Source organism: Acinetobacter sp. YH12254 (assembly GCF_013417415.1).
GTDB classification, from domain to species: Bacteria; Pseudomonadota; Gammaproteobacteria; order Pseudomonadales; family Moraxellaceae; genus Acinetobacter; species Acinetobacter pseudolwoffii.
Genome location: NZ_VPEB01000002.1, coordinates 1 through 115,343, shown reverse-complemented (window position 1 = coordinate 115,343; position 115,343 = coordinate 1). Strand labels below are relative to the sequence as shown.

Here is a 115,343-nt window from a genome sequence, read left to right as displayed (position 1 = left end):
AGGGTGCGATTCAGCATCAGGATGTCAAAGACATGCTGGGCTTGATTGACCGGACCATTATTTATGATCTGATTCTGGCGATTCACCAGAACCAGAAAGCACAGGTCAGTCAGTTGTTGCTGCAATTCCGTCAGCAGGCTTTGGATGTTTCACTGGTTTTAGATCAGTTAATTTCGACTTTGCATGAACTGGCTTTATTACAATATCTGCCTGATTTAAGTCTGAAATATAGTGCTGAAATCAATCAAAAGATCATGCAATTATCCGGTCTGATTTCGGCTCAGGATTTACAACTGTATTATCAAGTTGCTTGTAAGGGACGCGCTGATTTACAGTTGGCTGTGACTCAGGAACAAGGTTTTGAGATGACGGTGCTACGCTTATTGGCATTCCGACCCTTACAGCCAAGCGAGGTTCCAGTCGTTCATGAAGCCGCAACTCAACCAATAGCAGCTTCTCCTACACGTCTACAACAGCCCGTTCAGACACAATTGCAGTCTGAAACAGTCACAGCAAAAACATTTGAAGCGGAACCAGTGTTTGATGATTTCTCTCTGGACGATGAGACGGATGAGGAAGCTTATACGCCATCAATGCCTGAACCATCTTCAGATGATTTTCTCCATGAAGAAAAGTCCACTAATGATCATGCACCTGAGCCTGTTCAACAGGGAGTAATTCAGACAGCGATTGAGGAAGTACAGTCTAGTGATCAGATCGTTTTTGATCCAAATGACGACAAAGGCCTGTTTGGTTTTGATGAAATCGAGAGTAGCGTAGAAGCACCGGCGACAAGCAGCAGCTCGGATGATTTCCTGCTTGAAGAGTTTATTCCTGTAGATGCTGTTACTCATGTCGAAGCAGCACAAGAAATATCTGCTGATGAGGAATTTAGTCTTGCCTCACCGGAATTGGAACTTTCACAGGAAACGATTGCTCAGCCTGTGATTGAAGAAGTCGCTCCGATTCAGACTGCGCTACCGGATGACATTTCCCAAGATTTAAATACGCAGAATCTGATGCCACAGGATATTTTAAAAATCCCTGAGCAAATGTTAGAGGGTGAGTGGAGCGTCGAAAAATGGGAATACTGGTTCCGTAACAGCCAGCTTTCTCCAGCAGTGCAGGAACTGGCACAGTATGGTGTCATGAGCGGACAGATTAATGGCCAATCCGTTTTTCATATCCCTGAGCAATACCAGCAACTTTTGACACAACTGCAACATACTCTGGAAGCTGCTTTACAACAGCAGTGGCCGCAAACTCATTTCCAGGTGAAATTTGAAAGTGTGGACCAGCTAACACCCTATACCATGCAGCATCAGCGGAAGGCTCGTGCCTTTAAACGCGCTGAAGAGCTGTTACAGGCTGAACCTGCGGTACGTGACCTGTTGCAGCAGTTCGATGGTGAATTGCAAAATATTCAGCTGAAATAGACTGGATTTTAAGGCACAACAAATCGAGATAAGGCATCCCGCATTTCGGCTGAAATCGGGGTGCTTTTTCGTGTCTCACGATCGACAAATACATGAACAAAATTACCCTGAGCTGCAGCTGTATCCGAATTGCGTTTAAAAATGGCCAGATCGTAGCTCAGTGATGAATTTCCCATGCTTTCAATGGCCACGCCCACTTCAATAATTTCCGGATAAGACAGTTCCTGATTAAACTGGCAGTTGGAGCTGACCACCAGCCCAATCATCGGAGAGTATTTCGGATCAAAGGCCGCTTCCTGAATCAGCAGGGCATTGGCTGCGGTGTCAAAATAACTGTAATAAGTCACATTGTTGACGTGGCCATACAGGTCATTGTCTGCCCAGCGGGTCTGAATGGGCAAGAAAAAGGCATAGTGTTCGCGTTGTTTGATCGTGGCTTTCATCAGGATTCGCTCTCAGCTAGACAAGGCTTAGTGTGGAAATAGATTTAGGCATAAATCGCCTGGTAAATCTGGTAAGCGTCATCCAACTTGAGTTCGCGTGGATTGTTCTGCAACAGCCGGCTTTGTTGCATGGCATCTTCTGCCATAACCATCAACATCTGTTCTGGTACATTTAACTGCTTTAATTTTAAGGTTAAGCCGCTCTGTATCAGATGATTATTAAAATGATCAATAAACAGATCGGTCAGTCCATCATGACAACCTTTACTGTGGGGATCTAACCAGGTCATCAATTCGGCATAGAGCTGTTTGGCTACAGGTGCATTAAATTTTAAGACTTCGGTCAGCACCAAAGCATTGCTATGTCCATGCGACAGATGAAAATGCCCACCGAGTGGATAAGCGAGCGCATGCACGGCGGCAACCGGTGCGTTGGCAAAGGCTTGTCCGGCCAGCATGGAACCGACCAGCATATTTTGACGGGCATCTAGATCATGACCATCTTGCAGAACACGTTGCAAATTGGCATTCAATAATCTTAAAGCCTGTTTGGCCAGCATATCCGAATAAGGATTTTTCTTGTGTTTTGAGGTATAGGCTTCAATGGCATGTACCATGGCATCGATTCCGGTGGCAGCGGTAATCTGTGCCGGCAAATTCCGAGTGAAAGTCGCATCCAGAATAGCAATATCGGCATAGAGAATAGGCGCGACAATGCCGCTTTTGGTGGTTTCACCTGTAGTAACAATCGAAATTGGTGTGACTTCGGAGCCCGTTCCGGCTGTGGTGGGAACCAGAATTAGAGCTAAACGTGGCCCGGTGGCATTATCGACGCCATACAGATCGGAAAGCGTCTGATGCTGCTCAGGATGCGCCAAAATCGCAATCAGCTTGGCCACATCCATCGAGCTGCCACCACCAAAGCCTAGCACCACATCAATCTTTTCCTGCTTTGCAAAAGCTGCTGCTTCAAGCACTACGTTATCGGGCGGGTCAGCCTGAACATCTGAGTAAATCACATAATCCAGACCGGCAGATTCAATAATATCCAGAATCGGCAGATGTAATTGCTGCTTCAGCATACCCGGGTCAGTCACCAGTAGAAGACGTTGATAACGGCCATTTTTTAGAATTTTAAATAATTCCTGAATCGTGCCTAGTCCGGCAATGATATTGGGGACGGTTTGAAACTGAAAACGATTCATGGCGATATCCTTGATTTTTTTATTGCAAATACGAGATTATTCTATGGTTGTGAGATAGGAATCAGTATATAAATAACTTAACATAAGAATCCTTAAAATAAAGTAGCTCTGAGGTTGTTTATGTCATCCAGAACGCCATACAAGGTGTTATGTGTTTGTTTGGGAAATATTTGCCGCTCTCCCACGGCAGAGGTGGTACTCAGACATTATTGTGATGAACAGCAACTGAATATTGTGGTCGATTCTGCTGGAACCAGTAATTATCATCCGGGCAAGGCCCCAGACCTGCGTAGCCAGCAGCATGCACTGAAACGTGGCTATGATCTGTCAACGCTTCGCGCACGTCAGCTGACCACGCATGATTTTATTGATTATGATCTGATTCTGGCAATGGATCTGGAAAACCTATCTAATATCCAGAATATACAGCGTCTGGCCGAAACTGAGTTCGGTCATTTACCTGCACGCGTTGCATTGATGAGTGAGCATGATCAGGATTATCCACAACAGGCCTTGCCCGATCCTTATTATGGCGAAGCGGATGGTTTTGAACGGGTGCTCGATCAGTGTGAGTCCAGCAGTCAGGCATGGGTTGAAATTTTCAAACAGAATGTACACAAGGTTTAAGCAATGCAGATTCAAACTCAGGTTCAACTTAAACCCTTTAATACCCTAAATTTAGAAGCCGTTGCTTCACACTATGCCCATATTCAATCGACCGATGATCTGCTGGCGGCACTGGATTTTGCTGAACAGCAACAGTTAAATGTGCTGATTCTGTCAGGTGGCAGCAATATGTTGTTGCCTGAACAGATTCACGCACTGGTTTTGCATATCGATATTCAGGGCATTGAGATGCTGGATGGCGATGATCAGTCGCAACGTTTACGCGTGGGCGGCGGGCAGGGCTGGCATGACTTCGTGCTCTGGACTACAGCACAAGGTCTGTATGGTTTACAAAATCTGGCCCTGATTCCTGGGCGTGTTGGTGCATCACCGGTACAGAATATTGGCGCCTATGGCGTCGAAGTTGGCGAGTTTATCGATTCGGTTGCAGTCTATGACCGGCAGCTCAAACAGTTTGGCTCGATTAGCGCAGCAGATTGCCAGTTTGCCTATCGACATAGTATTTTTAAAGATGATCCAAACCGTTATGTGATTACCCATGTGACTTTTAAATTACTGAAACAGCCAGATTTGAAACTGAATTACGGTGACTTAAAGACAGCCGTCGGTGATACGCTTACAGCAGAAAACCTGCAACAGCAAGTGATTCAGATCCGTCAAAGCAAATTACCTGATCCGCAAGAATTTCCCAATGTGGGGAGTTTTTTTAAAAACCCGCTGGTAGATCAGCCGGTCTTTGACCAGATTGCGGCATCTTTCCCGAATTTACCCCATTACCAGCAAGCCAATACTCAAGTTAAACTGGCGGCAGGCTGGCTGATTGATCAGGCTGGCTGGAAGGGCAAACAGTTGGGGTCTGTCGGCATGTTTCATAAACAGGCGCTGGTCTTGGTGAATTATGGTCAGGCCTCTCTTACCGATGTGCGTAAAACTTATCGTGCAGTACAGCAGTCGGTCTGGGAAAAATTCAAGCTGCTGCTGGAACCAGAACCTGTATTGTTTGACCAAAATGGATTGATCCGTTCTCATCAGGATGAAAAATGATATGAATAAAACCCATTGGATGGTACGTTTGCTACAAGTGGTCACTGGACTGTTTGTACTATTCGGCTGTCTACTGGTGTTGGTTTATACCCCTTTTTACTCGCAAATGATCGTCAAGGGCTTAAACCAGTTTGTATCTTTAGAACTTAATGAAGTAGCAGCGCAAAGCCAGAAAATGGCAGCATTGAGCGAGCATGAAAATCTGGAACCTGGCTCCGATTTATGGATTGCCCGTCAGGCATATTTAAAGGTCATGGAAAAGGATATCCAACAAAACAATTCTGCCAACCTGATTCTGATTCAGGCACGTTATAAAGCGCTGCAACAGGTCATTGAAGAACATCAGCGTGAGCAGCAAAGTCAAAAGGCAGAGCAAAGTCCGCCTGCTCAAGTTCCATTATTATATTCACAAGTACCGACAGAGCCGGTTGATCCGACTGCAAATGTTCGGAAGTTGCTGGACTGGGACAGCAATGAAAACAAAGAACGTATTGAACAATATATTGAGTTCCTGAGTACGCATCCTATAGAACAAGAAGAGGCCAGCTCGGTACAAGAAACCGCTGAAGAGGAAATTCAGCAGGACCTGGCTTTACTACAAGATCAGCAACAAGTGAAACCGGCGAATAGCTCCCAGCCTTATGCCATTGTGGTGTTGGGTGGCGGTTTAACGCTAGATGAAAAGGGTGAAGAGATTGTGGTCAATCACTATACGCGTTTACGTCTGGAAACCACGCTGGCGGTAGAAAAACATTATCAGTTACCGATTGTGCTGAGTGGTGTAGAAGCGCCGTATATGCAGCGCTGGTTGAAAAACCACGATGTTGATGCCAAATTGCTGGAAGATCGCAGCATGAATACCTGTGAAAATACCCGTTTCAGTTCATTATTATTACAAAAGAAAGGTGGAGCACCGACTGTGATTCTGATTACGGATCGTTATCATATGCCACGGACCCGCCGTTTATTTGCTTTAAATGGCATACAAACCATTCCGGTAGAGGCACCGATGCCGAAGCCTTTGACACGATGGCGTCCAAGTGCGCAAAATTATGATCATAGTCGTCGTGCCAATTATGAAATGTTGGCGACCATGCGCGATATGTGGTTTGGATCTAGTGACTGTCGGGAGGTGCCATAATGTCTGATATCCCATTTTTAAATCCCACGATCCTGAAGCAACTTGATTTACCCATCCCAAGCCGGGATATAACGCCACAACTCTTGCCGCCGTTAAACCTGAATCGTAGTGATGAGCCGCCAATTGATCTGCAATCCTATCGCAAGCTGTATGGCTTTGATTTATTGGACTGCAAACACTGGCAAGGCTACGTACAGATGCCATTGTTTAAATTACATGTACAGGTATTTGAACCAAACCTGGAAAATACCCGCTTTGACAAGATTCAGGGCACTGCTTTCTTGCTGCATGGTTATCTGGAACATAGCGGGATTTATCAGCCGATTGTCAAAGAGCTGCTGGAGCAAGGTTTTAGTGTATTGACCTATGACCTGCCCGGACATGGTCTGAGTGATGGTTCACCTGCCAGCATTCAGAATTTTGATCATTATCAGCAGGTTTTGCATGCCGTACATCGCTATGTACAACTTGCCTCGCAATTGCCCAAACCTTGGGTGGGAATTGGACAGAGTACCGGTGGTGCAATCTGGATGCATCACTTACTCGAATTTGCACAGCGCCGCGAAAATCCTTTTGTAGAACGGGTTTTGCTGTTATCGCCGCTGATTCGTCCTGCGAAAACAGCCTGGTGGCATAACTCGGTCGGGCTGGGCATTATTAGCCGGATCAAGCGTGAAGTTCCCCGGCATTTCAGACGCAATAACCATAATCCGGAGTTTCTGCGTTTTATCCGGCTTAAAGATCCGTTACAGCCGCGGATGATGGGTATGGACTGGATTCTGGCGATGTCGCGCTGGATGCTGGAAATGGAAGCGCGTCCGGCCTGTCGTATTCCGGTCTGGCTGGCACAGGGTGCACAGGATCAGACCGTAGACTGGCGCTATAATATCGAATTTATCCGACGTAAATTCCGTCTCCAGACCTTACTGATGCTGGAAGAAGGTTCGCATCAACTGATCAATGAACGCGCGGATATTCGTGCTGCATTGACCGGCTTGATTCCTGCCTTTCTACATGCACAGGGCAGTAAAACCTATTATTGATCTACAATTCAATGTGAAAAAAGGCGTTTGATTAAACGCCTTTTCTAATTTAACTGTATTGAGTTAAAATTTATCCAGTTTAGCCAGGTTCCACATCCGGAAGTAGAAGTTCTCCTCATCCTTATTTTCACAGGATAATAATTCTCCCTCTTTCAACCAAAAATGAATCTGCGCAAAGTTCTTTATTTCGTGATTATTCACACGTTGTGCCAAGTGATGTGCCTTAATCGCCGAAGGGTGTTTCAGGCCTGCAGAAGCAATCAGTTCAGACAAGGCGTGTAAGGTGTTTTTATGATAATGAAATACGCGCTCTGCTTTGGTGGGCACATGTAAGGCCTTTTGACGATCTTTATCCTGTGTGGTGACACCGACAGGACACTGGTTGGTATGACAGCTTTGAGCCTGAATACAGCCGACGGCAAACATGAAGCCACGTGCCGAATTCACCCAATCTGCCCCAATCGCGAGCGTGCTGGCAATATCAAATGCACTAATAATTTTACCACTTGCACCAATTTTGATTTTATCTCTTAAACCTGCACCAACAAGGGTATTATGCACAAATAGTAAACCTTCTCTTAGGGGTGCACCGACAAAGTCGATTAACTCAATGGGTGCAGCGCCCGTTCCACCTTCAGAGCCATCGACGACGATGAAATCGGGATAAATCTGGGTGTGCAGCATGGCTTTGACCATACTCATAAACTGCCAGGGCTGCCCCAGACATAGCTTGAATCCGACCGGTTTTCCGTTGGAAAGTTCACGTAATCGTTGGATGAAATTCATCATTTCAATCGGGGTGCTAAAGGCGGGATGACTAGAGGGTGATACGCAATCATGTTCACGGCTGATGCCCCGGATTTGGGCAATTTCTTCCGAGATCTTGCTTTTAGGTAAAATACCGCCATGTCCGGGTTTAGCCCCTTGTGATAACTTGATTTCAATCATTTTTACTTGCGGTAATTTGGCTTGTGCCGCAAAGCGTTCCGGATCAAACTGTCCATCCAGAGTACGGCAGCCAAAATAACCACTGCCAATTTCCCAGACCAGATCGCCCCCATATTCAAGATGATAGGGGCTGATACTGCCTTCACCGGTATCATGGAAAAAATCACCTTTTTGAGCGCCGAGATTCAGCGCACGGATTGCATTGGCACTCATACTGCCAAAGCTCATGGCTGAAATATTTAAAATGGAAGCAGAGAAGGGCTGTGTACATTGCTCATTGCCGATCAGGATACGGAAAGTTTGTGGATCGGCCACCTTACATGGCGTCAAAGAGTGACTGACAAATCTATAATTGTCTTCATAGACATTGAGAATTGAACCGAAAGGTTTATCTGAATTTTCATTTTTCGCCCGCTGGTACACCAGACTACGTTGCATACGGGAAAAGGGCAGTGCATCGCGGTCGGCTTCAATAAAATATTGACGAATCTCCGGACGAAATTCTTCGAAGATAAAGCGGAAATGTCCCATGATGGGGTAGTTTTTCAGAATAGAATGCTTGTTTTGCAGTACATCATACAAACCCAACAGGCTCAGGAGTATACTCAGAATCCACAGGGTATTCACCAAAGTTTGCGGCATAAAATAATAGATATAACGCGGCGAATAACCGATATGGAATGTGGTAAAAATCACTGCAATCAGAATGCAGGCAAACCAGACTGAATGGCGAGAAAAGAAAGTATTGAGCAGCTTGTGCCGTACTAATTGAGCAGGGTTAGCCATTGTAAAATTAAGTCCCTATTTCTACTTCTATAGGGCTTTATGATGTGCAGAGCCAGGTATCTTATGCAAGCATAGAATTGTTATTCAATTTTATAAACTTGCCAAAAATCATACCCAGACAGGCAATCAGTCAGTAGCAATTGCAGATAAATTTTGCGGAAAAATTCCTATAGAAAAAATATGCAAAGCACATATATTCTATTTATTTCACAGGCAGAGTGAATGCTTTTATAGTCGATTTATCACCCATACAGGAGTTATAAACCATGACAAAAAAATCCATTCGCTTTAATAATGCCGAACTGGCTTGCTCATGTCTCAGTTCTGTTTAAATATTGAGGTTTCATCCAATCTGCATTTCGGGGTATTAGAGAAAAGCAGGTTGGTACAGCGGTAGACCACCAGAACAATCATAAAAATACAAGCATAATTCTCCAATCCCCAATCTGGGGATTTTTTTATTCTGGAATTATTAAAGCTGAATGAAATCCATTTGGTTAAGGGTTTTCCTCATCCATCTGGCTAACTGCATTGGACACCATACTGGGTTCAATATGTTTAATCTTTTTACCAAAGCTGCGCAGCCACCACACCAGTTGTGAAGTAAAAGGAACCGTTGCACTAATCAGCGACATACCATTGTCCAGTTTTTCAATCTTCTGATCTTTACTGAGCTGACTTTCCTCAAAATAATGTGCATTCGATTCCGACATGCTCAGTTTTAGCATGACATTTTCAGTAGGGTGATTGAAATCCACCCGGAAGCCCAATGCACCAGAATCGATATAGTCATCAATATCAAAATTCACCGGATGCAGGGCACGTGAATTGAGAACTACTGCCGATTTAAAACGGTGCAGGGCAAAGGTCTGAATATCAGATTTGTCATGACGGGTACAGACCAGATAAATGATGGAGCCTTTTTGCACCAAAGCCAGTGGATTGAGGATATAAGTCTTTTCTTCGCTGTTGTGACCGCGGCCCTGATAGACACATTCCAGCTGTTTGTCCTGCAACAAGCCTTCATATACCGCCTGCTGTGCAGTCTTATCCACGAAAGGTGGAATGAGCGGTTGGGTGGCTGGCACAATCCGTACCCGATTAATCCATTGGCGGACATTGTTTTGCGAGGACAGACTGCGGCGTGCCAGATCAAACCAGGGATTCATTTCTTCGATCAGGCTCGGTGGCAGCAAATGTTTTAAATGTTCTTCGACCATCATAAAGGTGACCGCCTGTGAGCTGGTCATATGCGGCAAGCTTTGCAGCGGTGCATCTGAGCGCCAACGCCAGCCTTGTGGTGTGGTCTTGCTGCTTTCGATTGGAAAGCGCTGCGCAATCTGGTTCAGGTCACGCTGAATGGTACGCAGGCTGATATCAATTCCTTCGCGATTCAAGATTTCCTGTAATTCACGTGTTCCCATCCATTTGCCGGTAGAAAGACGCGACAAGATTTGCCATTGGCGATACAGGCTATTCGAAGTTTCTTTTTCTTGTGCTGACATAATTTATTTTGCTGGCGATAAAGAGGATGGGATTTAGGCTTAGACTAACACAATAAAAAAACTCTCATTTTTTCGCAAGTCTTTCTGCGCAACAATTGTCCTACAAACTAAAAACAACTTGGTAAGAAATGGCATTGAGTTCAGGGCGCATTTATTAGATTAATGGTAGTCGCAATATAGGTTCAATGGCATGGATATTGCTTTGATTTAATTATAATAGATGATAAGACGAGGTTTGTATGCTTAAAGGAAATCGGGATACAAATGTAATTGAAAAAATTGATAATTTTAGTTCCCAAAATCTTGGGAAAAATTTTATAGAGGCTAAAACAGCAACGGTATCGACTACAGCAAATCCACAACTTTTATTTCAACAGTTGTCTTCAAAATTCTTTAATGAAATGCAGGATGAGCAAGTCATGTCCAGTCAGGCAAGTCAAAGACTGGAAGAATGGTTATCCCAACACACGCTGGATGAATTGAATGCTCTGAATCAGGTGGCAAAAGAACATTTTTTACATCATGGCATTAGCTTTACGGTTTACGAAGATAAAGAGGGGGTAGAGCGAAGCATTCCTTTCGATATCATTCCACGAGTGATTGACCGCAAACAGTGGAATATGGTGGCTCTGGGGTCGGCACAACGCGTGCGCGCACTGAATCTGTTTTTACATGACATTTATCATCAACAGGATATTTTAAAAGCCAATATCATTCCTGAACTCCAGATTTTGACGCATGAGGCTTATCAGCCGCATATGTATCAACATAGCCTGAAAGGCAGGATTTATAGCCAGATTAGTGGCATTGATGTAATACGTGATTCCAAGGGCAAATTTTATGTCTTGGAGGACAATCTTAGAACGCCATCGGGTGTCTCTTATATGCTGGAATGCCGTAAGATTAGCCAAAAGCTGATGCCGAAAATATTTGAACAGTCCAAGATTGCTGGAATTGAGCAATACCCCCAGCTTTTAAAAGAAATCCTGATCGAAAATGCCCATGTCGACAAACCCTTTGTCGTAGTGCTGACGCCAGGGCGTTTTAATAGTGCTTACTATGAGCACGCCTTTCTCGCAAGAGAAATGAATGTACCGTTGGTAACATCACGTGATCTTTTTGTTGATGACTCGAAGGTTTATGTAAAAACTATACGTGGTCGCCAAAGAGTCGATGTTATTTATAGACGGGTCGATGATGCTTATCTCGATCCATTATGCTTTAAACCGGAGAGTACCCTGGGTGTACCTGGCTTAATGTCAGCTTATTTACAAAATAATGTCCTGATTGCCAACGCACCGGGTACAGGTGTCGCAGATGACAAATCGATTTATCCATATGTCGATAAAATGATTCATTTTTATTTGGGTGAACAGCCAATACTAAAAAATGTTCCGACGTATCAATGTCGTAATCAGCAAGATTTAAGCTATGTGTTGGCCCATCTGGACCAGCTGGTGGTAAAAGAAGCTCAGGGTTCGGGTGGTTATGGCATGCTGATTGGGCCACAGGCTTCGAAACAGCAAATTGAATTTTTCAGGGAGAAAATTTTAGCTGCGCCGCATTTGTATATTGCGCAGCCAACTTTGGACTTATCGGTTAGTCCGACTTTGACCAATTTTGGTATTGCTGAACGTCATATTGACTTGCGCCCATTTGTCTTAAGCTCGCCTTACCGTACTGAAATTGTGCAGGGTGGCTTGACACGTGTAGCGATGCAGCCCGGTTCACTGGTGGTGAATTCATCACAGGGTGGCGGTATTAAAGATACCTGGGTAGTCGACAATTTACATTCATAATATTCCAAAGAAGGAAAATGTCATGGTTTTGCTGAATAGCAATGCACAACATATTTTTTGGTTAGGGCGTTATTTATCTCGCACTCATTTTTTATGTGCGCGCTTTCCATTTTTAGAAGACGAAGCAGCTGTGGCCTATGCCCATGCTTTTTGTTTACCCGCTTTTGATGCCAGTTCCTTAAATGAATTGGTACTAGATTCAACTCAGACCGCATCTTTTAGCCAGCAGTTTAAAGTGGCTAAAGATAATATTCAGGAACTACGCGGAGTATTGTCTGCATCAGGCTATGCAGAACTAATGAAACTGATCAAAACTGCAGACAAAAATGCTGGTTATATTTGTGAAGTGGTGACTGAATGTGAAGATATTCTGGAAGCTGAATCTGCCGATATTTTTCTGTTCTTTAGCCTGGGACAATGTGTCGAACAGCTCGATCATCAGTTACGACTCGGTGAAGAAACCAGTACGACACTGTGCAAGATCGATGATGTAGTCAGAATTCTAGTGGAAATGGGCTGGGGTGACCTGGAGCAATACTGGGAACAGTTGCGTACAGAACCGAACCGGATTCAGTTCTATCAGTTTAGTGACCATATCCATCAACTGTTTGAGGCAGATGTATGAAATTGATGGTGAATCACCAAACGCATTATATGTATACAGCTGAGGTGAGGAACAGTATTCAGTACATCAAAATGATGCCTTCGAGCAATGCGCATCAACGGGTGCATTCCTGGGATATTAGTGTACCGGGGAATAAAGAAATCCGAAAAGATGCCTTTCATAATCTGTGGATGACCTGTAACCAGCGTGAACCTTATTATTCCTTAACGATCATGGCGCAAGGGATTGTCGAGCTGAATCCCGCGCATCAGACTGGACTGAATGATTCAATCAATCCCAATATTTTTTTACAGCCAACCGAATCAACGCAATGTAATGCAGCAATGAAAGATTTTGCACAAGCTCATGTCCCTGCATTAAGCCGTCAACGTCTGATTGAACTGGCACAGGCCTTGCTGGAACATGTCCCTTATATTTCCAATAGCACCTCAGTGCAAGGCTCTGCCATAGATGCCTTTGAAGCACGTCAGGGGGTCTGTCAGGATCATAGTCATATTTTCATTGCCATGTGTAAATATCTGGGCTTAGCTGCCCGTTATGTTTCTGGCTATTTATATGCACAAAATGCTTCACATCTGGCCAGTCATGCCTGGGCAGAGGTGTTTGTAGAGCAGACATGGTATTGTTTTGATGTGAGTAATCTGCTGTTTAGTCCAAGCTCGCATATTTATGTAGCCATTGGGCGGGATTATTGGGATGTAGCACCGGTACGCGGTGTGAGGGAGAAGGGCGGAGTGGAATCCATGCATTCCATTGTTCAGGTACTAGGATGTTAATAAGGACAAAAGAATGACGTATTGTTGTGCGCTACGTTTAGAGCAAGGTATGCTTTTTATTAGTGATACACGGACCAATGCCGGAGTAGATCATATTTCTGTCTTTCGCAAACTGTATACCTTTGGTATTCCTGGGGAGCGTATGATCGTCATACAGGCCTCCGGAAATCTGGCCACAACACAAGCCGTAATTGGGCGTATCAAAAATCAGCTGGAGTTGAAGCAGGAACCCAATATACTCAGTCTGCATACCATGTTTGATGTGGCTGAACTGATCGGGAGCACGCTTAAGAGAGTCATCGCCAATGTCACCAGCGACATTTTGGAACAGAGTAATTATTATTGTAATTTACTGGTGGGTGGTCAGCTCAAAGATCAAGAAATGCAGCTCTATCATGTGTATCCGCAAGGAAATTTTATCTGTGCCACGCCGTATTTCCAGATTGGCGAGAGTAAATATGGCAAGCCGATCCTGGATCGCGCCTTGACTTATGATATGCCGCTGGATGAAGCTCTGCGTTGTTCGCTCATTTCATTTGCATCGACCTTACGTTCCAATGTATCGGTCGGTATGCCACTCGATGTGCTGGTGTATAAAAAAGACAGTTTAATGATGCCGAGGGGTAAACGTATTGCCGAAGATGATGAATATTTCACGTCGATCAGCCGGCAATGGTCAGACACCTTGAAAAAAGGACTGGCAGCGCTACCTGTTCCATCGAATGAATATTTTATGTAAAAGGTATTCTGGTTCAGTTTTTTCGCGTACAGTATGAACTTCTGTGCACCAGCATAATAAAAATAGATAAGTTAGCGCATGTACCAATTTTGTTACGCCAGTAAAAGTACGTCTTCTAAAGTTGATTTGCTTGAAGATCTGACCAATATCCTGAAAGAAGCACGTGATTTTAATCATCGCTATCAAGTCACAGGCGTGCTGTATTTTGCCGATGGTTATTTTTTTCAATGTCTGGAAGGTGAGTGTTTAACCTTAAAAAGTCTGCTGCTCGAGAGACTCAATAAAGATCCTCGCCATCATGATATTAAATTGTTTGAGACCAAGGAAATCGAATATCCGAGTTTCCCCGACTGGTCGATGAAGTATATTTCTAAACGCAGTCAAATCCAGCAATTCTGTCAGGACATGGGATTTAATGACTTTAATCCTTTTGCCTTTCAGCAACATCATGTCGATGCTTTATTAGAGAAATTGAGTTTAGAGCAGGCTGAAGAACAAAAATCAGCTTAAATAAAAAGCCCAACTTCTGTTGGACTTTTTTGGCTCTGAGGATCAACTCAAATAACTTTACGTAGCGGACGATGACTGAGTCTGCATAACAGTTCATAACCAATAGTGCCATTGGCTTCAGCAACCTCATCGACCAAACGAGTATTCCCCCAAAGTTCGACTTGAGTGCCAGGTTTTACCTGCATCGCAGTTACATCAATCGCGATCATGTCCATTGCTACACGACCAATGACACGCGTTTGCTGGCCATTAATCGCCACATAGTTCTGTTTCGGGAAAGCACGAGGGTAGCCATCACCATAGCCAATTGAAACAATCGCAAGTGTCATGTCTTGCTCAGCTGTAAATGTTGAACCATAACCGACATGCTCACCTGCCTTGATATGGTTAAGTGCAATCACTTCGGCAGTAAAGGTCATGACTGGTTTTAAATCCAGATCATGCACATCACGATCTGCAAATGGAGTCGCGCCATAAAGCATGATCCCGGGACGGACAAAATCAAAATGCAATTCTGGATATTTATAAATGGCTGCTGAATTACAGCATGAACCCATCAATGGTGCGCAGTCATTTTTAATTTCTAAGAATTGACGAATTTGTTCATCATTCAGCGGGTGATCAGCATCGGCATTGGCAAAATGCATCGCCAAAACACAAGTAAAACCTTCAGCTTTGAGTTGATTGATCACGTCTTTAATTACATCAATTTTAAAGCCAAGACGGTTCATCCCGCTATTCAGCTTGACCCAGACTTTCAGGTCTTTGGCGATATAAGCATCTTTATGTGCCAAGAGCCAATCGACCTGTGCCTGCTGATGCACAATCACTTCAATATTCTGATCAATCACGATTGGCATTTCGTCTGCAACAAAAACACCTTCGATGAGCGTGATCGGCTGTTGATAACCCAGTTCACGAATTTCCAGGGCTTCTTGTAAGCATGCGACACCAAAAGCATCGCTTGCACTTAAGGCTGCCAGGCAGTCTTTAACTCCATGTCCGTAAGCATTGGCTTTGACCATACTGACGATTTTAGCGGTTGGGGCAAGTTGTTTGACACGGTTTAAATTATATTGCAGTGCTGCACTGTCAATATAAACTGTAGCTTGGCGCACCCTAAATTACTCCTGGAGGGACGATGGAAATCTGATGATTGAGCTTGTTTACTCTTCATCATCATACTGAGCATAAAACTCAGGTGAGAGATTACTAAAACGGGTATATTGACCTTCGAAAGCCAGACGTACCGTACCAATCGGGCCGTTACGCTGCTTACCAATAATAATTTCAGCAGTGCCGGCTTCCTTTGATTCCTTGTTATAAACCTCGTCGCGGTAAATGAACATGATCAAATCGGCATCCTGCTCGATTGCACCGGATTCACGTAAATCGGACATCACCGGGCGTTTATTGGGGCGGTTTTCCAGGGCGCGGTTTAACTGGGAAAGTGCAATCACAGGGCACTGCATTTCTTTGGCTAAGGCTTTTAAACTTCGTGAAATTTCCGAGATCTCGCCGACACGGTTGTCGCCCATACCGGGTACTTTCATCAACTGAAGATAATCGACCATGATACAGCCGAGTTTGCCACCATGCATTTTGGCAATACGACGGGCACGGGAACGTAATTCAGTTGGTGGCAGGGCAGAGGAATCATCGATATACAGGTTTTTTTCCTGTAAATGCACAATGGTACTGGTCACTTTTGACCACTCATCGCTGTCCATTTTGCCTGAACGCAAATGCCCCTGATGCACACGGCCAAATGACGAAATCAAACGCATGGCAATCGAATCCGCTGGCATCTCCATAGAATAGACCAGCGCCGGCAGGTTGTTATTAAATAAAACGCTTTCGACCAGATTCATGGCAAAAGTGGTTTTACCCATGGACGGACGCGCTGCGACAATAATCAGGTCGCCGGATTGCATGCCTGAGGTTTTATTATCCAGTTCCACAAAACCTGTGGTTAAACCGGTAATGCTACCTTCCATTTGTGATAATTCATTCAATTTATCAAAAACATCGGCAACGACAGAGTTAATCGGTTTAGGCCCTTGCGCCTTGGCATTGTTATTATGTTGTTCTGCAATCGAGAAAATATTGGTTTCAGCCAAGTCCAGAATTTCACTGACGGTACGGCCTTTGGTGTCATAGGCATTTTGTAAAATTTCAGAGCTGACTTTAATCATGCTGCGCAGGGTGGAGAATTCTTTAATTTTGCCTGCATAGGTTTCCAGGTTGTAGAAACTCGATGGCGAGTCTGCCATGAGCTGCATCAGATATTCTTCACCGCCAATCGCATCCAGTAAATTCTGCTTGATCAGCCAGTCATGCACCAGTACCGCATCATAAGGTGAGTTTTCTTTAGAGAGTTGATCAATGGCGCGGAAAATATATTTATGTCGGGTCGCATAAAAATCATTTTCAGTCAGCACATCACCGACCTGTTCAAAAGATTCGGCAACGGTCATTAATGCAGCAAGTACGGCTTGTTCAATCGCTAAATTGTGCGGTGGAGTACGAAATTCCTTGAGATTGCTGTTCTCAGTACTGATTTCGATATTAGCGCTGGTCGGCTTTTTGCTGGCATTCGCCTGTGACATATAAATCCCTGATTTTAAATACAATGGTTAAACATTATCGGAGATGAATAGCTTTTATTCACTACGACATGAAATCATACGCGTTCTGAAATCAAATGCGAAGGGTAAATTTTCATTTGTATGGGTAATAAAATAATTTTTAAGCAGGAGATACCTGTCATTTTTTTATAGATAAAAAAAGAGCATGCTTTCGCATGCTCTTTTTGAGGCGAGAAATTACTCAGCTACGATAGTAACCAGAACTTCTGCAGTAACATCATGGTGCAATTGGATTGCGATGTTAAATTCGCCAGTGTGACGAAGTGCGCCATTTGGAAGACGTACTTCTGCACGGTCTACTTCTAGACCAGCATTTGTCAACGCGTCAGCGATGTCACGAGTACCGATAGAACCGAATAGTTTACCTTCGTCACCAGCTTTCGCAGTGATTACGATATTTACTTCGTTCAATTGGTCAGCACGTGCTTGAGCAGCAGCTAAAACATCAGCTTCAGCTTTCTCAAGTTCAGCACGACGAGCTTCAAAAGCAGCAGTGTTTGATTCTGTTGCAGCAACTGCCATACCTTGTGGGATAAGGAAGTTACGGCCATAACCAGCTTTAACTGATACTTTATCGCCTAGTTTACCTAGGTTTTTAATGCGTTGTAATAAGATAATATCCACAGCTCAACCTCACTTATGATTGTCAGTGTAAGGGATCAAAGACAAGAAGCGAGCTTGTTTAATAGCTAGCGCCAATTGACGTTGGTAACGAGCTTTAGTACCTGTAATACGGCTAGGAACAATCTTGCCGTTTTCAGTGATGTACTGTTTTAAAGTGTCGATATCTTTGTAGTCGATGTACGTAACGTTCTCAGCTGTAAAGCGGCAGAACTTGCGACGACGGTAAAAACGTGCCATGTTATGTTCTCCTTAAGCTTCAGCAGAGTCTTGAGCGTGTTGTGCTTCTTCACGTTGAGCTTTACGCGCACGTTTTTCTTCAGCACTTTTCGCCAATAGTGACTCTTCAGTGATTGCGTTTTCACGACGGATGATAAGGCTACGAATGATTGCATCGTTATAACGGAACAATTCTTCAAGCTCATCAAGAGTAGTCTGACCACACTCAACATTCATAAGAATGTAGTGAGCTTTGTGGATCTTGTTGATTGGGTAAGCCAATTGACGACGGCCCCAGTCTTCAAGACGGTGGATTTGACCTTCAGCTTCTTTGATGTGAGTTAGGTAGCGTTCTACCATACCAACGACTTGATCGCTTTGATCAGGGTGTACTAAAAGTACGATTTCGTAATGACGCATTGTCAGCTCCTTACGGTTTGGACAGCCCCAATTTAAGTAAATTGAAGCAAGGAGTCACAACCAAGGTTGTGTCGCAGTGTTTGCGAGCCAAGAATTTTAGAGGGTTTAGGTTTAAAATACAAGTCATAGCTTTGAAATAGCTAAATTAAAATATTAAGTTATATTTATTCTTTTGTGTTTATTGAATTTTTTTTGTGGGAACAATTATTTATAGTGATACTATTCACATAATTTTATTTCCTTTCCCTCTGTCATGTTAGATTTTCTTGATGTTTTTTCCAAAATTTTTCATTTCCTTGCAATTGTAGTTATTGTTGTTTTCTTTATTTATTTTATTCGTTTAGATCGCTTGCATGAAAAGGCTAATCCTGCTTACCCAAGTTTACTGATTACAATAGGGATTGGCTTTACCTTCTTTGGTGTTGCTTTGGGGCTTGCGGGCTTTGACACAGAGGATCCAACGGGAAGTCTATCGACTCTAGTAAATGGTATTAAAACTGCATTTTGGGGGTCATTTGCAGGTATTCTTGCTTCAATTTTAATTAAATTTCATGCACTTATTAAGTTTAAAGAAAATGATACTGATTTACAGGCAGATAAGCAGGTGCAGCAGTTTTATGAAGAGCATCAAATTTTAGCAAAGCAGAGCCAATTTTTAGAAAAAATTTATACTGATAATCAAAATCATCATCAGAATTTAGTAAAAGCCATTGAAAATTTTGGCCTAAATTTAGATAAAAATAATAAAAATAATATGCAAGAAATGCTTCAATCGATCAGTAGTAGTTTAGGTGGTATTGAGCAAATTCAACGCAGTACACAAGGTTATATTGCAGGTGAAATCGCAGAATTAAGAAACGAATTTGTTTCGTTTGCACAAAAGCAAGCAGAACAGACCACTGATATTTTCATTAAGGCCCTGGAACAAGCAATTCAACGTTTCAATGAAAATTTAACAGATAGTTTGGGTGAAAACTTTAAGCAACTTAATCAATCTGTAAACCGTTTAGTAGATTGGCAGGAGCAATACGCATCTCACGTAGAACAACAGACCACAAATTATGAGGGAATGTTGTCTCAGATTGAACAGGTGAAAAATGATTTTTCAACTGTGTTGCATAATGTGGATGGTTTTAAGCAAATTATTTTACAAGTAGAGCAAGCCATTCAATCCATTGATCATACCAACTATGAGTTTAACAACCGTATTGAGCATTTCTATGGCGCTTTGGATGCAAAACTTGTAGAGGTTGATCAAACGCGTCAATTGTTTGCAGAGAGTTTTAACAAGACTGAATCGCAAATGGATAAAATAAATCAACTGACCGAAACGATCTTTACTGAAATTCATGACTATTTGGAGTCTAGTCATGCGCGTGCGCTACAGATACAAACAACGTCTGCACAGCAAGCTGAACAAATGCAAAAGCAAATGAAGCAATCATTTGAACAGACGCAGCAGCAATTAAGCGATGGTTTAAGCACGATTGAAACTCAATTGCAGCAGACATTGAATCAGTCATTGATCACACTCGCTCAGCAATTAGGTGCACTTTCAACCAAGTTTGCACAAGATTATGAGCCAATTACAGAAAATTTAAAAAATATTATCGACTCGATTGATCAGGGAGTGAGATCTTAATGTTGCCCTTTATGCGTCAGCGTGCAACGAATTCTGATCAATGGATTAGTTTAAGCGATATTATGACTGCACTGATGATGGTGTTTTTGCTTATTAGTGTCATTTACATGATACGTGTTAAAGAATCAGTCGATATCCCACGAATTTTTAAGGCGGATGAACAACAATTACATTCGCAATTAGAGCAAAAGCTACAAAGTAAATTGACCAAGTGGGGTGCAACTCTAAGTCCTGACTTAACAGTGCGCTTTAATAATGAGGAAATTCTTTTTAAGGCAGGTTCAGCAGATTTAAGTGCTGAATTTAAGCAGGCACTGAATGAATATTTCCCTATTTATATTCGTTCGGTGATGCAAGATCGTTTTGTTGATAATATTAAAGAAATTCGTATTGAAGGGCATACGTCAAGTTTCTGGGCAAAAGGTGTTGGTGAGGAAGAGGCTTATATTCGTAACATGCAGCTTTCTCAAACACGTGCACAAAATACCTTAATTTATTTACTACAAAGTTCATTATTAACAACGGTAGAAAAAGCGTGGTTAAAACGTAAATTCAGAGCAATTGGATTTTCTTCGGCTGCACCTTTAGGTAAAAATGGGCAACCTGCGAGTGGCTCTAATAGAGAGCATTACGGTGCATCACAACGTGTAGAATTTAGAGTGGTGACAACCGCTGAAGATAGAATTCGTGCTGTTGCCTATGGTGATTCAAATGCAGCTCGTTGATTTTTTAACTAGTGACTTCTTAAATGAATTAAGAAGTCAAATGAAAGCAAAGCTTTTAGATATTACTGATTTACCCTTTCGCAATGGTATTACCTACGCAGATTTATATGATTTGCATGAAGGTGTCGAGGTTGATATTGGTGATATTACAAGCTCTCCTTCGGGTTTGCTTTATTATAAAGGCGTGATGGTTTCTCTGAATATTCAGGATGCTTTTCAGGGAAATAAGCAAGAAGAGAGTCTGCCTAAATTACACATTTGTCATTGTCATAAGCTCAAAGAAATGAAGGCTGCTGGGCGTATACAGCGTTATGTGTGTTCAGCACGCACAGATAAAATTCGTAAAATTCGCTTTATTTCAAATTATACAAACCAAATTAAAAGTGGTGAGTATGATTTGGATGTCTGTAAATACTGTCTAAGTCAATTAAAGTTAAACGGCTATAAAACTTCGATGACACCGATGGAAAAAAACCAGATATCCAAAAAATTAGACTTAAGTGATTTTTATCTCAAGTTTGAGCCACAATTTTATCAGGCGATGATTCAAGTGTTATATACAGACCAAAATGATATTGTAGTTAATCAATATCAAATGGACTGGAAGTATATTTCCTATAAATACAGAAAATCGAAACAATGGCGCTGTGAAGCATGTACAAAAGATTGTACTCACGATCATGCAAACTTACATACGCATCATATTAATGGTAATAAAGCCGATAACCGTTTAATCAATTTGAGTGCTTTGTGTTATGACTGCCATGCGATGCAACCGATGCATGAACATATGAGACGTTGATTCTGAAATAAAAAAAGATAGAGACGAACTCTCTATCTTTTTAAAAAAATACTATCTGTGTAGATGGCGTAGTTGAAGTAAAGCTAAATACAATACTGATCACGGTAATCAGGATGACAGAGAACAGAAAATATTTCTTTGCCCAAAGCTGATCATTTTCAGCTTTAAATCCAATGACACCGATATACAACCAGTAAATGCACAATAGATTTAAAATGACTGCATACAACCAATTGGCATAGCCATATACAAATAACGCATTCATAGTCAGGGTGAATAACACCACATACAAAAGTGATTCGATCTTGGTACGATGAATCGAGCGCGCCACAGGCAAAATGGGAATGCCTGCATTTTTGTAATCATCAAAGCGGTAAACCGCAATTGCCCATGAGTGAGGCATTTGCCACAACGCATAACCTAAAAAGATCAGTAATGCACCCAGGTCAAATTGATTGGCCACAGCGGTATAACCAATGACAGGCGGAGCTGCACCAGAAATACTGCCGACTACAGTTTGATGAATTGTGGTTCGTTTTGTCCATAGGCTGTAGAAACCAACATATACAACAAAACCAATCACCGCGAAAAGAAAAGCGTACGCATTTACCCAGAACCATAAAATGCTAAAACCAATGAGGCCTAAGACCAGAGCAAAAGCCAGGGCAACAGGTTCAGAGATAGTTTTGATGACCAGAGCACGATTTTGTGTGCGCTGCATTTTTTGGTCGATGTCCTGGTCAATCACGTTGTTGACCACACATCCTGATGCTACGACAAGCGTAGTACCGAGAAGGGTAATAAGCAGGAGAAGGAAATCTACAGAACCTTGAGTGGCTACGAAGTAGCCACCCAAAGTGGTAACAAAGTTACCGAAGAGAATTCCTGGCTTAGTCAGGAATAAATACTTTTTCAACATGACGACCAGTTTAGATCATCATGTTGTAGTGTAGGTAATTCATGATCCATACAGAACCTACTAAAAGAATAGCGATGGTTAAGATGGTATACACGAACGCAATCACGTTCCAGCGTTGCTCTGAAGAAGAGTTCATATGCAGGAAGTAAATTAACTGCACAAGAATCTGAGCAACCGCAGTAATCGCAATTACTGCAATCAAGATACCGCGTTCAAAACCGCCTGCCATCACCATACCGAATGGAATTACGGTAAGGATGACAGAAAGTACGAAGCCAATTGTATATTGCTTAACGTTACCGTGTGATGCACCAGCTGAGTTGTGATCGTGACTCATTACAGAACTCCCATCAAGTAAACTACGCTGAATACACAGATCCAAACGATGTCAAGGAAGTGCCAGAACAAGCTTAGGCAAGCTAGACGACGTGTGTTTGCAAGAGTCAAACCATATTTCTTGATTTGAACCATTAACACGATCATCCAGACCAGACCAGAAGTTACGTGAATACCGTGCGTACCTACCAAGGTAAAGAACGCAGATAAGAACGCACTTGTGCTTGGACCGTGACCCGCATGAACTAAGTGATTGAACTCATATAGTTCCATGCCGATGAAGATAGCACCGAATACCCAAGTAATCGCTAACCAAGTCAGTACTTTTGCAACGTCTTTTTTGTATGCAGCAAGAACTGCAAAACCAAAGGTTACAGAAGAGATCAAGAGAGCGAAGGTTTCAGTCAGAACGAAACCTAAAGAGTCGCCAAACAGGTCTCTCGCACTTGGAGTACCCACAGGAATGTGGCTACTTAAAACAGCGAACGCAATGAAGAGTGTACCGAACAGGACAAGGTCACTCATCAAGTAAGTCCAGAAACCAAAGACGGTGATGTCAGTATCATCGTGATGATGCTCATCGTGTCCGTGGTTATCGTGATGAAGTACTTCAGCCATTGTCTTAGTCCTTCTTCAAGTGTTTTTCAAGAATCGCATAGCGTTCGTTTTCAATACGCTCAACTTCAGCAGCAGGAACATAGTAATCCACTTTCTTGGTGAAAGAAGACACGATGAAGCTAATGATAGAAGCAATGAACGTAACAACTACTAACCACCAGATGTGCCAGATTAAACCGAAGCCCATTACAGTGATGAACATCGCGATAACGAAACCAGCAGCACGATTCGTTGGCATATGGATATCTTCATACTTCGTTGGTTTTGCATATGCAACACCATTTTCTTTCTCAACCCAGAAAGTATCAATACCATTGATCTTTGGAAGATGAGCAAAGTTATAGAACGGAGCAGGAGAAGATGTCGACCATTCAAGCGTACGGCCATCCCATGGGTCGCCAGTCAAATCTAGACGTTGGTCACGTTGTAAGAAACCAACCACGATTTGCATAACGAAACATACGATACCAAGTGCAACAAGAACTGAACCGAACATCGCGATATTTACATATGGGTCCCAATCTGGGTTGTCAAATGTATTCAGACGACGAGTCATACCCATGAAACCAAGGATATAAAGTGGCATGAATGCAAAGTAGAAACCGAAGAACCAGAACCAGAATGCTGCTTTACCCCAAGTTTCATTCAGTCTCCAACCGAACATTTTCGGCCAGTAGAAGATGATACCTGCGAACATCGCAAATACTACACCACCAATAATTACGTTATGGAAGTGAGCGATCAGGAATAAAGAGTTGTGTACCAGGAAGTCCGCTGGTGGAACCGCCATCAATACACCTGTTAAACCACCGATACCGAAAGTCACAAGGAAGCCAAGTGTCCACAGCATTGGGGTTGTGTAAACAATGCGACCCTTGTACATGGTGAATAACCAAGAGAAGATCTTCACACCTGTAGGAATCGCAATAATCATGGTCATGATACCGAAGAACGCGTTAACGTTGGCACCTGCACCCATAGTAAAGAAGTGGTGAACCCATACAACGAATGACAATACTGTGATTGCTACTGTTGCATACACCATGGATTTGTAACCGAACAAAGCTTTGCGCGAGTAAGTCGCAACAACTTCTGAGTAAATACCAAATGCTGGTAATACCAAGATATACACTTCTGGGTGACCCCAAGTCCAAATCAGGTTTACATACAACATTGGGCTACCACCCAGGTCATTTGTAAAGAAGTGGAAATCGAAGTAACGGTCAAGCGTTAGCATTGCAATTGTTGCAGTCAACACCGGGAAAGCCGCAATAATCAATACTGCTGTACATAAAGATGTCCAGGTAAAGATTGGCATTTCCATGAGTTTCATGCCAGGCGCACGCATTTTGATGATGGTAACAAAGAAGTTAACACCCGTTAATAGCGTACCTAGACCTGAAATTTGCAGTGCCCAGATGTAGTAGTCCATACCTACGCCTGGAGAATATTCGATACCTGACAGTGGAGGGTATGCCATCCAGCCTGTTGCAGCGAATTCACCTAACGCAAGTGAAACCATCATCAGACCCGCAGCGCCGGCAAATAACCAGAAGCTGAGTGAGTTCAATAATGGGAATGCAACGTCACGTGCACCGATTTGAAGCGGTACAGAGATGTTCATTAAACCAACTACAAGACCCATTGCCACGAAGAAGATCATGATCACGCCATGCGCGGTAAAGATCTGGTCGTAATGCTCAGGGTGTAAATAACCTTCGCCGCCACCTTTTGCAAGGAACTGCTGAAGACGCATCATGATCGCATCGGCGAAACCACGCACCAGCATGATCACAGATACGAAGATATACATGATACCAATTTTTTTATGGTCTACAGATGTGAACCATTCGTTCCACAAGTAGCCCCATTTTTTGAAGTAGGTAATACCAGCAACAACTGCGATAGCACCCAAGATCATCATTGCAACAGTTGCCAATACGATTGGATCGTAAGGAATTGCATCTGGACCTAACTTACCTAAGAAGCTCATGTCTTATTCTCCTTGAGAAGCAGTCGCATGTTCACCTGCTACATGAGCTTCAGAAGCAGATGCTTCCTGAGCAACAGCATCAGTCGCTGCAGCTTCTACAGGAGCTGTATGATCAGCACCGTGGTAGTTACTCATATAGTTGTGAATCACAGATTCAAACAAACCAGACTCGACAGAAGAATAATAAGTCACAGGATGTGGCTGAGTCTTATATGGGCCTTCTGCTTGTGCAGTTTCAGCAAGTCGTTTCTCTAAATCTGTTCTTGCATTACGAACCATTGCATCAATTTGTTTTTGTGAACGGTTGCCGTCACGTAAGGTCGCAAATTCAGCTTGGTCTAAAACAGTTTTTTGAACTGCAACAGGATTTACTGAAGTACCATTACCTGATTGAACTGCAGCAACCCATTCAGCGAATTGAGCATCAGTCACAGAATGTGCACGGAAGCGCATTTGTGAGAAGCCATAGCCTGAATAGTTTGAAGAGAAACCACGATAACCTTCAGCTGGACTCGTTTCATCAGCTAAGAAGTTAAGGTGAGTTTGCATGCCTGCCATTGCATAAATCTGACCACTTAACGCCGGGATGAAGAAAGAGTTCATCGTGAAGTTAGACGTGATACGAAGGCTTACCGGAGTTTTCTCTGGGAAACGCAATTCGTTAATTGTTGCAATGTTTTGCTCAGGATAGATGAAGATCCATTTAAATTGTTCAGCAATAACTTGAACAGTTAATGGTGCTTTATCTGCTTCAATTGGACGGTATGGGTCATACTTGTGGGAACCCCACCAAGTTAACCAAGCTAAAATACCAATAATAATGACAGGAATACCCCATACTACAATTTCAATCGCAGTAGAGTGTGTCCATGTAGGTTTATAGTCTGCGTCTTTATTCGATGCACGATATTTCCAACCGAACCATAATGCCATGATGATTGATGGAATAACCACCAACAGCATTAAGTAAATCGCAGTCATCATCAGGTTACTTTGACCTGCTGCAACTGGACCTTTAGAGTTCAGAAGTACCATATCACCACCACACCCGGTCAAGAGTGCAGTCATCGCAGATAAAGACAATACAGCTAAAATCGTTTGTCTCATTTTACAACCTCGGTGAAGAGTCCCATTCCCTAATTTAATATGGGATAGCGATTAAAGTGCACATGACGAAAAAGGCTGATTTTTACAAAACATCCTATTAATCATAATACACCGCTACGTTGTAGGGCATTATGCCTGAGATTGACGAACTAAGCTATATCTAAAGCCGCTTTAAATGCCTGTAATAAAAACCGATTTTGTTGCTCGGGATTTAGGAATATTTATAGGAATTTTATTTCAATTTCAAAGTTATGTAAGAAAGAATGGGATGAATATCATCCCATTTTAAGTGATTCAAAATTATTGTTTTACCACTTGAGTTTTTGCCAGTTTATCGTGCAGGGTCTGACGTTTTTTACCCAATCCGAAGGCCCAGTCAATCATTAAACTCAAGGGCATGAAGATGATATTCAGAAATATAAAGAATACGCTACGAATGGTGAAGGCACGTAATAAGCTAACTTTCTCACCAGATTCAGCATCTACAATTTTGATTTTCGTCATTTTTTTGCCAATACTTTGCCCAGATTTGGCAATAAGGTAGGCTTGAATCACCAGCATGATCAGTAAATAGACCGCAGTTGCAATCCAGGCTTGTTGAGAAAACATCTCAAACATCTGGGTTTGCAGTTGCTGCGCCATGGTAGGATCAGCATCACTGTTGAGTATCACATTCATGAACTCTTGGTTCAATTCTGCAAAGCGGACTTCCTGTTCAGGGGTGAAGAATCCAGTCAGAATAAAAGTCGCTGGTAACCAGAGTAACACGTCTACAATTTTGGCCAGAATACGGCTGGGAATACTGGCAAGTGTATTTTTTTGCGTAGTTGCTTGGGTGCGTGGTTGCGTACCAGACACTGTTATAGGCGGGTTGTTCTGGAAAGGCGTGTCAGGTGTTGCGGTTGGTGCGACATAACCCTCAGGTTGATATACCGATTTTCCCTGGGTAAGCTCACCTAAAGCTTTCCACTCTGCCATGCCTTGATGCCATGCCAAATCAGTTAGCATGACTTGCTGATTGGCAAGCATTTGATTTAATTGCTCGAGCGTATATGGACCAGCTTGTTGATTGTTTCGTGCCAAGTAAATCTGCATATAGACTGAATCTCAATATATAAATTTGAACTGATAATAGGTTGAATTAAGATTGTATTGAATTCTATTTTGAAAACAAACACCATCTTATCGTTAAGATTATAGATAAATTGAGTATTTTCAATCCTATTTATGAAGAAAATGCTTCAAATCAAAAACAGTGTAACAAGGATCGGGTGGTTTGAGTGCATCATTCAACATATCCGATTCGCTTTAATTATTGCCCTTTAAAAATGATTTTATTGTTGGCATTTGTTTGTCATTACAATTTGAATATGGAGAAACAAAATACAAAAACTTATATTTTTAAAACTTTCAGAAGAGCGTTTTGAAATATAAAAGAATATTCATCCCATAAAAAAAAGACCCTGCGAAAGGGTCTTTTTTATTTAAAATCTATTATGCAGTTGCCACTTTTTCTTTAGCCAGGAAGAACCAGGTATCCAGGACTGAATCCGGGTTTAAAGATACAGACTCAATGCCTTGTTCCATGAGCCATTTCGCAAGATCAGGATGGTCTGAAGGACCTTGACCACAAATACCCACGTATTTGCCTGCACGGTGACATGCCTGGATTGCAAGAGCAAGAAGCGCTTTTACAGCAGGGTCACGTTCGTCGAACAAGTGCGATACGATACCAGAGTCACGGTCTAGACCAAGCGTTAGCTGGGTCAGGTCGTTTGAACCGATAGAGAAACCATCGAAGTGTTCAAGGAATTGATCGGCCAACAATGCGTTGGTTGGTAATTCACACATCATGATCACTTTAAGACCATTTTCACCACGTTTAAGACCGTTCAATTCCAATAACTCGATCACACGTTTTGCTTCAGCCACAGTACGCACAAATGGAATCATGATCTGTACGTTGGTTAAGCCCATTTCATCACGAACTTTTTTCAATGCACGGCATTCAAGCTCGAAGCAGTCACGGAAGTTGTCAGACACGTAGCGGCTTGCACCACGGAAGCCCAGCATCGGGTTCTCTTCTTCTGGCTCGTACAACTTACCGCCGATCAAGTTTGCGTATTCATTTGACTTAAAGTCAGACATACGCACGATCACTGGTTTATCTGCAAATGCAGCAGCAAGAGTAGAGATACCTTCAACCAGTTTTTCTACATAGAACTCGATTGGAGAAGCATAACCAGCAGTACGCGCCATCACAGCAGCACGTGTTTCACGTGGCAAGCTGTCAATATTCAACAATGCTTTAGGATGCACACCGATCATACGGTTGATGATGAATTCTAAACGTGCAAGACCAATCCCTTCGTTTGGAATTTGCGCGAAGTCGAATGCACGATCCGGATTACCGACGTTCATCATGACTTTGAACGGAAGAGCAGGCATTGATTCGATCGAGTTGGTTTGGATTTCGAAATCCAGCGCACCTTCATAGATGAAGCCCGTATCACCTTCAGCGCAAGACACAGTCACTTCCTGACCGTCAACCAGTACTTCAGTGGCATTACCACAGCCTACAATCGCAGGAACACCAAGTTCACGTGCAATGATTGCAGCATGACAGGTACGACCACCACGGTTGGTAATAATCGCAGCAGCACGTTTCATCACTGGTTCCCAATCCGGGTCAGTCATGTCAGATACCAGCACGTCACCGTCTTGTACTTTGTCCATTTCTTTGATTGAAGTCACGATACGGACTTTACCAGAACCGATACGTTGACCGATTGAGCGACCTTCACAGATCACAGTACCACGTTGTTTGAGGAGATAGCGCTCCATGGTGCCGACATTTTCACGGCTTTTTACTGTTTCAGGGCGTGCCTGAACGATGTAGATTTTTCCATCATCGCCATCTTTTGCCCACTCGATGTCCATTGGAGAACCGTAGTGGTTTTCAATGATCAGCGCTTGTTTGGCAAGTTCTTGGAGTTCTTGGTCGTTTAGAGCGAACTGTTGACGCTCAGCTTTTTCTACATCTACGACAACCACTGATTTACCTGCAGAAGCTTCTTCACCATAAATCATCTTCTGGTGTTTAGAACCCAAGTTGCGGCGTAAAATCGCGTGTCGGCCTGCATTTAACAGCGGTTTAGAAATATAGAATTCGTCAGGGTTGACTGCACCTTGAACGACCATTTCACCCAAACCATAAGACGCGGTAATAAACACTGCATCACGGAAGCCTGATTCAGTGTCCAGGGTAAACATCACACCTGCAGCACCCGTTTCAGAGCGAACCATACGTTGGATCCCTGCTGAAAGGGCAACCACGTCATGCGCGAAGTTTTGATGGACACGATAAGAAATTGCGCGGTCATTATATAAAGATGCAAAAACTTCTTTGATCGCGATAAGCACGTTATCAATACCGCGAATATTCAAGAAAGTTTCTTGCTGTCCAGCAAAAGAAGCATCTGGTAAATCTTCTGCTGTCGCTGATGAACGAACGGCAACCGCGATATCAGGGTTGCCGTTAGAAAGTTCTGCAAATGCTGTACGAACTTCTTGTTCTAATTCAGAGGTAAGTGGAGTATCCACAATCCATTGGCGGATTTTTGCACCGGTTTCAGCAAGAGCATTCACATCATCCACATTTAGTGCTGCAAGCTCTGCATTAATTTTAGCGTTTAGGCCACTTTGCTCGAGAAATTCACGATATGCTTCAGCTGTAGTTGCAAAGCCACCTGGCACCGATACACCAGCATTGGATAAGTGGCTGATCATTTCGCCCAAGGATGAGTTTTTCCCACCCACGAGTTCAACGTCGTGCTTCCCTAATTTTTCCAGACCAATTACGCGCGCTTCCAAAGTTGTTACTCCACTTTTGCAGTATTAATCACTATCTTGGCATGAGAGTATAGCAAATCATCTAGGTTTTTGATTTTACTAAGCGACAGTCATGTAAGATCGGTTTACTATAAAGATTATATAGCACTAAGACAAATGGTGGAGGAGAATTTTAATGTCAGAAGGTAAACAAATTCAGCGTAGTGTTTTCTTTATCTCGGATGGCACGGCAATTACCGCTGAAACGCTTGGACACTCACTATTAGCGCAGTTTCCAAATGTAAAGTTTGACATTCATATTATCCCTTATATTAGCTCTGAAGAAGCCGCAACCAGTGTGGTTGCAGAGATCAATGCGCGTGCTCTGCAAGACGGTGAAAAACCACTGGTTTTTGATACTTTAGTCGACCCTTATGTGCGGGAGATTATTAATACCGCAAATGCCGTAAATCTTGATGTATTTGAAGGGCTTATCAGTAAGTTGTCGGATGAGTTGCAGGTGTTGCCTACAACTTTAGTCGGTCAAACCCATGCGGTGACTGATACTGCCTCCTATAAAGCCCGTATCGATGCGGTACATTTTGCCTTGGACAATGATGATGGCGCGCGTACGCGTCATTATGATAAAGCCGATCTGATTCTGATTGGGGTGTCGCGTTCGGGTAAAACACCTACCTCTATTTATTTGTCTTTGCAATTTGGTATTCGGGTGGCCAACTATCCACTAACAGAAGAAGATCTGGACGATAATCGCTTGCCAGCGGTACTGCGTCCGCATAAAAACAAGCTGTTTGGTCTGATGATTGATGCAGACCGTCTCGTCGCGATTCGCACTGAACGTAAGGCCAATAGTCGTTATGCCAGCTTTAGCCAGTGCCAGATGGAGCTGCGTGCCATTGAAGGAATCTACATTTCGGAAGGAATCAAGTACCTGAATGTCTCTGAAATGTCGATTGAAGAAATCTCGACACGTGTCTTGCAAATGACGGGTTTAAAACGTCGAATTGGCTAAAAAGCCAAACAGAGCCAAACTTTGATTTGGCTCTGTTTTATAGCTAAAAAATACCAATAAGTGCTTATTTATAGAAATAATATATGATTTTTATAAATTTAAAAAATATCAAGTATCATAATTAAAAATACAAAAGAGCGTTATTTAATCAATTTGTTGAATAAGTACACTATTAATCCTGGGTGTAGAGTTCTAGATTTCATCAATTTTTCATGTTGAGTTGCCAACGTAGCTTATTCTTCTGCTAAATAAGTATGAATAATAATATCGACCTGATGCTGATCTCCATTGATACAGCAAATACTGTTTTCAGTAATTCTTAGGATTGGCCAGGTAATCAGCTGGCAATTTTCCCGCTGTAGCGCGGCATAATAATGATCTGACTTGAGATAGGTGTTAGGAGAAGATGCAAGATTTGGCATTAACTGGCGTCTTAGCCACAGGTTTTGTACCTGATTTTCCAGAAATCTGAGGGAAAGCAGACTCTTAATCCGGTTGTTAAATAGACGACGATTTTTACCAATTAAAGGATGATTAATAATGCGTTGCAGAATGCGGTCTGAACCTGGCAGCACAAAAGCAGGATTAATCTGAAAAACTTTCACCGAACCGGCATGTTGACTAATTTTATCCAGCTGGGTAACGGTAAACTGGTCTGTACCAATAATTGCAATATCTTTGTTTGAATAATCCAGTTTCATAAGCTCGGAAGAAGCGATATTTATTCCGGTAAACAGCTGGAAATGTTCGGGATGATTTTCAAAAATGCCAGCGTGTAGATCTTGCTTGGTGGCCATTAGACTTCCTTGAATTTATTTAATAATTGATTTTCTTTGTCTTAGATATAAACAAAAACCAGAAGCAGGGTAAAGGAGAAAATTTAACTTAGACAGTCATCTATTTGACAGAAATACAGCGGCTTATTTTTTCTAAGTCAGGAGATATAAATATGATTAAAAAGCGGTGGTGTTAAGTAAGAGAGAAGAATGAATAGAAAAAGTTTGGATGACGGTGTTGAACAGATTGTTGCTATTTTATTTGAAAGTTATACAACATCTACCCATTGCTGAGAATAGGTAGATGTCGCTTTCATTTATTGCCCGTTTTTAAGCTGCATCAACAGCTCAAAGTTATGCAGACGCTTGTCAGTGTCATAGATGTCACAAGTGAAGATAAACTCATCGACATCATATCTGGCCAAAAGCGATTCCAGCCCAGCTTTCACAGTTTCTTTGGAGCCGACCTGTGCCATGGCAAAGAAATTATCAACTGACATTTTTTCCGCAGGTGACCATAGACCGTCCATTGAATCTATCGGCGCTTTCAGTTTTAAGGTCTGACCACGAATCAATGACAAAACCCGCTGATAGGCACTGGTCGCCAGATATTCTGCTTCTTCATCGCTATCTGCCACACAGGTCGGTACACCCATTGAAACATAAGGTCGATCCAAGTATTCGGAAGGCTCAAAGTTTTCACGATACAGCTGAATCGCCTGACCGAGCATACGCGGGGCAAAATGTGAAGCAAAAGAATAAGGCAGGCCAAGTTTTGCTGCAAGTTGTGCACTGAACAAACTCGATCCGAGTAGCCAGACCGGAACATGCGTGCTTTGACCGGGAGTCGCAACAATACGCTGATTCGGCTCTGGATCTTTAAAATATTGCAAAATTTCCAGAATATCTTGCGGGAACTGATCTTCAGTTTCCTGACGGCCACGGCGCAGGGCACGCATGGTCATCTGGTCAGTTCCAGGAGCACGGCCCAGACCGAGTTCAACACGATCTGGATATAAGGTCGCTAAAGTTCCGAATTGCTCAGCCACCACCAGCGGCGCATGATTCGGGAGCATAATCCCGCCTGAGCCTAAAGTTAAGCTTTTGGTGTTCGCCAGTAAATAGCCTAAAAGAACGGCTGTGGCTGAACTGGCAATGCCATCCATATTGTGATGTTCTGCCAGCCACATTCGGCTATAACCCAGTTGTTCTGCTGCCTGGGCAAGCTCCAGCGCGTGGTTCAGCGCGAATTGAATAGTCTTATCGTCACGAACAGGAACCAGTTCGAGGATAGAGAACCGGGTATCGTTAAGTGTACGCATCGTATTACTCTTAAATAGACATGACTAAAAGCATACGACTTTGCATTGTATTTGTATATCGAAAAAAATCGATATAAGTGTAAACGAAAATAACAGGCAAAAAAATAAGCATCCGAAGATGCTTATTTAAGGAGGGAAGCTTAGAGAGTGCAGCCTTAACGACGACGGTTGTTGTAACGATAGTCATTCGTGCGGTAGTTTTTTGAACTGTAGCGACGGTCATAGCGGTCATCATAACGGCGATCCTCACTGACTTTTTTACCCAGTGCTGAACCACCCGCAGAACCTAGTGCTGCACCGATATAACCGCCATTGGTACCCGCCATGTTTCGGCCGACTGCATAACCCGCACCACCACCGAGGGCACCACCGATAATCGCACCATTACGGTCACGTTTGTTTGCTGCAACAGCTGCACCAGCACCACCACCAATCGCAGAACCGATGGTTGCACCGGTTGTACCACCCATTTTATTACCCACGGCTGCACCAACCACACCACCAAGTGCTGAAGCTAAAGCTGTATTGGTGGTATTACCGGCATTGGCTGCTGTCATACCCATGGCTGAGGTTGCTACAACAGCGATCATTAGAGATTTATAGTTCATGAGTACACCTTTTCATATATCTAGCTGTATTTGTTGATAAGATCAATTTAATCTAGCAAGCGTCAAACAGCATGAAGGCTGTGTTGACGAATTGTGATTTTTATCTCCTTAATTTATTCATGATTTTGAGTGAATAATTTTATGTATTACATGAATTTGACTGTGTTTGAAAAGCATAAAAAAAGCACCCGAAGGTGCTCTTAATGACGAATATCTGGGGTCTAACGCATTGATCAGTTATAACGGTAATGACGTTTTTTCTTGTAGTGGCGTGATTTGGCTTTTTCTGCAGTTTTGTCTTTGGAAATCTTGTTACCTAATGCAGCACCACCGGCAGCACCCAGGGCTGAACCGATATAACCGCCATTGCTGCCGCCCATGTTTTTACCTACGGTATAACCTGCACCGCCACCCAAAGCACCACCGATTGCAGATTCAGTACGGTTCTTTTTGCTACTTGCCACTGCTGCGCCGCCTGCACCACCTAAGGCTGCGCCAAGTGTAGCGCCAGTATTGCCGCCCATGTTTTTACCTAGGGCTGTACCTGCAACACTACCTAAGGCACTTGCTGCTGCAACACGTGCTGTACTGTCTGCATGTGCATTTACCGCCATCATTGAACCAGCAGCTAAAACTGTACTCATTAAAAGTGCGTTGAGTTTCATGTCATCACTCCGTGTCCATTAACAGGACTGTATTTATTTCGATGTGGAAAATGTAACAAATCATGCCCAGAATAATATGAAGATATTTCTCCATAATTCACTGCTTTATTTGATGAATTGTAAAATCTGCAAGAAATAAGCATAAGATCGATTATAAAAAAGGCAATTCCACTATTTTTAATCTTATTTGTTAACAAATGCTGCCGAGAGAGAATGATAGCGGCGTGGACTTACTCAATAATGATGTTCATTAGAAGCCAGAATCGTTAAACTAGGCGCAATTTTTTGATTTCGCTGTGCTAAATCGGTTTTTAGTTGCAGCCTATGTTTTGAGATTTTTTAAAAAATGAAAGAATCGTTACGTTTACGATTAGACCAACTCTCTGACCGCCACGAAGAGCTGACAGCATTATTGGCTGATATAGAAGTAATTTCAGACAATAAACGTTTTCGTCAGCTGTCGCGTGAGCATAATGACCTGACAGAAATCACCAGCGTTTGGAGCAAGTACAGACAGGCTGAAGAAGATATTGAAACAGCTCAGGCCATGTTGTCGGACCCGGACTTTAAGGAAATGGCACAAGAGGAAATCAAAGAAAATAAAGCTTTGATTGAAGCGCTTGAATCAGACCTGAATATTCTGATGATTCCAAAAGATCCAAATGATGCCAACTCTGCTTATCTGGAAATTCGTGCCGGAACCGGCGGCGATGAAGCAGCGATTTTCTCGGGTGATCTGTATCGCATGTATAGTAAATACGCAGAAAATCAAGGCTGGCGTATTGAAATCCTGTCAGAAAATGAAGGTGAACACGGCGGTTATAAAGAAGTGATTTGCCTGATCAATGGTGACGGTGTATATGGTCGCTTGAAGTTTGAGAGTGGTGCGCATCGTGTACAACGTGTGCCAGCAACCGAATCGCAAGGTCGTGTACATACGTCTGCTTGTACCGTTGCGATCTTACCGGAAGTCGATGTCGATACTTCGGTAGAAATCAATTCCTCGGATTTGCGGATTGATACTTACCGTGCCTCAGGTGCTGGTGGTCAGCATATTAACAAAACTGATTCTGCGGTACGTATTACCCATTTACCGACAGGCACGGTAGTGGAGTGTCAGGATGAACGTTCGCAACACAAAAACAAAGCCAAAGCGATGGCACTTTTGGTGTCTCGTTTAGAAAATGCCAAACGGGCTGCTGCCGATGCTGCAACCTCTGAAATGCGTCGTGATCTGGTTGGTTCAGGGGATCGTTCAGAACGTATTCGTACCTATAATTACCCTCAAGGTCGTATGACTGACCACCGCATTAACCTGACTTTATACAAGCTGGATGCGGTCATGGAAGGTGATTTGACCGAATTGCTGGACAGCCTGCATCGCGAATATCAGGCCGATCAGCTGGCCATGCTTGCACAGCAGAATGGTGGATAATGAATATTTTACAAGCGCTGGCTTTACGCGGTGAAGCTGAAAGTTATGAGCGTCAGGAAAATGCCTGGTTGCTGGAACACATCACCAAGATTGATTCATTTGATCTGTTGATGAAAAAAGATCAGGAATTGACGCCTGAGCAGGAACAAGCTTATAAGGATGGTCTGGCACGAATTGCTGCCGGTGAACCTTTGGCTTATGTCACCGGTTCACAACCATTCTGGACTTTGGATCTGAAAGTCAGCAAAGATACGTTGGTGCCGCGTCCTGATACTGAAGTGCTGGTTGAAACCGTGTTAAAGTTAGATTTGCCTGAAGATGCCCGTGTGGTGGATTTGGGTACAGGCACAGGTGCAATTGCCTTATCGCTTGCATCGGAGCGTCCTGAATGGGTGATTGTTGCATCAGATATTTATGCGCCTACGCTTGAAGTAGCGAAATATAATGCAGAACAGCATGATATTGAGAATGTAGAATTCGTTCTGGGTTCGTGGTTGAAGCCATTTGGCCGTCAGTTCTTTGATGTGATTGCTTCAAATCCGCCGTATATCGATCCGGATGATGCGCATATGCAGCATCTGGCGACCGAGCCGCAACGTGCACTGGTTGCGGATAAAAAGGGCTTGGCTGATTTGGAAGACATTATTATTCAGGCCAAAAAGCATTTAACCGTCAATGGCTGGGTGGTGCTTGAGCATGGTTATGATCAGGCTGATGCCGTGCAGCATCTATTTAAGCAGGCCGGTTATAAAAAGGTCCGTACCGTAAAAGATTATGGCGGTAATGATCGGGTGACTTTGGGCCAGTGGCCGCATTAATTTTAATCCTTCTTTATGAAAAGAGCGACCGATCTGGTCGCTTTTTTTTTGGTTTTTTAAATTCTTAGATTAACATCTGAAATATCCAGTATTTTTAATGACATTCTATTACTATCCTATAAAGAAAAAAGTGATGCCAGAGCATCACTTTTGTTAAATTCTTTAAAAGAATTACATCGGATAGTCTTGCAGGCAGTCATAGACTTCGACTTGATCTAAGCCACCGGTTTCCATTGCCAGACAAAGCGCTACAACTTTCACAGTATCTGCCAAGTATTGTTCATCTTTGAGCGCAATACCTTGTTGCAGGGCGACAATGCGATCTGCCGGAATTTCTAAGGCTGCGGCAGTTTCAGTTGCATCAACACGGTTAAAGAACTGAACCACAACATCTTTAAGCGCTGAGTCAGAGGCACTTAAAATAGCTTGATTAAGCTGTTCAGAGATTTGATCAGCTGAATGAACTAAAGCATTGGCGAAGTTTTGAACAAGATTCTGTTCAAGAACATCAGTCATCTTTAACATGAAAATACCTTCAACTTAGGAGAAAATTTGGGAGTACAGCCAATAGCAAAGTGCTATAAATTGAGTGAAAAATAATCTATTCTCAGGCGAATTGCAAAGCTTTCTGGATGACTGTGTAGTCCTGCTAATATATGCTGCAGGGCTTGAAATTTATAATCACAGTAAAAATATGAACTTAAGTTTCAATAAAATTTTATTAATATTTTTTAAGTATCAATTTATATAAATTATCTAATATTATTTTGACGATAAGCTCCCGGACTGACTCCAGTCCATTTCTTAAAGGCACGATGAAAGGCGCTGGATTCCTGGAAGTTGAGCTGGTCACTGATGTCTTGCAAGCTTTGCTCAGTACGCGTCAATAATTCGATTGCGGTATCCCGGCGTATTTCATTTTTTAATTGCTGGTAGCTGACCCCTTCGCTTTTTAAACGCCGTTGTATGGTCGCCTCGGACATATTCATTTTTGAGGCAAGATCATTCAGTTCTAGCCATTCTGACGGTGAAACTTGCAGAAGCTGTCTGCGAATCTGGGTGCTGAGTGCATAAGGATTTTTAAAACGCACCAATAAATTGTGAGGCGTTTGTTGAATAAACTGATACCAGGATTGAGCATCCTGCTTAATCGGCAGTTGCAGATAGCTTGCATCAAACTGCACATAGTTTTCATTGGCCTGATATTCAATCTGTTCACAAAAACGGACTTTATAATCAAAATCATCGAGTGGTGCAGGACATTTTAATTGAATCTGATTCAGCAAAATCCGTTGTCCACTTAACCAGCAGATCAAGGTATGAATCAGCATCAGATAGGTCGCATAACTAAACATGCGTTTTGTAGATTTTAAATCATAAATCACGATATAGGCATAGTGTTCCTCAACGAGAAGCGTGCTTTGCAGATCGTCCAGAATCAAGTTGAGAAATTGCAAAATGTGTTGTAGCGCCTTTTCCAGTGTATCTGCCTGCATAAGCATTTTTGAAAGCAATTTAAAGCTGCCACGGCGCATGGCATGACTGTCCATGCCAAAAAATTCGTCATTCATGCTGTCTGCAAGCACTGTCCATAATTGGGCAAACTGGCTTACCGACACGCGCGCTTGAGGTGCATTGAGTACTTCGGCTGGAATATTGGCTTTTTTCAGAATAGTAGAGATATCAAATTCTAATCGTTTGGCATCGAGCAAGGCTTCCTTGACCAAGTCGATCGAAATAGTCCCTTTGCTATATTCCAATGCAGGCTTATGCATGTTCAGTGTGACATCCTCATTTTTATTGTCCAAATACCTCAGGCAAGATGCAATATTTGGAAATTGTACAGAATAAAAACTCTGTTTACTCTGCATATTAAGTCGTATCTCAAATAGAAAATTATCAGGGAAGAAATATGAAAATTCAGGGAAAAGTCGTTGTGATTACCGGGGGAGCATCGGGTTTGGGTGCAGCGACAGCCACGCATCTGGTTGCACACGGTGCCAAAGTGATTCTGGTCGATATGAATCAAGAGCAGGGTGAGGCATTACAGCAACAACTGGGTGAGCAGGCTGAATTTGTACAGCTAGATGTCACCGATGAGCAGGCCGTAGAAACGTTCTTTGCACATGTCGAAAATGCGTATGCTCAACTGAATGGTTTGATCAACTGCGCAGGTATTGCACCTTCTGCCAAAGTGCTGGGGCGTAACGGTATTCATGAATTGGCGATGTTCCAAAAAGTGCTGAATATTAACGTGAATGGCACATTTAATATGCTACGTCATGCAGCGGCGTTAATTGCAAAATATGAACTGCAATCTGGTGAAGAAGAGCGTGGCGTGATTGTAAATACCGCTTCGGTCGCCGCTTATGATGGTCAAATTGGCCAGACCGCTTATGCTGCTTCCAAAGGTGCAGTGGTGGCGATGACTTTACCTTTGGCTCGTGAACTGGCACGTGAAGCCATTCGAGTGATGACCATCGCCCCGGGCATTATGGAAACCCCGATGCTAAAAGGTATGCCGCAAAATGTTCAGGATGCTTTGGGACAAATGGTGCCATTCCCATCACGTTTGGCTAAACCTCAGGAATTTGCCCAGTTGGTGGGGCATATTTTTGAAAATAGCTATTTAAATGGTGAAGTGATTCGTCTGGATGGCGCGATTCGCATGCAGCCTAAATAAGTCTTCGATTTATATAGGACATGATGATTTGCACAGCTGCCAGTTTCTCATTGAATTTAAATGACTTTGTTTAAGCATGCATTTTCTTTTGAAGGATCAAAAGAAACAAAAATCCTTTGCGAAACTGAAGATACATCCCTGTATCTCAGTTTCGCAGGCGACATCCATGCCGCCTTAACTGACGTTCCAACGATCTCAATAGTAAAAAGCTTGAAGTAAATAAAATAGATATAGAAAGGGAAGTTCAATGATTTTAAATGATGAACAAAAAATGATTCAGGACATGATGCGCAATTATTCGCAGCAGAAACTGAAACCAACAGCGGCCTTACGAGATAAAACAGCACAATTTCCTGCACAAGAACTCAAAGAACTGGGTGAGCTTGGCGCACTGGGTATGACCGTTGCTGAAGAATGGAGCGGTGCAGGTCTGGATTATGTTTCTCTGGTTTTGGCACTTGAGGAAATTGCCGCAGGAGATGGCGCAATTTCGACCATTATCAGTGTGCAGAACTCTTTGCCTTGTGGGATTACCCAGCGTTATGGCACCGAAGCACAGAAACAGCAGTATTTAACTAAACTGGCCACTGGTGAATGGCTCGGTTGTTTCTGCTTGACAGAACCTCAGGCCGGTTCAGATGCCAGTTCTTTAGAATGTAGGGCCGAACGTGATGGCGATGAATGGGTGCTTAATGGCACCAAGCAGTTTATTACCACGGGCAAACATGCACAGATCGCATTAGTCTTTGCTGTGACAGATAAATTGGCAGGGAAAAAAGGCATTTCATGTTTTCTGGTACCGACCGATGCACCGGGTTATATCGTGTCACGCCTAGAGGAGAAAATGGGTCAGCATTGTTCCGATACCGCGACGATTGTTCTGGATAACTGCCGGATTCCGGCGGAAAACCTGCTGGGTCAGGAAGGTGAAGGCTACAAAATTGCCTTGTCCAATCTTGAATCCGGTCGTATCGGGATTGCTGCGCAATCAGTCGGGATGGCTCGGGCTGCGCTGGATGCAGCGGTGGAATATGCCAATGAACGTAAAGCCTTTGGTGTAGAAATTGTGCAGCATCAGGCAGTGGCATTCAGACTGGCAGATATGGCCACACAAATTGAAGCGGCACGTCAGCTGACCTTGCATGCGGCAACTTTAAAAGATGCTGGTTTAGCCTGCTTAAAAGAAGCCTCAATGGCAAAACTATTTGCATCAACCATTGCAGAGCGGGTTTGTTCCGATGCGATTCAGATTCATGGTGGCTACGGTTATGTCTCTGATTTTCCAGTAGAGCGTATTTACCGTGATGTGCGCGTGAGCCAAATTTATGAAGGTGCATCGGATATTCAACGTTTGGTGATTGCGCGTGAAGTCTGTCAATGTTGAGTTTGATTAAAAATAGACTTTGGTCGATGTTCAAATCTGGCATTTCGGTTGATGGATATGAAAATTGCCAGGATCAAGCAACCCTGATTAGCTAAAGACAGACAGTACGCAGAAGATAAATAAAGCAGCATGATTCATGTCTTAGTCATCAGGCATGAATCAGATGTGAAGAAACTATGCTGATGGAATCAGCAGGAACAACAACGATAAGTGGACACACTCAGGCAAGGTCGCCTGAAAATACAACAGGATAGAGGTTGTCGTCATGAAGACACTAGAACAAGCATATGTTGATTTCAATTTTGAAAATATGGTTCAGGAACATCTGGCTGGAAATGCAGAGTCCATCAATGCCTATACTGAATGTTGTGGACGTTACCTTGGCCAAAACCGAACCGCACTGATCTGGGAAGGCAAAAATGGTCAAACAGAGCAGTGGACATTTGAACAATTGGCAACTGCTTCAGGACAGCTGGCCAATTATATGCATTCTCTGGGTTTAAAGGCTGGAGATTGTATTGCTGGACTACTGCCAAGAACACCTGCACTCTTAATTACTATTTTGGCCACTTGGCGGATCGGTGCTATCTATCAGCCTTTGTTCACTGCCTTTGAAAGTAAAGCAATTGAGCATCGTATGAGTACGGCCGCTACTCAACTGATTGTCACCGATCAAGAGCAGCGCCTGAAACTGTATGATCTGAATGTTCCAAATATTCTGACCGTACATCAGGCAGTGGCAGATCATTATCCGGATGCTGATTTTTGGACCGAGTTAAAGCAGCAGTCAGAAGAGTTTGAGCCAGTGAGTGGCCAATTTAATGATATTTTTCTGATGATGTTTACTTCAGGCACCACAGGCTTGGCAAAATCGGTTCCTGTACCTTTAAAAGCGTTGTTGGCCTTTAAAGGCTATATGCTGCACGCCGTAGATCTGCGAGAAGAAGATTCCTTCTGGAATCTGGCAGATCCAGGTTGGGCCTATGGACTATATTATGGCATTGCGGGCCCGCTCAGTTTAGGTCATAGCATCATTATGGATGAACGTGGATTTAGCGTCGATAATGCTGTACATATCATTGAGAAATATAAAGTCAGTAACCTGACTGGCTCGCCAACCGCATTCCGGATGTTCTTTGGCTTTAAAGAAAAATTTGATGCAGGGATTAGTTCGCATTTGCGTGTGGTCAGTAGTGCAGGTGAACCGCTTACGCCTGAAGTGATCCAGTGGTTCAATCATGATTTAAATGTGAATATTTATGATCAATATGGACAGACTGAACTCGGTATGGTGATCGCCAATCATCATGGCTTGGAGCATCATAAAAAAGTGGGTTCAGCTGGATTTGCGATTCCGGGGCATTGCTTTGCGGTATTGAACCCAAAACATCAGGAAGTCGAAAAAGGCGGGATTGGAATCTTGGCAATTGACTGTTCGGCTTCACCCTTGATGTGGTTTAAAGGCTATGCCGGTCATAATCGAAAGTCTTTTGTCGGGCAGTATTATTTAACCGGTGACACTGTAAAACTGAATGAATATGGCGGTATTGATTTTATTGGACGTGCGGACGATGTCATTACAACCTCGGGCTATCGGGTTGGGCCTTTTGATGTGGAAAGTACCTTGCTGGAATGTGAAGAAGTGCTTGAATCTGCAGTCGTCGGTAAACCAGATCCAGAACGAACAGAAATTGTAAAAGCCTTTGTGGTACTTAAACCAGCCTATCCAGCCACTGAGGAACTCATGCTGAAGCTGCAAAGCTATGTGCGTTCACGCCTATCCAAGCATGCCTACCCAAAAGAGATTGAATTTGTCGAGTGTTTACCTAAAACGTCGAGTGGAAAAATTCAGCGAAATTTACTCAAACAGCAGGAAATTGCCAAACTTCAAGAAATCAAACAAGTTAGTTAGTTTTTAAAATTAATCTGTTAAGTAAGTGCCAAAAGGCTGCCATGGCAGCCTGTGGTTTTTTGACAAAATACAGCATTTTCTAGTTAAATTTTAAATTAGAGATAGGACTGATTTTTACAAGATTTTATTTTCAAAAGTACGAATTAAATTAAGCGAAATACATGGTTGATGTAATTACATTGAAATTATGGCAAGGTTTAAGATTAAATATATCAAAAATTTAGCCTCTTAATCTTAAGAGGCTAAATGTATCCATTACCAAATATTGGTTTGTAAATTTACTTTTTGGTGTTCCGCATGTGGCTCACCCGCTTCACCGGTAACGCCACCTTTTAAAGCTTTAAAGAGCTGGGTGACTTTGTTGTCGGTCACATTCCAGTATTCAGCGCTGACCGCTTCAGCAATCAGTACCCGTACAGTCGGATCATCCTTGCCATCAAACCAGTTTTCTGCCCATGGATTCCACAACTGTTCAATCAGAATACGATCGGTACTAATCTGGGCATGGGCACTGATTGACACATAAATACCATCTGATGGTTTTGCAAAAGACAATCCAATTTGACCACGGCCTGTTTCTGCTGCTTTGACCAGATCATTGGTATTACGCAGGATGAAATATAAATTTTGACGTTCATTCATCTGTTCGGAGTTCAGCATGGTCATTGGCTGGGAATGGATTTCATGGGTGTCAGTTAAATGGCTGATCATGGTGTAACGGACATCCTTGATCAATTCCCATAATTTTTCACGATTATCATGTTGAGTATTGTTATGCTCGGTCATGTATGTTCTCCATACGATTTTATGAAAACTTGAAAAGATTGCTTGGTATTTTCAGATTAATCATATTTAGAGACAGATGCCTGAGGTCTCACTGAACTCATACATTTTTATACTCAAATGCAGGCAGAGGCTACAGAATCGCTAAACAAGACAACTCAATGTACAGGGTAATTTAATAGCAAAGATTTTAATAACAGCAGGTCTGACGCCTTTTATAAACTGGAGAGCCATTTGCCGGAACTGTTTAATTGAGGTGATTCAAAAAAATCATGCCAAGCCCTAGTGGCTGCAGCTTGATACCGAGCGTTTAGCTGATATGCTATTTGGCTCAGCGATGGCCAAACCATTTATTGATGTGCTGTGAATTGACTGTGAGATTGATCTTCCAAAAATTTTTAGCCTTTAGAAACATCAGTAAAGCCAATTTTTGCGATCATTGTTAAAAATTTTCGAAACAAGGAAAGACGTTGTCTACATTTAATATGGATGCCATATCCCCAGAATTCGAACTCACCGATGCTGAATTACATTTGTATAGCCGTCAGATTCTTCTGGATGGCTGGGATATTGATGCTCAAGAACGGTTAAAATTTTCTAATGTCTGCATTGTTGGTTGTGGTGGAATTGGCTGTGCACTGGCAGAGCTTTTGGCACGTGCCGGTGTAGGAAAAATTACCCTGATCGATCCAGATACGATCGAGATGAGCAATTTACAGCGACAACTTGCATTTACACCGCAGGATCTTGGACTTTACAAAGCAGAAATTCTGGCGAAACGACTGGGCCAAATTAATCCAAACGTACAGGTTGAATATATTAATCAGGCCTTAACGGCTGAAAATGCAGTCAGTGTGATTCGGCATCAGGACTTGGTGCTGGATGGTTGCGACCAGTTTGCGACACGTTATCTGGTTAATCAGCGCTGTGTAGAACTGAATGTACCTTTGTTGAGTGCCTCGGCGATTGGCCTGCAAGGGCAACTTTTTATGCTCGAAGGGGATTCGGCCTGCTATGCCTGCCTGTTCCCACCCGAGAATCAGGCCGATGAAAGTCTGCGCTGTGCAGATTCCGGAGTACTGGCGACCACGCCTAACGTGATGGCCAGCTTGCAAGCCCATCATGCCTTGTTATATCTGGGTTTGGGATTGATGCCACTCAGACAAAAACTGCTGTTATGGGATGGATTGAGTTTTAAGCAGCGGATTCTCGCTTTCGAAAAAGATACAGATTGTCCGATCTGTCAGGCAAGATAAGCCTGCAAATTAATATTTTTTTGCTACACTGCATGTAATTAATTTTTCCTAAGACATTATGAAAAACAATATCTGGTTAGATGGAATACGTTCAGTTGCCCGCATGGGAGAAACAGCGGTCGTTGCGGCAAAGGCGGGCTTTAAATATGCTACTGAAAAGCCAAGCAATGCCAAACTCATGCGGGAGACTTTTGAATCTCTGGGTTCAACTTATATCAAGCTGGGGCAGTTTATTGCCAGTACGCCGTCTCTATTTCCGCGTGAATATGTAGAAGAATTTCAGGGCTGTCTGGATCAGACTCCACGCTTGCCGTTCAGTTATATCCAGCAAGTGTTGGCCTCTGAATTTGAAGGGCGTAATCTGGATGAGATCTTTGCCTCGATTGATGAAACGCCATTGGCCTCTGCGTCTATTGCACAGGTGCATGCGGCCAAGCTGGTGTCTGGCGAAGATGTCGTGATTAAGGTACAAAAACCGGGTGTGGAAACCATTTTATACACCGATTTAAATGTACTGCACTGGGCGACCAAAGTGCTGGAAAAAGCCGTGCCCAAAGTCAAATTCGCTTCGCTGGCCGATATTGTTGATGAAATCAAAACCCGGATGGTACGTGAAGTTGATTTTATCGAAGAAGCACAGAATCTGGATGATTTTGTCAATTATCTGAATATCACCAATAATAAGGCAGCGACTGCACCTAAGGTTTATCATCAGTATTCGACCCGTCGTGTGCTGACCATGCAACGCTTGTATGGTGTGCCATTGACCGATTTTGAAGTGGTCAAAAAAGTATCCAAAGATCCATCTCAAGTACTCATTACCGCAATGAACACCTGGTTTGGCAGCCTGATGATGTGTAACAGTTTCCATGCCGATCTGCATGCAGGCAACCTGATGCTGCTCGAAGATGGCCGTGTCGGTTTTATCGATTTTGGCATTGTTGGCCAGCTCAAACCTGAGGTATGGACGGCATGTATGGCATTTATGGATTCATTGCAACATACCAATTATGAGTTGATGGCACAGAACATGCTGAAAATGGGTATGACTGCTGTGCAGATTGATACCAAAGTTCTGGCAGCGGATCTTGAGCGTTTATTCAGTGGCGTATTGATGGCAGACCCTCAGGAGCTGTTAACATCAAATCCGGCTGATCTGAACGATATCATGATGGATATGGTGGCTGTGGGTGAACGTCACGGCATCCGCTTCCCGCGCGACTTTGCTTTGCTGTTTAAGCAAATGCTGTATTTCGACCGTTTTATGCGAATTTTGGCACCATATACCGATATCTATGCCGATCAGCGTTTGCAAATGATTCAGGACATTGATCCGAATTTACTGTTAAAGCATTAATCTTAAACCCATCTAGACTTGGAAAAATCCCCCTAAATCCCCCTTTTTTAAAGGGGGACTTTAAAAGCTCCTCCCTTTAAAGAGGAGCTTGAGAGGGATGTGGTCAGTATTAAATTCTCGAGCAATCCAATGGACGCCATTATTATTGAAGGTTTAAAGGTTGAGACAGTCGTGGGCTGCTTTAACTGGGAGCGTCAAATTATTCAGCCTCTAATGCTGGATTTGACCATTCAAACCGATTTAGAACAGGCATCAAATTCAGATGCACTTGCAGATACGCTGAATTATGCAGAAATTTGTGAGATTTCCAGCAAAGTCATTCAAGAGGCCAAGCCTGAATTGATTGAACATGCAGCAAAGTTGGTGTTGAATGCACTTTTTACTACCTTTACAGCAATTGAATCGATTAATATTACGATCCGTAAGCCTGCCATTATCGCGCAAGCCAATTCTGTAGGGATACGTCTTGAACGCCACCGAAACGATTTTCGCCCTAGCATTAGCGAGTAATTGTCATCCTCAGCAACATTTTCAAGCTGCACAGCAACGTATTTCCGAATGGGGAGAAGTACAGTTTTCTCCTGTTTATAGGATTCCTTGCCGCGATGGCATAGGCGCCGATTACTGGAATGCAGCATGTTTATTGCGAAGTTCGCTGTCCAGTGATGTGCTGATTGAGCTGCTCAAACAACTGGAACAGGCATCAGGCCGAGTACGCCCATCGCATCAGATTAGCTTAGATGTGGATCTGATTGCCTGGGGATCAGATTTTCAACATATGCAGTTTAATGAAAAAAAATTACCTTTGGCTCTGGATGTGAAAGTGCCGATGTTTGATATCTGGAAGGATGCAATGTTCGAGCACGGATCACATAGCTTTCCAACAGTTGAACAGCTGATTTAAATCGAATCACCTAATTTTCTGCTAATACAATTTATCCAGTAAGAATATAAGAATAATTAACCCGCCTGATCAAGCCAGATCAGGCTTTTTTATGCTTCAGTTTTTTGTTTTAGATGAAAAGAAAAATTCAGATAAGATGGCTCAGGCGGAGTTTAGGAATCCTTTAAAAATGAAAATATTAGAAATCTTGGTTTCGGTGATTTTAATTCTTGAGATTCTTTATGTCATCCAATGGGGGGTTCATAGTTTTCCAACAGGCAATTAATGTTTGATTGATTTAAGGCTCTGGAATTTATTTTAAGTTCGATAAAAATCCTCAAAGCAGTAAAAATGCCTCATCGCTCTTTCACTTTTTCTTGTTATAAAAAATGATCAGCAATACGATAATGATCGCAAAGATGGCAAGAATGATCGTAGTTTCCATAACAATACCTCTCAGACATAGATCTTAGGTTTTAAACATCTAAATTAAAACCGAACATATATTAATTAAACTCAAGTTTTGTTAGAGCCGCTAATTCTTTGAAAAAAATATTTTTCAATGATGTTAATAGAAGAACGGCTCAATCCTATTCTGTGTCTAACTAATAAATAAATATTTAGGCAACAGACACATTAAATAATGATCCGATCCACGCACTGAATAACATGGCGATAATTCCCCAGAGCATGACCCGAACTGCACCTCTCCAGACACTTACTCCACCCGCATAGCTCGCCAGTGCACCCATCATCCCCAAACTTAAAACGCCAATCAGCATGACGCCTTTATCCAGATAGTGTTCCGGTAAAATCATGATTGAAATTAAAGGAAATAATGAGCCTACCGTAAATGCCATGGCGGAAGAAAATGCAGCGAGAAAGGGTTGGGCAGAGGTATGCGCTGAAATACCAATTTCATCCCGGGCATGGGCATCCAAGGCATTATGGTTGGTGAGCTGTTCAGCGACCTGTTGTGCCAAAGCGGGTTCCAAACCTCGTTGTATATAAATCGTTTTGAGCTCATTTAACTCATGCGTGGGATGGCGTTGCAGTTCGCGCTCTTCCATGAGTAGATCATTGGTTTCAATGTCTTGCTGGGATTTAACCGAAATATATTCACCGGCCGCCATTGAGGCAGCGCCAGAAATTAATCCGGCAACACAGGTCACCAATAAAATTTCTGTGGATGCTCCACTGGCTGCGATACCCACCACCAGACTGGTGACCGAAATAATCCCGTCATTTGCCCCCAGTACAGCTGCACGAAGCCAGCCCGCGCGTTCGATATAATGTTTTTCAAGATGGTATGAATGGCGCACAATGAAGCCCCTTTTTTATTATCATCATGATTATAGTAAATTTAAGTCATGTATAGATAGTAGGATTGAATCGATCTGAAAATTATCTTGAATGATCTGATCATCGTGCGCTTGGCTTAGCCTTTTATCAATCCAAGATAAAATCGAAGTGAGATTCATAAGTTCAAGAAATCAGACGCACTTGATACATAATTGATTTACGAATGGTAAAAATGATTAAAGCAAATCAAATATATCGAACAAAATAATAGCTGAGTGAGCTGGTTTAAAAAGAGAATCATCATGAAAGAAAAACATGAAAGCCATAAATGCTTGGTATGCGGCAAGCACTTTCTTCTGAAAAATCTTACTCCGATGGGAACAGTCAGAAAAGTCATTACCGAAGAGATTGCCAGGGATATTCCAGGCTGGACACCGCAAGATTATATTTGCCAGGCAGATTTAACCCGGTACCGCATACAGTATGTACATTCATTATTAAGTTCGGAAAAGGGTGAAGTGACTGATCTTGAGTTTGAAGTGATTGATAGCATGCATCAGCATGAACTGATTACCAAAAATGTGGAAACAACCTTAGAGCAAAAGTGGGCTTTGGGAGAAAGGCTCGCTGATAAAATTGCAACTTTTGGTGGAAGCTGGACCTTTTTGATTTGTTTTGCAATTTTCTTGGGTCTGTGGATTATGATAAATACTGTGGTGATGGTGACACGACCTGCTGATCCTTATCCATTTATTCTGTTGAATTTAATCCTTTCGTGTCTTGCGGCGATTCAAGCACCTATTATTATGATGAGCCAGAACAGACAGGAAGCAAAAGACCGCTTACGTTCGCAAAATGATTATCAGATTAATTTAAAAGCTGAACTGGAAATTCAGCATTTACATGAAAAATTAGATCATCTGTTGCTGCATCAATGGGAACGGTTGGCGCAAATTCAGGAAATCCAGCTGGACCTACTTTCTGAAATGAGCAAAAAAGATTAAAGGGTGCTGTTGGGGGAATCTCTATTATTTCATAGAACTTATAAGTAATAAGATCGCCAGATGCCTTGAGTTTATTATCTCGCTCAAGATTTGAAGCGTAATAAACAGCCCACCAATGAGTGGGCTAAAATTGAACTAGTTTCATTTAAATAAAATAACTGGTCTTGGTCATCAACTTGGAAATGGCCGTCATGGTCATTTTGACCGGAACAGGCAGGTCTACACCGCCAGCATTTAAAGCTGTATCTCGATGATGCAGCTCGTCTTCATTCATCTGTTCCAGAATACGACGAGAACGTTCATCTTGAGGGGGCAACTGGCTAATATGATGTTGTAAATGCATGCTGACTTGACGTTCTGTTTCAGCCACAAAACCCAAGCTGTATTTATCGCCCGCGATCCCGGCAATCGCACCCATGCCAAAGGAAAGACCGTACCAGACTGGATTAAGAAGACTAGTATGGCTATCCAGTTCTTTTAAACGGTCTTCACACCATGCCAGATGATCCTGTTCTTCAATCGCTGCCTGTTCCATTTCACGACGCACATTCGGGAGTTTCGCTGTCATGGCCTGACCGTGGTACAGCGCCTGTGCGCAAACCTCACCACTATGATTGACCCGCATTAAACCTGCCACATGACGTGCATCACTGACCGTTAACTGCGTTTCGACCGGTTGGGCCGGATTTTCACGTTGTGCCGAAGTCGTGCCCGGGACTAGACTGCGTAATGCCTGGTCAAAAGAATGAATCAGCTTATCGAGACCTGTATATTGACGCATGAATTAATCCTCCAAGGGCGCTTTTGCAGTTTTGATCATTGGTTTCAGGCGGTAAAGTAGCCATAGAGTAAACAGGCCACTTAATACTGCGGTAATACAAAAAAGTATTTTAAGATCAAGCTCTAAAACACTTAAAATAATAATTGAGAATATAGCAGAAGATACCATGAAAACGGCATTCAGAATGTTATTTGCTGCAACCACACGCGCACGATGTGAGCGGGGAGAATGCGCCTGCATCATGGCATACAGCGGTACGATATAAAAACCGCCGCTAATTCCGAGTAAGGTGACAGCCAGCATCACATGGTAATAGCTCCAGCCTTGCTGAAAGACATCTGCCAGGCCGATTAAAGCACCTGTACGTTCCGGAACAAAGGCCAGACTCGCGGCCAAATATAGGGCAAACACTACTAGACCGATCGCGCCAAAAGGCACCATCTTGATATTGACCTGGCTGCCGCCAATTTTACGGCATAAATATGAACCTAGCCCAATCCCGACCGAAAAAAAGGTTAAGAGCAGACTGGCGACATTTTCAGATGCATGCAGATTTTGTAGCGTCAGCTGAGGAATCTGGGTCAGATAGGTTGCACCATAAAACCAGTACCATGAATTGCCCAGTAAAATGGTAAAAACCAAAGGTAAGCCTTTGGCATATTTCAAGGTCTGCAAGCTGGTACGGAAAAAGTTCCAGTCAACTTGCAACTCAGGTGCGGGAATGCTTTGTTTCAGAATATAGCGACTAGATATATAACCAATCAAGGCGATGCTGATGAGGGTTAAACTGATCCAGATCAGGTTACCGGCCGAAGCAGCAATGACTGCGCCGCCCAGAATCATACCGAATAGGATTGCCAGAGAAGTTCCGGACTGGAACAGGGCATTGCCGGACATCAGTTCATCCGGTTTCAGGACTTCAGGTAAAATGGCATATTTAATCGGACCAAAGAAAGTGGATTGGGTGCCCATCAGGAATAGGGCAAATAACAGAATCCATAAATTGCCCAGCAGGAAACCGATAGTTCCCAGCAACATGATGATAATTTCCAGAAGCTTGAGATAGCGAATCAGCTGTGAACGTTCGTATTTGTCGGCAATCTGACCGGCAGTGGCTGAAAAAATAAAATAAGGCAGAATAAACAGTAAAGCCGCCAGATTATTCAATGTGCTGATGCTGGCCGATTGCTGTTGAATCCAGCCATAAGTGATGACCAGCAGTAATGCCTGCTTAAATACATTATCGTTTAATGCACCAAAAAACTGCGTCAGAAACATCGGTAAAAAGCGCCGAGAAGCTAACAAATGTTCATTTTTGTTCATATAGAGCGTGCTACATTAAGTTTTATTAAGAAATGTCAGTTATGCGTAAACATTGAGAAAAATCATGTAAGATACTTTCAGCCATGTAAAGGTAAAAACCAATCAATTAAGCTCTTTAGCTTATATTTTTCGGTCAAATAATCAATTAAAGAATGTATTCGTTTCGAGTTTGCCATGCCTGCAAAGAAAAAATTTAAAAAAACGATGCTTCATCGCAGTATGGGGTCGCTTATACCACTTCAGAGTGGGGCACAGCTGTGTATGAGCATTTTTTTTATGATGTTATCCCATCAGAGCATGGCACAAACCGAACAGCCTGAAACACCTGTGGCCATTTCTCAGTCAGAAATGGTAGATGAACTGTCCAAAGAAGCGATGCGACAGGGACTGGTCACATCTGAAAATGAAGCCACCGAAAAAATTGAAGAAGCGATACAGCCGGAAGCATCTGTCGACAGCATGTTGATGCTGGAGCAACAGCAAAATGCAGGCTCCGGTCTGGACGTATTTACACCGATCCAGTTCGATGATCTGGAAGAGCTGCCGATCCAGTCCATTGACCAGAACATGGCGAATGAAATTTATCGTGAGGCCGAGCAAGCCAAGCAGGAAGCACAAAATTATCGCAATACCCAGACCGCTGAAACAGTCGTAGCAGATATCAGTCAGCAAGAGTTACTTGAAATCAATCAGGCACCTGTAAATGTCGACCAGTTGATGCAATCGATTCAGGCAGACAGCCAGATTATTGTACAAAATAATGAAGCCGGCATGACTTTGCCAGAAATAACGGGGCCACTTGTTGCTGAAGATGAGAAACGTCCCAATATTTTTAAACGACTATTTTATAAAATCCGTCCGCCACGTCAGATCATGACCGCGAGAGTTCCGCGAATTAGTGCGGATGTGGTGATTATGAACGGCGAAGGTATTGCGCAAAGCAATGGTATGCTGAATCGTAGAGCTGAGCCTGAAGGCTATCTGAATTTAAGAAATAATGTCAAAGCCAAACTGTCCAGTTTTACCCAGGAGTCTTTTGGCGACTTTAATTCCGCTTTGCCACAACTGCGAACCTTGTCCCGACAGGCGGCACAGGCAGTCGGTTATTACAATGCCCAGTTCAGGTTTGAAAAAATCTCTGATAGTCGCGTTCGGGTTTTTGTCACCCCGAATGAACCTGTGCTGATCACTACACAAAATCTGGAATTTAGCGGAGCGGGTGCGGAACAGCCGCAATTCCAGGTCATCAGTCTTTTGCCTGAGCAGGAAGAGGGCGATATTTTCAATCACGGCAATTATGAACAGACCAAACAACGGATTAATACTGCCGCCAATAACAACGGTTATTTTGATTCATACTGGCGCTTGCATGATGTCAAGATTGCACAGCCACAAAATACGGCCGATGTAAATCTACGTTTCGAGACAGGCGAGCGTTACAAGCTGGGCAATGTCGAGTTTAGAATGAGTGATCCTGAAAAGGAATTTCCGCTGGATCGTGATGTACTCGAAAGTCTGGTCACCTGGAAAGATGGTGCAGACTATACCTTCTGGCGAGTGAATAGCTTGGCCAATAACCTGACCAACTCGCGCTATTTTAACTATACCCTGGTGGACGCAATTCGCCCTGATCCGGTTGACAGGGAGCTGGAGCTGGCACCGGATATTCAAAGCCTGATAGAAGAACAGAAACTTTCTGAAGATCAGGCGACTGCGACACAGCCTGATCGCTCAGTAGCATCTGCTAAAGAAGTCACTCAAAATGTCGTCGATGAAGACCAGTTTGCCGGTAGCCGCGATCAGGAAAATCCAAATTTAAGAAGCTTGCGGGTCGAGCAGCAGACCAAAGAAAATGAGCAGGAGCGTTTAAAGGCACAAGCGCGGGAAGAGAAGAAAGTTCCAGTGATTGTGACTTTAAATGCAGACCGTTTAAACAGTGCTGAACTGGGTCTGGGTTATGGAACAGATACCAATATCCGTCTACGTGGTCAGTACCGCCGCGCCATTGTAAATAAGCGCGGACATTCTTTTGATGCCAACCTCGAGTTGTCCGGTATCCGGCAGTCCATCGATGGTCGTTATAACATTCCTTATCACCATCCGCTGAATGATTATGTCAGTATTGTCGGTGGTTATGAGCGCGAAGAACGTGATGGCGTGGCTCAAGGTGAAGGTCTGCAAATTGAATCGGCAGTGCTGGGTGTAGACCGGATTATTAAAAACCCGCTGGGTAACTGGCAGCGTACTTTTGGAGCGCGTTACCGTCTGGATCGCTTGAAGCAGAATGGTTCTGTTGATTTTAACCAGATTCCGGAAGCGTTTCGCTTTAATACCGAAGATGAACAGCAGTCGTTACTGGTCGGTTATGAAGTTTCACGTACCGATACCGATCGTCGGGTCAATCCGACCAAGGGTTTCAAGCAGACCTACAAAGTCGAGCTGGGTAGTGAGGCGTTATTGTCGGATGCAGATATGGCGATTGTAAATGCAGGCTGGCGTTTTATCTATTCATTGGGTGAAAATGCAGATCATCAGTTTGTTGGACGTGCCGATGCCGGTTATATCTTCACTGAAGATTTTGCCAAAGTGCCGTATAACCTGAGATATTTCACCGGTGGTGACCAGAGCATTCGTGGTTTTGATTACAAGAGTCTTTCTCCGGAAATTGAAGGCTTTAAAGTCGGTGGTCAGGCCTTAGGGGTTGCTTCCTTAGAGTATAACTATCAGTTTAGGGAAGGCTGGCGTGCTGCGGTTTTTGCAGATGCCGGAAATGCTTATAATAAAGAGTTCAGTAATCCGACCGAATATGGCGCGGGTGTGGGGATACGTTGGGCCTCACCGATTGGACCGATTCGTATCGATGTGGCGACTGGATTGTCTGATGACAATCACCCAATTCGTCTGCATTTCTTTATTGGTTCGCAGTTATAAAACATCATTTTTTAAAAATAGTTATTTGGGTACATCATGGTCGAGAACCAACCACAGCCAGAACAACAACCACAAGATAGCGTTGTGCCGAAAAAGCGCCGTATATTGAGAAGTATCCTGTTGTCGGTACTTTTCTCACTCATTTTCCTGCTCTCTGTGCTGGCGCTGCTGTTTTCGACCAATCAGGGCAGTAAGTTCCTGCTAGATCAGGTATTACAACGCCAGCAAATTATTCATTATGAATATGAAGGCGGAAATTTATGGCGTGGAATTATTCTTAAAAATGTGCTGGTCAGCCTGAAACCGGTCGATGTCAAAATTGATCGTGCTGATGTAAAACTGGGCTGGCGGGCGATCATCAAAAAAGAAATTCATCTGAATGAAGCAGATGTCCGTAACCTGCAAATTATTAATAAAACTCCGTCTAGCAGCGAACCTTTCAAGTTCAATGCCATCCGTTTGCCTTTTGTGCTGCGCGTCGATCATCTGCTCCTTGATCATCTGGTGATTAAAACCCAAACCACGGCAGTTGATTTTTATAATATCGAATTAAATGATGCGCTCTGGTCTGGTACCGAATTAAACTTTGAAGATTCCCGCATGGATATGGGTTATCTCTCGGTGCGTGAAGCGACGGGTAAAATGCAGTTTGAAGGCAAATATCCACTGGATGCCCGCGCAATCGTCAATCTGCCTTCTTTAAGAGACAGCTTGAATATTCATGATATTCAGGTTCGGGCGCGTGGCACGCTGGATACGATTCAGGCAGGCGTAGCGACCAATACACCCGATTTATTAACCGGTTGGGCCATCGTACATCCAATGCGGCCCCAGGTGCCGATGCGTGGCGAGTTAAAATTTAAGGATTATAACTGGCCGATTCTGACTGAGCAGAAACTGTTTACGAAAGACGGGATTGCCGAGTTCAATGGAGATATCGATCGTCTGGACTTGAACGTCCGTACCGACCTGATCGGTGAAAATATTCCACAAGGCCAGTATAACGCGGTGATGTATACCGATCTGGTCAATCAGCTCAATATTACCGATCTGAATGGCCAGCTGATGAAAGGTGCGGTTAGCCTTGCCGGGACAGTGGGCTGGAACGAACAGGTAAGCTGGGATCTGAACGGACGATTAAACGGAATTGATCCTAAGCATGAACGTATCCCGCAAGTCGTACAAGACTTTTTACCACCTAGCCTGGATGGCAATATTGCCTCAAAAGGCAATCTGGAAAATGGCCTGCATCTGACGGCGCTGGTAGATTTTGACCGTTATGAAACTTGGAATATCAAACTGGATCAGAATCCGGTTAAAGACAATAAAGCACAACCGATGCTTCTGGATGTTGCCTGGCAAAATATCGACCGCGCCGTACCCTATGTCGGCTGGCTCAGCAGTCAGTCTGGCGATGTGAAACTGGCACTGGTCGAAGGCCAGCAGAATATTCATGTGGCAACCAAAGTCGAACAGCACGAACAAGGTCTTCTGCCAGCAGGCATGTATCAGGCCAAACTGGATCTGAAAAATAATATTCTAAATGTGCCGAGCTTCAATTATAGCGCCAATGCACAGGCAGGTAGCTTAAGCGGTCATGCGCGAATTGAACTGCCACAAGAAAAACGCCAGTTGAAATGGACTGCATTATTAAACGCCAAAGACTTAAATACCCGAAGTCTCGCTGCGGCTTCACCGATAGACCGTTTAAATGGCCAGATCAAGGCCAATGGCTATGCACAACCCAATCAGCAGATTATTAAACTGTCTAATGTAGACCTGACTGGGCGCCTGGCAGAACAGAACGAAACAGTACGTCTGACCGGTAACAGTACCATTGCTTTATTATTCCATAATGAAAAAGCCGGCGGTGGTTTTAGAGGCTATGCAGTCAATTATGATGGGGCTTTAAATGCCAGTCAGTTGCAAGCCAGTCAGGGAATCCTGAAACTGCGTGTTTCAGGTACACCAGAAGTATTGAGAGTCAATGAATTGCGTCATGATGGTATCGCTGGCAAGATTAATGCCAATGGTTTGGTGAATCTGGCAAATGGTATTGACTGGGATATTAACGCTTCATTAATCCGCTTTAAGCCGCAATATTTTAATGCCAACCTGAAAGGCGAGTTGTCGGGCAATGTAAAAACCCAAGGGGTTTGGTCAGATGCCTTAAAACGCATTCAGATCCAGCGTTTGAATCTGGCCGGTATGTTAAATAACAAGCCGGTACGAGGCACAGGTAATTTATCAGTCATTATTAATTCAAATCAGCGTGGTTTTGTTCCAGAGCAGTTTGAAGCCAATAACCTGTTCCTGTCTTATGCCAGCAACCAGATTCAGGCCACCGGCAATGCGCAGAATCTGCAACTCAAAGTCAACGCACCAGCATTGTATGAGTTATATCCGGGCTTAAGAGGTCGTGCGCAGGGCTATATCAATATGCAGGCGCAGCCACGTTTGCAGGCTTCGGCAAATCTTTCGATTGATAATTTTGCCTTTAAAAACCTGATGAGTGTGCAAAAAATTCGTGTCCGCGGGCAGTTGCCGACCTCGCAGACCACAGCAACCTTATTAACTGCCACAATGGATCGCTTGCGTAGCGGTTCACGGGAAATTGTACGCGGGGAAATATCACTTGCCGGTACTCGTGCGGCGCATATCCTTAAAGTTCAGGCAGAAAATAAACTGTCAAAATTCTTTGTGCAGCTGGCCGGTGGCTTTAATGCACAAAATAACTGGCTGGGTCAGATTCAAAAAGGTGATTTTGACTCTTTGCGTGCTCATTTAGTACAGCGTCAAAATGCGGCAGTGATTTATAATGCGGCCCAGTCTGATCTGTTTGTCGGTGCACATTGCTGGATGAGTCAGCAAAGCCAGTTGTGTTTTGATCAACCGATTCGGGTCAATAAAACCCGTGGCAGCGTATCCTTTGTGACCCAAAACCTGGATCTGGATGATTTCAGTGCATTCCTGCCTGAAGGGCTGGCATTGACCGGTAAAGTGAACGGTTATGCCAAGGCAGCCTGGGCGCAAGGTGCTAAACCAAAAATCGATGCGCGTCTGGTCACCCGAAGTGGTGTGGTCGGCTTATCTTCGGAAGACCCGGATTATTTAGGTTCTACCCTAAAATATGATGAAGTGGGTCTGGTGGCAAAAAGTGTCGCAGAAGGCTTACAAGTTCGACTGGATGTAAAAACTCCGGATATCGGGACAGGGTATGCCAATGTCATTATTGATCCATATCGGGACAGTAAACCGATGCGTGGCGAAATTGCCTTTAATCAGGTACAGCTTAAAGTCTTTAAACCCTTTATTCAGGACATCCGTAATCTGGATGGCACCTTGTCCTATGCCGGAAAAGTGAGTGGAACCTTAACTGATCCTTTGCTGGAAGGTGAGGTTCGAGTCAAAGATGCTTCGATCAGCATGATCTCCTTGCCGGTGAATCTGACCAATGTGCAGTTGTATTCATCGATACGTCAGAATTCTGCCAGTATTAATGGTGCATTTAACAGTGGTCGTGGCGTGGGTAAATTGACCGGTTCAGTCGACTGGAAAGGTGATCCGCGAGTGCAGTTAAAACTGCAAGGTGAAAATCTGCTGATTCGTCAGGCACCTTTAATTACTGCCGTGGTTACGCCCGATTTAACTTTGGACATGTATCCATTCAATAAAAAGCTGAGTCTAAGTGGTACGGTTGATGTGCCACGTGCACTAATTTCTATGCCTGAAGCCTCAGAACCTGTGGTTGGACTTTCTTCAGATGTACGTGTCGTGCGTGAAGGTGATGACCAGCTGGCTATTCTCAAATCTGCCCGTCCTTGGGATATTCGGGCTGATGTGGCGGTTTCTCTGGGCAATCAAGTGATATTCCAGGGCTTTGATAGCCGTATTCCGCTATTGGGCCGGGTCAATCTGTCACAGCGGGGTCTGGAAACTGCGATGCGTGCCAATGGTGCGATCGGGGTATCACAGCGGGTGAAAATCGAAGCTTATGGTCAGAGTCTGGATCTGAATCGTGCCATTGCCCGTTTTAATGGTGAGTTGACCAATCCGACGCTGGATGTTGATGCCAATAAGTCGGTTCAGGGAAGTACGGTCGGGGTACGGGTGACGGGCACTGCTTCAAGCCCAAATATTCAGATTTATAATGATGCTGGCTTGTCAGAGCAGGAAGCTTTAAATGCCTTGATTACTGGTCGTATCAACGAAGGTGCATCCGGTTTAAGTCAGGCTGAAGGATTCAGATCTGATGTGAATAATACCATTGCCGCAGCAGGTATCAGTCTGGGCCTGGGTGGAACCCGCGCGCTGACCAACCAGATTGGACGGACGTTTGGCTTGAGTGGTTTGGCACTAGATGCACAAGGAACAGGGGATGATACCCAGGTGTCGGTGACCGGCTATATTACCCCTGATTTATATCTTCGTTATGGCGTCGGAGTTTTTACCCCGGTGAACAAACTGACTTTACGTTATCAGGTGAATCAGCGTCTTTACTTGGAAGCGAGTCAGTCCTTAGAACGTGCAATTGACTTGTTCTATAATTGGCGTTTCTAATCATAAGGACAGATAAATATTTTTAAATGATTGCTAGATTTCATTAGATATCTTTAATTGATCAAGAAATGGTCAATTTATTCATATTTAAATAGATGCTGAAAATACCCTCATCCTTCTCGGATGAGAAGCACTGCTTCGCAAGAGGATGAGGGTATTTTATTTATAATGATTAAAAAATGACTTATCAAAGAACGCTATTATTTATTGATATGTATCTGGCTTGAACACCGCAATATAGATCCGGTTACACAAATGATCATGCTTGACCCTTGAATGAAACGATCAAATGTTTGAGCATGATATTTTCTGGGTTATAAAAGTGATGGATCGCCATGATAGATGAAGAAAAGCCGTTAAACTTCGATGATGACAATGAGCCTCAAGATTTCGAAGATGAAGAGTTTATCGATGATAAGAAAGAGGATGAGCTGTACAACACGATTACCAAAGATGGTTCAAGTGTTGATCCTGCAGATGATGGCACGCGGCATATTCACCCTGAAGATGGTGATCCCATAGAAGTTGAAGAGTAAAGACAAAAGCCCAATTCAATATTGGGCTTTTTATGTTCGTGATTTTCTTTGTCATGAAGTACAGTGCTTTTGGTATACACCTGTAGAAGCAATGAATATCAGAATTTAAGCGCAATGGGCTGCAAAAAAGTTGTGAAATATGGCTGAAATTATGTTTCTGTTACATCCTTAAGAAAAATGAATGAAGCAATAAATCAGCGCTAAAATATAAAAAATCAATCAAATCAGATCATAATAAATTGAAAATCAATAAAGCCTTAATAAAATTAGGTGTATATTGAAAGTACAATTTCACTCATCAGAGTATGTTCGCATGGCGACTAAATTTATAATCCGTTTTGCAATGATTCTATTCGCTGTACTTATTTTGACTGCGCTTTCGATTCAATTTTTCTTTGATCCAGAAGTGACTGTGGTTTTATGGATCTTCGCTGTACCCTTTATTCTGGGGGTGCCAATTTTAGCCTCTGTCGTATTGGCAAGTAATGAGGAACTGGATATTCATAGCGTAAATTAAATTGAAAAAAGCCCTCATTTTTTGAGGGTTTTTTATGATATAAAGATGCTTAAATAGCCTAAGCTACTCAACTAGAGTCATTCAATCACTAATCTTTAAATGTGTCATTTAGCGCACTTTGCACCGCTTCAACACGTGCCTTACAGGCTTTATAGGCGCTCATGGATTCTTCCACGATTTTCATCAGATTATCAATGTCCGGTTCTTGCTGAGATTCGAGCAATTCTGCATTCTTTTTCAGGATGTCATAGCCTTGCTGGAAGCTTAAAGTATCATGAGTCATGGGGAAGTACCTGTATAAGTTGTGCTGAAAAAATGCCATCCTGCAGTTCTACCTGAACCGGATCGCTGGGCTGAATCTGGTTGATAGAACCCACCACATGTTCTTGCTGACGTACGATGGCATAACCTTTCGATAAAACATGTCGTGGATTTTGCAATAGCGTTTCCCGCATTAGGGCATCTAGCTGCTGATTGATTAGTTGGGTATGTTGCTGAGCCAGACTGGAGGTATTGGCCTTGATCTGTTGCAGACGTTGCAGGGCATCCATAATCTGGCTGTTGGCCAGACTTTGAATGAGTTTTAAGAATTGATCATTCTGATTTTGGTAGGCCTGAATTTGCTGTTGAGATAAACGCTGAATCCGCTGTAAATAATTCAAGACATCTTGTGTGAGTTCGACTATATGATTGCGAATTCCGGCGATGACTTTACTCGGAGTATCAAAGGAGCGATGCGCAATCTCATCCAGAATGGTGCGGTCTTTTTCATGTCCGATGCCCACCCAAATCGGAACCGAGCGTTTACAGAGCAGGGCAGCCAGATCATAATCATTTAAATAAGCCAGATCATTGACTGCTCCGCCACCCCGAATAATGACGATTAAATCTGGCGCAGTGTCATAGGTTTTCGCCCATTGTTTCAGAGCTTGTGCCAGACTCTGCATAATGCTTTGCGGGGCAGAATTTCCCTGAAAAGTCGCAGTGTGATAGATAAACTCGCAAACTTGCGCACGATGTAGTGCATCGGCATCTTTTCTGAAATCTCCGAGACCTGCTGCGTTTTCGGGAGCAATCACCAGAATCCGGTTCAAATCAAAAGGACTGGGCAGGTTTCTATTACGCTGAATCAGCCCTTCAGCGCTTAGCCTGTCAATAATCTGCTGATAACGCCGGGCAATATCACCCAAGGTATAACCCGAGTCAATCTCAACGATATTTAAAGAAAAACCATATTGTGGATCAAAATTGGCTTTGACTTTAATCAGAACTTTGAGATCACGACTTAATTCAATCCCGCTTTCACGTTCAAATTGAGTGACAATTTTCTGGGCGCTAAATTTCCAGATGGTGGCTCGGCAACTGGCAATGACCTGATCGCTATCAGCCTCTTTTTCTGCCAGTTCCAGATAATAATGACCTGCTTTGATACTAAGGTTGCGAATCTCAGCTTTGACCCATACCGGCGTATCGAAAGTGAGTTTGACCACTTCCTGAACTGTCGCAAGATATTCCTTGAGGGAGAGTTGGAGATCGTCTGTCATGCCAGTAGAAAGTTTAAAATTCAATCAAATAGTAAATCAATCTGGCAAAGATCACAAATCTAAAAATGCAGTTATTTAAACTTTATGTAATGACATTGTGTTGATAATGGAATGAAGAATCACTTAATTGAGAACGCTAAATTAGTATTCTTTTCAATTTAAACAGATTCCACGCATCTCTAGCTTCAGCAATCAAATAGTTGGCAAGATAGCAATACTGAATTTAGCAATACTTTTATTCTTAAACTTTATTGAAGGTGTTTGATTAACAATGTACACAGACTTGTGCCTAGAAAAGGTATGGAGATATGCTAAATTAGTGCAGAATTATTGAAGAAGAATACACGCTCATGAAAAAAACAATGCTGTTCGGTTTGCTGGCGGTTGCTTTAAGCGCCTGTACCACTACACCACAATCAGAAACGGAAGCGCCCAAAATAGGTATGCCAAATCCTGCGAGCGCTTATTGTGTCAATCAGGGTGGCAAGCTTGAAATACGTAATGAAAGTAATGGCCAGGTCGGATATTGTCATTTAAAGAATGGACAGGTGGTAGAAGAGTGGGAGTTGCTGCATATGAACCAGCCTAAATGTATTGCCGATCAGGCGACGGCATTGGTCGGTCAGTCCAACCTGACTGAAGCGCAAATCAAACAGAAAACCCAGGCGCAGATTGTACGTATGGTCGAGCCGGGTCAAGCAGTCACCATGGATTATCGTGAAGAGCGTGTGACAGTAACCGTAGATCCTGCCAGCAAAAAAATTATTCAGGCTTCATGCGGTTAAGTATTTAAAAAACAAAAGCCCATTGCTGGGCTTTTTTAAATTTAGAGTCATACTTGCATTTTAAATGACAAATCTTCCCCGATCTTTTATATTGCCCCTCGGAAGGAGAAACTCATGAAAAAGTTATTGGCTTTATCGTTTATGCTGGCTCTGGCCGGTTGTGCCGAGAAGAAACCCTTAACCCCTGAAGAGCAGTGGCAAGGTTATTGTCGAAGTGTGGGGAATGCCGCGCGGACCATTATGCTGGATCGTCAGAATGCGATTGAGAAAGAGAAAGCAATCGAGCATGCCCTCAAGATCGATGATGAAACCACCAAAGGTTTTATTCTGAACATTATTGATGAAGTCTACGCACTTCCAGCCGAAGAGATTAAGGCAGATGTAAAAGCAGCCCGTGAAAAAGTCCGCGCTGAGTTTACTGAAAAATGTATTGCCACGCCGCATGATGAATTACCAGATTACAAACCGTTCTAGGGAACGGTTTTTTTTAATGGCTGAATCGGGCATAGCAGCATCTCTTTAAAAAAAACTATCAACCCGAATAAAAGACAAAAAACCTCTACTTAATAATAAAAAAAATAGCCTAAGCAAAATGTACACTTTGTGACAATTTCTAAATCTAAAATATAGAAATACTTATCTTTATATTGAATAATGAATTTAACTCCAATTACCCGAGGAGTAACACAATATGCAAGTCGTCAGATATTTACATCATTCTGATCTGCTCTTAGAAGATGAACATGGTGTAGTCATTATTGCTGGTAGTCGCTATGTCCTGAGCGTAGGCGACAAAGTATTTTTAAAGAAGGTGCTAGAACAAGAAAAAAAGCTGTATCAGGTGGATATTTCCTTTGCCAGCAATAATCACAGCACGATGTGTGAAGATGAATGCGTGGTGAAATTCAAAGGCTGCCGAGATTCATATCAGCAATATTTAAACTCGACCACTGTACACTAAGGTGGAGTATCTTTTTAACTTCAAATCAGGCAACATCATGGTTGCCTTTTTTATGCATTAAATTCAGTTAAAAGGGCCTGCTCATAGGCTTGTTTCTTGAGATCTGATCTAAAAGTGATTATTGAATAATCATTAAGAGCATCATTTAGTTATAAAATAACGAGCATCACAAAGAAACACTTGAGTTGCATTAACTTTTAACTGGAAATTTAGTAAAATTTCGGAGTCCATATTATTTGTGAAGCTTGGAATAAGCAGGAATTCATAAGTAATTTTTTAAAAAAGAGGAATAACACTGTGCTAGAAGCTTACCGCCAACACGTTGAAGAACGTGCCGCACTCGGAGTCCCACCGAAGCCACTTGACGATGCCCAAACCGCTGCATTAGTTGAACTACTAGTTAACCCGCCAGCTGGTGAAGAAGCATACTTGGTAGATTTGCTTGAAAACCGTGTACCAGCAGGTGTTGACCAAGCTGCATATGTAAAAGCTGCGTTCCTGGCTGCATTGGCAAAAGGCGAAGCAACCTCTCCACTTATTTCTAAAGAACGTGCGGTTTACTTGCTAGGTACTATGCTTGGTGGTTATAACGTAGCGCCTTTAGTTGAACTTTTAGACAACGCTGAACTTTCTGAGCTTGCTGCTGAAGCGCTTAAGAAAACGCTTCTTGTATTTGATGCATTCCACGATGTCGCTGATAAAGCAAAAGCGGGTAACGCAAATGCACAAGCTGTTATGCAGTCTTGGGCTGATGCTGAATGGTTTACTTCACGTCCAGACGTTCCTGAAGAAATCAAACTGACAGTTTTCAAAGTCACTGGCGAAACCAACACTGATGACTTGTCACCTGCACAAGATGCTTGGAGCCGCCCGGACATTCCATTGCACGCAAATGCAATGTTGAAAAACGTACGTGACGGAATCAACCCGGAAGTTCCTGGTGAAGTTGGTCCATTAAACCAAATCAAAGAATTGATCGCGAAAGGCAACCAAGTTGCTTACGTAGGTGACGTTGTTGGTACAGGTTCATCTCGTAAATCTGCAACCAACTCTGTGCTTTGGTTCTTTGGTGATGACATTGCTCATATCCCGAACAAAAAAGACGGTGGTTACTGCCTAGGTTCTAAAATTGCGCCAATTTTCTTCAACACGATGGAAGATGCGGGTGCATTACCGATCGAGATCGATGTTGGCAACATGAACATGGGCGATGAAATCGTTCTTAAAATCGATCATGCTGCTGCGAAAGTTTCTGCATCTAAAGACGGTGCTGTAATTGCTGAAGCTGATCTTAAAACACCTGTACTTCTAGACGAAGTTCGTGCTGGCGGTCGTATTAACCTGATCGTTGGTCGTGGTTTGACCACTAAAGCACGTGAAGCTTTAGGTCTTCCAGTATCTACGTTGTTCCGTACTCCGGTTCAACCTGCTGCAACTGGCAAAGGCTTCACTCAAGCACAGAAAATGGTTGGTCGCGCTTGTGGTCTTCCTGAAGGTCAAGGCGTACTTCCAGGTACTTACTGTGAACCTAAGATGACCACTGTTGGTTCGCAAGATACCACTGGTCCAATGACGCGTGACGAATTGAAAGACTTGGCTTGCCTAGGTTTCTCTGCTGACCTTGTTATGCAGTCTTTCTGTCATACCGCTGCGTATCCAAAGCCAGTTGACGTTCAAATGCAACACTCGCTTCCTGATTTCATCATGAACCGTGGTGGTGTGTCTTTACGTCCAGGTGACGGTATTATCCACTCTTGGTTAAACCGTATGCTTCTTCCGGATACTGTGGGTACTGGTGGTGACTCGCATACTCGTTTCCCAATCGGTATTTCGTTCCCGGCGGGTTCTGGTCTAGTAGCTTTTGCTGCAGCAACTGGTGTTATGCCACTTGATATGCCTGAATCTGTACTTGTGAAGTTCAAAGGTAAAATGCAGCCTGGTATCACACTACGTGACCTGGTACATGCAATTCCTTACTACGCAATTCAAGCGGGTGACTTAACTGTAGAGAAGAAAGGTAAGAAAAACATCTTCTCTGGTCGTATCCTTGAGATCGATTTGACAGAAATGGAAACTGACCTGACTGTTGAGCAAGCATTCGAATTGTCTGATGCTTCTGCTGAACGTTCAGCTGCTGGTTGTTCGATCACGCTTTCTGAAGAGAAAGTTGCTGAATACCTTCGTTCAAACATCACTATGCTTAAGTGGATGATTTCTGAAGGTTATGGCGATGCGCGTACAATGGCTCGTCGTGTTGAGAACATGGAAAAATGGTTAGCGAATCCATCACTGCTTAAAGCGGATGCGGATGCTGAATACACGAAAGTGTATGAAATCGATCTAGCTGACATTAAAGAACCTGTTCTTTGCTGCCCGAACGATCCAGATGATGCAAAACTTCTTTCTGACGTTCAAGGCGTGAAAATTGACGAAGTATTCGTTGGTTCTTGTATGACAAACATTGGTCACTTCCGTGCGACTGGTAAATTGTTAGAGAAAGTTCCAGGTGGTGCATTGTCAACTCGTTTGTGGATTGCTCCGCCAACGCGTATGGACGAACATCAGTTGATGGAAGAAGGTTTCTATAATATTTATGGTAAAGCTGGCGCGCGTACTGAAATGCCAGGTTGTTCATTATGTATGGGTAACCAGGCACGTGTAGCTCCGAACACGACTTGTGTATCGACTTCTACTCGTAACTTCCCGAACCGTTTAGGTCAAGGTGCTAACGTTTACTTGGCTTCTGCTGAACTTGCTTCTGTTGCTGCTGTATTGGGTAAATTACCTTCTCCAGAAGAATACCAACAGTACGCAGCTCAAATTGACAGCATGTCAGCTGACATCTATCAATACTTAAGCTTCGACAAGATGAGCGAATATACTAACGCTGCTAAAGACGTTGATACGAAGAAAATTGCTGCTGCTCAGTTGACTTAATATTAAGTTGATTAAAAAGTAGTTTAAAATAAGGGCTGATTGATCAGCCCTTATTTTTTACGAAAAGAAGAATTAAATTCTATTTGAGCGATGTGAATGGAAAGGTTAATAGATCCAGATTATTTAAATGCTAATCAAGGTGTCTTAGCTTTACTAATATTTTTATTTGGTATGGCAGTGACAGTTGTTAGTATAGTTGTAAAATATTTTAATAATAAACCTAAATTTAAAATTACTACTATTGAAGGTCCAACTTTTACTTGTACTTTTGAAACAGGAAATGTTTTTAATGGGCATCAAGCTCATATAACAGCAGTGGCTCTTTATTTAGATATAAAGAATGTTGGTAAATTACCTTGTGGTATAGATAAGATTTTCATTGGGTATAAATGGAATATAATCCCTTTTAGTTTTAATTGGCTTAAATATCGTTTCTTGGGTTGGTTTTGGCTAAAAGAGCAGGTAATAGCTTTAGATGATTTTCAAGTCAAAATTGGTGATAAAATTAAGGTATATCCATTTTTAACTCAGTTAAATACGCTTTCTCCTGCCAAAGTAGAAAAATATATAGAAGTAGGAAAAGGTATTAGTGGTGTTGTATATTTTGAGCAGCAAGAAAGTTGGGGAGCGATGTCGCCAGTTGTACATAATAAAATCACTAAAATAAAAATCTGTATAGTTGATTCATTTGGAAAGAAGCATAAAAAAATTTTGAAAATTCCTGTGGTGCAGTTAAATGAAGCATTTAAATATAATCCGTCCTTTGGGATGACATATCACATTTTGAATGATGAAAAGAATATTTCCAAAACTTTATAAGGGACTAATCATTTAAAATGAATTTGTGCTCATTAATATTTCTCTCTTTACACCTAACTCAATACAGCGTTTAATCGCCACATTGAAAAATGATTTAAAAGTTGATATAACAATGACAAAACAATCCCGATTCCTCTGTATTGGCGGTTTCCTTAACGGAACCCAAGTCAAAGACCAAGGCGACAGCTTTGTCTGCATCGAAAAATGCAAAAATGTCACCTATACCAAAAAGGAAATATTCCATCCTGATTCATGGGATCACGACTACTATGTTTGTGAAACGACCACAGATCAGCAAGCGCGCAACTGGGTTTATGATATTCCATCACGTTAATTGCGTCTATTCGGGCTATAAATTAAACAATTATTAGAAACAATAACTTGCATTACATTTCTATGATTGATTTTTCATCTCTCTTTCCCAAAACTGTATGAAAATAAAGCCAATAGGGAATGTTATGACTTATGAAATAGATGCCTTTGGCACTCTAGTAATTGCTGTTTTTTTTCTTTTTATTGGGCGGTATCTTGTTAGTAAAATTAGCTTCTTTAGGAACTATAACTTACCTGAACCTGTAATCGGTGGTTTAGTCGCAGCGATTACGGCCTTTATTTTCTATAAATTGTTTAATATCAGTGCCACATTTGACGCACAGATTCAAACCATCCTGATGCTGATGTTCTTTACTTCTGTTGGCTTAAGTGCAGACTTTTTGAAACTGAAAGAAGGCGGAAAATCGCTCCTGATCTTTCTGGTCTGTGTCATTTTATTTGTAGTCGTGCAAAATGCGGTTGGTATGAGTTTAGCCACAGTGCTTGGACTTGACCCATTGATCGGGTTGATTGTTGGTTCTGTCACCTTAACGGGTGGTCATGGTACCGCCGGTGCCTGGGGCGAGGTTCTGGAGACTCAATATGGAATCCAGGGAGCAGTTGTCCTTGGTATGGCAAGTGCCACATTTGGCTTGATTATTGGTGGACTTGTAGGCGGTCCAGTTGCCAAGTTCCTGATTAAACGCAACCAACTGGCTGAAACAGTAGCGCAAGAGACCAATGAACAACAGCTCGAATCGCACATTAACACCGCACCCTTTGAGTATCCAAAGAAAACCCGATTGATTACATCCAGTAATGCCGTGTCGACTTTGGGGATGTTTGCCCTGTGTATTTTTGTCGCCAATCAGATGACAGACTTCAGCCAGGGAAGATGGTTTGAATTGCCCACTTTTGTATGGGCTTTAGGCACAGGTGTGATTGTGCGTAATGTCTTGGAGCATGTGCTGAAAGTCGATATCTTCGACCGTGCAATCGATGTATTTGGCAATGCGTCTTTATCCCTGTATTTATCTATGGCTTTACTATCACTGCAACTCTGGTTACTGGCCGATTTGGCAGGTCCGCTCATTACCATTTTATTGGCGCAGACAGCGGTATTGATTTTATTTACCGCAATTGTGACCTTTAGAATCATGGGCAAAAATTACGATGCAGCAGTATTAGTGGCAGGGCATTGTGGTTTTGGTATGGGGGCAACACCGACAGCGATTGCCAATATTCAGGCGGTGACCAATAGCTATGGTCCATCACATAAAGCTTTTTTAATTGTACCGCTGTGTGGTGCATTTTTTATTGATATTGTGAATGCTGTGGTGATCCAAAGCATCATTGCATTTTTCGGCTAAATGTTAATACGTTTTTAAAATCATACATGCAATAAAAAGCCCCATGGTTAGGGGCTAGTCGTATATAGGTCAAGCCCATATACTGTAAGAGGCTCATCTCAAACTGAGTGTATTAGAACATAGCAGCTTGCAAATAACCATCTAAATCTGATTTAAACCGTCAATTGTTGTTCAATCACCGGCCATAAATTCTCATGTGATTTTTTAAACATCAGCATATGGCCAATGGCTTTATGCGCATATCTTTTAGGTTGAAGCTCAATCATCTGAGTATCTGCATTGGGGTATAAGCGCAGTAAATCTTTTACATTTGCTTCTGTTGCAATTTCATCATCCGATGACCAGATCGAAATAATCGGGCAGGTGATTTGAGCATGAAAATCTGAGCGTGGCAATATGGTTTTACCCATTGCATTCATGACATAGCCCGGTTTGCTACAGAACTGTGCCCATTCACGCGCCACATCTTTAGGCAGATTTTCGCCCATGCCAATGGCTTGAGTCGGAGCATATCCTTTGCTCATACGGGCCAGTGGGAAAATGACATTAAACATGACCGGCGCCAGCAGTTTGGTTTTACCTTTAAGTCCTTTGACATGTCCGGTTGAGCCAGCAACAGCCACCACTTTTGCGACTTTGTCATAATTTGGTACGATCCCCAGAAGCTGACCACCAGCACTATGCCCCAGCAAAATCACTTTTTCTGCATGAGTACGTGCTAATAAAGCATCAATCGCGGCGGGAATATCCAGTTGACCCCATTGCACAATGCTGGCTTTGGACTGTTTTAAAGGGCCTGCGAGTGACTCACCAATTCCCCGAAAGTCAAAGACCAGTACCGCATAGCCCTGAGCTTGCAACCAGATGCAGAAATGATGATAAAACTGTTGGGTAATACCTGTGGCAGGACAGACCAATACCGGACGTTTTTCAGATTCTGAAGAAGCCGCATAAAAGCGTGCACTTAAGTGATAGCCATCCTGGCACTGTAGAGTCAATGTTTCAAATTCAGACATACGATACACTATGATTTTAGCTTCCTGATGAAGCTTTAACTTTATACAGTTTTTGAAGGGATGCTTGCGCAAAGCATGACTTAAAAGTCAGTAAAATAATAGATATGGAATGAGCTTATGCTATCAATGGAACTTGCACTGGCCGTTAAAATCGCCATTATTTTTAGTGGAATATTCTTGTGGATTGGGATGTTTACCGGGGTCTGGAAGTATTGGCAGATCCGTCAATCACCACAGTCACGCGCACATTATTATGTCGATATTGCCCATCGTAGCAGTCTGCTATATGCACCAGCGACGCTAATTCTGGCAGTTCTGGCATATTATTCCGATTTATCCAGTGCCATGAATTTGATCTGCGTACTGGTGAATATCGTATTTTTTAGTTTTTCGATTGCAGCTTATATGCTGCATGGTTTCCTGCAAGATACCACCAATCAGTTTAAGCAACCGCATCAACTGGGTCGGTTTCATCTACCTGGCAGTCTGATGAGCTTGGCAATGCTGGGATTAATTATTGCAGAACTTGGAGGAACGGGGATTTTACTCTATGGCGCATTTGGTGGGCTATTTTAATTATTCTTAAAAGTAATATTTTGGTTTTTTTACCAGATGGATGACTGGCCACATCATCCATCTGGGCTAATTTAAAATTTGATTATCGGTATTTCTGGTCTATGGCAGCCCATAGGAAGAAAGCAGCTGAGACGATCAGCGCATAACCAAAGTATTCAAGTTTTAAATTACCTTGAATTAAGCAATGGACGGTTAAAGTCAGCATAAGTGCAAAAGTGGTGCATATAAATGTCACCAGATTGGTGTCGTTGGCTTTAAGAGCGTCAATGAAGACTTGCTTGTTGAAATGTAATGATAACATCTCCATCCCTCCCATTTATTTATGTTATTGAAGACTAAAGCAGATTAAGTTAGTCAGAATTGAACATACAGTTGTACTGTTTAATATCAGCCTTTGCAACCATCGGGCTGCACTTTCAGGGTCAAAATGGCCTTCTTTAGTCGTAAAAATACATAATCAATTGATTAGTAAAGCATTATATATTCAGATTACACCTCCATATCGTCATGAAAACAATAGCTAGCAATTGTTTGATGTGAGCAGATAGAAAATGCAAATTCTACGCCAAAGATATGTAGTGTTAATCAATAGAGTGTAAGACTGTGTATAAGTCAGGGGGCAAGATGGTTTAAGTCAGCAACAACATGTATCTAAAAGCTAAAATTCAAAAAATTATTTATATTTATATTAAAAATAGGATCATTCGAGCCTAATTATGAATCACACTTTCTGGAAAAAGCACGAGTAAATAGACACACAGCGATGATTTGATATTGTCTGTAAGAAACAATAAAAGTCCGTTTGGGTAAAACCTGACAATTATTGATCACGCTAAAACCGGATTTTGGGTAAAAATACGATCTTTATCAGACAGCCTAGAAAGATTAGTTTCTAATACGGTCAATCACAGCTGCAATTAGCAATACAATCATGGACGGGATAAACCAGGCCAGATTCTGTTCTGATAGAGGTAAATTTTGCAGTAATGCAGGCAATTCAAAACCAGCGACTTTTAATCCGTCAAAAATACCAAAGATAAAGGCTACCAAGGTCACTGGCGCAATCACATGAGAGGGTTTCTTGAAGAAGCTTGCACAGAAGCTCAGCATAATGACGCTAATGGCAGGCGGATAAATCGCGCTCAGGACAGGAACCGAAACAGCAATCAGTTTGGTTAAACCCAGGTTTGAAATCACCAGTGAGAAGCCCACCAGAACAAATACAAAGATCTTGTATGGAATCTTGGTCAAGTTGGAGAAATACTCAGCGCAGGCACAGGTCAGACCAATTGCAGTCACCATACAGGCAATAAAAATCATGCCAGACAGGAAGTAAGCACCCATATCACCAAAAGCATGTTGTACATAAGCATGCAGGATAATGGCACCATTGGCTGCATTTGGGGCAATCTCATGGCTACCCAGTCCAAGTTTAAACAGACTTAGATACACCAGAGTTAAACCAATACCAGAAATAATGCCGGCATTCACCGCATATTTGGTAATCAGTTTTTTATCGGTTACACCACGTGAAGTAATGGCTTTGACAATCACAATACCGAAAACTAAAGCGCCCAAAGTATCCATGGTTAAATAACCATTCACGATACCTTCAGTCACTGGACTGGTAACATAATTATCGATCGCTGCAGGCGGATTGCTGGCAGGGATCATCACGGCTGCTACACCCAAAATGATCAAAGAAATAATTTTAAGTGGCGACAGGAAATAGCCGACGGTATCCAGAATCTTGTTCGGATATAAAGACACGATGGTCACTACAGCAAAATAGATGATGCTGTAAATGAGCAGGCTGCCAGATTCATTGCCAAAGTAAGATGAAAAACCGATCTCATAGGAAACGGTTGCGGTACGTGGTGTCGCAAATAAAGGACCAACAGCTAAGTAACATATCACGGTCAGTAAAATGCTGGCTGCTTTGCCAAGAGGCGAGCTTAGTGCCTGAATGGAGCCTTCAACGCGAGACAACGCAATAATGGTAATCACGGGTAAGCCGACTGCTGTAATAAGGAAACCTAAAGCAGCGAGCCATACGTGTTCACCGGCTTGTTGAGCCACAATCGGTGGGAAGATAATGTTGCCCGCACCAATAAACAGTGCAAAGGTCATAAAACCAAGGGCGACAATATCCCGGGTACGCAGACTTGTCATAAAGGGAGATCAATAGAACAAAAGAAAGCGATTTTAGTGTATATGTCCAATTTTTTGGAGTTTATTTTAAAGCTGGAAGCCTTGATTCTAGTGAGTTTGCGGATCACATAACCGGTCATTCAAATCTTGGTAGAAATATATGTTTGATAATTCGCTGAAAAATATATTTTTCCTTATAAGCTCAAAAGATATCTACACTTGATATCAAAATATGTCAGTTATTGTTTGTATAAATAAGCAGCAGTGAAAATTCCTATTTCAAGGAAAATTGCTATGCTGAAACTCAACAACTGCGACATATTTCGCAAAAAAGGGATTATAATTCAGGGATTCATAGTGAGGATAGGTATATGCGAGCTCCAGCGATTAGTCTTAAAACTGAGCAAGATGTTGAAAAACTGCGGATATCTGGGCGTTTGGCCGCAGAAGTTTTAGCGATGATCGGGGAGCATGTCAAGCCAGGTGTCACGACCGAATATCTGGATGATCTCTGTCATGATTTTATTATCAATACTCTAAAAGTAACACCGGCCAATATTGGCTATTATGGTTATACCAAGACCACCTGCATTTCGCCGAATGAAGTAGTCTGTCACGGTATTCCATCCTCAAAAACCGTGTTGCAGGATGGTGATATTATCAATATTGATGTGGCGATCATCAAAGATGGTTATTTCGGTGATACCAGCCGGATGTATTATGTGGGAACGCCATCTCCAGAAGCCAGACGTCTGGTCAATACCACCTATGCAGCGATGCTGGCCGGGATTCATGCAGTGAAGCCGGGAGCTACCTTAGGCGATATTGGTTATGCAATTCAAACCGTTGCACAGCGTGAAGGCTATTCGATTGTGCGTGAGTATTGCGGTCATGGCATCGGCAAGGTTTATCACGAACAACCGAATATTCTGCATTATGGACAGCCGGGTCAAGGCATCAAGCTGGTGCCGGGTATGGTCTTTACCATTGAGCCGATGGTAAATATGGGTAAAGCTCGTGTCAAAGAACTAAAAGATGGCTGGACTGTGGTTACCACGGATAAATCGTGGTCTGCACAATGGGAACATATGGTTTATGTGACCGAAACCGGATTTGAATTACTCTCTCCATGGCCTGAAGGCACGGGTGATTATCCGGAAATTTAAAATTTTGACGGGATTTCTGTTAAAAACTTTTGACTTGCCAAATTTACAAGTTCATCGTTTTTGCTGACAAAAATATACAAAACACTACAGCAAAACAATGGTTTGAAAATAGAAGTCTGGTTAGACTGAGAATTAGTTACAAAGTTTCCTTTTTTATTCACTGTGCTGTAGTGACCTGTTTCTCTAGCTCATTTTTCCCCAAGAATGAGCTATTTTTTTGTCCATATTTTTATTAGCTATGGTTTAATTCTGCGACCAGATAGTCAATAAATACCCGGACTGCAGGCAGCAGACCGCGACGTGAGGGATAAACCGCATGAAAAATACCATGCGGTGCTTTCCAGTCAGGTAAAACCCGTACCAGTTCGCCACGTGCCACATACTGCTCTACCACGTTATCTGGCAATAAGGTCACCCCGCAGCTTGAAGCCGCAAGTTGCGCCAACATATTGAGGTCTGAACCCAATACAGTTGGACTGACCCGAATTTTCTTTTGTTCTTGCTGCTCGTTTTGTAAGGTCAGAAATTGTTCGGTATGATCTTCTGCCATAGTCAGAATCTTATGTTCAGCCAGTTGCTCGGGGGTTTTTAGCTCACCAAACTGATTGAGATAACCTTGACTTGCAAACAGATGCTGTTCAATTTTTTCAAACTGACGGATGACCAGATTCGGATCGTCATCCAGATTGGAGCGTACCCGCAGTGCCAGATCACAGCCTTCATTAATGATATCGACCCGGCGATTGGTGATCATCATCTGAACTTTAATTTCTGGATATTGCTTGAGGAAGTTTGGCAGGATTTTGGCGATTTCATTCTGGGCAATTAAAACCGGCAAACTGACTTTAATCGTACCACGCGGTTCGGTACTAAGATGATCGACCAGATCATGTGCTGCCTGTGCTGCATTTAACATGACTTGTGCATGGCGGTAAACGTTCATGCCAATATCGGTGACCGCAAAATGACGCGAACTGCGTTGAATCAGGCGGACACCTAGACGTTCTTCCAAGTTATGGACACGACGGCTAAGCTTGGATTTAGGGATGTCTGTTGCACGTTCGGCTGCGCTAAAGCCGCCATGTTCCACCACCTGTGCAAAGCAGTAAAAATCATCAAGATCAGTCAGCATTCCAAAATTCCATTTATGCAACAATCTGCTGATTAAAAATTGATTGTTACGTTCTGTCAATTAAAAAAATTATTGAAGTTACTAAAATTTAAAAGCCAACACACTCGATAATGTGATACATAGGCGCTCATTTATAATGTCTGGAATCTCATTACACCACAGCTAAGTGGTGATTCATTAAAAAAATTGTCTTAAGCCTATGTCTCTGTGTTTCTCATGTGGCTTTTGCTCAACAGATCGCCCTCAGTTTCGATGATGGACTAGACCCAGCCAATAACCCAGATGCTTGTCATATCAATAATGACATTCTAAATACCCTAAAACAAAAGCGAATTTTGGCTATTGTCTATCCAAGCGTCAGTAAAATTAGCACAGAAAAAGGGTTGCAGATGATTTCAGAGTGGGGGAAACAGGGGCATCGAATAGGCAATCATGGAAATTTACATCTTAACCTAAATAAAGATGAGATTAGCTTGAAAAATTATTTAAAAGACATAGAGCAAGGACATCAAATATTTTCTACATTACCCGGATTTGTACCACGTTACCGATTTCCATTTCTTAAAGAGGGAAATACGCTAGAAAAAAGGGAAGGAGTACGACAATGGCTGATAACCCATCATTATCAATCGGGAACTGTTAGCATCGATGCGAGTGATTGGTATTACAATCAACTGTTTTTGCAGTATCAGCAAGCACAAGATCAAGAAAACCTGAATAAATTAAAACAAGCCTATCTGTTTCATTTGCTTGATCGAGCACAGTATTACGATAATTTAGCACAACAAACATTAGGACGTTCCCCCAAGCATGTGCTTTTACTTCATGTAAGAGCCATTAATGCGGCTTGGCTAGAAGACATTATTGACTCGTTTAAGCAACAGGGCTGGAAATTTGTTGATAGTGATAGCGCTTATCAGGATTCAATTTATAAAATTCAGCCACAAACTCTACCTGCGGGTGAAAGTATTTTATGGAATATTGCACAAATTTATGGGCTCGAGTCATTACGTTATCCAGCTGAAGATGCCCCATATGAATATCCAAATTTGAAGAAATTTGGTTTAAGTGTGGCGCCTTAGATACGGTTATTTCACTTTAGAAAATCACGAGGTGTATGCTATAGACAGTAAGAGTTAGATGTATTTAGGCTGTAACCAATATGATTAAGTGTCGCTACGTTTTCTAAATACCTGAATAATCATCATTGAACATGACACAGCATATGTCTTGTGATGAAATTATTTTTCTAGGAGCTGGATCAACTGTTGCATACCGTGAGTGGCCGTTTGGGTGATCTTGTGAAATTGTACCGGCAATTGTTGTTGGTCTGCTTTGGGGTCAATATAATAGGCCTGGCAAGATGCCGGAATGTCATGAATCAATCCCGCCACTGGATAAACTTGCAGACTGGTGCCAATCACCACAAAAATATCGGCATCTTGTACACAACTTTGGGCTTCTGCATAGGCAGGAACGGCTTCGCCAAACCAGACCACGTGTGGACGCAGTGGATAACCTGCTGTGCAAAAGTGCTTGTTTAAATCTAATTCAGTTTCTTCAACCGGATAGAATTGGGTCGTACTTTGTGCATCTGGACCTGAGGTTTTAGCCAGTCGGATATTGCCATGAAGATGAATCACTTTGCTGCTGCCGGCACGTTCATGCAGATCATCGATATTCTGGGTAATGACATGCACATCATAATCTTGTTGCAGTTGCGCAATCTGGAGATGTGCAGTATTTGGCTCTGCCTCCAGAATATTTTTTCGGCGTGCATTGTAAAAGCACTGCACCAGTTGCGGATCTCTGGCCCAGGCCTGCGGAGTGGCGACATCTTCAATCCGATACTGTTCCCAAAGACCATCGCTGTCACGGAAGGTATTGATGCCACTTTCTGCGCTCATACCCGCACCTGAAAAGACCACCAGTTTTTTCATTATTTTTCTCCTGAATATTTAAACTGCTGAAGTACTCGATTGTGAATTCTCTTTCAAGAAGACACCGAGTTCTCTGGAAAATTTTAGCGGTTCAGTCAGCAAGGGCGTATGACCGGATTTTTTAAAAATCACCTGTTTGGCTTGAGGCAGGCTTTCTGCAATCAGACGCTGTCCTTCAAAAGGATAGAGCCGGGATTGCGCGCCGCTAAAGAAAGTCACCGGACATTGAAGTTTGGTTAATGCTTCACGGTAATCTTCTCGATGATACAGATAATTGTTGATATACCAGGCCATGTAGTCCACACGGCTGGATGGCAGTAATAAACTTTGAAAGCGAGGTTGATGCAGTAAAAACTCAAATGCTTTAAGACTATAGGGATGACTGTTTTGCAGCTGGATAAAGCGCAGCCACAATGCGCCAATCTGTTGGCGTACCGTTTGATCTAGATCGCGAATAAATTGAATTTGCGGATGTGCAGCGAGGAGAACAGACAGTTGCTGCAAAATCTCCCTAAATTCGTCATGTTTTGGTCCAAACAGACCAAAAGCCCAAGTATCATCTACCGGTATTTTGGGTGTCTGATCAATATGCAAATAAGCCGTGATCCGTTTAGCGAAATGATCAGAGTGCAGACCATGCATAAGTGTGGTTGCCCCCATAGAGTAGGCAATGACTATGACTCGATCGAACTTGAGCTGATCTACCACTGAGCGCACATCCTGCCAATGACAGTTAATTGCATCCAGATTTGCTGGAATTTTACAGTCTTTGGATGCACCGAAACCACGCCATTCTGGAATAATAAAACGAAACCTGTTTTTATGCGGATATAAAAAGGCCGCCCATTGCCAGCTCAACATGCCCAGACCAGACAACACTAAAACCGGTTGACCCTGACCGTATTCACGTACAAACAGCTGTTCGCCGTCTGGCATGCGATAAAAGGGCATGAATATTCTCCTTATTTTTATCCCGATCGTTTATTTAAACTGTTTGAGTCGCGGAATAACGGTTTCCAGCCAGTGAATCCAGCCAAGTTCTTGATCAATGCCGAGTTGTAAAATCATTTTATGAATATACAGGGTGCGATCATTTTCATCAGCTTGGGCAAAGTCTTTGGCAAAAATTTGCTGATAGGTGTTGAGTTTTTCTTTGTGCAGGACTAAATGCCGTTCCAGTTCCGCTAATGTGTTGTTGCCACCAAGCTGCGCTTCGGCACGTAAGCGTACCATCAATTCTTCGCGCAACTGTGCCGGTGGACTTTGCTGTATCATCCAGTGAGCCAATTCTTCACGACCGGGCAGTTCAACCTGATAGGTTTTTTTACGTGAATGTGCATCTTCTTCTTCGAGTGTTGAAATCCAACCCTGTTTTGACATGGCGTTCAGCTCTCGATAGATTTGCTGGTGGGTCGCATTCCAGAAGAATCCCATTGAGCGGTCAAAGCGCCGCGCCAGTTCTATTCCGGTACTGGGTTTTTCAATCAGGCTGGTCAGTAGCACATGCGATAAAGACATAAACGTCTCAAAAAAATGACTCGGGATTATTATGCAACATGTTGCATAAAAATCAATTCTGATTTATATATTAGTGCAACAAGTTGCATAATTCTGATCGATAAATGCAATATCTGATCAGCTGAATAAAAATAGCCAGCACATCAGCACGCTAAGGAGTTGAAATGTCTAAATATCCGAATTTACTTGCCCCGCTTGATTTAGGGTTTACCACACTCAAAAACCGGGTGCTGATGGGGTCAATGCACGTGGGGCTTGAAGAAGCACCCGGCGGATATGAGCGGATGGCAGCTTTTTATGCAGAGCGTGCCAAAGGTGGCGTGGCCTTAATCGTGACGGGTGGTATTTCACCCAATGATCATGGGGTGACGTTTCAGGGCGGCTCCAAGCTTGACAGTGTCGAAGAAGCTGAAAAGCATAAAGTGATTACCCAAGCGGTGCATGATGCAGGCGGGAAAATTGCCCTGCAAATTTTGCACACGGGCCGTTATTCCTATCAGGCAGAAAATGTTGCACCCTCTCCGATTCAGGCACCCATTAACCCGGTCAAGCCGCATGCCTTGAGTTCAGCTGAGGTTCAGCAAACTATTGATGACTTCGCCAATTGTGCCAAGCTGGCGCAGTATGCCGGTTATGATGGCGTAGAAATTATGGGCTCAGAGGGTTATTTGATTAACGAGTTTATTGCAGCGCGAACCAATCATCGTGATGATGAATGGGGCGGCAGCTATGAAAACCGCATTCGTTTCCCGATCGAGATCGTGCGCCGTACCCGTGAAATGGTCGGTGAAAACTTTATTATTATTTATCGTCTGTCTATGCTGGATCTGGTGGAAGGTGGCTCAACTTTAGATGAAGTAGTACAACTGGCTAAAGCCATTGAAAAAGCCGGTGCCACGATTATCAATACCGGCATCGGCTGGCATGAAGCACGTATTCCGACCATTGCCACCAAGGTTCCTCGTGCAGCCTTTACCTGGGTTACCCGTAAGCTCAAAGGTCTGGTAAAAGTTCCTCTCATTACTTCTAACCGCATCAATACACCTGAGATGGCTGAGTATGTACTGGCTTCTGGTGATGCCGATATGATTTCCATGGCACGTCCAATGCTGGCTGACTCTGAGTTTGTGCTTAAAGCGGAACAGGGTCGCAGCGATGAGATCAATACGTGTATCGGTTGTAATCAGGCCTGTCTGGATCATATCTTCTCGATGAAAATTGCCACCTGTCTGGTCAATCCACGGGCCTGTTATGAAACCGAACTCATCTTCAAAGACGTTGGCGAAGCGAAAAATATTGCCGTGATTGGGGCAGGTCCTGCCGGTTTAAGTTTTGCAGTCTATGCAGCGAATCGTGGTCATCAGGTCACGGTATTTGATGCGGCTGCACAGATTGGGGGACAATTTAATATTGCCAAAACCATTCCGGGCAAGGAAGAATTTTATGAAACCTTGCGCTACTTTAAACGTCAAATCGAGTTGCAGCCACGCATCAAGTTAAAGTTAAATCATACTGCCAGTTTTGCAGAACTTGAAGCGTCAGCATTTGATGAGATTGTCGTGGCAACAGGGGTAACCCCGCGTCAACTGGATATTCCGGGGATTGATCATCCAAAAGTCTTATCTTATCTCGAGGTGTTAAAAGAGCGTAAAGCTGTGGGACAGCGTGTGGCGATTATTGGTGCGGGGGGTATTGGTTTTGATACCGCGGAACTTCTGAGCCATGAAGGGGAAAGTGGCAGTATCAATCCAGAAAAATTCTATGATGAATGGGGCATCGATACCAAATATGATCAGGTCGGTGGTTTAAAAACTCCAGTTCTGGAAAAATCATCCCGTGAAATTTACTTATTGCAACGAAAAGCTGCTTCTGTGGGTTCTAGTCTGGGTAAAACCACGGGCTGGATTCACCGCACAGGGCTTAAACATCGTGACGTGAAAATGATTGCAGGTGCCAGCTATGACAGGATTGATGATCAGGGCTTGCATATCACCGTCAATGATAAGCAAATGGTGTTGGAAGTGGATAATGTCATTATTTGTGCTGGTCAGGAATCTTATACCGCCATGTTTGATGAGTTAAAATCTGCTGGTAAAAGTGTACACCTGATTGGTGGCGCCAAAGAAGCGGGTGAGTTAGATGCTAAACGTGCCATTCGTCAGGGGGCTGAATTGGCAGCGGTGATCTAAAAATATTAAAACCTGCTTTTTTTCCTCTCCTTTATTAAAGGAGAGGATTTATAAGAAAGAATCTCCCTTGTGAAGCAGTACTTCTCACCTTTAATAAAGGGGGAGCGCTCTGTATTTAAAATATCAAAACAAAAAAGGAACCTCAAATGAGCATCGAAACTACAAAAAAATCCATTGATCGTTGGCACGAGATGTTAGCAACCCGCGATATGTCGATCTTGAATGAGTTACTTGCTGAGGATGTTGTATTTCGCTCACCTGTGGCTTTTCATCCTTATCCTGGCAAACAGGTGGTCTTTTTTATTCTGAGCAATGTGATCCAAGTCTTTGAAAACTTCACTTATCACCGTGAATTTATAAGTGAAGATGGTAACAATGTCGTACTTGAGTTTTCTGCTCAGGTAAGCGATAAAAAACTCAAGGGAGTTGACATGATTCAGTTTAATGAAGAAGGTCAGATCATTGATTTTGAAGTGATGATCCGGCCTAAGTCTGGACTTGAAGCCTTAGCGGTACAAATGGGCCAACGGATGCAGTCATTCCAAGTTAAAACTTAATTCGAATTATTGATTCAAGTCGGCATGAAGTTTGTAAATCACAGCTAGTCGAACTAGAGAGGATGACAGATGAAAATGTTGCTTAAAAAATTGGGTCAGCTGTCCAGTGAATATCTGGATCGCTTCAGTGGCGCAGATGAACCGACCCTGTATTACCATCCAAATGGTGTTTTTTCAGGACTCATTGAACGCTTACCGCAGCTGCAACAAAAATATCGTCCTACGCCGTGGTTAGCCAATGCACACGCACATATTCTATATTTGGATCTTATTAAAAAACATACGATTAAACTTAAATATGATGTACTTGAACAGCTAAAAATGTCGGATGGCGGGATTACCGGTATTGCCTGGTATGGGCTGGATTTGCCAGCAAATACACCGACCATTGTCTTATTACATACCATCACCGGCTCTCCAGAGTCGATGCGTGAACTGGTACAGGATCTGCATAAACATACCGGTTGGCGAGTGGCCTTGTGTTTGCGCCGTGGGCATGCAGACCTGCCCATGCCTGTAGCTAAAATGAACCTGTTCGGCTCGACCCAAGATCTACGTGAACAACTGCTGTATATACAGGATAGATTTCCTCAGTCTGAGCTGTATGGGGTCGGATCTTCTGCGGGTACAGGCTTGCTGGTGCGTTATCTCGGAGAAGAGGGATCACAAACACCGTTAAAAGCGGCTTTTGCCTTATGTCCAGGCTATAACACCGAAACCGGATTTGCCCATGTACATCCGTTTTATAGCAAAGTCATGGCCAAAAAACTAATCAAACGCTTTATTCATCCTTATCAGGAAACCTGGCAAATTTATCCTTCCTGGAAGCAATTGCTGGAGGTAAAAGACTTATCGGAGTTTGAACAGCGTTATTATCAACTGGCCGGTTTTTCAGACTATGAGAGTTATAGTAAGGCCACGAATCCAATTTATGTATTTGAAAACATTAAAGTTCCATTAATGATTTTAAATGCGGAAGATGATCCGGTGTGTCATATCCAGAATCTGGAACCTTATAAAGAAAAAATTCGGGCAATGTCGAATATCATGGTGATTACCACCAAAAAAGGCAGTCATTGCGGATTTTATCAAGGTCTGATGCAAACAGAATCGTGGGCTACGCGATTAATGGCAGACTATTTGATGCACTTGTCTCGTAATTCTGCACCGACATCTGCTTAAAAAAGAGTAATAAAAAAACCCAGCAAAAGCTGGGTTTTTTTGATGAATTCTCTTGATTAATCAAGCGCTGGCATCGCTGCTGCAATGGCATCAGCCACAGCGTCTTCTTCAGATTTGTTTGAATCAGAGTTTGATTTAGGCGTTGCTGCAGGTTTTGAAGGCTCTGGAGCTGGATTGTTTTCTGACGGCGTTCTTGTTGGAGCTGGTGTAGCTTCAACAGGTTCAGGCTTCTTCACTTCACGACGAATTTCAGTCGTCGTGTTAGCTGTCTGTTCACGTTGAATTTCCACAGTTGTCTCTGGAACTTCTTCAATTACCGCTTCTTCTACCGGCTCAAGCGGTTCAAATTGTGCTGGTTCAGGCGTTACAACTTCAGGTGCTGGATTAACCTCAACTTGTTCTTCTTCTTTAGGTGCTTCTTTTTTTACACACGCAGTCAAGCTCAGGCCAGTCAGGATTACGGTACAGAGTAAAAATTTCTTCATCATCATTGCATCAAACAGAAAAGTGTGGAGGGGATTACACTATTATAGCAGCAAATTACAAGATAGAAATCATATGAACTTACAGTAATTTTTTATTGGAATTGCTGTTAGAATAGTCAATTGTTTATTGTTCTTTGAATTGATGCGGATTGACTTTGCTTTCTAGGTACAAGGTAAAGTAAAATTGCGCAACATTGCAGGCCGATTTAGGCTCGATTGTACGAGAAACCCAATGACCCATTTTATTTTCGTTACTGGTGGTGTAGTTTCATCACTAGGTAAAGGTATTTCAGCTGCTTCTGTTGCTGCACTTTTAGAAGCTCGTGGTTTAAAAGTGACCATGGTAAAAATGGATCCATACATTAATGTCGATCCAGGGACGATGAGCCCATTCCAACATGGTGAAGTTTTTGTTACAGAAGACGGTGCTGAAACAGACTTAGATTTGGGTTACTACGAACGTTTCTTGCGTCGTGCGAAAATGACCAAACTGAATAACTTCACATCAGGTCGTGTTTACCAAGATGTTCTGAACAAAGAACGCCGTGGTGACTATCTGGGTGGTACTGTGCAAGTTATTCCACACATTACTGACAATATCAAAGAGCGTGTCCTGCGTGCAGGCGAAGGCTATGATGTTGCGATTGTAGAGATCGGCGGTACAGTAGGTGACATTGAATCTCTCCCATTCATGGAATCTGTACGTCAGCTAATGGTTGAACTTGGTCATAAACGTACCATGTTAATGCACTTAACGTTACTCCCATACATTAAGTCTGCAGCAGAATTAAAAACCAAACCAACACAGCACTCTGTTAAAGAACTTCTGTCAATTGGTATTCAGCCAGACATTCTCATCTGCCGTACCGAGTACGATGTAGATGCAGATACTATCCGTAAAATTGCATTATTTACCAACGTTGAAGCACGTGCCGTTGTGGTATGTAAAGATGCACGTTCGATCTATCAGATTCCACGTACTTTCTACGAACAGAATGTTGATGATTTAATCTGCGAACGTTTTGGTTATAACGACCTTCCTGAAGCGGATTTAACCGATTGGGATAACGTGGTAGAAGCATTATTGAACCCAGAATACACCGTTCGTGTAGCGATGGTCGGTAAATATGTAGAACTTCCAGATGCGTATAAATCTGTGAACGAAGCACTTTTACATGCCGGGGTGAAAAACCGCGTTAAAGTCCAAATTGACTATGTCAATGCAGAAGAACTTGAAAGCCAGGACGTGAACGAAGTATTGAAAGATGCCGATGCGATTCTGGTTCCAGGTGGTTTTGGTGAACGTGGTACTGAAGGCAAAATGCAGGCGATTCAATTCGCACGTGAAAACGGTGTACCTTTCCTTGGTATTTGCTTAGGTATGCAGTTGGCTGTAATCGAATATGCACGTAATGTTGTGGGCATTAGCGATGCAACGTCGACTGAATTTAACCGTTCGACCAAATCTCCATTGATTGGCTTGATCACTGAATGGTTAGATGAGCGCGGTGAAGTTCAGCAACGTTCTGCTGACTCTGATTTGGGTGGCACCATGCGTCTAGGGGCTCAAAAATCTGAACTGGTTGCAGGCACAAAAACAGCTGAAATCTATGGTTCTGAAGAAATCATTGAGCGTCACCGTCACCGTTACGAAATGAACAACCGTTATATCCCATTGCTTGAAGAAAAAGGCATGAAGATTTCTGGTTATTCACCGGTACAGCATCTGGTGGAAACAGTTGAAATTCCTCAACATCCTTGGTTTATTGCGGTACAATTCCACCCGGAATTTACCAGCTCACCACGTGAAGGTCATCCATTATTTGCCGGTTTCATTGATGCTGCGAAAAAGCAGTACCAAAAAACTCAATAATCGGTGTGTAGGACACAACTAGGAAGTTTAAATGTCGCAATTAAAACCACAAGAAATTGTACGTTTGGGCGATATACAAATGGCAAATCATTTGCCATTTGTATTATTCGGCGGAATGAATGTACTTGAATCTAAAGACTTGGCTTTTGAGATCGCTGAGACTTATGTCGATATTTGTACACGTTTGGGTATTCCCTATGTGTTCAAGGCCAGCTTTGATAAAGCCAACCGTTCAAGCTTGAACTCGTTCCGTGGCCCAGGCCTCGACAAAGGTCTCGAGTGGTTAGCTGACATTAAAAAACACTTTAATGTGCCAATCATCACTGATGTACACGAGCCGTACCAGGCGGCGCCTGTTGCAGAAGTGGCGGACATTATCCAGCTGCCGGCTTTCTTGAGTCGTCAGACGGATCTGGTGGAAGCCATGGCAAAAACCGATGCCATCATCAACATCAAAAAAGCACAATTCCTTGCACCACACGAAATGCGTCATATTTTGCATAAGTGTCTGGAAGCAGGAAATGACAAACTGATCATTTGTGAGCGTGGTTCAGCATTTGGCTATAACAATCTGGTTGTAGACATGCTGGGCTTCGATATCATGAAAGAAATGAATGTGCCTGTGTTCTTTGATGTGACGCATGCCTTGCAAACTCCAGGTGGCCGTGCCGATTCTGCTGGCGGACGCCGCGCCCAGATTACCACATTGGCGCGTGCAGGTATGGCAACCGGTCTTGCAGGTTTGTTCCTGGAAGCACATCCTGATCCAGAGAAAGCCAAGTGTGATGGCCCATGTGCATTGCGCATGTCTCAACTTGAGCCTTTCTTGGCACAGCTAAAAGAATTGGATACCTTGGTCAAAGGTTTCGAAAAGTTAGATACACACTGAGTTTATCACTCTTGCGCTGCCCTAAAGGCAGCTCATATTAATCAACTGAGGAATAGTTCATGAGCCAAATCGTTGACATTCGTGCACGTGAAATTTTGGACTCTCGTGGTAACCCTACCATCGAAGCAGACGTAATCTTAGCATCTGGCGTAGTTGGCCGTGCATGTGCACCATCTGGTGCTTCAACTGGTTCTCGTGAAGCTTTAGAACTTCGTGATGGCGATAAAGCACGTTACTTAGGTAAAGGTGTTAAAACTGCGGTAAATAATGTAAACACCTTAATCCGTGATGCTTTGCTTGGTAAATCTGTATTCGAACAAAAAGACATCGATAACACGATGATTGCTTTAGACGGTACTGAAAACAAAGAAAAACTGGGTGCAAACGCAACTTTAGCTGTATCTTTGGCTGCTGCACGTGCTGCTGCTGATGAAAAGAAAATTCCTCTTTTTCAATATATTGCAGACCTTCGCAACAACTCGATTTTGACCATGCCTGTACCAATGATGAACATCATCAATGGTGGTTCACATGCAGACAATAACGTTGATATTCAAGAATTCATGATTGAGCCAGTGGGCTTCACTTCATTCTCTGAAGCTTTACGCGCTGGCGCTGAAATCTTCCATTCTTTAAAATCAGTTTTAAACAAAAAAGGTTTAAACACTGCTGTGGGTGATGAAGGTGGTTTCGCACCAAACCTTCGTTCTAACGAAGAAGCAATCACGGTTATTCTTGAAGCAATTGGTCAAACTGGCTACAAAGCAGGTTCTGACATTATGCTGGCGCTGGATTGTGCATCTTCAGAATTCTACAAAAATGGTCAGTACATTCTTGCGGGCGAAGGCAACAAAGCGTTCACCAGCAACCAGTTCTCTGACTATTTGGCTGGCCTTGTAAACCAATACCCAATTATTTCAATTGAAGATGGTTTGGATGAGTCGGATTGGGAAGGCTGGTCTTACCTGACTTCGATTCTTGGCGACAAGATCCAGTTGGTAGGTGATGACCTGTTCGTAACGAATCCTAAAATCCTGCAACGTGGTATCAACGAAAAAGTAGGTAACTCGATCCTGATCAAATATAACCAGATCGGTACCTTGACTGAAACTTTAGATGCGATCTATCTTGCCAAAGAAAATGGTTACTCTACTGTGATTTCACACCGTTCAGGTGAAACTGAAGATTCAACCATTGCGGATCTTGCAGTAGGTACAGCAGCAGGTCAAATCAAAACCGGTTCACTTTGCCGTTCTGACCGTGTAGCGAAATATAATCAGTTACTTCGTATTGAAGAATTGACTAATGCTGCATATCGCGGTAAAGCTGAGTTTAAAGGTTTGAACTAAGCGACTTATGTCAATGTTAAATGTATTCGACTCGACTGCGAGTAAAGTACTGTTGGGCCTTGCGATCATTTTGATCGCAGGGTTTCAATATTTATACTGGTTTGGTGAAGGTGGTTATCATGATCATCAGCAGCTGACCCAGAAAATCCAGCAGCAAATGGAATTGAATGATGAGCTGAAAGAACGTAATCGCGTTCTGGCGGCAGAAGTCTACGATTTAAAGAATGGTATTGAAGCCATCGAAGAACATGCGCGTTTAGATCTTGGCTTGATTAAGCCACGTGAAACTTTTATTCAAATGAGCACGATCAGTACTCAATATAAACCCATCTATCTTAATCCAAATTCTAAAGTAGATCTGCGAACCAATGAGTCACCTGAGCCAACAAATACCCCGTAAATTATGGGTCATTCTTCCTGCTGCAGGTTCAGGTAGCCGTTTTTCTAAAACAGAACTCAAGCAATATCAGATGCTTCAACAACGAACTGTTCTTGAACATACCGTTGCACGTCTGAATCAATTGCCTTTGACTGGTTATGTATTGGCGATTGGTACACAGGACAATGTCGCAAAAACGCTGCCATTTTCCGATCTGGAAAAAGCACATTTTTGTTTGGGCGGCGCAGAGCGAGTGAATTCGGTGCTGAATGCATTAAATTATTTATCTGCAATGGCCTCTGAAGATGACTGGGTCATGGTGCATGATGCGGCACGCCCTTGTGTCAGTCTGGATTGTCTTCAACAGTTGGTCAATACGGCAATTGCACAGGATCGGGCTGCGATTCTGGCGATTCCGGTACGAGATACACTTAAGCGTGTAGTCACCGGTTCTGATATTGAGGAAACGGTGGATCGCTCCATGCTCTGGCAGGCACAAACGCCGCAAATGGCCAAGCTGGGCACATTAAAACGGGCGATTGAACAGGCTTTGCAGGATGGTGCTAACATTACCGATGAAGCCAGCGCACTGGAACATATCGGTGAGCAGGTGAGTGTGGTGCAAGGGCGCTCCGATAATATTAAAATTACCTATCCGGATGATCTGGAACTGGCCAAGCTGATTTTACAAGCTCAGGCTTAAAAATATATTCGATAAAATTTGAATAAAAGCAGAATAAATCTGGCTATAGCGATCTATTCCCTATAGCTTTCACTTATAATTTTGCCATCATTCTTTTTCACCTTTTGGCCAATGATACCTTCACAGCAGTATCGGTTTTTACGTCATTCTTTGCGTGATGGACGTAGTATTAACCCGCAAGATTCCTCCCGGTGGACCAAGTTGCACCTTGATCCCTGGTTGTTGTGCTTTCTGGTTCTCAATGCAATCCTGGGTTTGATGGTGGTGTATAGCGCGACCTCTGAAGATTCCGGGATGGTTGTTCGTCAGGCGATTAGTTTCGGGATTGGTTTTGTGCTGCTGTTTATCTGTGCGCAGATTCCACCGAAAGTCTATCAGGCGATCAGTCCCTACCTGTATGCCTTTGGCATATTCATGCTGCTTTTGGTGTTTGTGATTGGTGAAAAACGCCTGGGTGCAACGCGTTGGATTACTTTGCCTGGTATTGGGAGTATGCAACCGAGTGAGGTAATGAAATTTGCCATGCCTTTGATGATGGCCTGGTATTTTGCACGTAAGCCATTTCCTCCCAAATTTGTACATATTGTCGGTGCATTAATTTTACTGGCTATACCATTTGTTTTGGTTGCACTCCAACCTGACTTGAATATTGGTTTGGTGGTTCCGGGTGTTTTTGTCTTGTTTTTAAGTGGGATGTCGTGGCGTCTGATTGTTGGTGCGGCAGCAGCACTGGCTGTAGCAGCACCGGTTTTATGGATGTTTGTACTACAAGAGTATCAAAAGAAACGTATCACCACGATGTTTGATCCGGAGTCGGATGCATTGGGTGCAGGCTGGAATATCATTCAGTCCAAAATCGCCATTGGTTCAGGTGGTTCCACAGGCAAAGGTTATACTGAAGGGACACAATCGCATTTGGGTTATCTGCCCGAGCATCATACCGACTTTATTATGTCGACCTATGCCGAAGAATTCGGTTTTATTGGTGTGTTTCTGCTATTTAGTTTATTTACTGCGATTATTATTCGTTGTTTGATGATTGGCTTAAACAGTTTTCATAATTTTGGACGTTTATATGCCGGAGCTATTGGACTGACCTTTTTCTTCTTTGTATTTTTAAACTCGGGCATGGTGAGTGGTATCTTACCGGTGACTGGAGACCCATTGCCGCTCATGAGTTATGGCGGAACGGCGGTGATCTCAATGCTCGCAGGTATGGGAATTGTGATGTCGATTCATACCCATCGATAAATTATTCTAAAAGTCGGATGTGTTCCGGTTTTACAAATATTGTTAAGACATGCGGGTAAAGAAAAGTATCTTCATTATATTCATGCTCAATGTGGAAATTGCTTCCAAATGCAGAGTGATATAACCATACAACAAAAAGCAGAAATGGATAAACGATATAAAGAAGCCCTCAATCGAGGGCCTCTTTAGTCTTAAAACTTAACTGAAAAACCAGGTGTAATAGCCCCAGATCATCAAAGGCCAAGCCAAAAATGGACTAAATAGCCATTTCCAGAACCAGTGGCGAGGTACGAAACCGACACCATGTACAAAGCCTCCAGAAATACCAATCATGATATACATCATGGCACTATGGCTATATTCACCGTTGGCATCCAGCATTGCAGAGGGATGAACCAATAACACTGCGGCGAGAGGAAAAGCCAGCAGGCAGGAAATCATCATCGCAAATTTGTTTGGTTTCTTGTCTACAACGGTTTTCTCAAGCGCAGCTTCGGTCATATTTTATTCCTCATCCAGGTCTTGGTGTTGTTCCATATAAATTGCAGCAATCACACTGGCAAAACACGCCATCAGTACACCCAGAATCCAGGCAAAATACCACATAATTTTGTCTCCTTAGTGCACAGCCTTAATACAGGCTGTGTGAATTGTCTTCAATATGTTTGTTGGTAATCACGCCCCACATCTTGTAATAACACCAAGTGGTATAGATCAGGATCAATGGAACAAAAATACAAGCTGCAACTGTCATGACAGTTAAGGTGTTTTTACTGGATACCGCATCCCACATCGTCAGACTGACAGTCGGATTTAAGCTGGATGGCATCAGGAACGGGAACAGGGCAAAACCGGCAGTCAAGATTGCACCGACGACTGCCAGAGAAGAACCCAGGAAGCTCAAGCCAGCCTTGTTTTTACCTGCAGCCAGTACAATGATTAATCCCCCTAGAATGCCGGCAATTGGAGCTGCCATTGTAATTGGATAAGTTGAATAGTTGTTCATCCAGCCCGGATTGGCATTGGTCAGTACTTCTTTTGCTAATGGGTTGGCAACACCATTGGTGTCAAAAGGCATCACCAGGCTATAACCCTGGATGTTTCCAAAATACAACCATGCACCCGCAGCAAGGAAAGTCGCCAAGTAGACCAGACCCATGATTTGTGTCGCTTTGGCAGAACGTTGACGCAGGTCGCCATCAGTACGCAGCATCAGCCATGCACCACCATGTGCGCATAACATCGATAAACTGACCAGACCACACACAATCGCAAATGGATTCAGCAGGGCAAAGAAACTTCCTGTGTAGGTAGAACGTACGGTTTCATCCAGGGTAAAAGGCACACCGAGGAACATATTACCAAACGCTACACCAAAGACTAATGCCGGAACTGCACCACCAATCGCCAAGCCCCAGTCCCAGGAAGTACGCCATTTGGTATTTTCCAGTTTAGAGCGGTAATCGAAGCCGACCGGACGTAAGAATAAGGCAAACAGTACCAGTAATAATGCCCAGTACATGCCAGAGAAGGCTGTTGCATAAACCATTGGCCAGGCAGCAAATAAAGCTCCCCCGGCAGTAATGAACCAGACCTGGTTACCATCCCAATGCGGGGCAATGGTATTGATTGCAGCACGGCGCTCGTTATCATTTTTGCCCACAAATGGCATGATCGCCATAGAGCCCATATCGAAGCCATCGGTGAGGGCGAAGCCAATCAGCAATACGCCGACCAGCACCCACCAAATTATTTTGAGTAATTCATATTCGATCATGCTTGAGTCTCCCCATTTGCCTTTTCTGCTGCAAGCTTTTCAAAGTGGTATTTACCGGTATGCAGGGAACTTGGACCAAGGCGTGAGAATTTGATCATCAGATACATCTCGATAATCAATAACACCGTGTAGAAGGCTGCCAATGCCAGGATTGAACCCCATACATCGCCAGTACTTAAGCTGGAGGCTGAAAGATGAGTTGGTAAGACTTCACCAATCGTCCAAGGCTGACGACCGACTTCTGCTACATACCAGCCAGTTTGTGCAGCCACCCAAGGTAAAGGCAGTGCAAATAAGGCAAATTTTAATAACCAAGGTTTGTTTTCAGCATTGCGTTTCGCAACCGCAAAGGTAGCCAGAACAAAGAGAAGCAGCATCAAGAAGCCAGAACCGACCATGGCACGGAAGGCCCAGAACAGACTTGGTACGTGTGGAATAGTGTCTTTAGCCGCTGCTTTGATTTGCTCATCAGAGGCATCAACAACATTTGGTGTGTATTTTTTCAGCAGCAAGCCATAACCGAGGTCTTTTTGTGATTCATCAAAAGCCGCTTTAAGCTCAGGTGATTTATCTCCTGCACGGAGCAGCTCTAACTGTTCATACGCCACCATACCGTTACGGATCCGCTGTTCGTGCTGAGCAATCAGATCTTTAATTCCAGTCACTTGTTCAGTGGTGGAGCGGGTTGCAATCAGACCCATCACATAAGGAATCTTGATCGCATAGTCAGTGGTTTGGGTTTCTGCATTTGGAATCCCAAATAAGGTGAATGCTGCTGGTGCAGGATGCGTATCCCATTCTGCTTCAATCGCCGCAAGTTTGGTTTTTTGGACATCGCCCAGCTCATAACCTGATTCATCACCCAGTAAAATCACTGAAAGTGTAGACGCAAGCCCGAAGATGGCTGCAATGGCAAAAGAACGGCGTGCAAACGGCAAGTCACGTTTTTTCAGCATGTAATAACTTGAAATGGCCAGTACAAAAATAGCACCTGTGACATAACCTGCAGACACTGTATGTACGAATTTTACCTGAGCAACCGGGTTAAAGATCAGTGCGGCAAAGTCCACCATTTCCATACGCATGGTTTCGTAGTTGAATACAGAACCAACCGGGTTTTGCATCCAGCCATTGGCGATCAGAATCCACAGCGCAGACATGTTCGAACCTAAAGCTACCAGCCAGGTAACTGCCAGATGTTGCACTTTGGACAGGCGATCCCAGCCAAAGAAGAACAAGCCAATAAAGGTCGATTCAAGGAAAAAGGCCATTAAACCTTCAATTGCCAGTGGTGCACCAAAAATATCACCGACATAATGCGAGTAATAAGCCCAGTTGGTTCCGAACTGGAACTCCATGGTCAGGCCTGTGGTTACCCCTAAGGCAAAGTTAATACCAAACAGTTTTCCCCAGAACTTGGTCATGTCTTTATAGATTTCTTTGCCGGAAATCACATAGGTGGTTTCCATAATGGCAAGCAGAAAAGCCAGGCCTAAAGTCAGTGGAACAAAAATAAAGTGATACATCGCGGTCATGGCGAACTGGAACCGCGAGAGATCGACCACGCTTTCAGAAATCATCAACGTGTCTCCTGGATTTGGGAAGGATTGCCGGCGATACGCTCGGCGACTTGGTTATCAAAATTTTTAGGAATCGTAGGCGCATCAAACCAGATATTTTTAATGATCATCAGTAAAATAACCTTGATAATTAAAATAGCGGTTATTTCTCTAACCACTCTCTGGTTTAGATTGTTGGGAACTAAGCTCATTCGACTAAGCCTGTCTGTGACTTGTTGTATATTATTAATCTATTGTAACTAAAAAATAAATAGAAGATACAATTTAAATAAATATATATTTATAAATATTTGAAAATAATAAATATATATTTATATGAGTTAAAATTTATTCTAAATATTTTTTATTATTTTATGTAATTTTATTGTTTTTTTAAATCCGACTAAAATGCTTATATTTATATATTTGAATGTAGATTGTTTTAGTTGGATTAATGCTTTTTAATCTGATTGAAATGCTTGGTTTTAAAATAAAGAATAAAATTAATCAAACTATTTTGGTTGGTTTTATAAGGGTTGAATATCAGTGTCACAATCTTTCTCATCATTTTATATTGATAAAAAACACGCCAAAAAAAGAACATGCTGGAAACATGTTCTTTTTAAGCTTGGTGAGGGTGGCTAGACTTAGAAGTCGTAACGCATGCCGACTGACAGTCCAAGTGCAGTTTCACCAGCTGCATTGACACCTTGAGATGAACCTGCCTTGTTACTACGCGCCTGTGACCATGGCGTTAAGGTGGCACTGTCATCATTTAACATGGCAGCAATATTGCCATATACACGGAACTGTTTATCAAGTCGGTGTTCTAGACCCAGCGCGAGCAAGGTGGAACTGGCTTCACTGGCATCGACATCGCGGTGGAATACATGGCCTTTAAGGGTATTTTTGTCTGTAAGTTTATAGTCCGCACCGATTCCGTAAACATTTGCATCTGCATTGGTGCCGCTGCCATCATCAAGAGAAGTGAACTGATAAAGCGCGCCCACATTTAATTCTGGGGTCAGTTTATATGCAGCTGCTAAACGGATACCATCACGTTCTCCTCGGCTAACATCTTCAGCATAATGCTCGTAAGCGGCTGCTATATCCCAGTTGCCTGCCTTGTAGTTTAGGCCTAGGTCATAGGCTTGAGACTTTTCATTGGTCTCTTCAGTCGTATCATTGCTGATCATGGTGCCATCATGTAAAGACAAGGCTGCTGTTGCAGTGAAACCGCCACCAAATTTAGGCGTTTTATATTCAATGGTATTCGGGTTGCGCTCATCAAAACGATGGTTGTAGGCACGCGTGACGTTACGTAAGTCGCCAACTTGGTCACCAAAGAAGTTAGCAGGGCCGCGGGCTGCTTTAAATGGACTGTCAAAACGACCGACTTTTACCTGACCGAAGTCACCTTTAACCCCGACAAAAGTATCACGGGTTGAGAAGTTAACAGAATCTTCTTCATCGTCAGAGCCGCTTGAAAAGTTAATTTGTTGTTCGATTTGAGCAAAAGCCGTCATGCCATTTTCTAATTGTTGTTCAGCTTTAAAGCCAAGGCGTGACGAGTTTGATGATAAAGCAACTTCATTATAGTCTTTACCATCATCCAGATAATCTAAAGAAACGTGTGCACGACCATAAATTTTAACGTCAGCAGCAGCTGCCATGACTGGTGTTAAAATTGTTGCCCCAATTGCTAATGCAGATAACGTTTTTTTCATGTGTTGCTCCAATAAAGACTTTTTATTCATCGTCTTAAAACAAGTTTCAGTCATGTGTTGAAACATGTACCGCTCTATTGGTGCCAAGTATCGATTACAAATAAGACAGTAAGATTAAGGAAATATTTCAAATCTGTTAAATGTTGTATTTTGTAAGTTTTGTAATATTACACATTCAATTTTTTGTATTTAAAGATAATTTGGTTGCTATTATCTTAATGATTCGCATTTATTTCTAAAGTTTTATGCTTTAAGTAGAATAAAAAAATGGAGCCGAAGCTCCATTTTTTTATTCAGTTAAACTTAAAGTGCAGCTTTGATTTTTTCAGCCAGCGCTTTAATTTTTTCCTGATCACCCATCTGGGCAGCATGTTTACCCAAGTTGTGCAGAGAAGTCGGCACTAGATGAAAATGAATATGCGGTACAGTCTGACCAGCAGCAGCACCTGATAATTGCATCAGGACAATGCCATCAACGCCCAAACCTTTTTCAATTGCTTTCGCAACCTTCTGTACAATTTGAATCGTATAGGCCGCAGCTTCAGGATCTAGATCTAGTAAAGTGATGGCTGGTGCTTTCGGAACGACCAGAGTATGACCATCTGCTTGCGGCATGATGTCCATAAATGCAAGAACCTGGTCATCTTCATACACTTTAATCGCAGGAAGTTCACCGCGTAGAATTCGTGCAAAAATATTCTGATCATCATAAGTCATAAGTACATTCCTTGAGCGTTATTGAATTGAATTATTTACAGTTCAATTCTTTCTGACGATCTTTGATCACGTCAAGACGCTGTTGCTCTTTTTCCGAGAATTTTGGCTTGGTTGTATAGCAATTGTCATTGCCGAACTTCGCTTTTGCTTCTGGATCTTTAAAACAGAATCCTTTAGACGCATAAATCACGTCATGATCATTTTTCAATTTTTTGCATTCCTGTTCAGATGCAAGAACCGATGTTGAAGCCCCGAACAAAGTTGCAAAGCCAACTAATGCTGCAACAGAAAATTTCTTCATGCGAGTTTCCTCTGGGTTATCCACTATATGTGCCTGCCTACTAGTCACAATATGAGGTTTTGTTATCATTATTCAATGGCGAGATATTACTCGATGGTAATATTACTCCATGATTCATACATTTTCACGGCACTGGAAAAATCACTGTTTTTATCCGATAGATCACTGGCCGCCTGAATTAGATTCTGGGTTAATGATAGCACAGGCGCAGACAGTTTAGCCTCACGCGCCAGGTCGATTGCGATGCCGGTATCTTTGGCCAAGAGTGGCAGGGCAAAGGTTACAGGAAAACTGCGATTTAAAATACGCTGTGGTAATACGGTTTCGGTCACCATGCTTTTACCACTTGAAGCATTAATACAATCCAGTGCTTCATTCAGGTTGACTCCATGTGCTTTCAGCGTAGTAAAGCCTTCTGCGACCGCACACAGGTTTACAGCCATTAACATATTATTCACGGCTTTCACTGCAAAACCTGCGCCAGATTCACCGACATGCTTAATCAGTGTGCCAAAAGCCTGCATCGCAGGAAGGGCTTTTTCAAAACCTTGGACATCGCCGCCTACCATCACTGTCAAGGTGCCATTTTCAGCACCAATGGTTTGACCGCTGACCGGTGCATCCAGAAAGATAGCACCACGTTCAGCCAGTTGTGCTGCCAGTGTTTGCGCGGAATCCGGTACACCACTGGTACAGTCGACCCAGACTGAGCCGGATTTAAGCGACAAATTTTCCAGAAGTTGTGCTACATCGGCACTGGTCGGCAAACATGAAAAGATAATATCTGCCTGAACGGCCTGTTCTAGCGTAACGGCTTGAGTGCCATATTCAGCAGCATGTTGCTCTGCTTTGTCAAAATTGCGGTTCCAGACATAGACGGTATCAAACTGCTTGGGTAAATGTGCCGCCATACGATAACCCATGGCACCTAAACCGATAAATGCTACTGACTGAATCATGCTGTATCCTCTGAATATGTAAATAAATTTTAATGTTTTTTGGCGATGCTGACGCAGATGCGCTAAGCATCAAGACGTGTAGAGCGCTGTGCCAGCCAGGTCGTCATTTTGGGCCAGAACGTATTGGCTGTTTTCTGGTTGGACATCAGGCCCAGATGACCACCCGGAATCAGAGTAAACGTCTTATCCTGGCTACTTGTCAATTCTATCAAAGGCTTAGCTGACTGTTCTGTGACAATCTGATCGGTTTGGCCGGCACCGACCAACAGCGAGCAGCTGATATTCTTAAGGTCAACAGTACGACCATTTAAGGTGATTGAACCTTGTTTTAAAGGATTTTGCAGCCACAGATGTAAGACCATGTCCTGATTAATCCCGCCCGGATAATCAATCATCTTATTCAGAAAATTTCCCATGGTGGCATGTTCATAGACATTTTCGACATGATCCAGATTCAGCAAAAACTGCTTCTGGCTTTTCAGCCAGCCGATCGGATCCAGTAACTTAAAGCCCAAGGCATTTACAATGCCGGGCGTATGAATATATTGCTTTGGAATATGACCCTGATGAATGGCCTGTTGCAGATTTTTATTTTTAGAAATCAGTTTATTGGTGGTCGAAAACAGTTTGCCGACCCGTCCTGATGCATAACTGTCGATGGGGCTGCCAACGACCATCAAATTTTTGACATGTTCAGGCGAATGCAAGGCGGTATAAAGCGTGACAAATACCCCAGCCATACTCCAGCCGTGTAGGGAAATGAACTGACTGTCCGAATGCTTGCAGATGGTTTCAATAGATTGAGGAATGGCTGCATCAATAAAAGACAAAAAGTTTAAATGACGATGTCTAAAGTTAAAACGTTTCCATTCCACCAGATAGACATCAAAACCGCTATGCTGAAAATGCTTGACCAGCGAACGATAGGGATACAGATCATAGATATCCATATTGATGGCGAGAGGGGCGACAAATACCAATGGCTCCTTGTATTTCTTCTCGGGTGAGGCGTAATAGCGAATCTTGCAAAACTCGGTGCTGGCAATATATTCAAAAGGCGTTTTTTGCGACAGAATCAGAGAGGAGGCATTAAACATCCGGGCACTGAAATGTTTCAATTTTTTTTGCTGGCGCTGAAAGTTTTGTTTTAACTGAATCATGTAAATAAAATATCCGTATCCGGGGAAGGATTGATCGAAGTCTAAGCAATAATTGCTTATTATGCCTTGACCTGAAATAGCATAGGCGCTCAAAATGTTGGCAATTTTTTACAAAAGGCAGCCTTAGGGCTGAGGTAGAGCGATGAGCCAGCAAGACGATATTTCATATCAATTAGAAACTTTAGCCATCCGTACAGGTCATACCCGTAGCTTTGAGGGTGAGCATGCTGAACCCATTTTTCTAACATCGTCATTTGTTTATGAAAATGCCGCCGAAGCTGCTGCGAAATTTTCAGGTCAGGAACCGGGCAATATCTATTCTCGCTTTACCAACCCAACCGTTGCCATGTTTGAAAAACGTCTGGCGGCACTCGAAGGTGCAGAGCGCGCCGTTGCTACCAGTTCAGGTATGGCTGCCATTATGGCAGTGACCATGGCTTTTTTGAAAGCAGGTGATCACGTCATCTGCTCACGTGCAGTCTTTGGTTCGACTGTTTCGCTATTTGAAAAATATGTCGCAAAATTTGGGGTTAGTGTCGATTTTGTAGATTTGACCGATCTTGATGCATGGAAAAATGCCATCCAGCCTGAAACCAAATTACTGTTTGTTGAATCTCCATCAAACCCGCTTGCAGAAGTGGCTGACATTCAGGCATTGGCTGATATTGCCCATGCCAATGATGCTTTACTGGCAATCGACAATAGCTTCTGTACACCAGTGTTACAACAACCCCTCAAATTTGGTGCAGACCTGGTGGTGTATTCTGCGACTAAATATCTGGATGGTCAGGGCCGTGCCTTAGGTGGAGCTGTGGTTGGAAACCATAAACTGCTGGAAGAAATCTTTGGTTATGTGCGTACCACAGGTCCTTCAATGAGTCCGTTTAATGCATGGGTATTCCTGAAAGGCTTGGAAACGTTACGTTTACGTATGCGTGAGCATTCAGCAAGTGCGCAGCAACTGGCTGAATTTCTGGATCAGCATCCAAAGGTAGAGAAGGTTTATTATGCCGGTCTGCCTGCGCATATCGGTCATGCGCTGGCAGTGAAACAGCAGACGGGTTTTGGTGGCATTGTGTCTTTTGAGGTGAAAGGCGGTCGTGAAGCCGCTTGGACAGTCATTGACAATACCCGGTTTATCTCGATCACCGGTAACCTGGGGGATGCGAAATCAACCATTACCCATCCGGCAACCACTACACACGGTAAATTATCGCCTGAAGCCAAAGAAGCAGCAGGTATTCGCGAAGGTTTAATTCGTGTTTCTGTTGGTTTAGAAGAGATTGGTGATATTATTCGTGATATTACTCGTGGTTTAGATCTTATCTAATTTTATAAATTTATGTTCGGAGATATTTATGAACATTAATATGTTGATGCAGCAAGCTCAGCGCATGCAAAAAGAAGTTGAAAACAATGTAAAAAAAGCCAAAGAAGAGCTGGCACAAACTGAAGTGCATGCCGAAGCGGGCGGTGGTTTGGTCAAAGTCACCATGACTTGCCGCAATGTGGTGAAGCGTATCGAAATCAACCCTGAATTACTTCAGGATGATCCAGACATGATCGAAGATCTGATTGCTGCTGCAATGAATGATGCTGCGCGTCAGGCAGAATTGGTCTCTGATGAAAGAATGAAAGCAGCAAACTCGGGTATGGGTTTACCACCGGGTCTGGCAGGTATGTTCTAAGGAAGAATGCGCAATGTTTAGTGATCGTTTTGATCAACTGGTTCAAGCATTACGCATTTTGCCAAGCGTTGGGCCGAAATCGGCTCAACGTATGGCATTGCATATGATCATGAAAAATCGTGAAGGTGCAATTGGTCTGGCGCATGCGTTGACTGAGGCGACCAACTACATTCATGAGTGTTCGGTTTGTCATTCATTGACTGAAGATGAAGTGTGCAATATCTGTACGTCGCTAGATCGTGATGATGAATTGCTCTGTGTGGTGGAATCACCTGCAGATGTTATGGCGATTGAGCAAAGTGGCAGCTTTAGAGGGAAATACCATGTACTGGGCGGGCATTTGTCACCGCTCGATGGGATTGGTCCTGAAGAAATTGGCATTCCGTATTTGTTGCACCGTTTGGCCAATGGTCAGGTGAAGGAAGTCATTCTCGCTACTAATGCGACGGTAGAAGGTCAGGCCACGGCACATTATCTGGTGGAAGCCAGCAAGCATCTGCCGATCCAGATGACTCGAATTGCCCAAGGTGTACCACAGGGCGGTGAACTGGAATATGTCGATAGTCATACCTTGAGTCAGGCCGTACATAACCGGATGCGCATGAAGTAAGATAGACTTAAAAATCTTGTTAGTTTTAATATAAAAAAGATATTATTTAAAATCTAGAGCCTAATAAATAAGGGGTATTTTTGCTAGATAGAGCAGAATCAACGTTATTTTTTATACAAAAATTCTATAGATCAGTTAATATGGATCTATCGAGAATCTAATTTTAGACTCAGTCTTTATGTTTCAATTTATTCAACATCAAAACGATTTATACCCTGTGCTGAACCTGATGGATCAGAGTTCTGTTTACGGGCTGGATACCGAATTTATCAAGGTCGATACTTTGTGGCCGAAACTGGGTGTGTTTCAGATCAATGTAGACAACAAGGTCTATTTGCTGGATGGAACCACCCTGGATCTGACTGAGTTCTTCAATAAAGTTTTTAACGCCCAGCAGAATATTTTTCATGCTTGTAGCGAAGATATTGATCTGCTTTATCACTATACCCAAAAGAAATCACTGACCAATGTGTTTGATACCCAGGTCGGCATGTCTTTTCTGGGGCATGGTCTGCAAGTCAGCTATCAGAATGCGCTCAAACAGATGCTGGAAGTCGATATCGAAAAAGACCAGACCCGTTCTAACTGGCTGGCACGTCCTTTAAGTTCAGAACAATTACTTTATGCGGCCAATGATGTGCATTATCTGGTCAAGCTGTCTGACAAAATCAAACAAGAGCTAGATACGAAATACCTACTGGATTTTGCCTTGCAAGACTGTCGTTTCTTGACTCAGGAAATTGGTGAAGATACACCAACGGCCTTGTTATATCAGGATGTGGGGAATTATCGCCATTCACGCCGTCAGCTGATGCAATTACAGCAATTGATGGTCTGGCGCGATCAGATTGCCAAAGCACTGAATCAGCCACGTAGTTTTATCTTAAAGAATGTCAGTATGATTGATCTGGTCGAGAAGTTCCCGCGCAATAACTTCCAGCTGAGTCAAGTCAAAGATATCCGTTCAAATGTGGTTCGTGAACATGGTAAAACCATTCTGGATCTGCTGAAATTCTTGCCGGAACCGGAAAGCTGGCCGTTACGTCTGGCGCGTCCAATCCGTCATTCCTCCAAAGATATCGGCGAAAAGATCGATAACATCATTCAAAATGTAGTCGATGAAACCTCAATTCCAAAAGAAGTGCTGATGCGTAAAAAATGGCTGAATGCCTTGTATCAGCATGTGGTCTTTCATAAGGATGAGCAGGATCTGCCGGATTATCTGCTGGGCTGGCGCTATGAACTGTTAACCCAGCCACTGATTCAGGTGCTGCATCAGGATGAATCTTATTTATCGACCCAGATGAAAGTCAGCGAGTGATCGCTTGCAGGATTGGTTAAAGATAGAGCAATTATACAAAATCACGACTGATGCATGAGACGTGGCTAATGTTTCTGTCTTTTTTTTGATGTATCCTTGCGGATGTTTTTCCAGAAAAGTCGTTTGAAACATGCAAGTGTCTATCTACAAATCCAGCAAAAAAAGTGAAATGTATCTGTATGTGGCGCGTCCTGCGGATGAAAGCGAAGCTGAAACATTCGAGCCACTCAGCGTATTGTCTGAGCCCGTACAAGCCGCATTTGGACGTGCGACTTTTGTCATGCATCTTGAACTGAGCGAATCGCGTAAACTGGCACGTGCCAATGTATTGCATGTGATGGATTCTATTGCTACACGTGGTTTCTTTTTGCAAATGCCGCCAGAAGGCTTGATTGATCCGAATGCAGTCGCTCCAGAAGGATTGCGTGGCGCTTAATGTTAATTCAGGAGTTGTGAAATGAATGGTTATGTTGCTGTCTTAGACTCAATTCCTGAACAGAGCATTGCTGTTGCGGTTTATCTGCTGGGCAGCCTGATTGCTTTATGGTGCTGGTATGGCGTAACCAAGCGACTGCCTAAGCCGCTAGGTGGTTTTTTGTGGATTTTAGGCTTTGCCATTCTATTGACACCGACGGTATCCGAGGGGCCGAATGCCTCTATCGCACCTGCAATCTTTGGCTTGCTGTTTGGTGTGTTGACCAAAGAGCAAGCTCTGATTTGGATTAATGCGTCACTTATTTTATTTGTCATTGGGATTGGATCTGTGATTGGCTATTGCTGGTCGACCTATGTGTTGAACAAGGGCAATCTTCGTGTTCACAAGAAAAGTTCACCGTTGTAAGTAAAAAAATAAGGTTAAATCATGTCTGCTGATCATCAACAATTTTCAGGTACAGCTCAGTACATTGCGACTGACAGTTTAAAGTTGGCGGTTAAAGCTGCCCGTAGTTTACAAAAGCCGTTATTGGTCAAAGGTGAGCCTGGTACAGGGAAAACTTTATTGGCTGAGCAGGTAGCAGAAAGTCTGGGTCTAAGACTGATCACCTGGCATATCAAGTCCACCACCAAGGCACAGCAAGGCCTGTATGAATACGATGCGGTGTCGCGCCTGCGTGATAGTCAGCTTGGTGATGACCGTGTCTATGACATCAAGAACTACATCAAGCCGGGTAAACTGTGGGAAGCATTTACCAGCGAAGAACGTTGTGTCTTGCTGATTGATGAAATTGATAAGGCAGACATCGAGTTTCCGAATGACTTGCTACATGAACTCGATAAAATGTCGTTCTATGTATACGAGACCGGGGAAACCATTACCGCAACCCAGCGTCCAATCGTCATCATTACCTCAAATAATGAAAAAGAATTGCCCGATGCATTCCTGCGCCGTTGTTTCTTCCACTATATCGAATTTCCGGATGAAGCGACCATGCGCGAAATCATCGATGTACATTTCGAGAATATCTCTGCCACATTGGTCAATGAAGCCTTGCAGGTTTTCTTTAAATTGCGCCAGATTCCGGGTTTGAAAAAACCACCATCAACATCTGAGCTGATTGACTGGCTCAGCCTGCTCATGGCTGACGACATGCCGGAAGATATTTTGCGCAATACTGATAAATCCAAAGCGATTCCACCCTTGTACGGCGCCTTGATCAAAAATGAGCAAGATGTACAGTTGCTTGAACGTCTAGCCTTTATGTCACGTCGTTAAGGGAGAAACACGCATGTTTGTGCGACTGTTTTATACCTTACGCAAATACGGCGTACCGGTCTCAACCCGTGAGCTGATCGATTTGAATCAGGCGGTTGCGGCTGGACTGGTCTTTGCCGATCAGGATGAGTTCTATCAGCTGGCCAAAACTGTAATGGTTAAGGATGAGCGCTATTTCGACAAATTCGATCGTGCCATGAAGGACTATTTTGATGGTATTCAGAGCTTTGATCTGGATGAACTGCTGAATCAGGTGCATAAGCTGCCCAAAGACTGGTTCGATCTTGAACTGCTTGAAAAGCATTTGACTCCTGAACAGCGCGAAGAGCTGAAAAAAGCCGGATCATTAGAAGAACTGATGAAAATGCTGGAAGAGCGCTTGCGCGAACAGCATAAAAAACATCAGGGTGGCAACAAGATGATTGGTACCGGCGGCACTTCGCCTTTCGGTGCCTATGGCGATCATCCGGAAGGGGTGCGTATTGGTGGGCCGGGACGGAAACGCTCTGCGGTGAAAGTCTGGGAGCAGCGTCAATATCGCAACCTCGATGATGAGCAGATTCTGGGAAGTCGTCAGATGCAAATGGCACTGCGCCGTTTGCGTAAATTCGCGCGTCAGGGTGCAGCCGAAGAGCTGGATATCGATGGCACGATTCGTGAAACCGCCAAGCAGGGTATTTTAGACGTACAGCTGGTGCCTGAGCGCCGTAACCGCATTAAGGTGCTGATGCTGTTTGATGTCGGCGGTTCCATGGACTCACATATTGCCCAGTGTGAAAAACTGTTTAGCGCAGCCAAAACCGAATTTAAAACCCTGGATTATTTTTATTTCCATAACTGCCTGTATGACTATGTCTGGAAAGACAATATCCGTCGTTCCAGTTCACGCATGAATACCTGGGATTTACTCAATACCTATGGTCGCGATTATCGGGTAATTGTGGTCGGTGATGCCAGTATGGCGCCTTATGAAATCACCTCGGTCGGCGGCTCGGTTGAATATATGAATGATGAAGCAGGACAGGTCTGGCTACAGCGTCTGCGACAGCATTTTGATAAAACCGCATGGCTCAATCCCGAAGAAGAAAATTATTGGCATTACACGCATAGCATTGGTTTGATTAAGCAAATCTTTGAGAACCATATGTTTCCAATGACCTTAAAAGGCATAGAGGATATGACCAAATATTTGGCACGTTAATTCCATTTTTCTATCAGTGACTTTATCTATTGTTATTAGTGCTTTAATGAAAATCGCTTTAAGATGAAGTCACAATTTCTATTTTAAATCCAGTTTTCAGGGATCGCTATGGATCATCAAATTAATGGTATTGCATTACCGAATGAAGCAGGTTTCTTTGGTAATTATGGCGGTCAGTTCATTCCGCCTGATCTTAAACAGGCGATGGATGATATTAATGTTGCATATCAGGAAATTCGCCATACTCCGGAATTTCAAAACGAGCTGAAAGACTTGTTTGCCCACTATGTCGGTCGCCCGAGTCCACTATTTCATGCCAAACGTCTGTCTGAAAAATTGGGCGGCGCACAGATTTACTTAAAACGTGAAGATCTGAACCATACCGGTGCACACAAGATCAATCACTGTCTCGGTGAAGCTTTGCTGGCCAAATACATGGGCAAAACCAAAGTCATTGCAGAAACGGGTGCGGGGCAGCATGGAGTAGCATTGGCAACTGCCTGTGCCTTGGTTGGGATTCCATGTGAAATTCACATGGGTCAGGTGGATATTGAAAAAGAGCATCCAAACGTCGTAAAAATGAAGATTCTGGGTGCGCGCCTGATCTCTGTGACGCGTGGTACAGCAACCCTGAAAGATGCAGTTGATAGTGCATTTGAAGAATACTTGAAAGACCCGAAAAATTATATCTATGCCATTGGTTCGGTGGTGGGGCCGCATCCATTTCCAATGATGGTACGTGATTTCCAGTCCATTATCGGTGATGAAATCAAAGTGCAAAGTAATGACCGTTTTGGTGCAAACCCGGACTATGTGGTGGCCTGTGTTGGCGGTGGTTCCAATGCAGTGGGTGCATTTACCGCGTTTTTAAATGAACCGGAAGTAAAGCTGGTGGGCGTAGAGCCGGCAGGTCATGGCCTGGACACCGATATGCATTCGGCGACTTTAACTTTGGGTAAACCAAGTCAATTACATGGTATGGCCTGCTATGTGCTGGAAGATGAGCAGGGTGAACCTTTACCGGTACATTCGATTGCTTCTGGCCTGGATTATCCTGGTGTGGGGCCGCAACATAGTCTGCTTAAGGATTTGGGCCGGGTCGAGTACACCACCGCCACCGATCAGGAATGTCTGGATGCTTTCATGACCTTGTCGCGTGTAGAAGGTATTGTGCCGGCTTTAGAAAGTTCACATGCAGTGGCCTGGGCAATTCGTGAAGCAGGCAAATTGCCAAAAGAAGTCAAGATCGTGGTCAATCTTTCTGGTCGTGGTGATAAAGACTCGGATTATGTGGCAGAAAAATTAGGTCTAAACTGATTTTATCCAAAACACGAGTATAAAAAATCCCGGTTATATACCGGGATTTTTTATACATTCAACCGAAGCTTGATCTTCAGTTATTTAAATGCGCTTCAAATATTGGAGAGAAAGCCAGAGATGCTTTTAACCTGAAATATATTGCTGTAATTGATCAATCAGTTTGCGTTGGTCATCCATTGCTGCTTTGACCAAATCTCCGATTGAAATCAGACCAAGCAGTTTTTCATCTTCTACCACTGGCAGATGCCGTAGATGGCGCTCAGTCATTAAGGCTAAACAGTCTTCTACAGTCGTCGAGGTATTTACGGTAATCACTTTAGAGGTCATGATTTCATTGACTGTGGTATCGAAAGAGGTTCTTTGCATCAGGGCGATTTTACGGGTGTAATCCCGCTCCGACAAAATCCCTACCACGTTATCTTCATGCGTTACCACAAGTGCCCCGATTCCTTTATCAGCCATCAAGGTGATGGCCTCTAAAACAGTAGAATCTGGACGGATGGTATAAATAGCTTGATGCATTTTTTCATTCAGCACCTGTGCCACATTGGTCATGCTTCATCATCCTTACTGGTCAATTTATTATTAATCCTAGAGTATGCCTTCAACCTGAACATCTCTAAGTGTTTAGGTTTTAGTCTTTATAAATAGCATGTTATTTACGCAATGTGCAGTCTTTGTTGTGAAAAAAATAGATGACGCATCTGTGCAGTGCTCAGTTTAAGTCTGGTGCCATTGGTATTGCACAGGGCTGGGGTGACATTCAGGCGCGACAAGGTCGGCAATAATGCATTTTCAAAATCTTCAGAATTGATTTTACGCGGAGCATAATCAGGCCAATGTTGCTGGGCATAATTTTTGGCATCGAGAGGATTTAGCCAAAACGGGAAAATACAGTCTTCCTGATCACGCATCATTGCCCAGCCTTTATGATATGCGCCCCATAGCTCGCCACAATTCCTTAAAGATTTCAGCATGGTGATCTTGAAAAGGGATTCTTTACAGATCGGATCAATTTGAATAATTTTTCGTGGTTTCATTAGAATAAAGTGCTATTGGATGTCAGACCCTATTCTAGGAACTTTATAAGTAATTACTGTTTCAGCTTTGCAAGGATTGGTAAGAAAATATGTATTTATTGCTATTTATCGAAAAAAAGGGCTGAAAAAAACGCCACCTAGGTGACGTTTCATTATGCTTGCAGGGTGGCCATGTTCTGCCAGTACTGCGCTTTGAGTGAATCCCGTTCTACACGGAAACCTTGATAATAAAGTTCTGCTAAAAAAAGCGCTGCTTTACCATGACCTGCACGAGCTGCATCTTCAAGCTGTTTTACCGCATCCACAAAGTTCATTTGGGATTGGATGGTATTCACGGCATCTGCATACAGATGTTCCAGATCGTGTTGAGAGAGTTGTTGTATCATATAAAAACTCCTTAATTTTAATTATGATTACAGGACAGACTAATAAGTCTAAATACAAATATAACTTAGCATTGTTAAACTAATATTACAAAATAATGGAAAAGTCAACCATTCGATTTTATTCGTTTACTTTAGTTATAGTTTACATGACTAAACTATACACACTTATAAATATTATTAAGATAAATTGTAAATAGAGATCAAACAATAAGGAGAAAGCCATGATGACAAGAACTTTAGATGGTGTAAATTTTGATATGCCACCAACTGCTGGGCAAATCTTGGAACTTGCACATTTGCATCGCAAAAAACTGGATGACGCTATATTTAGTAAATATACGCATCTAGGTAATTATGGACTGGCACAACGTAAAGAGGTGTATGACTTTACCCGTGCTCTGGATGTCAATCAGCGTGAGCAGTTCTATAAACTCTATAATGGCGAGTTGGTTCGAATTGCAGATGAAGATCGCCTGCATCCACCTGAAGCAGAAGCGGGGTTAAGTAAATTTGCTGTTGCACTGGTATTGGTGATTGTAGCATTGGTGCTCTATTCAACTATTCTGAGCAGAATGATGAGCTAATCCGCAGAGTCGTGGATTTTAGCCCTGCTAAATATGGCGCTACTGACTTGAACTTATATAAGCCTAACCATACACTACCTTTAACTTGAGGTAGTGTATGTCTATAGATACAGAAAAGTTAATTCAATGGTTCAGCAGAATCAAGCTGGAACAGATTTATAATATTGTTGTCATTTTTATGGTTGTGGTAATTTTATTTTTAGCCGCATTGGCTCTCTATCGTCCGCTTAGCATCTCTCAAATCACCCAGATTCGGCAACTTTCTGAACAGCAAAATTTGCCCCAAACTCAGGATCTGGCACTGGCTCTGTTAGAGCAGCAGCACATCCGTCGTGGGCAGTATCTTAAATTGATGCAGGCTTATCAGCAGGAGTCTCTGCGGGCGCGTCAGCTGCCACCGCTCTCGGTGGAGATGCCTTAGGCACAGGGTTTGCTGGCAAATTGAAATTGGCATCCATTAAATTCTGCTCCAAGCGCATTTTCAAGGCATCTTTATCCAGTTCTTTATTGACCACGACCAGCGTTAGGCGGTCTGGATGTAAATGTTTGCGTATTGCATTTTGCACATCCTTTGCGCTAATTCTGGCCAGACGTTCCGGATAACTAGATAAATAATCATTTTGCTCACTATAAAAGCCCATATTGCCTAACTGGGCATTAATGGTGGCATTGCTGCTGTAATTGTTAGGGAAGGCGCGCAGCATGCCTGCTTTGGTTTCTTCCAGACGTTGAGTGTCAATCGGTTGGCTGACAAAATTGATAAATGCCTGATGTGCAACCTGAATACTCTCTAGTAGCTGATCCTGCCGTGTAGAATATTTAAAGCTGAATACTCCGGGTGCCTGACTAAAGCTGAATGAGCTATAAGCGCCGTAGCTAAAACCACGTTTGACCCGCAGTTCCTGCATCAGTACCGCATTAAATCCACTCCCGCCAAACATGCGGTTGGCGACTTCTAGGGCCAGTCGATCTTCAGTAAAGCGTGATGGCCCTATATGTCCAAAAGTGATATGCGCCTGAGACGAGTTATAGGGTAAATGCACCACTTCAAAACCAGATTTAATTTCAGGCTGTGGTAATGCAGCTGCTTTTTGACCTTGAGTTAAATTGCCGGCAATCCGTTCTGACAGTTCCAGCGCCTGTTTGGGGCTGAGTTTACCGGTAATAGCAATATTCATATTTTGCGCCACCAGAAACTGATCACGGAATTGTTTTAATAATTCGGCATTAATTTTCTTGGTACTGCCTTGGGTGCCACTGATTGGTTCTGCATAAGGATGCTGACCATATAGAGTGCGATAAAAACGAATATCCATCAGCCGGCTTGGATTTTCCTGTAATTGCTTTTGTCCCACTTGGGTATTGCTTAAAGCCAGATTAATACTGGAGGGTTTAAATGACGCATTCTTTAGAACTTCCATCATCATTCCGAGTGCCGGTTCCAATTTATTTGGATCTGAAAGCGTACGCAGCCGAACCACAAACATGTCCCGATAGGCCTGTACGCTAAATTGTGCTCCAGTCTGGTCAAAAATTGCCGCGACCTGATTCGCACTATATCTGTCTGTGCCTTCACGCATCAGCCTGGCTGCCATGCTGGACAGGCCATAGAGTCCTTTAGTAATTTCCTGATCACGCGCCGAGCCGGCATTAAAGGTCAGCTGGATATCCACCATTGGAAGATCTTGGGTTTCAACAAATAGCGTACGTACCTGATAGCGATTGTTCAGGTCGTGAATATACGGTGCCTGAAATTCACGCTGCGGATTGAGATTTTTCAGGCTTTGCAACAGAGGGATAGACTGTAACTGACTCGGATTATCGTTTTGATCGGGTTGAGGGTCCAGATAATTTTCTGCATGAACAGCAGAAGTAAAACTTAAAATAAAAATAAGTAAAAAAGGGCGAAGATGATGACGCATTGCAATCCCCATTATTGGGCTTTTTGTTCAGGTGAGAGATAAAGTGTGCTGAGATTGTCTCGGACGAAATAGGCATTGGCGACACGCTGGATATCCTGAACGCTGACACTTTCAAAATGCTTGGGTAGTTGATCCATCAGCCGATAACTCAGTCCATTGACTTCCAGATTGCCAATCATTTTGGCCTGGCCGGCAATATCATCCTGACTATAAATCAAACTGGAGATAAAGCGGGTACTGATACGATCTACTTCCTGTTGGGTCATGGCGGTGGTTTTGAGTACATCCACTTCATCCTGAATCGCTTGTTGTGCCTCTTGCAAAGATACGCCTGGCGCAGGTAAGGCAGAAATGCCAAACAGGCTGTCACCACGATTATAAGGATCATAAGAAACGCTGACAGAGGTCAGAATTTTACGATCACGCACCAGACGGTCTTGCAGGCGTGAAGAAATGCCGCTGTCCAAAAGACTACGAATAATGGTCAAGGCATACGCATCTTGTGGGTTTTTGGCAGTGCCGAGGGATTTCACATTCCAGGTCATGTACAGATTGGGCACCTGAACATTACTGTTAATTTCCATATGCCGATAGCCTAAGCGCTCAAACTCCAGCACATCATTACGTGGCGGTGTTGGACGCGCAGGGATATCTCCAAAATATTTTTGCACTTGCGCTAAAGCCGCTTCCGATTCCACATTTCCAATAATTACCAGAATGGCATTATTGGGGCTATACCAGTCCCGATACCATTTTTTGATATCATTTAACTGAATATTATTTAGAGTTTTCATATGTCCAATCACCGGTTGGCGATAATGGCTGGTCGGATAACTGATCCATTTAAAGCGTTCAAAGGCCTGAGCGCGCGGGTTGTCATCGGTACGCTGGCGCCGTTCTTCCATCACCACTTTAATTTCTGGCGCAAAGTCCTGCTGCCGCAGTAATAAATTGCTCATGCGGTCAGATTCAAGTTCCAGTGCCATGGGGAAATAGGCTTTAGGATAGAGCTGATAATAATTGGTGTAATTGGTAAAGGTGGCGGCGTTGATGCTGCCGCCATAAATCCGGCTCAGACGGGTAAATTCGTCATTTGGAACTTTATGCGTACCTTTGAACATCATATGTTCAAGTGCATGCGATACCCCCAGAATATTGCCAGATTCATCACTGCTGCCGACTTTATACCAGATCTGGGTCATCACCATGGGCGCACGATGGTCTTCCCGAATAATGACTTTTAATCCATTGCTTAAAGTCGTTTCAAAAGTGGTGCGTGATAATTCACTGCGAGTCTGGGCTTGGGCCTGATTAATACTTAATCCCAGCAATAGGACACCAAGTGGATAAAGTGTTTGTTTAATCATTCTGGAAAAAGAGGAGACAGTCAAAAAGGTAGCGGACACTAGATCTCCCAAAAAATAGGCATTTGTATTTAGGGTTATTTTTAATAAATGCGGAGATGAAAGCAACCAAGAGCTGTAGCTTTTTGGTATGTTTGTCCAGCATTTGCATTGCTAGCTGCAAAGCAGGCAAGTTATGGTAGAATCTGGGTTTTTAACGCAATGCTTTTCAAGGATTCGGCATGCAACAGCAATCTAATGGGCAAAACAAATTTTTGATTGATGCTGATATCGGAGATGATGATGTCACATTACCGAGCTTACCTGCGGTCAATGTGCCTATCGTAGAAACGCCAAGCGAAACAGCTGTAGTTTCTGCACCTGTCGAAACAGAAACTGAAAATGAAGATTCTGCGGCGAAAGGTGGCTTCTTTAGCCGTATGAAAGTGGGTTTAACCAAAACCCGTAAAAACCTTGCCGATGGGATGGTAAATATCCTGATCGGTGGTAAAGAAATTGATGATGAATTATTAGAAGAAGTCGAAGAGCAGCTTCTGGTGGCCGATATCGGTGTGGAAGCCACCAAGACCATTATCGCTAACCTGACTGAACGTACGGCACGTGGTGATTTGATCTATTCGCATTCACTCTATAAAGCGCTTCAGGAAGAACTGGTGGCTTTATTGGCACCACGGGTAAAACCGCTGCATATTGATCCGAATAAATCGCCTTATGTGATTTTAGTGGTCGGTGTAAATGGTGTAGGTAAAACCACCACGATTGGTAAACTGGCCAAACGTCTGCAAGGTGAAGGCAAGACTGTCATGCTGGCGGCAGGTGATACTTTCCGTGCAGCTGCAACGGAGCAGCTGCAAATCTGGGGTGAGCGTAATAATATTGCGGTCGTGGCTCAAGGCAATGGTGCAGACTCGGCTTCAGTCATTTTCGATGCTTTTGAAAGTGCGCGTGCCAAAGGCGTAGATGTATTAATTGCTGATACAGCTGGTCGTTTGCATAACAAAGGTCATTTGATGCAAGAGTTGACCAAAGTAAAACGTGTCATGCAGAAAATTGATGCGACTGCACCACATGAAGTGATGTTGGTTGTCGATGCCGGAACAGGTCAGAATGCCATTAACCAGGTCGAAATGTTTGATGAGGCGGTAGGCCTAACCGGTTTGACCATTACCAAGCTCGATGGGACTGCTAAAGGTGGCGTACTGTTTAATATTGCCAGTCGTACTCATGTGCCGATTCGCTTTATTGGTGTGGGTGAGAAAATTGATGACTTGCGTCCTTTCTCTGCCAAATCTTTTGTTGCTGCATTGTTTGAAACTGAAAATAAATAATGCGTGATAATTCACACAAACTCCGCTAAGTGCGGAGTTTGTTGTTTTTGAGGGGTTTGAATGCTTTAAAAATCAGCTAGAAAATATGAACCAGATCTATCTACCGTAATAAAGCCATTATACTTGTATGGGATTATTCGAGCTGTTTTAGCTGGGTTTTGTGGGGGGAAGAAATGGCATTGCTAAATAAAATTGGTCAGGTATTAACAAGTGATATAACCAAGGACTTTAAATTTTCGAAAAAAAACAAACCTGATGATGATTTGAAACTGACTTTTGTTGATCAGTTGAAAAAGCGCCGTAGTATTTATGAACTTGGCAAGCGGGTACATTATAGTCAGGCGTATCTGAGTGAAATGCTTCAGGCAGCAGTTCGCAGTTGTCCTTCAGCCTATAATTCCCAAAGTACGCGGATTGTAGTGTTATTTGCGGATTCTCATTATAAGTTTTGGGAACTTGTCAAACAGGTTCAGCGCCAGCATGTGCCCACACATATTTACGAAGGTGCAGAGATCAAGTTAAATCAGTGTGCCGCGGCATATGGCACGATTTTATTTTACGAAGATCAAGCCGTGATTCAGCAACTACAAAAGAAAATGCCGCTCAATGCAGAAGATTTCCCGATCTGGTCTGAACAGACATCAGGAATGGCGCAATTTGCCGTATGGACTGCACTGGCAGATTCGGGTTTAGGTGCATCTTTACAGCATTATAATCCGCAGATCGACACTTTAGTCGCCGAGCATTTTGACATTGAAAAGAGCTGGTTGTTACGTGCCCAACTTTGCTTTGGCTCGATTGAGCAGGCAGCAAAAGAAAAATTAGAACAGCAAGATCAGCACTTTTTTAAAGTATTGAGTTAAAACCCGATGAAGGACGGTATAGCAGCATGGATGCTGCGAATGAAATCTAATACAAATATTCTATTCAGATCTAAGTCTGATTGTTCTATAAATAAAACACATTGTTATGGGAATGCACCTGTTTTAAGTGCTCAAAACACGTAGTATGACTTTATTAGTTTTTAATAATCAAAATACATAGAGGTGAATTTATGGCATTTTTAGATCAAATCAAACAGCGCCGAAGCATTTATACCATTGGGAAAAATGTGAGCCTGGAGCAGGCTGAAATTGAAAATCTCATTAAAGATGCAGTTAAACACAGCCCATCATCTTTTAACTCGCAAACTTCTCGTGTGGTAATTTTATTTGGTCAATCACATGATACTTTCTGGCATATTGTGCGTGAAACCTTGCGTGATCTTGTTTCGACAGATGCATTTGAAGCAACCAATAATAAAATTAATGGTTTTGCAGCAGGTTATGGCACCGCATTGTTTTATGAAGACCAGAATGTGGTGAAATCGATGCAAGAACAGTTTGCACTCTATGCCGATAACTTCCCGGTCTGGTCAGAGCATTCTTCAGCCATTGCGCAGTTTGCAACCTGGACAGCTTTGGCAGAGAAGAATATCGGTGCCTCGTTGCAGCATTACAATCCAATTATTGATGAAGAAGTTGCACAAACTTTTGAAGTCCCATCGCACTGGAAGCTTCGCGCACAATTAGTTTTTGGTTCTATTGAAGCACCTGCGGGCGAAAAAACCTTTATGGATGATGCGGAGCGTTTTAAAACCTTTGCATAAATCGGGTTTCAGCTAAAAAGAAGTGCTTTTGTGCTTCTTTTTTTATTTGTACTGGCTAAATAGCAGATAATTTAAAATTGCTAGTCAAATAAATGCTAAAAGTTCAGGTGAAATAAGAGAAGTTTTTGTCATAAAATTGTCATTTCGACGCGGCATAGTGCAGCTCAACTTTAATAATTAACTTGAAATGAGTAGATGATATGGATTTTCGTATTGCGGCAACTGTAGCGGCACTGTTGTTTAGTACCTCGGTTTTTTCAGCGGTGACTATTACAGTACCTGAAGAAATTAAGATCGTTGCGGTAAATAATCAGGAAATAAAATCAAGTCTATTACGTTCTAATTCAACTTATAAACTGGATGCTGGAATGAATAATATCAGCGTCCGCTATAATGAGTTTTTTCAGCACTCTGATAATTCACATGACATTTTAAAGTCGGGAGTGCTTACTGTAAAAACTCCAGAGCTTAAAGATGGTGAAACCTATCGTTTAGCGTTAATTAATGCACCTCAGAATTTTGACGAAGCTAAAAAGTACCAGGATCAGCCCATCATTGGCTTATATGATGCAAAAAATCAGCTGCTTGTTCAGCAAGCGGGCGCTAAAGATGCAGCGAGAACATGGTTTGCAAATAATGTATTGACCAAAACAGTCGAGATGAGTAGCAAGTCAGCAACATCACTTAATCAACCAGCACCTGTATATGCTCAGGCAGCTAGTGTGGCTACGGTCGCCACTCCTCAAACTCAATTCGTCGGGCAGAATGATCAACAACTCATTCAATTATGGCAAAAGGCCTCCAAAGCTGAACGTCAAAAATTTATGACTTGGTTGGCTGAACAGACGAATTAAAAGATAAAGTATGAAGGATCAAATGGTATTGATGCTTTTTTAATAGGTAGAGTGCAGAGATTTATATTTGGTTATACTTTTAATGCAAAAAAATCTGGAAAATCTCTCAGAAAAGGCTAAAAATAACATTTTAGATTAAAAAATAAACGTACAAGTCACTTTTTTGAATCTTTTTGAGAAAAGCCCTTGCGCTTGTTTTTAAAGTGTATAGAATACGCTGCATCAAGGCGATACAGCAAAACGAACTTAGCTGATTTAAGTTAGGTTGTTGTGTGAGTTGCCTAGTAGCTTGCTACTGACGAAGTAGTGAGAAAATCATTAAGAGATTATGAAGAACAACTTGTGTGGATTTTTACTGGTTGATTGATCGAAATTATTTTCATTGATTGAATGGTAGAAATTACTCGAAGTTTATTTGAGAAATATTTGTCAGAAAATTGATGAGCCAAGTTTAAGAACTTTACTTATAAAGTTCGAAATGATTTTAACTGAAGAGTTTGATCATGGCTCAGATTGAACGCTGGCGGCAGGCTTAACACATGCAAGTCGAGCGGGGAAGGGTAGCTTGCTACTTTACCTAGCGGCGGACGGGTGAGTAATGCTTAGGAATCTGCCTATTAGTGGGGGACAACATCTCGAAAGGGATGCTAATACCGCATACGTCCTACGGGAGAAAGCAGGGGATCTTCGGACCTTGCGCTA

The 115,343-nt window shown here is 42.9% G+C and carries 114 protein-coding genes and 1 rRNA gene (1 of these 115 running past the window's edge); 64 read left to right on the top strand and 51 right to left on the bottom strand.

The genetic code is table 11. The annotated features are described in order from the left end of the window. On the top strand, positions 1-1,436 hold the 3' portion of the coding sequence (gene dnaX / locus FTV29_RS02300) for a DNA polymerase III subunit gamma/tau (protein ID WP_100355356.1). The gene continues 682 nt to the left of window position 1, outside the view; 1,436 of the gene's 2,118 nt are visible here — the last part of the coding sequence; the start codon falls outside the window, past its left edge; it ends in the stop codon at positions 1,434-1,436. 8 nt (positions 1,437-1,444) lie between these two features. On the opposite strand, the gene FTV29_RS02295 is transcribed toward dnaX, so the two are convergent. After that, positions 1,445-1,879, bottom strand: coding sequence for a thioesterase family protein (locus FTV29_RS02295; protein ID WP_005170474.1), 435 nt, complete (start codon positions 1,877-1,879; stop codon positions 1,445-1,447). Between the two features lie 44 nt (positions 1,880-1,923). Further along, positions 1,924-3,084: an iron-containing alcohol dehydrogenase gene (locus tag FTV29_RS02290; protein ID WP_005170476.1), complete on the bottom strand. Its 1,161-nt coding sequence runs from the start codon at positions 3,082-3,084 to the stop codon at positions 1,924-1,926. Positions 3,085-3,204: 120 nt separating this feature from the next. Between FTV29_RS02290 and FTV29_RS02285 the strand changes: the two genes are divergently transcribed. The 4 genes from FTV29_RS02285 to FTV29_RS02270 are packed head-to-tail and all read left to right on the top strand — an operon-like array spanning position 3,205 to position 6,939. Further along, on the top strand, positions 3,205-3,711 hold the full coding sequence (locus tag FTV29_RS02285; protein WP_180075001.1) for a low molecular weight protein-tyrosine-phosphatase: 507 nt from the start codon (positions 3,205-3,207) through the stop codon (positions 3,709-3,711). 3 nt (positions 3,712-3,714) lie between these two features. Continuing rightward, on the top strand, positions 3,715-4,755 hold the full coding sequence (gene murB, locus FTV29_RS02280) for a UDP-N-acetylmuramate dehydrogenase (RefSeq protein ID WP_074383230.1): 1,041 nt from the start codon (positions 3,715-3,717) through the stop codon (positions 4,753-4,755). A gap of 1 nt (position 4,756) precedes the next feature. Further along, complete coding sequence (locus FTV29_RS02275) at positions 4,757-5,896, top strand: YdcF family protein (RefSeq protein WP_100535329.1); 1,140 nt, start codon at positions 4,757-4,759, stop codon at positions 5,894-5,896. Beyond that, entirely contained in the window at positions 5,896-6,939 is a 1,044-nt protein-coding gene (locus FTV29_RS02270; RefSeq protein ID WP_005170484.1) for an alpha/beta hydrolase, read from the top strand. The genes FTV29_RS02275 and FTV29_RS02270 overlap by 1 nt, the downstream gene beginning before the upstream one ends. Positions 6,940-7,002: 63 nt before the next feature. Here FTV29_RS02270 and FTV29_RS02265 read toward each other — a convergent pair whose 3' ends face one another. Together FTV29_RS02265 and FTV29_RS02260 are read right to left on the bottom strand one after the other, a co-directional pair. Then, complete coding sequence (locus FTV29_RS02265) at positions 7,003-8,673, bottom strand: FMN-binding glutamate synthase family protein (RefSeq protein WP_005097253.1); 1,671 nt, start codon at positions 8,671-8,673, stop codon at positions 7,003-7,005. A gap of 497 nt (positions 8,674-9,170) precedes the next feature. Next, complete coding sequence (locus tag FTV29_RS02260) at positions 9,171-10,178, bottom strand: YafY family protein (protein WP_180075000.1); 1,008 nt, start codon at positions 10,176-10,178, stop codon at positions 9,171-9,173. A 239-nt stretch (positions 10,179-10,417) separates the two neighbouring features. Between FTV29_RS02260 and FTV29_RS02255 the strand changes: the two genes are divergently transcribed. The 5 genes from FTV29_RS02255 to FTV29_RS02235 all read left to right on the top strand — a co-directional run bounded on the left by FTV29_RS02255 (position 10,418) and on the right by FTV29_RS02235 (position 14,627). Further along, on the top strand, positions 10,418-11,977 hold the full coding sequence (locus FTV29_RS02255) for a circularly permuted type 2 ATP-grasp protein (RefSeq protein ID WP_180001135.1): 1,560 nt from the start codon (positions 10,418-10,420) through the stop codon (positions 11,975-11,977). Between the two features lie 22 nt (positions 11,978-11,999). Further along, positions 12,000-12,602 (top strand): alpha-E domain-containing protein, encoded by a 603-nt coding sequence (locus FTV29_RS02250; protein ID WP_005097250.1) that lies wholly within the window; start codon positions 12,000-12,002, stop codon positions 12,600-12,602. After that, entirely contained in the window at positions 12,599-13,378 is a 780-nt protein-coding gene (locus FTV29_RS02245; RefSeq protein WP_074383227.1) for a transglutaminase family protein, read from the top strand. Before FTV29_RS02250 ends, FTV29_RS02245 begins: the two co-directional genes overlap by 4 nt. Before the next feature lie 13 nt (positions 13,379-13,391). Then, on the top strand, positions 13,392-14,117 hold the full coding sequence (locus tag FTV29_RS02240) for a peptidase (RefSeq protein WP_180074999.1): 726 nt from the start codon (positions 13,392-13,394) through the stop codon (positions 14,115-14,117). A 78-nt stretch (positions 14,118-14,195) separates the two neighbouring features. Beyond that, complete coding sequence (locus tag FTV29_RS02235; RefSeq protein WP_005097246.1) at positions 14,196-14,627, top strand: BLUF domain-containing protein; 432 nt, start codon at positions 14,196-14,198, stop codon at positions 14,625-14,627. A 47-nt stretch (positions 14,628-14,674) separates the two neighbouring features. Here the strand turns inward: FTV29_RS02235 and alr are convergent, their stop codons facing one another. From alr to rpsF, 5 genes are all read right to left on the bottom strand, one after another. Beyond that, a complete protein-coding gene (alr, locus tag FTV29_RS02230) occupies positions 14,675-15,745 on the bottom strand; it encodes an alanine racemase (protein WP_100535297.1) in 1,071 nt (356 codons plus the stop codon). Between the two features lie 48 nt (positions 15,746-15,793). Further along, positions 15,794-17,236, bottom strand: coding sequence for a replicative DNA helicase (dnaB, locus tag FTV29_RS02225; RefSeq protein ID WP_005097243.1), 1,443 nt, complete (start codon positions 17,234-17,236; stop codon positions 15,794-15,796). Between the two features lie 216 nt (positions 17,237-17,452). Further along, entirely contained in the window at positions 17,453-17,899 is a 447-nt protein-coding gene (gene rplI / locus FTV29_RS02220; RefSeq protein ID WP_004645413.1) for a 50S ribosomal protein L9, read from the bottom strand. Between the two features lie 9 nt (positions 17,900-17,908). Further along, a complete protein-coding gene (gene rpsR, locus FTV29_RS02215; RefSeq protein WP_005097242.1) occupies positions 17,909-18,136 on the bottom strand; it encodes a 30S ribosomal protein S18 in 228 nt (75 codons plus the stop codon). A 12-nt stretch (positions 18,137-18,148) separates the two neighbouring features. Next, positions 18,149-18,535 (bottom strand): 30S ribosomal protein S6, encoded by a 387-nt coding sequence (gene rpsF, locus FTV29_RS02210; RefSeq protein WP_004278789.1) that lies wholly within the window; start codon positions 18,533-18,535, stop codon positions 18,149-18,151. 253 nt (positions 18,536-18,788) lie between these two features. On the opposite strand from rpsF, the gene FTV29_RS02205 reads away from it, so the two are divergent. The 3 genes from FTV29_RS02205 to FTV29_RS02195 are packed head-to-tail and all read left to right on the top strand — an operon-like array spanning position 18,789 to position 21,704. Next, positions 18,789-20,177, top strand: coding sequence for a hypothetical protein (locus FTV29_RS02205; RefSeq protein WP_180040161.1), 1,389 nt, complete (start codon positions 18,789-18,791; stop codon positions 20,175-20,177). Between the two features lie 11 nt (positions 20,178-20,188). Continuing rightward, the gene (locus FTV29_RS02200; protein ID WP_218944650.1) at positions 20,189-20,902 is read left to right on the top strand and encodes an OmpA family protein; all 714 of its coding nucleotides are present in this window, start codon (positions 20,189-20,191) and stop codon (positions 20,900-20,902) included. Next, positions 20,889-21,704, top strand: coding sequence for a hypothetical protein (locus FTV29_RS02195; protein ID WP_179999410.1), 816 nt, complete (start codon positions 20,889-20,891; stop codon positions 21,702-21,704). Before FTV29_RS02200 ends, FTV29_RS02195 begins: the two co-directional genes overlap by 14 nt. 40 nt (positions 21,705-21,744) lie before the next feature. Here the strand turns inward: FTV29_RS02195 and cyoE are convergent, their stop codons facing one another. The 7 genes from cyoE to ppsA form a co-directional block, all read right to left on the bottom strand. Next, complete coding sequence (gene cyoE / locus FTV29_RS02190; RefSeq protein ID WP_180074998.1) at positions 21,745-22,623, bottom strand: heme o synthase; 879 nt, start codon at positions 22,621-22,623, stop codon at positions 21,745-21,747. A 10-nt stretch (positions 22,624-22,633) separates the two neighbouring features. Then, entirely contained in the window at positions 22,634-22,960 is a 327-nt protein-coding gene (locus tag FTV29_RS02185) for a cytochrome o ubiquinol oxidase subunit IV (protein WP_005097239.1), read from the bottom strand. Next, entirely contained in the window at positions 22,960-23,577 is a 618-nt protein-coding gene (gene cyoC, locus FTV29_RS02180) for a cytochrome o ubiquinol oxidase subunit III (protein ID WP_005097238.1), read from the bottom strand. Before cyoC ends, FTV29_RS02185 begins: the two co-directional genes overlap by 1 nt. Before the next feature lie 4 nt (positions 23,578-23,581). Beyond that, a complete protein-coding gene (gene cyoB, locus FTV29_RS02175; RefSeq protein ID WP_074383225.1) occupies positions 23,582-25,570 on the bottom strand; it encodes a cytochrome o ubiquinol oxidase subunit I in 1,989 nt (662 codons plus the stop codon). A 3-nt stretch (positions 25,571-25,573) separates the two neighbouring features. Then, positions 25,574-26,677 (bottom strand): ubiquinol oxidase subunit II, encoded by a 1,104-nt coding sequence (gene cyoA, locus FTV29_RS02170; protein WP_005097235.1) that lies wholly within the window; start codon positions 26,675-26,677, stop codon positions 25,574-25,576. A gap of 300 nt (positions 26,678-26,977) precedes the next feature. Then, positions 26,978-27,772 carry an RDD family protein gene (locus FTV29_RS02165; RefSeq protein ID WP_005170506.1) on the bottom strand — a complete coding sequence of 265 codons (795 nt, stop codon included), beginning with the start codon at positions 27,770-27,772 and terminating at the stop codon, positions 26,978-26,980. 399 nt (positions 27,773-28,171) lie between these two features. Then, positions 28,172-30,550 (bottom strand): phosphoenolpyruvate synthase, encoded by a 2,379-nt coding sequence (ppsA, locus tag FTV29_RS02160; protein WP_005097232.1) that lies wholly within the window; start codon positions 30,548-30,550, stop codon positions 28,172-28,174. Between the two features lie 154 nt (positions 30,551-30,704). Here ppsA and FTV29_RS02155 point away from each other — a divergent pair, with 154 nt between their 5' ends. Then, the gene (locus FTV29_RS02155) at positions 30,705-31,541 is read left to right on the top strand and encodes a pyruvate, water dikinase regulatory protein (protein WP_005097231.1); all 837 of its coding nucleotides are present in this window, start codon (positions 30,705-30,707) and stop codon (positions 31,539-31,541) included. Positions 31,542-31,774: 233 nt separating this feature from the next. Here FTV29_RS02155 and FTV29_RS02150 read toward each other — a convergent pair whose 3' ends face one another. The 4 genes from FTV29_RS02150 to FTV29_RS02135 form a co-directional block, all read right to left on the bottom strand. After that, complete coding sequence (locus tag FTV29_RS02150) at positions 31,775-32,338, bottom strand: flavoprotein (protein WP_100355349.1); 564 nt, start codon at positions 32,336-32,338, stop codon at positions 31,775-31,777. Positions 32,339-32,634: 296 nt separating this feature from the next. Then, complete coding sequence (locus FTV29_RS02145) at positions 32,635-33,639, bottom strand: LLM class flavin-dependent oxidoreductase (RefSeq protein WP_159138315.1); 1,005 nt, start codon at positions 33,637-33,639, stop codon at positions 32,635-32,637. Between the two features lie 155 nt (positions 33,640-33,794). Continuing rightward, positions 33,795-34,247, bottom strand: coding sequence for a hypothetical protein (locus tag FTV29_RS02140; RefSeq protein ID WP_005097226.1), 453 nt, complete (start codon positions 34,245-34,247; stop codon positions 33,795-33,797). Positions 34,248-34,480: 233 nt separating this feature from the next. Further along, complete coding sequence (locus FTV29_RS02135; RefSeq protein ID WP_005097225.1) at positions 34,481-34,912, bottom strand: glycine zipper 2TM domain-containing protein; 432 nt, start codon at positions 34,910-34,912, stop codon at positions 34,481-34,483. A gap of 346 nt (positions 34,913-35,258) precedes the next feature. On the opposite strand from FTV29_RS02135, the gene prfA reads away from it, so the two are divergent. Both prfA and prmC read left to right on the top strand, forming a co-directional pair. Continuing rightward, on the top strand, positions 35,259-36,347 hold the full coding sequence (gene prfA / locus FTV29_RS02130; RefSeq protein WP_005097224.1) for a peptide chain release factor 1: 1,089 nt from the start codon (positions 35,259-35,261) through the stop codon (positions 36,345-36,347). Then, positions 36,347-37,165 carry a peptide chain release factor N(5)-glutamine methyltransferase gene (gene prmC, locus FTV29_RS02125; RefSeq protein ID WP_005097223.1) on the top strand — a complete coding sequence of 273 codons (819 nt, stop codon included), beginning with the start codon at positions 36,347-36,349 and terminating at the stop codon, positions 37,163-37,165. The genes prfA and prmC overlap by 1 nt, the downstream gene beginning before the upstream one ends. 171 nt (positions 37,166-37,336) lie before the next feature. Here the strand turns inward: prmC and FTV29_RS02120 are convergent, their stop codons facing one another. Both FTV29_RS02120 and FTV29_RS02115 read right to left on the bottom strand, forming a co-directional pair. Further along, the gene (locus FTV29_RS02120) at positions 37,337-37,690 is read right to left on the bottom strand and encodes a hypothetical protein (protein ID WP_005170516.1); all 354 of its coding nucleotides are present in this window, start codon (positions 37,688-37,690) and stop codon (positions 37,337-37,339) included. A gap of 227 nt (positions 37,691-37,917) precedes the next feature. Then, positions 37,918-38,940 carry an AraC family transcriptional regulator gene (locus tag FTV29_RS02115; protein ID WP_179999461.1) on the bottom strand — a complete coding sequence of 341 codons (1,023 nt, stop codon included), beginning with the start codon at positions 38,938-38,940 and terminating at the stop codon, positions 37,918-37,920. A gap of 137 nt (positions 38,941-39,077) precedes the next feature. On the opposite strand from FTV29_RS02115, the gene FTV29_RS02110 reads away from it, so the two are divergent. The 3 genes from FTV29_RS02110 (at position 39,078) to FTV29_RS02100 (ending at position 43,144) form a co-directional block, all read left to right on the top strand. Next, positions 39,078-39,848: a 3-hydroxyacyl-CoA dehydrogenase gene (locus FTV29_RS02110; protein ID WP_005097220.1), complete on the top strand. Its 771-nt coding sequence runs from the start codon at positions 39,078-39,080 to the stop codon at positions 39,846-39,848. A gap of 247 nt (positions 39,849-40,095) precedes the next feature. After that, complete coding sequence (locus FTV29_RS02105; RefSeq protein ID WP_180074997.1) at positions 40,096-41,232, top strand: acyl-CoA dehydrogenase family protein; 1,137 nt, start codon at positions 40,096-40,098, stop codon at positions 41,230-41,232. A gap of 265 nt (positions 41,233-41,497) precedes the next feature. Next, on the top strand, positions 41,498-43,144 hold the full coding sequence (locus FTV29_RS02100) for an AMP-binding protein (RefSeq protein WP_180074996.1): 1,647 nt from the start codon (positions 41,498-41,500) through the stop codon (positions 43,142-43,144). A 255-nt stretch (positions 43,145-43,399) separates the two neighbouring features. Here FTV29_RS02100 and FTV29_RS02095 read toward each other — a convergent pair whose 3' ends face one another. Then, positions 43,400-43,930 carry a pyridoxamine 5'-phosphate oxidase family protein gene (locus FTV29_RS02095; RefSeq protein ID WP_005097216.1) on the bottom strand — a complete coding sequence of 177 codons (531 nt, stop codon included), beginning with the start codon at positions 43,928-43,930 and terminating at the stop codon, positions 43,400-43,402. A 482-nt stretch (positions 43,931-44,412) separates the two neighbouring features. Here FTV29_RS02095 and FTV29_RS02090 point away from each other — a divergent pair, with 482 nt between their 5' ends. The 5 genes from FTV29_RS02090 to FTV29_RS02070 all read left to right on the top strand — a co-directional run bounded on the left by FTV29_RS02090 (position 44,413) and on the right by FTV29_RS02070 (position 47,709). Next, complete coding sequence (locus FTV29_RS02090; RefSeq protein ID WP_100355341.1) at positions 44,413-45,183, top strand: HesA/MoeB/ThiF family protein; 771 nt, start codon at positions 44,413-44,415, stop codon at positions 45,181-45,183. 58 nt (positions 45,184-45,241) lie between these two features. After that, on the top strand, positions 45,242-46,540 hold the full coding sequence (locus tag FTV29_RS02085) for an AarF/ABC1/UbiB kinase family protein (RefSeq protein WP_005097212.1): 1,299 nt from the start codon (positions 45,242-45,244) through the stop codon (positions 46,538-46,540). Positions 46,541-46,669: 129 nt separating this feature from the next. Next, complete coding sequence (folB, locus tag FTV29_RS02080) at positions 46,670-47,050, top strand: dihydroneopterin aldolase (RefSeq protein ID WP_034439422.1); 381 nt, start codon at positions 46,670-46,672, stop codon at positions 47,048-47,050. Then, positions 47,007-47,444: a 2-amino-4-hydroxy-6-hydroxymethyldihydropteridine diphosphokinase gene (locus tag FTV29_RS02075; RefSeq protein ID WP_005263244.1), complete on the top strand. Its 438-nt coding sequence runs from the start codon at positions 47,007-47,009 to the stop codon at positions 47,442-47,444. Before folB ends, FTV29_RS02075 begins: the two co-directional genes overlap by 44 nt. A 91-nt stretch (positions 47,445-47,535) precedes the next feature. Beyond that, complete coding sequence (locus tag FTV29_RS02070; RefSeq protein ID WP_180074995.1) at positions 47,536-47,709, top strand: hypothetical protein; 174 nt, start codon at positions 47,536-47,538, stop codon at positions 47,707-47,709. 334 nt (positions 47,710-48,043) lie between these two features. Here FTV29_RS02070 and FTV29_RS02065 read toward each other — a convergent pair whose 3' ends face one another. Further along, positions 48,044-48,745: a VIT family protein gene (locus FTV29_RS02065; protein ID WP_004645386.1), complete on the bottom strand. Its 702-nt coding sequence runs from the start codon at positions 48,743-48,745 to the stop codon at positions 48,044-48,046. Between the two features lie 282 nt (positions 48,746-49,027). Here FTV29_RS02065 and FTV29_RS02060 point away from each other — a divergent pair, with 282 nt between their 5' ends. Further along, on the top strand, positions 49,028-49,729 hold the full coding sequence (locus FTV29_RS02060) for a DUF1003 domain-containing protein (protein ID WP_180074994.1): 702 nt from the start codon (positions 49,028-49,030) through the stop codon (positions 49,727-49,729). Between the two features lie 145 nt (positions 49,730-49,874). On the opposite strand, the gene coq7 is transcribed toward FTV29_RS02060, so the two are convergent. Then, the gene (gene coq7, locus FTV29_RS02055) at positions 49,875-50,510 is read right to left on the bottom strand and encodes a 2-polyprenyl-3-methyl-6-methoxy-1,4-benzoquinone monooxygenase (RefSeq protein WP_180074993.1); all 636 of its coding nucleotides are present in this window, start codon (positions 50,508-50,510) and stop codon (positions 49,875-49,877) included. 3 nt (positions 50,511-50,513) lie between these two features. Next, entirely contained in the window at positions 50,514-51,833 is a 1,320-nt protein-coding gene (locus FTV29_RS02050; protein WP_180074992.1) for an MFS transporter, read from the bottom strand. A gap of 174 nt (positions 51,834-52,007) precedes the next feature. On the opposite strand from FTV29_RS02050, the gene FTV29_RS02045 reads away from it, so the two are divergent. From FTV29_RS02045 to FTV29_RS02030, 4 genes are all read left to right on the top strand, one after another. Next, entirely contained in the window at positions 52,008-54,764 is a 2,757-nt protein-coding gene (locus FTV29_RS02045; RefSeq protein ID WP_180074991.1) for an autotransporter assembly complex family protein, read from the top strand. Positions 54,765-54,800: 36 nt separating this feature from the next. After that, the gene (locus FTV29_RS02040) at positions 54,801-59,324 is read left to right on the top strand and encodes a translocation/assembly module TamB domain-containing protein (RefSeq protein WP_180074990.1); all 4,524 of its coding nucleotides are present in this window, start codon (positions 54,801-54,803) and stop codon (positions 59,322-59,324) included. Between the two features lie 335 nt (positions 59,325-59,659). Further along, on the top strand, positions 59,660-59,860 hold the full coding sequence (locus FTV29_RS02035) for a hypothetical protein (RefSeq protein ID WP_005170554.1): 201 nt from the start codon (positions 59,660-59,662) through the stop codon (positions 59,858-59,860). Positions 59,861-60,173: 313 nt separating this feature from the next. After that, entirely contained in the window at positions 60,174-60,377 is a 204-nt protein-coding gene (locus FTV29_RS02030; protein ID WP_005097198.1) for a hypothetical protein, read from the top strand. Between the two features lie 88 nt (positions 60,378-60,465). Here FTV29_RS02030 and xseB read toward each other — a convergent pair whose 3' ends face one another. Both xseB and xseA read right to left on the bottom strand, forming a co-directional pair. Next, positions 60,466-60,660: an exodeoxyribonuclease VII small subunit gene (gene xseB / locus FTV29_RS02025; RefSeq protein WP_005170556.1), complete on the bottom strand. Its 195-nt coding sequence runs from the start codon at positions 60,658-60,660 to the stop codon at positions 60,466-60,468. Beyond that, positions 60,650-61,921, bottom strand: a complete 1,272-nt coding sequence (gene xseA / locus FTV29_RS02020) for an exodeoxyribonuclease VII large subunit (RefSeq protein WP_180074989.1) — start codon at positions 61,919-61,921, stop codon at positions 60,650-60,652. The genes xseB and xseA overlap by 11 nt, the downstream gene beginning before the upstream one ends. Positions 61,922-62,271: 350 nt before the next feature. Between xseA and FTV29_RS02015 the strand changes: the two genes are divergently transcribed. The 7 genes from FTV29_RS02015 to gltS all read left to right on the top strand — a co-directional run bounded on the left by FTV29_RS02015 (position 62,272) and on the right by gltS (position 69,105). Next, entirely contained in the window at positions 62,272-62,706 is a 435-nt protein-coding gene (locus tag FTV29_RS02015; protein WP_005097195.1) for an I78 family peptidase inhibitor, read from the top strand. A 114-nt stretch (positions 62,707-62,820) separates the two neighbouring features. After that, the gene (locus tag FTV29_RS02010; RefSeq protein ID WP_005097193.1) at positions 62,821-63,180 is read left to right on the top strand and encodes a hypothetical protein; all 360 of its coding nucleotides are present in this window, start codon (positions 62,821-62,823) and stop codon (positions 63,178-63,180) included. A gap of 217 nt (positions 63,181-63,397) precedes the next feature. Continuing rightward, positions 63,398-63,667 carry a hypothetical protein gene (locus tag FTV29_RS02005; RefSeq protein WP_005097192.1) on the top strand — a complete coding sequence of 90 codons (270 nt, stop codon included), beginning with the start codon at positions 63,398-63,400 and terminating at the stop codon, positions 63,665-63,667. Positions 63,668-63,964: 297 nt separating this feature from the next. Continuing rightward, positions 63,965-66,604, top strand: a complete 2,640-nt coding sequence (locus FTV29_RS02000; RefSeq protein WP_005097191.1) for a bifunctional aconitate hydratase 2/2-methylisocitrate dehydratase — start codon at positions 63,965-63,967, stop codon at positions 66,602-66,604. A gap of 96 nt (positions 66,605-66,700) precedes the next feature. Continuing rightward, positions 66,701-67,423: a hypothetical protein gene (locus tag FTV29_RS01995; protein WP_005097190.1), complete on the top strand. Its 723-nt coding sequence runs from the start codon at positions 66,701-66,703 to the stop codon at positions 67,421-67,423. 112 nt (positions 67,424-67,535) lie between these two features. Then, on the top strand, positions 67,536-67,757 hold the full coding sequence (locus FTV29_RS01990; protein WP_080633091.1) for a hypothetical protein: 222 nt from the start codon (positions 67,536-67,538) through the stop codon (positions 67,755-67,757). Positions 67,758-67,881: 124 nt separating this feature from the next. Beyond that, on the top strand, positions 67,882-69,105 hold the full coding sequence (gene gltS / locus FTV29_RS01985) for a sodium/glutamate symporter (protein ID WP_159138304.1): 1,224 nt from the start codon (positions 67,882-67,884) through the stop codon (positions 69,103-69,105). A gap of 152 nt (positions 69,106-69,257) precedes the next feature. Here gltS and FTV29_RS01980 read toward each other — a convergent pair whose 3' ends face one another. After that, positions 69,258-70,121 (bottom strand): alpha/beta fold hydrolase, encoded by an 864-nt coding sequence (locus FTV29_RS01980; RefSeq protein ID WP_180074988.1) that lies wholly within the window; start codon positions 70,119-70,121, stop codon positions 69,258-69,260. Positions 70,122-70,238: 117 nt separating this feature from the next. Between FTV29_RS01980 and FTV29_RS01975 the strand changes: the two genes are divergently transcribed. After that, a complete protein-coding gene (locus FTV29_RS01975; protein ID WP_005097113.1) occupies positions 70,239-70,697 on the top strand; it encodes a hypothetical protein in 459 nt (152 codons plus the stop codon). Positions 70,698-70,779: 82 nt separating this feature from the next. Here FTV29_RS01975 and FTV29_RS01970 read toward each other — a convergent pair whose 3' ends face one another. Next, positions 70,780-70,998 carry a hypothetical protein gene (locus tag FTV29_RS01970; protein WP_005097112.1) on the bottom strand — a complete coding sequence of 73 codons (219 nt, stop codon included), beginning with the start codon at positions 70,996-70,998 and terminating at the stop codon, positions 70,780-70,782. A gap of 584 nt (positions 70,999-71,582) precedes the next feature. Then, positions 71,583-72,869, bottom strand: coding sequence for a branched-chain amino acid transport system II carrier protein (gene brnQ, locus FTV29_RS01965; protein WP_180074987.1), 1,287 nt, complete (start codon positions 72,867-72,869; stop codon positions 71,583-71,585). A 350-nt stretch (positions 72,870-73,219) separates the two neighbouring features. On the opposite strand from brnQ, the gene map reads away from it, so the two are divergent. Then, positions 73,220-74,014, top strand: a complete 795-nt coding sequence (gene map / locus FTV29_RS01960; RefSeq protein WP_074383204.1) for a type I methionyl aminopeptidase — start codon at positions 73,220-73,222, stop codon at positions 74,012-74,014. A 232-nt stretch (positions 74,015-74,246) separates the two neighbouring features. On the opposite strand, the gene FTV29_RS01955 is transcribed toward map, so the two are convergent. Further along, a complete protein-coding gene (locus FTV29_RS01955) occupies positions 74,247-75,146 on the bottom strand; it encodes a LysR substrate-binding domain-containing protein (RefSeq protein WP_005097107.1) in 900 nt (299 codons plus the stop codon). Positions 75,147-75,322: 176 nt separating this feature from the next. Here FTV29_RS01955 and FTV29_RS01950 point away from each other — a divergent pair, with 176 nt between their 5' ends. Next, positions 75,323-76,228, top strand: a complete 906-nt coding sequence (locus FTV29_RS01950) for a polysaccharide deacetylase family protein (RefSeq protein ID WP_180075058.1) — start codon at positions 75,323-75,325, stop codon at positions 76,226-76,228. 159 nt (positions 76,229-76,387) lie between these two features. Here the strand turns inward: FTV29_RS01950 and FTV29_RS01945 are convergent, their stop codons facing one another. The 3 genes from FTV29_RS01945 to FTV29_RS01935 are packed head-to-tail and all read right to left on the bottom strand — an operon-like array spanning position 76,388 to position 78,604. Further along, positions 76,388-77,086 carry an NAD-dependent deacylase gene (locus tag FTV29_RS01945; protein WP_074383202.1) on the bottom strand — a complete coding sequence of 233 codons (699 nt, stop codon included), beginning with the start codon at positions 77,084-77,086 and terminating at the stop codon, positions 76,388-76,390. An 18-nt stretch (positions 77,087-77,104) separates the two neighbouring features. Further along, complete coding sequence (locus tag FTV29_RS01940) at positions 77,105-78,037, bottom strand: alpha/beta fold hydrolase (protein WP_180040127.1); 933 nt, start codon at positions 78,035-78,037, stop codon at positions 77,105-77,107. 30 nt (positions 78,038-78,067) lie between these two features. Next, positions 78,068-78,604, bottom strand: coding sequence for a PadR family transcriptional regulator (locus FTV29_RS01935; protein ID WP_100329579.1), 537 nt, complete (start codon positions 78,602-78,604; stop codon positions 78,068-78,070). Positions 78,605-78,768: 164 nt separating this feature from the next. Here FTV29_RS01935 and FTV29_RS01930 point away from each other — a divergent pair, with 164 nt between their 5' ends. The 3 genes from FTV29_RS01930 to FTV29_RS01920 all read left to right on the top strand — a co-directional run bounded on the left by FTV29_RS01930 (position 78,769) and on the right by FTV29_RS01920 (position 82,532). Then, positions 78,769-80,793 carry an NADPH-dependent 2,4-dienoyl-CoA reductase gene (locus FTV29_RS01930; RefSeq protein WP_005097099.1) on the top strand — a complete coding sequence of 675 codons (2,025 nt, stop codon included), beginning with the start codon at positions 78,769-78,771 and terminating at the stop codon, positions 80,791-80,793. A 146-nt stretch (positions 80,794-80,939) separates the two neighbouring features. Next, entirely contained in the window at positions 80,940-81,350 is a 411-nt protein-coding gene (locus FTV29_RS01925) for a nuclear transport factor 2 family protein (RefSeq protein ID WP_005097098.1), read from the top strand. A gap of 69 nt (positions 81,351-81,419) precedes the next feature. After that, positions 81,420-82,532 (top strand): YheT family hydrolase, encoded by a 1,113-nt coding sequence (locus tag FTV29_RS01920; RefSeq protein ID WP_005097097.1) that lies wholly within the window; start codon positions 81,420-81,422, stop codon positions 82,530-82,532. A gap of 56 nt (positions 82,533-82,588) precedes the next feature. Here the strand turns inward: FTV29_RS01920 and FTV29_RS01915 are convergent, their stop codons facing one another. After that, complete coding sequence (locus FTV29_RS01915; RefSeq protein WP_005097096.1) at positions 82,589-83,023, bottom strand: hypothetical protein; 435 nt, start codon at positions 83,021-83,023, stop codon at positions 82,589-82,591. A gap of 226 nt (positions 83,024-83,249) precedes the next feature. Between FTV29_RS01915 and FTV29_RS01910 the strand changes: the two genes are divergently transcribed. The 6 genes from FTV29_RS01910 (at position 83,250) to rodA (ending at position 89,461) form a co-directional block, all read left to right on the top strand. Further along, positions 83,250-84,890, top strand: coding sequence for a CTP synthase (locus tag FTV29_RS01910; RefSeq protein WP_005097095.1), 1,641 nt, complete (start codon positions 83,250-83,252; stop codon positions 84,888-84,890). A gap of 31 nt (positions 84,891-84,921) precedes the next feature. Next, positions 84,922-85,779 (top strand): 3-deoxy-8-phosphooctulonate synthase, encoded by an 858-nt coding sequence (gene kdsA / locus FTV29_RS01905; RefSeq protein WP_005106657.1) that lies wholly within the window; start codon positions 84,922-84,924, stop codon positions 85,777-85,779. A 59-nt stretch (positions 85,780-85,838) separates the two neighbouring features. Continuing rightward, positions 85,839-87,128, top strand: coding sequence for a phosphopyruvate hydratase (gene eno / locus FTV29_RS01900; RefSeq protein ID WP_005097093.1), 1,290 nt, complete (start codon positions 85,839-85,841; stop codon positions 87,126-87,128). A 7-nt stretch (positions 87,129-87,135) separates the two neighbouring features. Beyond that, the gene (locus FTV29_RS01895; RefSeq protein ID WP_005097092.1) at positions 87,136-87,528 is read left to right on the top strand and encodes a septum formation initiator family protein; all 393 of its coding nucleotides are present in this window, start codon (positions 87,136-87,138) and stop codon (positions 87,526-87,528) included. Beyond that, complete coding sequence (gene ispD / locus FTV29_RS01890) at positions 87,497-88,210, top strand: 2-C-methyl-D-erythritol 4-phosphate cytidylyltransferase (RefSeq protein ID WP_180074986.1); 714 nt, start codon at positions 87,497-87,499, stop codon at positions 88,208-88,210. The genes FTV29_RS01895 and ispD overlap by 32 nt, the downstream gene beginning before the upstream one ends. Positions 88,211-88,321: 111 nt before the next feature. Then, positions 88,322-89,461, top strand: coding sequence for a rod shape-determining protein RodA (rodA, locus tag FTV29_RS01885; protein ID WP_074383200.1), 1,140 nt, complete (start codon positions 88,322-88,324; stop codon positions 89,459-89,461). Between the two features lie 198 nt (positions 89,462-89,659). Here the strand turns inward: rodA and FTV29_RS01880 are convergent, their stop codons facing one another. The 10 genes from FTV29_RS01880 to FTV29_RS01835 form a co-directional block, all read right to left on the bottom strand. After that, positions 89,660-89,962 (bottom strand): cyd operon YbgE family protein, encoded by a 303-nt coding sequence (locus FTV29_RS01880; protein WP_005170606.1) that lies wholly within the window; start codon positions 89,960-89,962, stop codon positions 89,660-89,662. Positions 89,963-89,965: 3 nt separating this feature from the next. Beyond that, positions 89,966-90,067 carry a cytochrome bd-I oxidase subunit CydX gene (gene cydX / locus FTV29_RS01875; RefSeq protein WP_004278713.1) on the bottom strand — a complete coding sequence of 34 codons (102 nt, stop codon included), beginning with the start codon at positions 90,065-90,067 and terminating at the stop codon, positions 89,966-89,968. A gap of 25 nt (positions 90,068-90,092) precedes the next feature. After that, positions 90,093-91,238: a cytochrome d ubiquinol oxidase subunit II gene (gene cydB, locus FTV29_RS01870; RefSeq protein WP_074383199.1), complete on the bottom strand. Its 1,146-nt coding sequence runs from the start codon at positions 91,236-91,238 to the stop codon at positions 90,093-90,095. Continuing rightward, entirely contained in the window at positions 91,235-92,818 is a 1,584-nt protein-coding gene (locus tag FTV29_RS01865) for a cytochrome ubiquinol oxidase subunit I (RefSeq protein ID WP_074383198.1), read from the bottom strand. Before FTV29_RS01865 ends, cydB begins: the two co-directional genes overlap by 4 nt. Further along, the gene (cydP, locus tag FTV29_RS01860) at positions 92,818-93,009 is read right to left on the bottom strand and encodes a cytochrome oxidase putative small subunit CydP (RefSeq protein WP_100329574.1); all 192 of its coding nucleotides are present in this window, start codon (positions 93,007-93,009) and stop codon (positions 92,818-92,820) included. The genes FTV29_RS01865 and cydP overlap by 1 nt, the downstream gene beginning before the upstream one ends. A 435-nt stretch (positions 93,010-93,444) precedes the next feature. Then, the gene (locus tag FTV29_RS01855) at positions 93,445-94,524 is read right to left on the bottom strand and encodes a porin (protein ID WP_180074985.1); all 1,080 of its coding nucleotides are present in this window, start codon (positions 94,522-94,524) and stop codon (positions 93,445-93,447) included. Positions 94,525-94,827: 303 nt separating this feature from the next. Next, the gene (locus FTV29_RS01850; RefSeq protein WP_005170623.1) at positions 94,828-95,241 is read right to left on the bottom strand and encodes an HIT family protein; all 414 of its coding nucleotides are present in this window, start codon (positions 95,239-95,241) and stop codon (positions 94,828-94,830) included. Positions 95,242-95,272: 31 nt separating this feature from the next. After that, complete coding sequence (locus FTV29_RS01845) at positions 95,273-95,542, bottom strand: YARHG domain-containing protein (RefSeq protein ID WP_074383196.1); 270 nt, start codon at positions 95,540-95,542, stop codon at positions 95,273-95,275. 86 nt (positions 95,543-95,628) lie between these two features. Continuing rightward, positions 95,629-96,501, bottom strand: a complete 873-nt coding sequence (locus tag FTV29_RS01840) for an NAD(P)-dependent oxidoreductase (protein WP_005097081.1) — start codon at positions 96,499-96,501, stop codon at positions 95,629-95,631. Between the two features lie 62 nt (positions 96,502-96,563). Further along, entirely contained in the window at positions 96,564-97,661 is a 1,098-nt protein-coding gene (locus FTV29_RS01835) for an alpha/beta fold hydrolase (RefSeq protein WP_180001731.1), read from the bottom strand. Positions 97,662-97,803: 142 nt separating this feature from the next. On the opposite strand from FTV29_RS01835, the gene FTV29_RS01830 reads away from it, so the two are divergent. From FTV29_RS01830 to trpB, 9 genes are all read left to right on the top strand, one after another. Further along, complete coding sequence (locus tag FTV29_RS01830) at positions 97,804-98,991, top strand: O-succinylhomoserine sulfhydrylase (protein ID WP_074383193.1); 1,188 nt, start codon at positions 97,804-97,806, stop codon at positions 98,989-98,991. A gap of 28 nt (positions 98,992-99,019) precedes the next feature. Beyond that, entirely contained in the window at positions 99,020-99,349 is a 330-nt protein-coding gene (locus FTV29_RS01825; RefSeq protein WP_004731251.1) for a YbaB/EbfC family nucleoid-associated protein, read from the top strand. 13 nt (positions 99,350-99,362) lie between these two features. Continuing rightward, complete coding sequence (gene recR, locus FTV29_RS01820; RefSeq protein WP_004278698.1) at positions 99,363-99,959, top strand: recombination mediator RecR; 597 nt, start codon at positions 99,363-99,365, stop codon at positions 99,957-99,959. A gap of 178 nt (positions 99,960-100,137) precedes the next feature. Then, positions 100,138-101,280 (top strand): HRDC domain-containing protein, encoded by a 1,143-nt coding sequence (locus FTV29_RS01815; RefSeq protein ID WP_005097077.1) that lies wholly within the window; start codon positions 100,138-100,140, stop codon positions 101,278-101,280. Between the two features lie 130 nt (positions 101,281-101,410). Then, positions 101,411-101,716 (top strand): YcgL domain-containing protein, encoded by a 306-nt coding sequence (locus tag FTV29_RS01810; protein WP_005097076.1) that lies wholly within the window; start codon positions 101,411-101,413, stop codon positions 101,714-101,716. Between the two features lie 21 nt (positions 101,717-101,737). Then, positions 101,738-102,121: a hypothetical protein gene (locus FTV29_RS01805; RefSeq protein WP_180074984.1), complete on the top strand. Its 384-nt coding sequence runs from the start codon at positions 101,738-101,740 to the stop codon at positions 102,119-102,121. Positions 102,122-102,142: 21 nt separating this feature from the next. After that, on the top strand, positions 102,143-102,994 hold the full coding sequence (locus FTV29_RS01800; RefSeq protein WP_100355324.1) for a MoxR family ATPase: 852 nt from the start codon (positions 102,143-102,145) through the stop codon (positions 102,992-102,994). 13 nt (positions 102,995-103,007) lie between these two features. After that, a complete protein-coding gene (locus FTV29_RS01795) occupies positions 103,008-104,195 on the top strand; it encodes a VWA domain-containing protein (RefSeq protein WP_180074983.1) in 1,188 nt (395 codons plus the stop codon). 108 nt (positions 104,196-104,303) lie between these two features. Beyond that, positions 104,304-105,512 carry a tryptophan synthase subunit beta gene (gene trpB / locus FTV29_RS01790; protein ID WP_180074982.1) on the top strand — a complete coding sequence of 403 codons (1,209 nt, stop codon included), beginning with the start codon at positions 104,304-104,306 and terminating at the stop codon, positions 105,510-105,512. A gap of 126 nt (positions 105,513-105,638) precedes the next feature. On the opposite strand, the gene FTV29_RS01785 is transcribed toward trpB, so the two are convergent. From FTV29_RS01785 to FTV29_RS01775, 3 genes are all read right to left on the bottom strand, one after another. After that, entirely contained in the window at positions 105,639-106,070 is a 432-nt protein-coding gene (locus tag FTV29_RS01785; protein ID WP_005097071.1) for a CBS domain-containing protein, read from the bottom strand. Positions 106,071-106,174: 104 nt separating this feature from the next. Beyond that, positions 106,175-106,555, bottom strand: coding sequence for a DUF2750 domain-containing protein (locus tag FTV29_RS01780; protein ID WP_005097070.1), 381 nt, complete (start codon positions 106,553-106,555; stop codon positions 106,175-106,177). A gap of 152 nt (positions 106,556-106,707) precedes the next feature. Continuing rightward, positions 106,708-106,941 carry a hypothetical protein gene (locus tag FTV29_RS01775; RefSeq protein WP_005097069.1) on the bottom strand — a complete coding sequence of 78 codons (234 nt, stop codon included), beginning with the start codon at positions 106,939-106,941 and terminating at the stop codon, positions 106,708-106,710. Between the two features lie 224 nt (positions 106,942-107,165). Here FTV29_RS01775 and FTV29_RS01770 point away from each other — a divergent pair, with 224 nt between their 5' ends. Both FTV29_RS01770 and FTV29_RS01765 read left to right on the top strand, forming a co-directional pair. Next, entirely contained in the window at positions 107,166-107,525 is a 360-nt protein-coding gene (locus tag FTV29_RS01770; RefSeq protein WP_035337940.1) for a hypothetical protein, read from the top strand. 97 nt (positions 107,526-107,622) lie between these two features. Then, positions 107,623-107,946, top strand: coding sequence for a hypothetical protein (locus FTV29_RS01765; RefSeq protein WP_005097067.1), 324 nt, complete (start codon positions 107,623-107,625; stop codon positions 107,944-107,946). Here FTV29_RS01765 and FTV29_RS01760 read toward each other — a convergent pair. Then, the gene (locus tag FTV29_RS01760; protein WP_180074981.1) at positions 107,870-109,447 is read right to left on the bottom strand and encodes a pitrilysin family protein; all 1,578 of its coding nucleotides are present in this window, start codon (positions 109,445-109,447) and stop codon (positions 107,870-107,872) included. The two genes, FTV29_RS01765 and FTV29_RS01760, sit on opposite strands and share 77 nt — an antisense overlap. A gap of 11 nt (positions 109,448-109,458) precedes the next feature. Next, complete coding sequence (locus FTV29_RS01755; RefSeq protein ID WP_180074980.1) at positions 109,459-110,853, bottom strand: pitrilysin family protein; 1,395 nt, start codon at positions 110,851-110,853, stop codon at positions 109,459-109,461. 179 nt (positions 110,854-111,032) lie between these two features. Here FTV29_RS01755 and ftsY point away from each other — a divergent pair, with 179 nt between their 5' ends. The 5 genes from ftsY to FTV29_RS01730 all read left to right on the top strand — a co-directional run. Next, positions 111,033-112,139, top strand: a complete 1,107-nt coding sequence (gene ftsY / locus FTV29_RS01750; protein ID WP_180074979.1) for a signal recognition particle-docking protein FtsY — start codon at positions 111,033-111,035, stop codon at positions 112,137-112,139. A gap of 173 nt (positions 112,140-112,312) precedes the next feature. Then, positions 112,313-113,002 carry a nitroreductase family protein gene (locus FTV29_RS01745; RefSeq protein WP_100329566.1) on the top strand — a complete coding sequence of 230 codons (690 nt, stop codon included), beginning with the start codon at positions 112,313-112,315 and terminating at the stop codon, positions 113,000-113,002. Positions 113,003-113,193: 191 nt separating this feature from the next. Continuing rightward, positions 113,194-113,787 carry a nitroreductase family protein gene (locus FTV29_RS01740; RefSeq protein WP_005097059.1) on the top strand — a complete coding sequence of 198 codons (594 nt, stop codon included), beginning with the start codon at positions 113,194-113,196 and terminating at the stop codon, positions 113,785-113,787. Positions 113,788-113,987: 200 nt separating this feature from the next. Continuing rightward, the gene (locus tag FTV29_RS01735; protein ID WP_074383185.1) at positions 113,988-114,641 is read left to right on the top strand and encodes a DUF2057 domain-containing protein; all 654 of its coding nucleotides are present in this window, start codon (positions 113,988-113,990) and stop codon (positions 114,639-114,641) included. A gap of 485 nt (positions 114,642-115,126) precedes the next feature. Then, a 16S ribosomal RNA gene (locus FTV29_RS01730) occupies positions 115,127-115,343 on the top strand; the annotation flags it as partial.

Coding starts and splice junctions, on each gene's coding strand:
- FTV29_RS02295 (WP_005170474.1), bottom strand. CDS start 1,879: ATGAAAGCCACGATCAAACAACGCGAACACTATGCCTTTTTCTTGCCC.
- FTV29_RS02040 (WP_180074990.1), top strand. CDS start 54,801: ATGGTCGAGAACCAACCACAGCCAGAACAACAACCACAAGATAGCGTT.
- FTV29_RS02285 (WP_180075001.1), top strand. CDS start 3,205: ATGTCATCCAGAACGCCATACAAGGTGTTATGTGTTTGTTTGGGAAAT.
- FTV29_RS02070 (WP_180074995.1), top strand. CDS start 47,536: ATGCTTCAGTTTTTTGTTTTAGATGAAAAGAAAAATTCAGATAAGATG.
- FTV29_RS02085 (WP_005097212.1), top strand. CDS start 45,242: ATGAAAAACAATATCTGGTTAGATGGAATACGTTCAGTTGCCCGCATG.
- recR (WP_004278698.1), top strand. CDS start 99,363: ATGTTTAGTGATCGTTTTGATCAACTGGTTCAAGCATTACGCATTTTG.
- FTV29_RS01930 (WP_005097099.1), top strand. CDS start 78,769: ATGTCTAAATATCCGAATTTACTTGCCCCGCTTGATTTAGGGTTTACC.
- murB (WP_074383230.1), top strand. CDS start 3,715: ATGCAGATTCAAACTCAGGTTCAACTTAAACCCTTTAATACCCTAAAT.
- FTV29_RS01800 (WP_100355324.1), top strand. CDS start 102,143: ATGTCTGCTGATCATCAACAATTTTCAGGTACAGCTCAGTACATTGCG.
- cyoA (WP_005097235.1), bottom strand. CDS start 26,677: ATGAGACAAACGATTTTAGCTGTATTGTCTTTATCTGCGATGACTGCA.
- FTV29_RS01845 (WP_074383196.1), bottom strand. CDS start 95,542: ATGAAGAAATTTTCTGTTGCAGCATTAGTTGGCTTTGCAACTTTGTTC.
- FTV29_RS01920 (WP_005097097.1), top strand. CDS start 81,420: ATGAAAATGTTGCTTAAAAAATTGGGTCAGCTGTCCAGTGAATATCTG.
- FTV29_RS02110 (WP_005097220.1), top strand. CDS start 39,078: ATGAAAATTCAGGGAAAAGTCGTTGTGATTACCGGGGGAGCATCGGGT.
- FTV29_RS01955 (WP_005097107.1), bottom strand. CDS start 75,146: ATGCTGACTGATCTTGATGATTTTTACTGCTTTGCACAGGTGGTGGAA.
- gltS (WP_159138304.1), top strand. CDS start 67,882: ATGACTTATGAAATAGATGCCTTTGGCACTCTAGTAATTGCTGTTTTT.
- FTV29_RS01795 (WP_180074983.1), top strand. CDS start 103,008: ATGTTTGTGCGACTGTTTTATACCTTACGCAAATACGGCGTACCGGTC.
- FTV29_RS01925 (WP_005097098.1), top strand. CDS start 80,940: ATGAGCATCGAAACTACAAAAAAATCCATTGATCGTTGGCACGAGATG.
- FTV29_RS01785 (WP_005097071.1), bottom strand. CDS start 106,070: ATGACCAATGTGGCACAGGTGCTGAATGAAAAAATGCATCAAGCTATT.
- xseB (WP_005170556.1), bottom strand. CDS start 60,660: ATGACTCATGATACTTTAAGCTTCCAGCAAGGCTATGACATCCTGAAA.
- FTV29_RS01940 (WP_180040127.1), bottom strand. CDS start 78,037: ATGCCCTTTTATCGCATGCCAGACGGCGAACAGCTGTTTGTACGTGAA.
- map (WP_074383204.1), top strand. CDS start 73,220: ATGCGAGCTCCAGCGATTAGTCTTAAAACTGAGCAAGATGTTGAAAAA.
- FTV29_RS02120 (WP_005170516.1), bottom strand. CDS start 37,690: ATGTTAAAGATGACTGATGTTCTTGAACAGAATCTTGTTCAAAACTTC.
- FTV29_RS02115 (WP_179999461.1), bottom strand. CDS start 38,940: ATGCATAAGCCTGCATTGGAATATAGCAAAGGGACTATTTCGATCGAC.
- trpB (WP_180074982.1), top strand. CDS start 104,304: ATGGATCATCAAATTAATGGTATTGCATTACCGAATGAAGCAGGTTTC.
- FTV29_RS01880 (WP_005170606.1), bottom strand. CDS start 89,962: ATGACCGAAGCTGCGCTTGAGAAAACCGTTGTAGACAAGAAACCAAAC.
- brnQ (WP_180074987.1), bottom strand. CDS start 72,869: ATGACAAGTCTGCGTACCCGGGATATTGTCGCCCTTGGTTTTATGACC.
- FTV29_RS02235 (WP_005097246.1), top strand. CDS start 14,196: ATGTACCAATTTTGTTACGCCAGTAAAAGTACGTCTTCTAAAGTTGAT.
- FTV29_RS01745 (WP_100329566.1), top strand. CDS start 112,313: ATGGCATTGCTAAATAAAATTGGTCAGGTATTAACAAGTGATATAACC.
- FTV29_RS01775 (WP_005097069.1), bottom strand. CDS start 106,941: ATGATACAACAACTCTCTCAACACGATCTGGAACATCTGTATGCAGAT.
- FTV29_RS01740 (WP_005097059.1), top strand. CDS start 113,194: ATGGCATTTTTAGATCAAATCAAACAGCGCCGAAGCATTTATACCATT.
- FTV29_RS01915 (WP_005097096.1), bottom strand. CDS start 83,023: ATGATGATGAAGAAATTTTTACTCTGTACCGTAATCCTGACTGGCCTG.
- cydP (WP_100329574.1), bottom strand. CDS start 93,009: ATGAGCTTAGTTCCCAACAATCTAAACCAGAGAGTGGTTAGAGAAATA.
- FTV29_RS01970 (WP_005097112.1), bottom strand. CDS start 70,998: ATGTTATCATTACATTTCAACAAGCAAGTCTTCATTGACGCTCTTAAA.
- FTV29_RS02240 (WP_180074999.1), top strand. CDS start 13,392: ATGACGTATTGTTGTGCGCTACGTTTAGAGCAAGGTATGCTTTTTATT.
- cydB (WP_074383199.1), bottom strand. CDS start 91,238: ATGATCGAATATGAATTACTCAAAATAATTTGGTGGGTGCTGGTCGGC.
- FTV29_RS02100 (WP_180074996.1), top strand. CDS start 41,498: ATGAAGACACTAGAACAAGCATATGTTGATTTCAATTTTGAAAATATG.
- FTV29_RS01810 (WP_005097076.1), top strand. CDS start 101,411: ATGCAAGTGTCTATCTACAAATCCAGCAAAAAAAGTGAAATGTATCTG.
- FTV29_RS02140 (WP_005097226.1), bottom strand. CDS start 34,247: ATGAACTATAAATCTCTAATGATCGCTGTTGTAGCAACCTCAGCCATG.
- coq7 (WP_180074993.1), bottom strand. CDS start 50,510: ATGCGTCAATATACAGGTCTCGATAAGCTGATTCATTCTTTTGACCAG.
- FTV29_RS02010 (WP_005097193.1), top strand. CDS start 62,821: ATGAAAAAGTTATTGGCTTTATCGTTTATGCTGGCTCTGGCCGGTTGT.
- FTV29_RS02275 (WP_100535329.1), top strand. CDS start 4,757: ATGAATAAAACCCATTGGATGGTACGTTTGCTACAAGTGGTCACTGGA.
- prfA (WP_005097224.1), top strand. CDS start 35,259: ATGAAAGAATCGTTACGTTTACGATTAGACCAACTCTCTGACCGCCAC.
- FTV29_RS02265 (WP_005097253.1), bottom strand. CDS start 8,673: ATGGCTAACCCTGCTCAATTAGTACGGCACAAGCTGCTCAATACTTTC.
- FTV29_RS01865 (WP_074383198.1), bottom strand. CDS start 92,818: ATGATTTCTGAAAGCGTGGTCGATCTCTCGCGGTTCCAGTTCGCCATG.
- FTV29_RS01735 (WP_074383185.1), top strand. CDS start 113,988: ATGGATTTTCGTATTGCGGCAACTGTAGCGGCACTGTTGTTTAGTACC.
- FTV29_RS02135 (WP_005097225.1), bottom strand. CDS start 34,912: ATGAAACTCAACGCACTTTTAATGAGTACAGTTTTAGCTGCTGGTTCA.
- FTV29_RS02205 (WP_180040161.1), top strand. CDS start 18,789: ATGTTAGATTTTCTTGATGTTTTTTCCAAAATTTTTCATTTCCTTGCA.
- kdsA (WP_005106657.1), top strand. CDS start 84,922: ATGTCGCAATTAAAACCACAAGAAATTGTACGTTTGGGCGATATACAA.
- FTV29_RS01910 (WP_005097095.1), top strand. CDS start 83,250: ATGACCCATTTTATTTTCGTTACTGGTGGTGTAGTTTCATCACTAGGT.
- FTV29_RS02195 (WP_179999410.1), top strand. CDS start 20,889: ATGCAGCTCGTTGATTTTTTAACTAGTGACTTCTTAAATGAATTAAGA.
- FTV29_RS02030 (WP_005097198.1), top strand. CDS start 60,174: ATGGCGACTAAATTTATAATCCGTTTTGCAATGATTCTATTCGCTGTA.
- dnaB (WP_005097243.1), bottom strand. CDS start 17,236: ATGTCACAGGCGAATGCCAGCAAAAAGCCGACCAGCGCTAATATCGAA.
- FTV29_RS01805 (WP_180074984.1), top strand. CDS start 101,738: ATGAATGGTTATGTTGCTGTCTTAGACTCAATTCCTGAACAGAGCATT.
- FTV29_RS02155 (WP_005097231.1), top strand. CDS start 30,705: ATGTCAGAAGGTAAACAAATTCAGCGTAGTGTTTTCTTTATCTCGGAT.
- cyoB (WP_074383225.1), bottom strand. CDS start 25,570: ATGAGCTTCTTAGGTAAGTTAGGTCCAGATGCAATTCCTTACGATCCA.
- FTV29_RS01840 (WP_005097081.1), bottom strand. CDS start 96,501: ATGATTCAGTCAGTAGCATTTATCGGTTTAGGTGCCATGGGTTATCGT.
- FTV29_RS02260 (WP_180075000.1), bottom strand. CDS start 10,178: ATGTCAGCACAAGAAAAAGAAACTTCGAATAGCCTGTATCGCCAATGG.
- FTV29_RS01850 (WP_005170623.1), bottom strand. CDS start 95,241: ATGACTTATGATGATCAGAATATTTTTGCACGAATTCTACGCGGTGAA.
- FTV29_RS02050 (WP_180074992.1), bottom strand. CDS start 51,833: ATGAACAAAAATGAACATTTGTTAGCTTCTCGGCGCTTTTTACCGATG.
- xseA (WP_180074989.1), bottom strand. CDS start 61,921: ATGACAGACGATCTCCAACTCTCCCTCAAGGAATATCTTGCGACAGTT.
- FTV29_RS01935 (WP_100329579.1), bottom strand. CDS start 78,604: ATGTCTTTATCGCATGTGCTACTGACCAGCCTGATTGAAAAACCCAGT.
- FTV29_RS01895 (WP_005097092.1), top strand. CDS start 87,136: ATGTCAATGTTAAATGTATTCGACTCGACTGCGAGTAAAGTACTGTTG.
- FTV29_RS01770 (WP_035337940.1), top strand. CDS start 107,166: ATGACAAGAACTTTAGATGGTGTAAATTTTGATATGCCACCAACTGCT.
- rpsR (WP_005097242.1), bottom strand. CDS start 18,136: ATGGCACGTTTTTACCGTCGTCGCAAGTTCTGCCGCTTTACAGCTGAG.
- FTV29_RS02090 (WP_100355341.1), top strand. CDS start 44,413: ATGGATGCCATATCCCCAGAATTCGAACTCACCGATGCTGAATTACAT.
- FTV29_RS02150 (WP_100355349.1), bottom strand. CDS start 32,338: ATGGCCACCAAGCAAGATCTACACGCTGGCATTTTTGAAAATCATCCC.
- ftsY (WP_180074979.1), top strand. CDS start 111,033: ATGCAACAGCAATCTAATGGGCAAAACAAATTTTTGATTGATGCTGAT.
- FTV29_RS01855 (WP_180074985.1), bottom strand. CDS start 94,524: ATGAAAAAAACGTTATCTGCATTAGCAATTGGGGCAACAATTTTAACA.
- FTV29_RS01995 (WP_005097190.1), top strand. CDS start 66,701: ATGGAAAGGTTAATAGATCCAGATTATTTAAATGCTAATCAAGGTGTC.
- FTV29_RS02245 (WP_074383227.1), top strand. CDS start 12,599: ATGAAATTGATGGTGAATCACCAAACGCATTATATGTATACAGCTGAG.
- FTV29_RS01760 (WP_180074981.1), bottom strand. CDS start 109,447: ATGCGTCATCATCTTCGCCCTTTTTTACTTATTTTTATTTTAAGTTTT.
- FTV29_RS01780 (WP_005097070.1), bottom strand. CDS start 106,555: ATGAAACCACGAAAAATTATTCAAATTGATCCGATCTGTAAAGAATCC.
- FTV29_RS02045 (WP_180074991.1), top strand. CDS start 52,008: ATGCCTGCAAAGAAAAAATTTAAAAAAACGATGCTTCATCGCAGTATG.
- cyoC (WP_005097238.1), bottom strand. CDS start 23,577: ATGGCTGAAGTACTTCATCACGATAACCACGGACACGATGAGCATCAT.
- FTV29_RS01815 (WP_005097077.1), top strand. CDS start 100,138: ATGTTTCAATTTATTCAACATCAAAACGATTTATACCCTGTGCTGAAC.
- FTV29_RS01990 (WP_080633091.1), top strand. CDS start 67,536: ATGACAAAACAATCCCGATTCCTCTGTATTGGCGGTTTCCTTAACGGA.
- ispD (WP_180074986.1), top strand. CDS start 87,497: ATGAGTCACCTGAGCCAACAAATACCCCGTAAATTATGGGTCATTCTT.
- FTV29_RS02095 (WP_005097216.1), bottom strand. CDS start 43,930: ATGACCGAGCATAACAATACTCAACATGATAATCGTGAAAAATTATGG.
- eno (WP_005097093.1), top strand. CDS start 85,839: ATGAGCCAAATCGTTGACATTCGTGCACGTGAAATTTTGGACTCTCGT.
- FTV29_RS02250 (WP_005097250.1), top strand. CDS start 12,000: ATGGTTTTGCTGAATAGCAATGCACAACATATTTTTTGGTTAGGGCGT.
- prmC (WP_005097223.1), top strand. CDS start 36,347: ATGAATATTTTACAAGCGCTGGCTTTACGCGGTGAAGCTGAAAGTTAT.
- FTV29_RS02290 (WP_005170476.1), bottom strand. CDS start 3,084: ATGAATCGTTTTCAGTTTCAAACCGTCCCCAATATCATTGCCGGACTA.
- FTV29_RS02200 (WP_218944650.1), top strand. CDS start 20,189: ATGCGTCAGCGTGCAACGAATTCTGATCAATGGATTAGTTTAAGCGAT.
- FTV29_RS02005 (WP_005097192.1), top strand. CDS start 63,398: ATGCAAGTCGTCAGATATTTACATCATTCTGATCTGCTCTTAGAAGAT.
- folB (WP_034439422.1), top strand. CDS start 46,670: ATGGACGCCATTATTATTGAAGGTTTAAAGGTTGAGACAGTCGTGGGC.
- FTV29_RS02255 (WP_180001135.1), top strand. CDS start 10,418: ATGCTTAAAGGAAATCGGGATACAAATGTAATTGAAAAAATTGATAAT.
- cyoE (WP_180074998.1), bottom strand. CDS start 22,623: ATGTTGAAAAAGTATTTATTCCTGACTAAGCCAGGAATTCTCTTCGGT.
- FTV29_RS02145 (WP_159138315.1), bottom strand. CDS start 33,639: ATGCGTACACTTAACGATACCCGGTTCTCTATCCTCGAACTGGTTCCT.
- FTV29_RS02185 (WP_005097239.1), bottom strand. CDS start 22,960: ATGAGTCACGATCACAACTCAGCTGGTGCATCACACGGTAACGTTAAG.
- FTV29_RS02105 (WP_180074997.1), top strand. CDS start 40,096: ATGATTTTAAATGATGAACAAAAAATGATTCAGGACATGATGCGCAAT.
- rodA (WP_074383200.1), top strand. CDS start 88,322: ATGATACCTTCACAGCAGTATCGGTTTTTACGTCATTCTTTGCGTGAT.
- FTV29_RS01825 (WP_004731251.1), top strand. CDS start 99,020: ATGAACATTAATATGTTGATGCAGCAAGCTCAGCGCATGCAAAAAGAA.
- FTV29_RS01835 (WP_180001731.1), bottom strand. CDS start 97,661: ATGATTCAGTTAAAACAAAACTTTCAGCGCCAGCAAAAAAAATTGAAA.
- FTV29_RS01945 (WP_074383202.1), bottom strand. CDS start 77,086: ATGAAAAAACTGGTGGTCTTTTCAGGTGCGGGTATGAGCGCAGAAAGT.
- cydX (WP_004278713.1), bottom strand. CDS start 90,067: ATGTGGTATTTTGCCTGGATTCTGGGTGTACTGATGGCGTGTTTTGCC.
- FTV29_RS01980 (WP_180074988.1), bottom strand. CDS start 70,121: ATGTCTGAATTTGAAACATTGACTCTACAGTGCCAGGATGGCTATCAC.
- FTV29_RS02015 (WP_005097195.1), top strand. CDS start 62,272: ATGAAAAAAACAATGCTGTTCGGTTTGCTGGCGGTTGCTTTAAGCGCC.
- rpsF (WP_004278789.1), bottom strand. CDS start 18,535: ATGCGTCATTACGAAATCGTACTTTTAGTACACCCTGATCAAAGCGAT.
- FTV29_RS02165 (WP_005170506.1), bottom strand. CDS start 27,772: ATGCAGATTTACTTGGCACGAAACAATCAACAAGCTGGTCCATATACG.
- FTV29_RS01765 (WP_005097067.1), top strand. CDS start 107,623: ATGTCTATAGATACAGAAAAGTTAATTCAATGGTTCAGCAGAATCAAG.
- FTV29_RS01975 (WP_005097113.1), top strand. CDS start 70,239: ATGCTATCAATGGAACTTGCACTGGCCGTTAAAATCGCCATTATTTTT.
- FTV29_RS02060 (WP_180074994.1), top strand. CDS start 49,028: ATGAAAGAAAAACATGAAAGCCATAAATGCTTGGTATGCGGCAAGCAC.
- FTV29_RS02270 (WP_005170484.1), top strand. CDS start 5,896: ATGTCTGATATCCCATTTTTAAATCCCACGATCCTGAAGCAACTTGAT.
- FTV29_RS01830 (WP_074383193.1), top strand. CDS start 97,804: ATGAGCCAGCAAGACGATATTTCATATCAATTAGAAACTTTAGCCATC.
- FTV29_RS02035 (WP_005170554.1), top strand. CDS start 59,660: ATGATAGATGAAGAAAAGCCGTTAAACTTCGATGATGACAATGAGCCT.